79 protein-coding genes, 1 tRNA gene and 1 rRNA gene are annotated in these 88,788 nt (G+C 55.7%); 14 read left to right on the top strand and 67 right to left on the bottom strand.

The genetic code is table 11. The features are described from left to right. The 7 genes from KGZ66_00005 to KGZ66_00035 form a co-directional block, all read right to left on the bottom strand. Positions 1-223, bottom strand: a 16S ribosomal RNA gene (locus tag KGZ66_00005); the annotation flags it as partial. A gap of 279 nt (positions 224-502) precedes the next feature. Beyond that, on the bottom strand, positions 503-976 hold the full coding sequence (greA, locus tag KGZ66_00010) for a transcription elongation factor GreA (GenBank protein MBS3983980.1): 474 nt from the start codon (positions 974-976) through the stop codon (positions 503-505). 68 nt (positions 977-1,044) lie between these two features. Then, the gene (locus KGZ66_00015; GenBank protein MBS3983981.1) at positions 1,045-2,115 is read right to left on the bottom strand and encodes a shikimate dehydrogenase; all 1,071 of its coding nucleotides are present in this window, start codon (positions 2,113-2,115) and stop codon (positions 1,045-1,047) included. Between the two features lie 2 nt (positions 2,116-2,117). After that, positions 2,118-3,032: a quinate 5-dehydrogenase gene (locus tag KGZ66_00020; protein ID MBS3983982.1), complete on the bottom strand. Its 915-nt coding sequence runs from the start codon at positions 3,030-3,032 to the stop codon at positions 2,118-2,120. A gap of 86 nt (positions 3,033-3,118) precedes the next feature. Further along, positions 3,119-3,673 (bottom strand): helix-turn-helix transcriptional regulator, encoded by a 555-nt coding sequence (locus KGZ66_00025; protein MBS3983983.1) that lies wholly within the window; start codon positions 3,671-3,673, stop codon positions 3,119-3,121. A 107-nt stretch (positions 3,674-3,780) separates the two neighbouring features. Beyond that, on the bottom strand, positions 3,781-4,743 hold the full coding sequence (dusB, locus tag KGZ66_00030) for a tRNA dihydrouridine synthase DusB (GenBank protein ID MBS3983984.1): 963 nt from the start codon (positions 4,741-4,743) through the stop codon (positions 3,781-3,783). Between the two features lie 7 nt (positions 4,744-4,750). Next, positions 4,751-4,939 (bottom strand): hypothetical protein, encoded by a 189-nt coding sequence (locus KGZ66_00035; protein ID MBS3983985.1) that lies wholly within the window; start codon positions 4,937-4,939, stop codon positions 4,751-4,753. 107 nt (positions 4,940-5,046) lie between these two features. Between KGZ66_00035 and KGZ66_00040 the strand changes: the two genes are divergently transcribed. After that, a tRNA-Pro gene (locus KGZ66_00040) sits at positions 5,047-5,123 on the top strand. A 66-nt stretch (positions 5,124-5,189) separates the two neighbouring features. Here the strand turns inward: KGZ66_00040 and KGZ66_00045 are convergent. Genes KGZ66_00045 through KGZ66_00070 form a run of 6 tightly spaced genes read right to left on the bottom strand, consistent with a single transcriptional unit; the run spans position 5,190 to position 10,949 of the window. Continuing rightward, entirely contained in the window at positions 5,190-5,615 is a 426-nt protein-coding gene (locus KGZ66_00045; GenBank protein ID MBS3983986.1) for a C-GCAxxG-C-C family protein, read from the bottom strand. A gap of 22 nt (positions 5,616-5,637) precedes the next feature. Further along, positions 5,638-6,543, bottom strand: coding sequence for a UDP-N-acetylmuramate dehydrogenase (gene murB / locus KGZ66_00050; protein ID MBS3983987.1), 906 nt, complete (start codon positions 6,541-6,543; stop codon positions 5,638-5,640). A gap of 2 nt (positions 6,544-6,545) precedes the next feature. After that, entirely contained in the window at positions 6,546-7,637 is a 1,092-nt protein-coding gene (locus KGZ66_00055) for an aminopeptidase P family protein (protein MBS3983988.1), read from the bottom strand. A 15-nt stretch (positions 7,638-7,652) separates the two neighbouring features. After that, a complete protein-coding gene (locus tag KGZ66_00060; GenBank protein MBS3983989.1) occupies positions 7,653-8,069 on the bottom strand; it encodes an NUDIX hydrolase in 417 nt (138 codons plus the stop codon). Positions 8,070-8,094: 25 nt separating this feature from the next. After that, positions 8,095-9,789: an arginine--tRNA ligase gene (gene argS / locus KGZ66_00065; protein ID MBS3983990.1), complete on the bottom strand. Its 1,695-nt coding sequence runs from the start codon at positions 9,787-9,789 to the stop codon at positions 8,095-8,097. Between the two features lie 47 nt (positions 9,790-9,836). Then, positions 9,837-10,949, bottom strand: a complete 1,113-nt coding sequence (locus KGZ66_00070; protein MBS3983991.1) for a M20/M25/M40 family metallo-hydrolase — start codon at positions 10,947-10,949, stop codon at positions 9,837-9,839. Between the two features lie 163 nt (positions 10,950-11,112). Here KGZ66_00070 and KGZ66_00075 point away from each other — a divergent pair, with 163 nt between their 5' ends. Then, positions 11,113-12,516: a UDP-N-acetylmuramate--L-alanine ligase gene (locus KGZ66_00075; GenBank protein ID MBS3983992.1), complete on the top strand. Its 1,404-nt coding sequence runs from the start codon at positions 11,113-11,115 to the stop codon at positions 12,514-12,516. 93 nt (positions 12,517-12,609) lie between these two features. Here KGZ66_00075 and nifU read toward each other — a convergent pair whose 3' ends face one another. The 7 genes from nifU to rpmE form a co-directional block, all read right to left on the bottom strand. Next, positions 12,610-12,993: a Fe-S cluster assembly scaffold protein NifU gene (gene nifU, locus KGZ66_00080; GenBank protein ID MBS3983993.1), complete on the bottom strand. Its 384-nt coding sequence runs from the start codon at positions 12,991-12,993 to the stop codon at positions 12,610-12,612. Positions 12,994-13,400: 407 nt separating this feature from the next. Then, entirely contained in the window at positions 13,401-14,555 is a 1,155-nt protein-coding gene (gene nifS, locus KGZ66_00085) for a cysteine desulfurase NifS (GenBank protein MBS3983994.1), read from the bottom strand. Between the two features lie 283 nt (positions 14,556-14,838). After that, positions 14,839-15,252, bottom strand: a complete 414-nt coding sequence (locus KGZ66_00090; GenBank protein MBS3983995.1) for an Rrf2 family transcriptional regulator — start codon at positions 15,250-15,252, stop codon at positions 14,839-14,841. A gap of 86 nt (positions 15,253-15,338) precedes the next feature. Further along, complete coding sequence (prmC, locus tag KGZ66_00095) at positions 15,339-16,271, bottom strand: peptide chain release factor N(5)-glutamine methyltransferase (protein ID MBS3983996.1); 933 nt, start codon at positions 16,269-16,271, stop codon at positions 15,339-15,341. Beyond that, complete coding sequence (prfA, locus tag KGZ66_00100; GenBank protein MBS3983997.1) at positions 16,268-17,332, bottom strand: peptide chain release factor 1; 1,065 nt, start codon at positions 17,330-17,332, stop codon at positions 16,268-16,270. The genes prmC and prfA overlap by 4 nt, the downstream gene beginning before the upstream one ends. 31 nt (positions 17,333-17,363) lie before the next feature. Then, entirely contained in the window at positions 17,364-18,224 is an 861-nt protein-coding gene (locus KGZ66_00105; protein MBS3983998.1) for a DUF1385 domain-containing protein, read from the bottom strand. A gap of 68 nt (positions 18,225-18,292) precedes the next feature. Further along, the gene (gene rpmE / locus KGZ66_00110) at positions 18,293-18,499 is read right to left on the bottom strand and encodes a 50S ribosomal protein L31 (GenBank protein ID MBS3983999.1); all 207 of its coding nucleotides are present in this window, start codon (positions 18,497-18,499) and stop codon (positions 18,293-18,295) included. A gap of 291 nt (positions 18,500-18,790) precedes the next feature. Here rpmE and KGZ66_00115 point away from each other — a divergent pair, with 291 nt between their 5' ends. The 3 genes from KGZ66_00115 (at position 18,791) to KGZ66_00125 (ending at position 22,971) form a co-directional block, all read left to right on the top strand. Next, positions 18,791-20,044: a dicarboxylate/amino acid:cation symporter gene (locus KGZ66_00115; protein MBS3984000.1), complete on the top strand. Its 1,254-nt coding sequence runs from the start codon at positions 18,791-18,793 to the stop codon at positions 20,042-20,044. Between the two features lie 306 nt (positions 20,045-20,350). Beyond that, positions 20,351-21,748, top strand: a complete 1,398-nt coding sequence (locus KGZ66_00120) for an ATP-binding protein (protein MBS3984001.1) — start codon at positions 20,351-20,353, stop codon at positions 21,746-21,748. Positions 21,749-21,756: 8 nt separating this feature from the next. Beyond that, on the top strand, positions 21,757-22,971 hold the full coding sequence (locus tag KGZ66_00125; GenBank protein ID MBS3984002.1) for a radical SAM protein: 1,215 nt from the start codon (positions 21,757-21,759) through the stop codon (positions 22,969-22,971). A 34-nt stretch (positions 22,972-23,005) separates the two neighbouring features. On the opposite strand, the gene KGZ66_00130 is transcribed toward KGZ66_00125, so the two are convergent. Further along, the gene (locus tag KGZ66_00130) at positions 23,006-24,013 is read right to left on the bottom strand and encodes a M23 family metallopeptidase (GenBank protein ID MBS3984003.1); all 1,008 of its coding nucleotides are present in this window, start codon (positions 24,011-24,013) and stop codon (positions 23,006-23,008) included. A 117-nt stretch (positions 24,014-24,130) separates the two neighbouring features. Here KGZ66_00130 and KGZ66_00135 point away from each other — a divergent pair, with 117 nt between their 5' ends. Both KGZ66_00135 and KGZ66_00140 read left to right on the top strand, forming a co-directional pair. Then, complete coding sequence (locus KGZ66_00135; protein MBS3984004.1) at positions 24,131-25,768, top strand: MBL fold metallo-hydrolase; 1,638 nt, start codon at positions 24,131-24,133, stop codon at positions 25,766-25,768. Continuing rightward, a complete protein-coding gene (locus KGZ66_00140; GenBank protein ID MBS3984005.1) occupies positions 25,765-26,754 on the top strand; it encodes a glycosyltransferase in 990 nt (329 codons plus the stop codon). The genes KGZ66_00135 and KGZ66_00140 overlap by 4 nt, the downstream gene beginning before the upstream one ends. A gap of 52 nt (positions 26,755-26,806) precedes the next feature. Here KGZ66_00140 and KGZ66_00145 read toward each other — a convergent pair whose 3' ends face one another. From KGZ66_00145 to KGZ66_00215, 15 genes are all read right to left on the bottom strand, one after another. Next, positions 26,807-28,138, bottom strand: coding sequence for a HAMP domain-containing histidine kinase (locus KGZ66_00145; protein ID MBS3984006.1), 1,332 nt, complete (start codon positions 28,136-28,138; stop codon positions 26,807-26,809). Beyond that, positions 28,131-28,802: a response regulator transcription factor gene (locus KGZ66_00150; GenBank protein ID MBS3984007.1), complete on the bottom strand. Its 672-nt coding sequence runs from the start codon at positions 28,800-28,802 to the stop codon at positions 28,131-28,133. The genes KGZ66_00145 and KGZ66_00150 overlap by 8 nt, the downstream gene beginning before the upstream one ends. 276 nt (positions 28,803-29,078) lie before the next feature. Then, complete coding sequence (locus tag KGZ66_00155; protein MBS3984008.1) at positions 29,079-29,744, bottom strand: hypothetical protein; 666 nt, start codon at positions 29,742-29,744, stop codon at positions 29,079-29,081. A 182-nt stretch (positions 29,745-29,926) separates the two neighbouring features. After that, positions 29,927-30,892, bottom strand: coding sequence for a class II fructose-bisphosphatase (gene glpX / locus KGZ66_00160; protein ID MBS3984009.1), 966 nt, complete (start codon positions 30,890-30,892; stop codon positions 29,927-29,929). Positions 30,893-30,985: 93 nt separating this feature from the next. Beyond that, positions 30,986-31,372, bottom strand: coding sequence for a four helix bundle protein (locus KGZ66_00165; GenBank protein MBS3984010.1), 387 nt, complete (start codon positions 31,370-31,372; stop codon positions 30,986-30,988). 82 nt (positions 31,373-31,454) lie between these two features. Further along, a complete protein-coding gene (fsa, locus tag KGZ66_00170) occupies positions 31,455-32,099 on the bottom strand; it encodes a fructose-6-phosphate aldolase (protein ID MBS3984011.1) in 645 nt (214 codons plus the stop codon). Positions 32,100-32,295: 196 nt separating this feature from the next. Beyond that, positions 32,296-32,952 carry a 3-oxoacid CoA-transferase subunit B gene (locus KGZ66_00175; protein ID MBS3984012.1) on the bottom strand — a complete coding sequence of 219 codons (657 nt, stop codon included), beginning with the start codon at positions 32,950-32,952 and terminating at the stop codon, positions 32,296-32,298. A gap of 133 nt (positions 32,953-33,085) precedes the next feature. Beyond that, positions 33,086-33,742, bottom strand: a complete 657-nt coding sequence (gene atoD / locus KGZ66_00180) for an acetate CoA-transferase subunit alpha (protein ID MBS3984013.1) — start codon at positions 33,740-33,742, stop codon at positions 33,086-33,088. Beyond that, a complete protein-coding gene (locus tag KGZ66_00185) occupies positions 33,732-34,172 on the bottom strand; it encodes a four helix bundle protein (protein MBS3984014.1) in 441 nt (146 codons plus the stop codon). Before KGZ66_00185 ends, atoD begins: the two co-directional genes overlap by 11 nt. After that, a complete protein-coding gene (locus KGZ66_00190; protein ID MBS3984015.1) occupies positions 34,169-35,017 on the bottom strand; it encodes a 3-keto-5-aminohexanoate cleavage protein in 849 nt (282 codons plus the stop codon). Before KGZ66_00190 ends, KGZ66_00185 begins: the two co-directional genes overlap by 4 nt. Then, positions 35,014-35,457 (bottom strand): four helix bundle protein, encoded by a 444-nt coding sequence (locus tag KGZ66_00195; protein MBS3984016.1) that lies wholly within the window; start codon positions 35,455-35,457, stop codon positions 35,014-35,016. The genes KGZ66_00190 and KGZ66_00195 overlap by 4 nt, the downstream gene beginning before the upstream one ends. 71 nt (positions 35,458-35,528) lie before the next feature. Further along, complete coding sequence (locus tag KGZ66_00200) at positions 35,529-35,918, bottom strand: 3-aminobutyryl-CoA ammonia lyase (GenBank protein ID MBS3984017.1); 390 nt, start codon at positions 35,916-35,918, stop codon at positions 35,529-35,531. A gap of 125 nt (positions 35,919-36,043) precedes the next feature. Then, positions 36,044-37,417: a peptidoglycan-binding protein gene (locus KGZ66_00205; protein ID MBS3984018.1), complete on the bottom strand. Its 1,374-nt coding sequence runs from the start codon at positions 37,415-37,417 to the stop codon at positions 36,044-36,046. A gap of 166 nt (positions 37,418-37,583) precedes the next feature. Continuing rightward, entirely contained in the window at positions 37,584-40,631 is a 3,048-nt protein-coding gene (locus KGZ66_00210) for a copper amine oxidase N-terminal domain-containing protein (GenBank protein MBS3984019.1), read from the bottom strand. 302 nt (positions 40,632-40,933) lie between these two features. Beyond that, positions 40,934-45,883: an Ig-like domain-containing protein gene (locus KGZ66_00215; GenBank protein MBS3984020.1), complete on the bottom strand. Its 4,950-nt coding sequence runs from the start codon at positions 45,881-45,883 to the stop codon at positions 40,934-40,936. A 219-nt stretch (positions 45,884-46,102) separates the two neighbouring features. On the opposite strand from KGZ66_00215, the gene KGZ66_00220 reads away from it, so the two are divergent. Further along, positions 46,103-47,224: a copper amine oxidase N-terminal domain-containing protein gene (locus KGZ66_00220; GenBank protein MBS3984021.1), complete on the top strand. Its 1,122-nt coding sequence runs from the start codon at positions 46,103-46,105 to the stop codon at positions 47,222-47,224. 5 nt (positions 47,225-47,229) lie between these two features. Here the strand turns inward: KGZ66_00220 and KGZ66_00225 are convergent, their stop codons facing one another. Continuing rightward, entirely contained in the window at positions 47,230-49,467 is a 2,238-nt protein-coding gene (locus KGZ66_00225) for an O-antigen ligase family protein (protein MBS3984022.1), read from the bottom strand. Positions 49,468-49,643: 176 nt separating this feature from the next. Further along, the gene (locus KGZ66_00230) at positions 49,644-49,961 is read right to left on the bottom strand and encodes a hypothetical protein (GenBank protein MBS3984023.1); all 318 of its coding nucleotides are present in this window, start codon (positions 49,959-49,961) and stop codon (positions 49,644-49,646) included. A gap of 244 nt (positions 49,962-50,205) precedes the next feature. Between KGZ66_00230 and KGZ66_00235 the strand changes: the two genes are divergently transcribed. The 4 genes from KGZ66_00235 to KGZ66_00250 all read left to right on the top strand — a co-directional run bounded on the left by KGZ66_00235 (position 50,206) and on the right by KGZ66_00250 (position 54,370). Further along, entirely contained in the window at positions 50,206-51,645 is a 1,440-nt protein-coding gene (locus KGZ66_00235; GenBank protein MBS3984024.1) for a phosphomannomutase/phosphoglucomutase, read from the top strand. Positions 51,646-51,763: 118 nt separating this feature from the next. Then, positions 51,764-53,017, top strand: a complete 1,254-nt coding sequence (locus tag KGZ66_00240) for an ATP-binding protein (GenBank protein ID MBS3984025.1) — start codon at positions 51,764-51,766, stop codon at positions 53,015-53,017. Positions 53,018-53,555: 538 nt separating this feature from the next. Next, positions 53,556-53,906: a hypothetical protein gene (locus KGZ66_00245; GenBank protein MBS3984026.1), complete on the top strand. Its 351-nt coding sequence runs from the start codon at positions 53,556-53,558 to the stop codon at positions 53,904-53,906. Further along, positions 53,888-54,370: a hypothetical protein gene (locus tag KGZ66_00250; GenBank protein ID MBS3984027.1), complete on the top strand. Its 483-nt coding sequence runs from the start codon at positions 53,888-53,890 to the stop codon at positions 54,368-54,370. The genes KGZ66_00245 and KGZ66_00250 overlap by 19 nt, the downstream gene beginning before the upstream one ends. A gap of 337 nt (positions 54,371-54,707) precedes the next feature. On the opposite strand, the gene KGZ66_00255 is transcribed toward KGZ66_00250, so the two are convergent. Together KGZ66_00255 and KGZ66_00260 are read right to left on the bottom strand one after the other, a co-directional pair. Further along, positions 54,708-54,926: a hypothetical protein gene (locus KGZ66_00255; GenBank protein ID MBS3984028.1), complete on the bottom strand. Its 219-nt coding sequence runs from the start codon at positions 54,924-54,926 to the stop codon at positions 54,708-54,710. Further along, positions 54,927-56,768, bottom strand: coding sequence for an HD domain-containing protein (locus KGZ66_00260; GenBank protein MBS3984029.1), 1,842 nt, complete (start codon positions 56,766-56,768; stop codon positions 54,927-54,929). It lies immediately after the preceding gene. Positions 56,769-57,250: 482 nt separating this feature from the next. On the opposite strand from KGZ66_00260, the gene KGZ66_00265 reads away from it, so the two are divergent. Together KGZ66_00265 and KGZ66_00270 are read left to right on the top strand one after the other, a co-directional pair. Then, positions 57,251-57,850 carry a type IV toxin-antitoxin system AbiEi family antitoxin domain-containing protein gene (locus KGZ66_00265; protein MBS3984030.1) on the top strand — a complete coding sequence of 200 codons (600 nt, stop codon included), beginning with the start codon at positions 57,251-57,253 and terminating at the stop codon, positions 57,848-57,850. After that, positions 57,847-58,731 carry a nucleotidyl transferase AbiEii/AbiGii toxin family protein gene (locus tag KGZ66_00270; protein MBS3984031.1) on the top strand — a complete coding sequence of 295 codons (885 nt, stop codon included), beginning with the start codon at positions 57,847-57,849 and terminating at the stop codon, positions 58,729-58,731. The genes KGZ66_00265 and KGZ66_00270 overlap by 4 nt, the downstream gene beginning before the upstream one ends. Before the next feature lie 386 nt (positions 58,732-59,117). On the opposite strand, the gene KGZ66_00275 is transcribed toward KGZ66_00270, so the two are convergent. The 27 genes from KGZ66_00275 to KGZ66_00405 form a co-directional block, all read right to left on the bottom strand. After that, positions 59,118-59,336 carry a type II toxin-antitoxin system HicB family antitoxin gene (locus KGZ66_00275; protein ID MBS3984032.1) on the bottom strand — a complete coding sequence of 73 codons (219 nt, stop codon included), beginning with the start codon at positions 59,334-59,336 and terminating at the stop codon, positions 59,118-59,120. Positions 59,337-59,474: 138 nt separating this feature from the next. Continuing rightward, on the bottom strand, positions 59,475-60,020 hold the full coding sequence (locus KGZ66_00280; GenBank protein MBS3984033.1) for a Uma2 family endonuclease: 546 nt from the start codon (positions 60,018-60,020) through the stop codon (positions 59,475-59,477). Positions 60,021-60,308: 288 nt separating this feature from the next. Then, positions 60,309-60,860, bottom strand: coding sequence for a DUF4411 family protein (locus tag KGZ66_00285; GenBank protein ID MBS3984034.1), 552 nt, complete (start codon positions 60,858-60,860; stop codon positions 60,309-60,311). Next, complete coding sequence (locus KGZ66_00290; protein MBS3984035.1) at positions 60,857-62,050, bottom strand: ImmA/IrrE family metallo-endopeptidase; 1,194 nt, start codon at positions 62,048-62,050, stop codon at positions 60,857-60,859. The genes KGZ66_00285 and KGZ66_00290 overlap by 4 nt, the downstream gene beginning before the upstream one ends. Positions 62,051-62,217: 167 nt before the next feature. After that, positions 62,218-62,436 (bottom strand): type II toxin-antitoxin system HicA family toxin, encoded by a 219-nt coding sequence (locus KGZ66_00295; GenBank protein MBS3984036.1) that lies wholly within the window; start codon positions 62,434-62,436, stop codon positions 62,218-62,220. Further along, positions 62,414-62,644, bottom strand: coding sequence for a type II toxin-antitoxin system HicB family antitoxin (locus KGZ66_00300; protein ID MBS3984037.1), 231 nt, complete (start codon positions 62,642-62,644; stop codon positions 62,414-62,416). The genes KGZ66_00295 and KGZ66_00300 overlap by 23 nt, the downstream gene beginning before the upstream one ends. Positions 62,645-63,061: 417 nt before the next feature. Continuing rightward, on the bottom strand, positions 63,062-63,712 hold the full coding sequence (locus KGZ66_00305; protein MBS3984038.1) for a DUF4276 family protein: 651 nt from the start codon (positions 63,710-63,712) through the stop codon (positions 63,062-63,064). Continuing rightward, positions 63,709-64,881 carry an AAA family ATPase gene (locus KGZ66_00310; protein ID MBS3984039.1) on the bottom strand — a complete coding sequence of 391 codons (1,173 nt, stop codon included), beginning with the start codon at positions 64,879-64,881 and terminating at the stop codon, positions 63,709-63,711. The genes KGZ66_00305 and KGZ66_00310 overlap by 4 nt, the downstream gene beginning before the upstream one ends. A gap of 228 nt (positions 64,882-65,109) precedes the next feature. Beyond that, complete coding sequence (locus KGZ66_00315; GenBank protein ID MBS3984040.1) at positions 65,110-65,361, bottom strand: hypothetical protein; 252 nt, start codon at positions 65,359-65,361, stop codon at positions 65,110-65,112. A 105-nt stretch (positions 65,362-65,466) separates the two neighbouring features. Further along, positions 65,467-66,633, bottom strand: a complete 1,167-nt coding sequence (locus tag KGZ66_00320; protein MBS3984041.1) for a nucleotide sugar dehydrogenase — start codon at positions 66,631-66,633, stop codon at positions 65,467-65,469. Further along, entirely contained in the window at positions 66,630-67,655 is a 1,026-nt protein-coding gene (locus KGZ66_00325) for an SDR family oxidoreductase (protein MBS3984042.1), read from the bottom strand. The genes KGZ66_00320 and KGZ66_00325 overlap by 4 nt, the downstream gene beginning before the upstream one ends. Before the next feature lie 23 nt (positions 67,656-67,678). Beyond that, the gene (locus KGZ66_00330) at positions 67,679-68,647 is read right to left on the bottom strand and encodes a glycosyltransferase family 2 protein (GenBank protein ID MBS3984043.1); all 969 of its coding nucleotides are present in this window, start codon (positions 68,645-68,647) and stop codon (positions 67,679-67,681) included. A gap of 5 nt (positions 68,648-68,652) precedes the next feature. After that, positions 68,653-69,804, bottom strand: coding sequence for a glycosyltransferase (locus tag KGZ66_00335; GenBank protein MBS3984044.1), 1,152 nt, complete (start codon positions 69,802-69,804; stop codon positions 68,653-68,655). Between the two features lie 19 nt (positions 69,805-69,823). After that, on the bottom strand, positions 69,824-70,936 hold the full coding sequence (locus tag KGZ66_00340; protein ID MBS3984045.1) for a glycosyltransferase: 1,113 nt from the start codon (positions 70,934-70,936) through the stop codon (positions 69,824-69,826). Further along, a complete protein-coding gene (locus tag KGZ66_00345; GenBank protein MBS3984046.1) occupies positions 70,912-72,129 on the bottom strand; it encodes a hypothetical protein in 1,218 nt (405 codons plus the stop codon). Before KGZ66_00345 ends, KGZ66_00340 begins: the two co-directional genes overlap by 25 nt. A 23-nt stretch (positions 72,130-72,152) precedes the next feature. Further along, a complete protein-coding gene (locus KGZ66_00350; GenBank protein MBS3984047.1) occupies positions 72,153-73,292 on the bottom strand; it encodes a glycosyltransferase family 4 protein in 1,140 nt (379 codons plus the stop codon). Between the two features lie 35 nt (positions 73,293-73,327). Next, complete coding sequence (locus KGZ66_00355; protein ID MBS3984048.1) at positions 73,328-75,967, bottom strand: hypothetical protein; 2,640 nt, start codon at positions 75,965-75,967, stop codon at positions 73,328-73,330. After that, a complete protein-coding gene (locus tag KGZ66_00360; GenBank protein ID MBS3984049.1) occupies positions 75,964-76,659 on the bottom strand; it encodes a class I SAM-dependent methyltransferase in 696 nt (231 codons plus the stop codon). Before KGZ66_00360 ends, KGZ66_00355 begins: the two co-directional genes overlap by 4 nt. A gap of 63 nt (positions 76,660-76,722) precedes the next feature. Further along, entirely contained in the window at positions 76,723-77,703 is a 981-nt protein-coding gene (locus KGZ66_00365) for a glycosyltransferase family 2 protein (protein ID MBS3984050.1), read from the bottom strand. Positions 77,704-77,718: 15 nt separating this feature from the next. Beyond that, positions 77,719-79,167, bottom strand: coding sequence for an NTP transferase domain-containing protein (locus tag KGZ66_00370; GenBank protein MBS3984051.1), 1,449 nt, complete (start codon positions 79,165-79,167; stop codon positions 77,719-77,721). A gap of 63 nt (positions 79,168-79,230) precedes the next feature. Further along, the gene (gene gmd, locus KGZ66_00375; protein MBS3984052.1) at positions 79,231-80,199 is read right to left on the bottom strand and encodes a GDP-mannose 4,6-dehydratase; all 969 of its coding nucleotides are present in this window, start codon (positions 80,197-80,199) and stop codon (positions 79,231-79,233) included. Beyond that, entirely contained in the window at positions 80,192-81,349 is a 1,158-nt protein-coding gene (locus KGZ66_00380) for a glycosyltransferase (protein ID MBS3984053.1), read from the bottom strand. The genes gmd and KGZ66_00380 overlap by 8 nt, the downstream gene beginning before the upstream one ends. A gap of 28 nt (positions 81,350-81,377) precedes the next feature. Further along, positions 81,378-82,526, bottom strand: coding sequence for a glycosyltransferase family 4 protein (locus KGZ66_00385; protein ID MBS3984054.1), 1,149 nt, complete (start codon positions 82,524-82,526; stop codon positions 81,378-81,380). After that, a complete protein-coding gene (locus KGZ66_00390) occupies positions 82,505-83,410 on the bottom strand; it encodes a GDP-mannose 4,6-dehydratase (protein MBS3984055.1) in 906 nt (301 codons plus the stop codon). Before KGZ66_00390 ends, KGZ66_00385 begins: the two co-directional genes overlap by 22 nt. Before the next feature lie 8 nt (positions 83,411-83,418). Further along, complete coding sequence (locus KGZ66_00395) at positions 83,419-83,868, bottom strand: hypothetical protein (protein ID MBS3984056.1); 450 nt, start codon at positions 83,866-83,868, stop codon at positions 83,419-83,421. Between the two features lie 37 nt (positions 83,869-83,905). Then, the gene (locus KGZ66_00400; GenBank protein ID MBS3984057.1) at positions 83,906-88,045 is read right to left on the bottom strand and encodes a glycosyltransferase; all 4,140 of its coding nucleotides are present in this window, start codon (positions 88,043-88,045) and stop codon (positions 83,906-83,908) included. Next, a partial coding sequence (locus tag KGZ66_00405; protein MBS3984058.1) for a hypothetical protein occupies positions 87,999-88,788 on the bottom strand: 790 nt, incomplete at its 5' end. The genes KGZ66_00405 and KGZ66_00400, both read right to left, overlap by 47 nt.

Genomic DNA, 88,788 nt, shown 5'->3' on the forward strand with positions numbered 1-88,788 from the left:
CTCCTTTCGGAGTGTTATCCCGAGCTTTGGGGCAGGTTGCCCACGCGTTACTCACCCGTCCGCCACTAACTAGAAGTTAGAGGTTGGAAGTCAGATGTTAGAACGAGGAAAACTCCTGCGTCTAACTTCTAACCTCTAATCTCTAACCTCTAGTTCGTTCGACTTGCATGTATTAGGCATGCCGCCAGCGTTCGTCCTGAGCCAGGATCAAACTCTCCGAAAAAATTTCAGAAAGCGATTTGGCTCGCTTTAATTTCAAAGAAACGAGGTTTTGTTTAATTTCATCCTTACGCGCAATCCGGGCATCTCAGCTCACAGCTCAAAGCTCACAGCTCTCATCTCCCAATTGCGCCTGCATTGTTCAGTTTTCAAGGATCAATGTCGCACTAGGCACTAGGCACTAGGCACTAGGCACTGAGCACTGAGCTGCCTAAGAAGCGGCGACACGAGATTTAGTTTAACACGCCATAAAATACTTTGCAACAGCAAACGCAAAACAAAATTACCTAATCTCGCGCACCTCGTATTTAAGCATTCCCACGGGAACAGACACTTCGACCGTGTCACCGACCTTCTTGCCCATTACAGCGCGTCCTACCGGCGACTCATTACTAATCTTATGTTGCAGCGGGCTAGCTTCCGCGGAACCCACCAAAGTATACTCTAACTCTTCCTCTGCTTCCACATCATACAATATAACAGTGGAGCCTACGCCCACGACAGTGTGATCGAGCTCCGTTGTATCAATGAGGCGCGCGTTGCGCAGCATGCTTTCAAGCGTGAGAATGCGGCCTTCCACAAAAGCTTGTTCGTTTTTTGCGTCGTCGTACTCACTGTTCTCCGAAATGTCGCCGTGCCCAATCGCCTCGCGAATACGCTCAGCGACCTCCGGACGCTTAGACATCTTTAAATGTTCGAGCTCATCCTCGAGTTTTTTACGCCCTTCCGCCGTCAACAAGACTTCTTTCTCGCTCAATTAGCCAACCCTCTTTCTCCCTACTGGCATGATTCTATGCTGAATTATATTTACGCCCCAGGCAATTGTCAACGCAACCCGGCGCGCGCGCGAATCTCGGCGATTCTTTCGTCGGTTACCGCGCGTTCAAAGCTCCTAAACCCGGCTAACTTAAACCCATGTTTCTCTGCTAGGCGCGTAATTTCCTCTACCTGCTCCGGCTTAATGTCCCGTCCCAATGAATAGTCTCCGACTTTGCCCTCAAGTGCTAGTACCATCGTCTCGGCCATGCAGGCGTAAGACGTGCGTGGCGGGAAACCAAAGTTAAAACGGAAGTTTACGTCTCCCGGCACTTCTACCACACCGCCATCAACAATTAAAACGTCCTGACGCAACTTAGCGACCTCTTCCGATACATCGCGCGGACGCGCTACGTCACAAACTATCGCGCCGGGCTTCAGCAGCCTTGGGTCAACTACGCAGTCGAGCGCACTCGTCACCGCGATTACGATATCAGCAGTAGTAAGGCTAGCGTTAACATCTGCGGTAACCGCGGGAGTTATACCGCTTTCGTCGACGATGCGTTTAGCAACCTGCGTTAAGCGCTCAAGGTTGCGTGCCACCAAGGTAAGCTGCCTCGCCTCTTTGGCCATCAACCGCGCACATACCTGCCCGATAGAACCCGTCGCCCCAACCACAACAACATGGGCATCTTTCACCTCTATACCCATCTTCTTGGCCGCCAAACGAGAGGCCATTACGGCAGTGGCCACAGTGTAGCTATTGCCGGTGGTAACGCCAATATTTAAATTATCGGCTACGGTAATGCCGGCATCTCCAACGACAGAGGTAAGGGCACCGAGTCCCACAATGTCCGCTCCTAGCCTTTCCGCGATTCGCCCGGCCCAAACAATCTTCTTCATGGCATCCGCGGCCGACACTGCGCCAAGTAGCTGCCGCGATGTTAACGGACACGCCACGAAATAGCCTTCGGTCGCAGCATGCTCGGAGCGCACGCCCGTAATATGCGACACTTTTAACGGCGGCATAAAGCTGACAAACTTTTCTTTCCAGCTGTCAGGCCACCGCGCCGTGAACTTAAACTTGCGGGCGATGTCGTCAGCCACAATGGGATGCAGTATAAATGCAAACTTCGCCATACCTAACCTCCCGTCACATTCAGCTCTTCAATGCGCGGCCGGAACGCTAGCCTATCTAAGAGCGCCTCATAGTCATGGGCTGTGAGGGCGACTTGCGGCCTGCCGGATAGCGCCACAAGCAAGGCTTCCATTACGTTAGTGCCAAAGGAGCGCCCGTTAAACTCCGGCGTGGTCGTAACCAGCATCTTGACCCCGCGCGCCTTTAAGAGGGCGATGTCTTCCTTAGTGATAGTGTTGGTGATAATGATTTTTCCTGCCAAGCTTGCGGGCATAAAGCGCCGGATAAAGTGAAAATCACCGGCGATAAGCTCGTTGTCGGCAAAGAAATGTTCGCCGCGGCGGACGGTTATCTCTTGCGCCGCTCCGGTAGGATAGAGGTAGCGCAAGGGCAGTTGTGTCAAGATGGGACCTAGCACACGGGCTGCGGTGGCTAAGGCGCGCAAACTGCGCAGCGGAATTGGCAACCCTACGGTAAAGATGAGATCTCCGAGTGTTAGGTCAGCTCCGTGCGCCGCAAACGCTTCCGCCATACCGAACCGGTCAACCGCGCACATCATGAGAACTTTGCGTCTTAATAGCGTCAGCCCGTATTGCTTGTCGAGAAAGGCTACAGTCTTGCGTTCTAGCGTGTCTTTTAGGCCGGTGCCGTCGACAATTGGCGTTATTCGCGCCGCGCGCGCAATCTGCTTGGCCTCGCGGAGCATGTAGCGCCTACCGCCTGCCTGCACGTAGAGGTCGATGCCGCCCATGCCAAAGGCGTCTACCTTGCCGTCAAGCTGCTTAACAAGCTCTATGGCCCGCTTTAAGTTGCCATCCGTGCCGATGCGCTCAATGACGCAGCGCTCGCCAAGTAGCTCTGCCTCTACGGCATGGTTTCGTTTAGACGACCCAAGGCTTACACTGATTATGCGTTTCATGGCGCGCCTCCTTTGAGCTGTGAGCGGTGAGCTGTGAGCGGTGAGCTGTGAGCGGTGAGGCGCGGCGGAATGGCCGGCGCTCCACTCTACTGAGCACTGGGCACTGAGCACTGGGCACTGACCTTGAGGCCCTGCAGCAAGTTGCTTAGTAACTCGGGAGGAACGTACTTGTCTTCGCGTAGCGGCGTCTCGCCGATGGCGATAGGAATTAGCTGCTTATCTACCAGGGCTTCGGCAAGTTTTATGCGCATATTAGAGCCGATGAGGATGACCGTGTCAAAGGCGCGCACGGTTGCGACGAGTTCCATAATTTCGTTTAAGAGCTCAGTGCCGTTCTTAGAGCGCACCCAAGTCCATCGCTCTTCTTCCGTCATCAGAAAAATGTGGTCGACACCGAATTCCAGCGCGACACTCTCTATCTCAGCCTTGTTCAAGATAGGGAAGCCAATCAGCGCAACCTTGCCGCCTTTGCGCAACTCACCCATGGTTTCGATGCGCGAGATAAAGCTGCGGTCGATGTTCATTTCGTAAGCCACTTCCTGTTGGGACATGCCGGTAGATCTGCGCTCGAGAATTTTATCTACGGTGCGCATAATCTTATCGCGGCTCACAAGTTTATCCCCAACCCTTACATACGGCATGGCGACTCCTCCTGTGCACAAGATTGTATACACTGATTCTACCAGATAGCGATCAACTTTGCACGCAAAATAAGAAAAACGCGCCCTAGGGCGCGTCGGCTATTTAGTTATTCATCCGCCAGAATCGCGGCAAAGATTCTGTCTACCTCGGCGACGCTGTCGGCCTTGTTTATTGCGTCGCGCAAGCGCGCCGCCCGCGGCAGTCCTTTGATGTACCACGCTAACTGCAGACGCATTTCCCTAATGCCGCGATACTCTCCTTTTCGCTCAACCGCCATGGCGAGGTGCCGCCGCGCTACGCTTAGCCGCTCAGCCAAAAGAGGCGGGTCAAGCGGCGGCAGTCCCTGTAGCGCACGCGAAATATCCCGATAAAGCCATGGGTTGCCGATGGCCGCGCGACCGACCATCACCGCGTCACACCCGGTGACCTCTAGCATGCGCAGCGCCTCTTTGGCCGAAGTGACATCGCCATTGCCAATCACAGGCACACCTACGGCTGCTTTTACCTCGCGGATTATGCCCCAGTCAGCCTTTCCCGAGTAGAACTGGTCGCGCGTACGCCCGTGGATAGTAATGGCCGCCGCCCCGGCCTCCAGAACCTCGTGCACTAGGCCAAGACAGCTAGGTGAATTAGCGTCCCAAGCCTTGCGTGTCTTGACCGTGACCGGAATCTTAACAGCCGCCACAGTGCGGCGCACAATATCGCCTGCTAGTTTCGGGTTAAGCAACAAAGCCGCCCCATCCCCCGACTTTACAATCTTAGGCGTCGGGCATCCCATGTTAATGTCTATCGCCAAGGGCTTTATCTTCTCCGCCACAACGGCCGCCGCTTCCGCCACTTCTGCCGGGTCGCTGCCAAAGAGCTGTACAGACAGCGGCTCATCTCTCTCCATAGTCAGGAGCTCCCACGTCTTCGCTTGGTCGTAGATTATGCCTTTACAGCTAACCATTTCGCTTACAACCAAAGCCGCGCCAAACTCGTGGGCTAGCAAACGATTCGCTTGGTCGGAAATCCCCGCCATGGGCGCAGCCACAAGCGGGGGCGAAACTACGATATTCCTAATGCGCATGTGCCACTTAGCGACCCTTGTCGCTTGCCTCCTTCTTTGGGTCTGATTTGGGCTCCGGTTCGGGCGGAAGCACGGTGTACCCGGTGGCAGCCGGCGCGCTCGTAATGTCCTCCCCGCAATACGGGCAATTCCAAATACCCGCCGTTGTAGCCGAATACGAACGTCGCTCGCACCAGGGACAGAGTTTGTTATACATGCCGGGACACCTCCAGTTTACATCGCTGTATAATTTGACATTTAGTGCGAATACTCCTGCCGTGGTTGTCTTTTTTTTTCTTAGTGCTATAATGGTTACACGCACATCGGGGCGTGGCTCAGCTTGGTAGAGCGCACGGTTCGGGACCGTGAGGCCGCACGTTCAAATCGTGTCGCCCCGACCACTAAAATATGCAGCTGCCTAGTTTATCTAGGCAGCCTTTTTTGCGCGACCGCGCTAAAGCTTACCCTCAGCCACAGTCGTCGTCTTCTATGCCCTTGTCCATTAACTCCTCGGCTTTCTCTACACAAAACGCCACGTACTCGGCACACGTCTCGCGATAGTTTTCGACCTTCGGCTTCATGTCTGCACAGTCAATCGAGCCGTATTTCGCCCGTACTGCCTCCACGAGCGCTTTGGTCAGTTTGTTGGCGTCCTCGGCTCTCGCGCCGCCTAACTCCCTGCCGTACCAGCGCCCAATCGCCATTACCGTTCCGGCCACCGCGCCACACAAACTCCCACACGCCGCCCCGCCGCCGAAGCCGGAGCTAAGGCGCAGTCCAAAGGCTTGTCTCTCCGCGTCGAGGTCTTGGCTAAGAGCAAGCCACGCGGCCTCTGCGCAGTTGTAGCCCCCAAGGTAAAGCTCGCTCGCCTTTGCTCCTGTTACACTCGCCATTTTGCGCTCACCCTCTTTCACATTATAAATCCATGTCCTCGCCTACAATGCGCACCTCAGGTTCTAACGTGACGCCGCTTTGCTCGCGCACCTTTGACTGCACATGAAAAATGAGATCCAGCACGTCGCGCGCCGTAGCATTGCCTACGTTCACGATAAACCCGGCGTGCAAAGTCGATACCTCCGCATCGCCAATGCGGCACCCCTTAAGCCCAGCCTGCTCGATTAGCCTGCCCGCAAAGTGCCCCGGCGGCCGTTTAAAGACGCTACCCGCGCTAGGCAGCGCAATCGGCTGCTTTTCGCGCCGTAAACGGTTGAGCTCGGCTATCCTAGCCAAGCTTACCTCTTTATCGCCCGGCGTGAGTGCTAACGTCGCCTCAACAGCCACGAGGTCGCGCGCCTTAAGCGCGCTGTGACGGTAACCAAAGGCTAGTTCCTCGCCGCGAAGCTCTACTTCATCTCCCGCAAGCGTCAGAGCCCGCACTGCGCTGACTACATCCTTCATCTCACCGTCGTAGGCCCCCGCATTCATGCTGAGCGCCCCACCCAGCGTGCCCGGGATGCCTGCGGCAAACTCAAGCCCCCTAAGCCCCGCCTCTACCGCCACATGCGAGAGCGTCGAGAGCAGGACGCCGCAGCCGGCGCGCAAATCAGTCCCCAGTACATGCACGTAGTCTAAGGTGCCCGACAGCTTAATAACCAAGCCTCTAATCCCGCCGTCACGCACAAGCAGGTTGCTGCCGTTGCCGATGACGGTTACCGGAATGTCAAGCTTCTGCGCCGATTTCAGCGCCTTCCTCAGCTCGCCGGCGTCGCGCGGAATAAACAAGGCATCCGCCGGTCCGCCGATGCGAAACGAAGTATGCCTGTTCATCGGCTCGTCGAAACTAAGCGCGCCCCCTAAGCTCTGGTTCAGCCTGTCGAGCATAGCTATTTAACCACTTTAACCGCGCGCGGATAAGTCGTCAGGCTTAAGGCGCCGGTAGCCGTGACACACACGTCGTCTTCAATGCGCACGCCGCCGACGCCGGGCAGATAAATCCCCGGTTCAATCGTAAACGTATGCCCTATCTGCAGTCTCTCCTTGCTGCCGCCAACAATGTATGGCTCCTCATGTACCTCTAGGCCTAGCCCGTGGCCGGTGCGATGCGTAAAGAACTGCCCGTATCCTGCCTGCGTAATGCATTCTCGCGCTACATCGTCTATGTAGCCAGCCTCTACATTTACGCCCACGGCTTCGCTCGCTAACCGGTTTGCCTCAAAGACAACCGCCCCAATTCGCTCAAGTTGCGCCGGAGCACCCTCTAACAGGAAGGTGCGCGTAATATCGCTTGTGTAGCCATCCACCACACAGCCAAGGTCTGCGACCACCACGTCCCCAGGATGAAGCGGCCGACTACCGGTAGAGGCGTGCGGTAGCGCCGTGCGCTCCCCCGCGATAATGCTCACAAAAGACATGCGCCCGCCCCGCGCTTTGACATATGCCTCGACCGCCTCGGCAATCTGTATTTCGGTAACACCTAGCGCGATGTTTCGTTCCACCACAGCCATAGCGGCGTCGGCGAGCTGCGCTGCTTGCTGCAGCTTGTTAATTTCGGCCGGCTCTTTGCGCATGCGCTGCGCAGCTAAAATCGGCCGCAGGTCCGTCAGGTCCGTAACACCGCAAGCACTCTCTAAGAGCTTATACTCTAACAACCTCGCCGCCTGAAACTCCATAGCCACGACTTTAATCTGCGGAAGGCGCGCAGCTAACCGCGCAAACCCGGCTGCCCCGCCCTCTTCGTCTGTATAGGTTAATAGCTCCAGCACGCCGGAGTCTCTACGCACGCGTTCCGCCTCAAAGGCCGGGCACACCGCCATAGCCTCGCCCGCTGCCGTAAAAACGAAGAGCAGAGGACGCTCGCTTAAGGTAGCCGACATACCTGTGAGATAAAACAAGCCCGCGCTCGGCAAAACTGCCGCGGCAGAGATGCCTCGCTGCCGCAAGTTTGCCGCTAACGTCTCGATACGGTTAATGTGCATAGCTTGACCTCGCTTTCAACACTCCGAAAGGTGCCGCCGCAGTTCTTCATAGGCTAAAACTAGTTTCTCACGGTCTAGGTCGTAGGTCAACATGCGCTCCGCCTGCTCGAGGGTGACGTATTGTCCGGCGATTATTTCGTAGCCATCGCACTTGATAAAGTTCGTTTCCGCCTGCATCAGAAACCAATACACCGTCTTTTGATGGCGCGTTCTGTCTTTAGGTGAAAAGACGGTATACTCGGTAGTGCCTAACGGAGCTAAGAGCTGCGGGCGAATGCCCGCTTCCTCAAACACCTCGCGCAGCGCCGCTTGTTCAGGCGTCTCCCCACGCTCAAGGTGCCCTTTGGGAAAGACCGCGTCCCCGCGAAAGTTGGTGAGGACTAAGACCTGCCTGCCCCAAAAGACGATACCTCCCGCACTCCACTCAGGCATTAAGACCCGTCCTTTCGAGTTATCGCTACATTTTGTCTACTGCGGTCACACCTAGGAGATACAAGCCGCGCGCTAGTATCCGCTGCGTCGCGCTCACAATCGCGAGACGCGTCCTCGAACTGTCTTTATCCTCCCCGATAATGCGCACATGGTGGTAATAGCGGTTAAAGAGGGAGGCGACATCTAGCACGTAGCGCGCGACCACCGAAGGCTCAAATTCTGCGGCGCTGCGGGCTACCACTTGTGGGAACTCCCCTAGGAGTTTAATGAGCGGCAAGGCGTGCTCGTCCGTGAGCGCGGCCTCGTCGCTAAGAGCCGGGTCAAACGCAGCCTTACGCAAAACCGAGCAAGCACGCGCGTGTGTATACTGCACGTAAGGTCCGGTCTCGCCGTCGAAGTTAAGTATTTCGTCCCAGTCAAAATTAACATCTTTAATGCGCCCGTGTTTAAGGTCGCCAAAGACCACCGCTCCCACGCCGACATGCTGCGCGATGTCGAGCTTGTTCTCTAGCTCAGGATTCTTGGCGTGAATCACCGCGGCCGCAAGTTCAATCGCGCGCGTGAGCACGTCCTCAAGGAAAATAACGTTGCCGCGACGCGTAGACATCTTACCTTCCGGGAACTTAAACAGCCCAAACGGCACGTGTACGAGCTTGTCGCCCGCCGGAGCCCCCATCTTTAAGAGAACCTGCTTTACCTGCCTAAAGTGCAGCGTCTGCTCCTGCCCCACTACATAGAGCATAAGCTCGGGGTGGTGCTTTTTGTCGCGGTATAAAGCTGCCGCAATATCCCGCGTGGCGTAAAGCGTCGCGCCGTCAGTCTTGCGCAAGAGGCAGGGCGGCATGCCTGCTTCGGTTAAGTCTACAACGACCGCGCCTTCTGAGACGGTCGTAAGCCCTTGTGCCTCAATCGCCGCGACGGTTGAAGCTAACAGGGGCTCATAGTAGCTCTCGCCGAGCCAGAAGTCAAACTCTATGCCTAGGAGGTCATATACCCGCTGGTACTCTTTAAGACTTACTTCCACAAAGCGCTGCCACAGCGACCTAGCCTCATCGTCTCCCGCTTCCAGGCGCTTAAACCACACCCGCGCTTCCTCTAATAGCTCAGGCTGATTCTCGGCGCGGCGGTGAAACTCCACGTAGATTTTAAACAGCGTACTTATGGGATCATGCGTAAGGTCTTCGTCTTTGGCCAATAGCTTGTAAGCTACGATAAGCTTGCCAAACTGCGTTCCCCAGTCGCCAAGGTGGTTAACGCGTACTACGCGGTAGCCAAGCTCGCCGTAGATGCGCGAGAGGCTGTGCCCGATGACCGTAGTGCGCAAATGACCGATGCCAAACGGTTTGGCGATGTTAGGCGAGGAGAAGTCGATAACTACGGTTTTTCCCGCGCCCGCGTTAGTGAAGCCAAAGGACGCCCCCCCATGAAGGATACCCTCCATAATGTGGCGCGCTACGGCCGCCTTTTCTAGCGTAATGTTGAGATACCCTGCCCTAGCCTCGACATTATCGGCTAAGCCGCGCAGGTCCAGCATGTTAGCCAAGTCTGCCGCAATGGCGGTAGGAGCCTTGCGCAGCACCTTGGCTAAGGAGAAGCACGGTATGGCGATATCGCCCCACGCGGGGTTAGGCGGCACCTCCATCAGCGCGCGCGCGGCTTCGCTACTCATATTAAGCAGCGGCGCAAGTTTTTCGGCTATCGCTTGCCTGAACTTTTCCATGCGGCCTTCCTCCAATCACGGAAGTGGGAGAGCGTAGGTTGGTATACTTAGGCGTTAGTAATAAGCGCTAAGGTCAGCCGAGCCACAGTCTCGAGGTCACTAATGGCCATGCTCTCCTCTGTAGTGTGCACCTTCTTATAGCCGACGCCGATGTTAGCCGTAGGTATGCCGTGCGCGTTAAAGATATTGGCGTCGCTGCCGCCGCCGGAAGGGATTAGCTCGCCCCTAAGATTCACTTCGCGGCAAGCGCGCTTAAACAAAGCAATGACAGGCATGCTTTCATCTAGGCGAAACGCCGAGTACATGCGGCTTATTTTCACCTCAGCGCGGGCGCCGACCTCTGCCGCTCCCCGCTCTAGGCACTCTCGCATATGCTGCGACTGGCGCTCTAGTTTCTCGTTCTTTAGACTGCGCGCCTCAGCTTGGATTACTACTTTATCGGTCACAATGTTCGTAGCTGTACCGCCCTTGATCGTGCCGATATTAGCCGTCGTCTCGTGGTCTAAGCGACCTGTCTTCATCTCTGCTATGCCGCGGCTGGCGGCCACGATGGCGCTGATGCCGTCTTCGGGGTTAACACCGGCATGCGCTGCTTTGCCGTAGATGACGGCTTCTATTTTGTCTTGAGCCGGGCCCTGCACAATGGCCGAGCCTACGGGGCCGCTGCTGTCGAGCGCAAAACCGAAGTCGGCTTTAAGTGCGCCGTAGTCTAGGTTCTTGGCGCCGTGCAGTCCGCCTTCTTCGACAATGGTAAAGACGAACTCCAGCGGCCCGTGCGTCGCTGACTTCTCTTTTAGGACATGGATAGCCTCGATAATCGCGGCTATGCCCGCCACATCGTCGGCGGCGAGAATGGTGCTCCCGTCGCTGTAGATTACGCCGTCTTTGACGACAGGCTTAATATTAAGCCCGGGCTCTACTCTATCCATGTGGGCCGAGAACATAATAGTCGGCTTGCCGGCGTCACCTGGGAGCCTAGCGATAACATTTCCCGCGTCCCCGCCTACTTTCGCCCCGGCGTTATCCATCTCTGCCGCTACGCCTAAGCCTGCGAGTTGCCGGATAATCTCTGCCGCGATTTTCGCTTCCGCGCGCGGTGCGGAGTCAATCTGCACTAGTTTAAGAAAGTTGTCAACGAGTCTGGCTGAGTTAATCTGCACTAATTTTCCTCCTTAGAAATGCACGGACTTGACAGTTTTGCTGAACGGAAACATGATAACATATGTTGACCGAGTTGTCGCATGTGCGAATTGACTCGCTCTAGCATAGTATAATCTATCTTTGGCGCGACATCATAAAAGGAAGGGAGGCGGGAGGGCCACCATGAATACAGAGATCCTACATACCCCACGACGCATCCACTTCATCGGCATAGACGGCATCTCCATGAGCGCGCTGGCGTTAATCATGCAGAGGCGAGGCTGGCAGGTGTCCGGCTCAGACCTAAAACAGTCGGACCTCACGCGGCGCCTGATTAAGGACGGAGCAACGATTTACCTAGGCCACGCCAAAGAGCATGTACTGGGTGCCGAAGTAGTGGTGTTTACTGCTGCCATAAAACCCGATAACCCAGAACTCGTGGCGGCGAGGGAGAGTAACGCCACCGTTCTTTCGCGTGCGGAGTTCCTTGGCACCCTAATGGGAGAAGCGCGGTACGGCATTGCCATAAGCGGCTCGCACGGCAAGACGACGACCACGGCCTTAGTGGGCCTCTTGTGTGAACACGCGGGCCTTGACCCGACCGTATTAATAGGCGGCGAACTCGACGCGCTCGGCGGCAACGTCAAAGTAGGGAGCAGCGACTACTTTGTGGCAGAAGCCTGCGAATATGTCGAGACGTTTCTGGCTCTGCGCCCGATGCTCGGCGTGATTCTTAACATCGACGCCGACCACCTCGACTATTTCGGCGACCTCGATCACGTCAAAGCCGCATTCCTGCGTTTTGCTAAGCTTATCCCAGCAGAGGGCCTCCTAGTCGCCTGCCGCGACGACGCAAATGTGCGCGAAATCCTGGCTAACGCAAAGTGCCCAGTCGCCACCTATGGCCTCATGCAAGGTGCCGACTGGTGGGCGACAGAGATAGAACTCCGGCCCTCGGGCGAGAGCCTGTTTACGGTTTTCTTCCGCAATGCGCAACTTGGGCGCGTAACCTTAGGTGTACCCGGGCGGCACAACATACTAAACGCATTGGCCGGCCTCGCGGTAGGCAGCCACTTAGGCATTCCCTTTGCGACTATGGCCAAAACGCTACAGGCATTTCGCGGGACGCACCGACGCTTTCAGACTAAGGGTATGTTCGGCGGCGCGACGATTATTGACGACTACGCGCACCACCCCACCGAAATCCGCGCCACTCTAGCTGCCGCACGGGCGCTTGCCCCTAAACGCGTGATTGTCGTGTTTCAACCGCACACCTACACCCGCACCAAAACTCTGCTTAACGAATTCGCAGTCTGCTTTGGTGACGCAGACGAGGTTATTATTACAGATATTTACGCCGCGCGCGAGCGAAACACGCACGGCATAAGCTCAAAGGACTTAGTCGATAAAATTAAGGCCGAGCGGTCTTCGGTACATTACATCGGTTCTTTGGAAGACGCCACCGCTTTTCTTAGCACGCGCCTACGCGCAGGCGACCTGCTCCTGACGATGGGAGCAGGCGACGTGCATTACGTGGGGGAAGCGCTGTTGGCTCTTAGTGCCCAGTGCCCAGTGCCTAGTGCCTAGTAGGGCACAGCTCGCGGTTTGCGAGTCATGAACGCGAGAGTCCAGCCTCTACTGAGCACTGAGCACTGAGCACTGAGCACTGAGCACTGAACGCTATAAGCCCTTAGCGCTCTTCCTCGCAAGGTAGTCCTTCACCGCTGCGTGCAATGCATCGGCGGCCAAGTTAGAACAGTGTAGCTTTAGGGGTGGCAGTCCGCCGAGGGACGTGGCCACCTCTTTGTTTGTCATGGCGAGCGCCTCTTCTACAGTTTTGCCGATAGCCATCTCGGTAACGATGCTGCTTGTAGCTACAGCAGCTCCGCAGCCAAAGGTCTGGAACTTAATGTCGGTAATGCGCTCGTTTGCGTCAACCTTAATGTACATGCGCATAATGTCGCCGCAGCTGATGTTGCCTACCTCGCCCACGCCGTCGGCGTCTTCGATACTGCCGACGTTGCGCGGCCGCTGAAAGTGGTCCATTACTTTGTCGTTATACATACTCATTTATAAGTCCTCCTGTCAATTTGGGAGTGTCGCTTGTAGCTTGGGGAGGGAGCCGCCGGCCGCCAGGCGCCAGCCGCCAGCTTTATACGGAGAGCTTTTGGGCTTTAGGCGTTAGGCGTTAGGCGTTAGGCGTTAGGGGAACGGGCTATGAGCTTTGAGCTCTGAGCTGTGAGCGACGAGGGGTAATTGGCTCCTGGAACCAAGAGCCCCATCCTCCGCTGAGCACGAAGCACGAAGCACGCTCTCCTCTACTAGCAGCCAGGAGCTAGCAGCTAGGAGCGCTCCGTTCTACTGGGCACTGAGCACTGAGCACTAGGCACCTCCCTACCAGTAGCCAGGAGCTAGCAGCTAGGAGCCCCCCGTTCCCCTGGCGGCTGGCGGCTGGCGGCCGGTGGCACCTCTCACCGGTACAGCGGCGACATCTTCCGCAGCCGCTCCACTATCGCGGGCATCACCGACAGCACATAGTCTACATCTGCCTCGGTGTTATCGATGCCTAAAGTAAGGCGAAGCGACCCGTGCGCCTGTTCGTGAGTTAAGCCCATGGCCAGGAGCACGTGCGATGGCTCAAGCGACCCCGATGTGCAGGCCGAGCCGCTAGACACCGCTATCCCCTGCATATCGAGACTTAAAATCAAAGACTCGCCCTCTACGTAGCGCACGCTTACGTTTACGTTGCCGGGCAGGCGCTGTGTGGGGTGGCCGTTAAGCGTTACTTCGGGCAAGGCCAGAAGACCCGCGGCAAGCTTGTCGCGCAGCGCCGAGATTTTCGCCTGTCTTTCCGCCAAGTCAGCCGTCGCAAGCTCAAGCGCTTTCGCCAAGCCGATGATGCCGACGTGGTTCTCGGTGCCCGGCCTGTACTTGCGCTCTTGCCCGCCGCCGTGGTAAAGCGGCTTCACCCGCGTGCCTTTCTTAATGTAGAGCACGCCAATCCCCTTCGGGCCGTAGAACTTGTGCGCCGAGAAGGACATCATGTCTACGCCGAGGTCCTTTACGTCTACAGGAATACTCCCGACTGTCTGCACGGCGTCGGTATGAAAGCTTATCTTCTTGGCGCGAGCAATCGCCGCCATTTCTTTGATTGGCTGAATCGTGCCCATCTCGTTGTTAGCGTGCATAATCGTGGCGAGAATGGTGTCGGGCCTCAGCGCGGCTTCAAAGTCTGCCACGCTAACCAAGCCATGCTCGTCGACAGGCAGATAGGTAACCTCATAGCCCTGCGATTCGAGGAAATGGCACGTGTCGAGCACGGCGTGGTGTTCGATTTTACTCGTGATGATATGTCGCCCATCCTTGTTGCGGGCAAGGGCTAAGCCTTGAATGGCAATATTGTCGGCTTCCGTGCCGCCCGACGTAAAGAATATCTCGCGTGGGTCGGCCCCTATGGCCGTAGCCACCTTTTCGCGTGCCTCGTCTACCGCTTTGCGCGAATCCCTCCCAAAGCTATGCACGCTCGACGGATTGCCAAAGTGGTTGTGAAAATAAGGCAACATAGCCGCAATTACCTCCGGATGCACCGGGGTCGTAGCGGCATGGTCTAAGTAAACTCTTCTCATGGTGAGAACCTCCTCTTGAGTTGGTTAGTAACTGAATGGAGGGCTGCTAGCTCCTGGCTGCTGGCTGCTGGTAGGGGGGTGCCTAGTGCTCAGTGCCCAGTAGAGCCGTGTCGCGGTAGTGCCCGGTTTCCCTTCTATCATAGCTCACAGCTCAAAGCTCACAGCCCTTAAAGCCTAACGCCTAGCGCCTAAAGCCTCAATGCTCACCGCTCACCGCTCAGAGCCCTCTCCCTCAAGCGACAAGCGACAAGCGACAAGCGACAATCTCCTGGCGCCTGGTGTCTCACATCTTCTCTCGCGCCCATGTCGCTAGGTCGCGGAGGGTAGCGCCATCCATAACCTGGCGCATGCTCTCGGATACCTTGTTCCATAGCTCGCGAGTAGCACAGACATGCACGCGCTCACACCCGCCGGCGTGGTCGCAATCCACTAACTTAATGGGCCCTTCCACGGCGCGCACTATGTCGCCCGCGGTTATGTCCTCTGCCGGACGGGCTAGCGTATAGCCGCCTTTTGCGCCGCGCTGTCCGCTCACTAGTTTGGCACGTCGCAGCTCCATAAAAATTTGCTCCAGATACTGCGCCGAAATGTCCTCCATCTCGGCGACAAAACGCAGCGGCACCGGTCCCTGCTCTTCGTGCATGGCTACTACCGTCATCGCTCGCACTGCATATTGCCCTTTAGTAGATAACCGCATGGGTCTCACCCCTAGCATACCCGATAGAATTACTCGGGATTAGCCCGATAAAAAAACCGAGTATTTTCCTCGGATTAATTGTACGCCTAGCGAGAGTTAGTGTCAAGAGGCAAACGCCCTCCCACGACGCGGTCGCGCCCGGCCAGGTCTTGTCGCACGAACAGCTCGGTGAAGTGCGCCGAGGCAAGGAGTGACTTCACTTCGTCCGCTTGGGTACAGCCTATTTCAAGCAGTAACCAGCCGCCCGGGGTAAGAAAGCCAGGAGCCAGAGCGGCAATGCGCCGATAATACGCCAAGCCGTCCTCCCCGCCCTCTAGAGCTATACGCGGCTCACTTTGCACGTCCGATGCTAGTATTGGAATTTCTGCGCTTGGAATATACGGCGGATTCGCTGTAATCATGCTAAAGCGCATACCCTCTACCGGGGCAAACAGATCCCCTTGCCTAAACTGCACGCGGTCGCTTACCCCAAGGCGCGCGGCATTTTCTGCAGCCACGGCTAACGCCGCGTCCGATATATCCGTAAGATAGACCTGAAGCTCCGGCACCTCCGCCGCTAGCGTCAGCCCGATACATCCGGAACCCGTACATAGATCAAGCAATACATTCTCCGCAGTGCCGCTAACGCATTCCCCAGTGCGAAGTGCGAAGTGCGAAGTGCTAGTGAGTTTGCGTGTTCTGGCAAATTCACCCCTACACACCCGCAGCGCTTCCTCGACTAGCGTTTCCGTATCAGGGCGCGGAATAAGCACCGCAGGCGTCACGCGAAACTCTCGCCCAAAAAACTCTGTATAGCCTATTATGTACTGCAGCGGCACACCGAGCGCGCGCTGCCGCAAAGCTTCGCGGTAGCGCTCTACCACATGCTCGTCCACCTCGCGGCTAGGGTACGCCAGGAACGCGGCGCGACTTAGGTCAGTTACCGAGCGCAGCAGTAGCTCCGCCTGCCAGCAGGCATCGGCAACACCCGCTAAGCTAAGCTCGGCCGCGCCGGCATCCCACAGGGCTTTTACCTTCACTGCGGAGAACCTAGTTTCTCCATCTGGTCGTGCGTAGTTAGTGCCTGGACTATCTCGGTGATATCGCCATCCAAAATCCCGGTCAAGCGGTGCGTCGTCAGGTTAATGCGGTGGTCGGACACGCGGTTCTGCGGGAAATTATACGTGCGAATGCGCTCGCTGCGGTCCCCTGTACCTACCTGCCCGCGCCTAGTCTCCGACAGCTCCGCATCGCGCTTGGCTTGCTCAAGCTCAAGCAGCCTTGCCCGAAGCACGCGCATGGCCTTTTCGCGGTTCTTTATCTGCGATTTTTCATCCTGCATGCTTACGACTACTCCCGTGGGGTTATGCGTAATGCGCACCGCGGAGTACGTGGTGTTTACTGATTGCCCGCCCGGCCCGCTAGAACAGAAGGTGTCGATACGCAGGTCGTTTTGGTCAATCTCGATGTCTACTTCCTCGGCCTCCGGCAACACAGCTACGGTAGCCGTCGAAGTGTGAATGCGGCCGCTCGCCTCTGTTTCCGGCACGCGCTGCACGCGGTGTACGCCGCTCTCGTATTTTAGCTGGCTGTAGGCACCTTTGCCTTCAATCATAAAGACTACTTCTTTGTAGCCGCCCATGTCACTTAGCGAAGCAGACAGCAACTCCGTCTTCCAGCCCTGCCGCTCGGCAAAGCGGCTATACATGCGAAAGAGGTCGCCCGCAAAAATTGCGGCCTCGTTGCCCCCGGCACCGGCGCGCACTTCTACGATGACGTTCTTTTCGTCGTTAGGGTCTTTGGGCAACAGCAGAATTCTTATCTCTTCTTCTAGGGCGGTTGCCGCTGTCTTTAACGCGTCGATTTCCGTCTCCAACATAGAGCGAAAATCCGGGTCGCTCCCGGTAAGCGCAGCCTTAGCTTGCTCTAGCTCCTTAAGCGTCTGCTCGTAACGGTTAAAGGCGTCGACAAGGGCGTTTAGGCCCGCCTGTTCCTTGACATATGTGCGCCACTCGCTCTGGCGAGCGATGACCGCGGGGTCGCTGACCAGATCTGTCAGCTCGTCGTAGCGCTTCTTAATCGCGCGCAGTTTCTCTAGCATCCGTATGCTCACCTCACCTAGGTCCTGTTGTTTATCCGTTTGGGCTTATGGCCTGCAGTGCCGCAATAGCGACTTCGATTTGGCCGTCGTCTGGTTCGCGGGTAGTCGCCCGCTGCAGCGCCATGCCGGGCGCCGTCAGTACGCACTGCCATGCACCGCGGCCACGCGCCGAGAGCTTAATTATCTCATAGGCCAACCCTGCCACTAGCGGCAGGAGGAGCAGCCGCGTGGCCATGCGCACCCACACGTTAGGCCAGCCAAAGAACGAGAACACGAGCACGCTCGTGAGCATTACCACGAGCAAAAAAGACGTGCCGCAGCGCGCGTGAAAGCGCGAGTGACGGCGGACGTTCTCAATCGTCAGCTCCTGCCCTGCTTCAAAGCAATTAATCGCCTTGTGCTCAGCGCCGTGGTACTGAAAGAAGCGGCGCATGTCGGGCATATACGAGACGGCGGCTATATATATAGTAAAGATACTGAGGCGAATCGCGCCCTCGACGAGGTTTGCCACTAGCGGCTGCGCGTCTATTAAGCCAAACAGACGCAGCAACACGGTAGGGAGCAACATAAATAGCCCTACGGCTAGCGCTAACCCAAGAAAGACCGCGAAGCCGACCGCGCCCTTAGAGAGCTCGACTTCTTCGCCGCCCGATTCGTTAGCGCTGTAGAGCAGCGCGTCGATTCCTACCGTTAGCGTGTCCACTAGTGCCACGCCGCCGCGAATTACGGGCAAGCGAAACACCGCATACCGCGACGCGAGGGATGCGGCACTTTGGTGCCTTACACTGCATGTTCCGTCCGGGCGACGCACGGCAATAGCCTGCTCTCCGCTCGCACGCCGCATGAGCACGCCTTCCATTACCGCCTGTCCGCCGATAGCCTTCTCAGGCACATCACTTGCCCCTTTCCAGAGCCGTATAGTACTGCGAAGCAGAGCGCGGCGCTCTGCTTCGTGTGCTACTACTTATCAGTTAGGCCGTATTTCTTCTTAAAGCGGTCTACTCGTCCGCCCGCATCGACAAACTTCTGTTTGCCGGTGAAGAAAGGGTGGCATTTCGAGCAGAGCTCAACCCGAAGTTGCTTCTTTATTGAACCCGACTCGAAGGATTCGCCACATGCGCAGGTAACTAAAGCCTTCTGGTAATTCGGGTGAATCTTCTCCTTCACGCTACACACCTCTTTTCTGAAACTACTTGAATAGTATAGCACGCACAAGTGACGCGAGCAACAAAAACGCTTGAAGCAAAAGGGACGGAGCTTTTTGCTTCATTCGGGCAGCGGAGCTTTTGAACTGCTTGCAGGGAACTCCTCTAAGTTTGGCGAATACTTTGTTAACTGCGCTCATATGAATCTACGTGAACGAGCAAACTTACATCTTGTCAGAAGGACGTAAGTTCATCTCAATTTGCGCCAAACAGATTCATGGAGCACAGAAATATAAAGGAGGAGGGTTACTCAGTGAAGCTTGCCAATCGCATTCTCTACGGCCTCATTGCTGGTATCATCATCGGCCTGCTCTTGCACTTTGTGCGCGAAACCGCCTTCGTCAAGAACCTCATGACGTACCTCATTTCTCCTGTCGGTGATGCTTTTATCCGCGCTATTCGTATGCTCGTAGTTCCGTTGGTGCTCGCTAGCTTAGTGCTTGGCACTGCCAGCCTTGGCGACCTAAAGAAGGTAGGTCGCATCGGCGGCAAGATTATGTCGTTCTATCTCGTGACGACTGCCATTGCGATTATCCTTGGCATTACGCTTACGGTCATTTTCCAGCCGGGACTCGCGGTTGACGTGGCAAAAGAAGGGAAATTCACCGCTACCCCTGCTCCCCCCATTATGACCACGATTATTGAGATGATTCCCGTTAACCCGTTTGACGCCCTTAACCGCGGTGCTATGCTGCAAATTATCATCTTCGCAGTGCTAGTTGGCGTTGGCATAGCCGCAGCCGGCGACGTAGCCAAGCCTCTACTCAACGTCTTCGAGGGGCTCAACCAAGTCATGCTCTGGCTCACAGGCTTAGTGATGCAAATTGCCCCCTATGGCGTCGCTGCGCTGATTGCGCGCACCGTCATTAACGTCGGCCCGGCCATACTGGTGAGCCTCGCCATGTTTATTGTGGTCGTCTACCTCGGGCTAATCATCCACTTGGTCGTCGTCTATGGCGGCATAGCTAAGTTCTTTGGCGGAGTTAGTCTCATTGAGATGATTAAACGCATCTCGCCCGCGATGCTGGTCGCCTTTACTACCGCTTCTTCCGCCGCTACACTTCCGGTTACCCTACAGTGCAGCGAAAAGAACCTAGGCGTTAAGAAAGAAATCGGCGCCTTCACCCTGCCGCTTGGCGCGACTGTCAATATGGACGGCACGGCGCTGTATCAGGGCGTTTCCGTAGTGTTCCTCGCGCAACTCCTTGGCGTAGACCTCACCTTTAACCAAATGCTTATGGTCATTGTGTCTGCGACCCTAGCCTCCATTGGCACGGCAGGCGTCCCCGGTGCCGGTATGATTATGCTGGCTATGGTGCTTGAGTCTGTGGGCATGCCGGTCTCGGCAATCGGCATTATTATGGGCGTTGACCGCATCGTCGACATGGGTCGCACTTGCATGAACGTCTCGGGTGACCTCATCTGCACACTAGCCGTAGCCCGCAGCGAAAACGCGGTGGATATGCCGGCTACAATACAGGCCACCCCAGGGGGGCATGCGGTCTAGTCGGTCTCCTTGTAGGGACGTGCCTCTGGCACGTCCACGGACGTGCGAAACGCACGTCCCTACATCTTATGAGGGCGGCCACGCGCCGCCCTCTTTCTTTCGCCATTATTGCCCGGGAAATGACAGATGTAAGCGCACTAGACAAGATTCGACACAAAAAGGCTCGCAACTTGTCGAATTGGCGCAAATGACACCCAGTCAGCTGCCGCCGTCGCCCGCGGAACCACTCTTGTCCCGCCCCACTTGCCATTCTTGCATGTTGTACTATACAATATAGCAAGAAACTTGGCTAGGGAGCTGATTATCGTGAGCTTTCTGGAGGACACCCAGGTACTCCAGGTACTGCGCGGCTTTAACCCGTGGTGGCGTAGCGGCGGTTGGGCTAATCCCCCACCCGCGTTCAGGCGCACTGCGTTTCACCGCACGTGGCGCCTACTCACACAGGCACAGGTTCGCCGCCCCGTATTTCTTAGCGGCTCGCACCGCGTCGGCAAGACAACTATACTCCGGCAACTAGCAGAAGCGCTGCTTGCCGACGGCCTCGCCCCCTACCAGCTGCTTTATGTCCCCCTAGACCACCCCGTACTTGAATTGACGCCACTTAACCGCCTAATTGAAATCTACCGCACGCAGATTCTCGGCGGTGCCGAGCAGGGCGTGCTACTTCTGGACGAAATCACACATGCCGAGGACTGGTCGGCCTGGCTAAAGCATACCGCTTTGCTCTGGCCTAATTACCGCATCGCCGCATGTGGAAGTGTCTCTGCCGAAGCCTCGCTCCAATACGGGGGTTTCACAACGATTGCCGTCCCGCCGCTTTCGTTTGCGGAGTACGCTCATATGCGGGGCATGGCGCCTTCCGTGCCATGCGCGCTCCTAGAGCTCCCCGCACTGCCGCGCACATCACAGCAGCAACTCCTGCACTCACTGGCGATGCTTGAGCCGCACTTCCTGCGTTACCTGCTGCAAGGCGGCTACCCCGAGACTGCTCTGCTAGACGATACCGCCCTCGCACACGAACTCCTGCGCGAGCAGTGCGTTGACCGCGTGCTCCGGCACGACATAGCCCGTAACGCAGGCATTCGCAACGTGCGCGACCTCGAGAAAGTATTTGTCTACCTGTGTGTGCATGCGGGGGAGAGCTTAGGGCAGGAGGCCATGGCCCGGAGCCTGCAGCTTTCGCGCGTAACCCTTTCTAGCTACTTGCACGCGCTTGAGTCCGCGCAGCTTATTTTGCCTGCCCACCAAGTAGACCACTTGAGCCATCGCGTGCCTAAGTCGCGCAGCAAATACTACGTCGCCGATGCGGCGTTGCGCAATGCGGTGCTTCTGCGCGGTGAGGACTGCTTATCTGACCCAAACTATCTGGCGTCGTTGGCTGAGGGATGCCTGTTTCGCCATCTTAGCACACACTTTAGCCGCGCGGTAATCGGCTATTGGCGCACGCCGCGCCGCGGCCTAGAACTGAGCATGGCGGTTATGCTGCCGGAGCGGCCGGCCTTAGCCGCGCAGCTTAAGTTTCGCGAGCGCCCGGAGATTCTCGGCAGCGACCCGTTGCTTGAGTTTGCTAAGCTTCACCCCGACACCCCTTGCTTCTTTGTCACCAAAAGTAGCCTAGACTACGGACCATACGCTAATTCCGCGCGCTACTTCCGACTGCCGGCCTACATGTTGCTCTACATGTTAGGCTTAGGGCAGGGGTAGGTGTGCTTATGTTTAAGCTTATCTACGCCGATAAACACGGTCAAGTCTTTGAGGACGAAAACTACGGTGCCGTCATGCGTACAGGCGGTATGCTTGTCGAGCCAGAGCAAGAAGACATGATTCCCCTGCCGCCGGGAGCGAGTTTTGTCGTGCTGCCGGGAAGAGAGGCGGCGGCCATCGACCGCCGCGGGCGCATCGTGCCCTATGCGCGCATGGGTGCCCAGGCCGTTGCCGCCCTGCTGCCGCAGGGTTATTTGCGCACGCTCCTCCCGGGGTATCGCAAAACGCAGGAAACACTTCCCCTGTTTGGTTACACAGGCGTGGCCTGGTCGCGCGGGCGGTTCTATGTGGCGGCCGTGCCAGCTGCTGCTAGCAACGACCTTACGCGGTGGGACCCAAGCCTGTTTAACACCCCCGAGCTGGCAGAGCTTATCGCTAAGCGCCGAAAGGAGTTTGGCTCTAACCGCGTTCTGGCGCAGCTTATCCACTGTGCAGAGAGCTACGGCTGTTTTACCGCGCAAAACATGCTGTATCGCCGGTTTGAGGCCGGGCTCCCTATCTCGCCCCGCTGCAACGCAAACTGCGTCGGCTGCATCTCACTGCAGGCATCCGAGTGCTGTCCAGCCCCGCAGGCGCGCATCGACTTTGTTCCCACCGCAGATGAAGCGGCGGCCTTGGCCGTCGGGCATCTGACAGGCGGAGGCGACACCGTTAGTTTCGGCCAAGGGTGCGAGGGTGAGCCGCTGCTTGAGAGCACGCTAGCCGCTAAAATTGTGTGTGCGGTTCGCGGGCAAACTAAGCTCGGCCGCATAAATATGAACACCAATGCAGGAAATTTTGCCGGCCTGCGCGAAGTCGTAGATGCAGGCATCGACTCGCTGCGCGTAAGCTTAAACTCCCCGCGTCCGGAGTATTACGACCCCTACTACCGGCAGCAAAGCTACGACCTTGACGACGTGGTGCAGGGCATCAAGTATGCGCGAAGCCGCGGCGTGTATGTCTCGCTTAATCTTCTTGTTATGCCCGGCGTATCGGACCGCAGCGAAGAGGTTGCGGCTCTGCAGCGGTTTGTCCGGGAGACCGGCGTCAACCAGGTGCAGTTTCGCAACCTTAACATCGACCCTGACTTGTATCTTGGGCTACTGCCCGAGGCTAAGGGAGAGCTTCTGGGCATGCGGAGCTTATTGCAGGCGGTGCGGGAAACCGGGGTTTCCGTGCGCTAGCTGCCCGCTCCGCTCGGTTGCTTGGGTCGCTAAGCTATGGAAGAAAATTAAGCGGGTCCTTAAAGCGGTCGTCCACACGCACTTCGAAGTGCACATGCGGCCCGGTCGAGTTTCCGGTGCTGCCCACGCGCGCTATCACTTGTCCCTGCACTACGCGGTCGCCGCGCTTAACTAGCAGGCGCGAGGCGTGGGCGTAAAGCGTTCTTACCCCGTTGCCGTGGTTAATAATCACGCAGTTGCCGTACCCGCCCCACCAGCCGGCCTTTTCTACCCGCCCGGCGCGCACGGCGCGAATCTCGGTGCCTGTCGGGGCGGCAATATCAAGCCCGGTGTGGCGCGTGCCCCAGCGCGGACCAAAATAGCTCGTAATCTGGCCAGTAACCGGCCAAATCATGCCGGAGGCGCTACTTGGGCTGCGCGCCTGCCCTGTTACCGCTGCCGCCGCCGGGATGTTCAGAACTTGCCCGATACTTAAGTGATCGACCTCCCTGAGGTCGTTTAGATCAACGATGGCCGCCACCGTGACGCCGTGGTTAGCGGCAATAAGAGAGAGGTTTTCACCCGAACGTACTCTATGCCGGCGCGGCTCAGGCGGCTTCTCCACTAAAAGAAGCGTCTGACCAGGGCGCAGCATGTGGGGGTTTGTCAGCGAATTGAGCGCCCTGATGCGCTGTACGGTCGTGTTATACCGCGCCGCAATGCCGGACAGAGTGTCTCCGCGCGCCACCACATGCGTCAGCGGTGACGGGCCGCCTACACCGGCTGCCGGTTCTGGGGTGGGTTTGCTCTGGGAGGGACTCGTAGGCGTAGTGGGCGCAGTAGGCGTAGTAGGGGTAATGGTGGTAATGGTGGTCATGGGGGTAGTGGTGGTAGTCGGTGCCTCGCTCGCAGGGGTTGGGGCTTGTACAGCGGACAAGTCTTGGTCGTAAATCACCAAGTAAGCCGTGCTGTATTCCGGCGCCAGTGCAGACAGTGGCAAAACGCTGCTAAGCGCCACAAAAACCGAGCAAGCTAATACCCTACGCAAGTGTGAACTCGACAATTTGTTGTCACCTCGCCTAAAAGTACGGGCAAGTTCTTCTCTATTCTTACCTGACTAGAGGCGAGGTATGCGTCAAGAGGGACGGAGAAATGTCTTTGAGGGACGGAGGATTGCGACATGAGGTTAACTTTTGTCGGTGGCTGTGACACGGTCACCGGGTCATGCTACTTGCTTGAGGCAGGCGGAACGCGGCTGCTTATTGACTGTGGCATGTTTCAAGGAGGCAAGGACGAGAGATCGCGCAATGAGGAACCTTTTCCTTTTGCGCCACAGTCGCTTGATGGCGTGCTGCTGACCCACGCTCACATCGACCACAGCGGCCTTCTGCCAAAATTAGTTAAAGACGGTTTCGCAGGCCAGATAATTACCACGCGAGCTAGCGTCAGCCTCGCTCAACTTATGCTGAGGGACTCCGCCCATATCCAAGAATCTGAAGCAGAGTGGCTGAACCGCAAGGGCAAGCGCGCCGGTTCTGTGGACGTAGAACCCCTCTACACACTAGAGGACGCCGAACGCTGCCTAGAGCGCTTTGCGGGCGTGAGTTACGGCGCCTCCCGCGAAGTCGCGCCCCACATAACCGTGCGCTTTCTTGACGCCGGGCACATTTTGGGTTCGAGCATTATTGAGCTCTATGTGCGCGAGGAAGGCCGCGAGCGAAAACTTGTGTTCTCCGGCGACCTTGGGGAAGAGGGCAGGCCTATTGTTGCCGACCCGACGATAGTTGAATCAGCAGATTATCTGGTCATGGAGGCCACTTACGGCAATCGCCTGCACGAAGAGACCGAGAAGCGCCGCGAAAAAATCCGCGACATTATTTTGCTGGCTGTTAAAGACCGCGAAAAAGTGATTATTCCGGCCTTTGCCGTCGGCAGGACGCAAGACGTGCTGTACGAAATAAATGGTCTGTACCGCGACGGGCAGATTCCTCTCATACCGGTGTATATTGACAGCCCGCTGGCTATATCCGCAACTCTGGTCTTTCGCCAGTACCAAGAGGATTACGATGAGGAAACGCGTGCGCTGCTTAAGCGCAACATGTCCCCCTTTGATTACCCCGGGCTCCGCTTTACGCGCACGGTGGAAGAGAGCAAAGCGCTAAACGAGTCGACCGAGACCTGCGTCATTATCTCCGCTAGCGGCATGTGTGAGGCCGGTCGCATTAAACACCACCTAAAGCACAGTCTGTGGCGTGAAGGCGCGCATATTCTGTTTGTCGGCTACCAAGCCGAGGGCACGTTAGGCAGGCGCATCAAGGACGGAGCAAACAAGATTAACATTTTGGGCGAGGAAATAGCCGTGCGCGCTAACATCCATAGCATTGAGGGCCTGTCGGCGCATGCAGACCGGGCAGGGCTCTTCAAATGGGTGAGCGGCATAAAGAATCAGCCGCAGGCCGTCTTTATTACACACGGTGAGGCGACCCCAAGAGCCGAGTTCGCCGCGCTGCTGCACGCTGAACTGGGGCTGAGAGCCCTCGTGCCGAGCTGTGGCGAGCAGTATGACCTGCGCGAGGCAGCGGTTCTGGTTACTACAGGCACGCGACAGGCTGTACCGCCCAAAGCAGCGGATGACCTCGAGCGGCTGTGGCGCCGTGCTCGAAAGTCTTTAGCGCGTGCTTTGCAGGCAGGCACTCGCAGAGAGGCGCGCGAGGCACAGCGCCTGACCGAAAAGCTCGAGAATCTCCTCCGCAAGATTGTGGCAGATGAAGCAAAAGGGACGGAGCTTTTTGCTTCACACAAAAGGCGATCCCCATGAAAGTCCTTCACTTCGGCAGCTACTGGATGGGCGAAAACGATATTGTCGCTCTAATGGCCAAAGACCTCGCCACTATGTGCGAGGCCAAGCTTGTCGATACTCGACTGTACACTGGCCAGCCCTCGCCGTGGGTGGCCAAAGATGCCGACCCGCACTTTCACAGCGTAAATTGGCTGCGGGATGACCGCGTGCGCGAGGTTGTCGCGTCTTTTGAGCCCGCTGTCGTCGTCTGCAACGCCGGCGCGATGAGCCTAACGCCTAGTATGCACCTAGAGCTACGCGCGCAGGGCATCGTCACCGTGGGAATTGCGTTGTCAGACCCTGATGTCTTTGCCGCACAAGGCAAGCTCTACGCTAATCTCTTTGACCTATACTACACTAATGCAGCCGCGTCGATTCAGGATTATGCCCAGATCGGGGTTAAGGCCAGACTGCTGCCGTTTGCCGCCTCTGCGGGGTTTCACCGCCCGCTGCCGGATGTCAAGCGCAAGTACGATGTAATTATCGTAGGGCACGCCCGCGCCGACCGCCTGCCCGTGGTCGCCGAGTTGGACAAGCACTTTAGGGTCGGCCTATACGGCAAGGGGTGGCGTCGCTGGGGCATACTGCCGCGCGGCCGCCAAGTAAACGGCGATGAGCAAGTGCGCGCCTTAAACAGCGGCAAAGCATACGTTTCATTTGCGCAGACCGTCGCCGGTTACACCAACGTCAAAGTAGGCCTGTTTGAAGCGGTCGCCTGCGGCACGCCGGTTTTTACGCAGGTGTTCCCCGAAATGGAGAAATACTTTGCTTATGAGAGAGAGATTATCGGATTTAGCTCCCTGCCGGAGCTGGTAGAAAAGCTACGCTACTATTTGTCCCGCCCAGTCGAGCTCGCCCAAGTAGCCCAAAACGCCCGCGAACGCCTGCTCTGCGAGCACACCTGGGTACACCGCTGGGAACAAGTTTTGGCCGACGTAAGGGCCCACGCGGAGGGATGTCGTTGAGGGACGGAGGAGCGCGACATTGTGAAGCAAAAGGCTCCGTCCCTTTTGCTTCTCACACCCGCAGGGTGATTGTGAACACGGCGCCGTGGTCGTTGGTTACCGTGATAGTGCCGCTGTGGCTAACGACGATGGCCTTGACAATCGCTAATCCGAGCCCTGTCTGCCCGCCTTCGCCGCGACTAAAGCGCTCGAAAGCCTGCTCCCCTAGCGCGGGGTCTATGCCGGGGCCGTCATCACGCACAGTGATAGTCACCGCACTGCCTTTTACACCCGCGGAGAGCTCAATTCTTTGCCGCGCGTAGCGAGTAGCGTTGGCTATAAGGTTCGTCAGCGCGCGCACTAGCTTGTCGAAGTCTCCGGCGAGCACAATATCGGGCGGTTCGGTTACCAAAAGCTCGCGCCCTGCCTCAACCACAATGCCACGCGTCGATTCCTCGGCCGCGCCAAACAAGTCGCAGAGACGCACGTCTTCTTTTACTAACCGCTCCGGGCGCGAGGTAATGGTAGAAAGATAGATCATGTCGTTGACAAGCTTCTGCATCCTCACTGTTTCGCGCGCGATGACGTCTAGGCACTTGGCCGCTTCGTCTCCGCTGTAGATGCCGTCCTTTAGCGCCTCGGCATACCCCTGAATGTTCATCAGGGGTGTTTTTAGTTCGTGGCTGGCGTTTTGCACAAACTCGCGCTGCGCCTCTTCGCCCGCCTGCAGCTGCAAGGCCATGGCATAGAGCGCATGCGAAAGCTCGGCAATCTCGTCGTCCCCCGCCAGACGCGGGACAGCGCGGTAATTGCCGTTAGCTACTTGATGTGCAGCAGAGGCTAAGCTTTGCACCGGCTTTGAAATCTTGCCTGTCCAGAAGCTCCCAAGCAATGTCCCCGCCAACACAACCACAACAGAAATCGGAATAAATATGGACATAATGCCGGCCGTAATCGCCCGCAGTTCTCGTAGAGGTGCTACGGCCATCAGAAAACCGCGCGTACCCGGCAGTTCCGCCAAAGCGTAGACGTGCTCGTCGGTTTGCAGATGCCAGCGCTCTGCCCGCGTCATGCGTGCCAAGTCTTTAAGGGGCACGTTAACAAATGCCCCCACAGGAAAAGCCACACTGCTGCTGGCCAGAATGCGCCCCTGCAGCGACACCCACACCAGCTCAGCCCCCACCATGCGGTGCGCCGCCCGAAAGCGCATCACCCCATGCATGGGCATAGGCGCGTCAAGTGTGCCTGCCATTATGGTGGCGACGCGGTGGAGTTCAGTCTGCGCGCTCTGAATCAAGTAGCGCCGCAGCATGACGTTGGCGCTTAAGGCGAGCATCAGGCAAGCTAGCAGCGCAAACACCGTATTCGTCAGTGCGATTTTCTGCGCCAGGCTGAGTCTACGCATTGACCCTATACCCGTAGCCCCACACGGTCGTCACTTCCACTGCCGAGACGCCGTCGAGCTTCTTGCGAATGCGCCGCACCAAGTCGTCGACGGAGCGGCTGTCTCCTACATACGAGTACCCCCACACCGCCGTCAGAAGCTGCTCCCGCGTAAAGGCGCGCCCCTTGTTCTCGATTAAGTACTTGAGGAGCTCAAACTCCTTGTTCGTTAATTCGAGGGTAACTCCGTCTACCCGCGCAACACGGGCGGCAAGGTCAAGCGTGAGGTCAAGGTGCTGGGTCGTGCCCGGCTCCGAGCCTTGCTGTTCGATGCGCCGAAAAATAGCCTTTATGCGGGCCAAAAGCTCGCGCGGGCTAAACGGCTTTACAAGATAGTCGTCGCCGCCAAGCTCAATCCCCAAAATGCGGTCGAACTCTTCGCTGCGCGCCGAGACAAAAATGATAGGGGTGGAATGCTTGGCGCGTATGCGTTTGCAGAGCTCGAGCCCGTCTATCCCGGGGAGCATGATGTCCAGCACGATTAAGTCTGCGCCGTGTTGCGCAATCGCCTCTAGGACGCCTTCGCCACTGGCATGTGGAAAAACGCGGTACCCCTCATGCTCGAGGTACCGCATTAGGAGCTCGCGTACTCCCTGTTCGTCTTCAACCACGTGAATCTTGCGCATATCTTGTACCACCTCGTGCGCGACGGTCTGTGGGCTGTGTGGGGCGCAGTTCATGAATTTGCATGAACACGCAAATTCACTAGCACTTGGCACTTAGCACTTAGTAGAACGAGGGGGCCGCTGGCTCCTGGCTCCTGGTAGAGGGAGAGCACGCACGCTCTCCACAACGACGTAGGGACGTGCGTTTCGCACGTCCGCGGACGTGCCAGAGGCACGTCCCTACGCCCACTAGTCAAAGCCCTCCCGGCGGCCGGCGGCCGGCGCCTGGCGGCAGGTCTATTGCCCTGCGTTCTGCTTGTTTTGCCTGCGCTGGCGCATTTGCCCGATGCGGCGCTGCGCGTTCTCACGGATAATGTCTAGCCCTTCGCCGGCTTCAATGCGGGCGCGAATCTCTGCTGCGTTCGCGAGGACAGTCTCGGCATGCTTGATCATTCTTTCGGCTATCTGTGCGGCGTTCTTCTCGGTGGCGGCTAGGACGCGGGCCTGGCGCTCCTGCAGTGCGGCTAGGCGCTTCGCTGCTGCCTCTTGGTCGGTTGCGCTCTTAGCTCTTTCGGTAGCCTCGGCTAGTATACGTGCCTGAGCTGCCTTTAGGTCGGCCACAATTTTGGCGGGGAGGTTAGCCTTGTTGGCTAATGTCTCTTCTGCGCGAGCTACCATGGCATCGTGACGCTCTAGCATGCGTGCCTTAAGCGCTTCCGGGTCAGTTTCGGCTAGTTCTTTGCACTTGGCAAAGCGTTCTTTAGCTTGGTCGGCAGCTTGGCCTACGCGCTTGCGTAATTGGCCTGCTTGGGGAGGTGCATTTAGCCCAGCACGGATTTGGCCAAAGCCTAGACCCATGCCGTTTCCTGCGCCGGGGCGCGGCGCTTGGGGTTGTGGAGTGGCCGCTGCGGCTACTTGAGCTGCTAACGCCAGCACAACGACTAGTAGCAGTATTCTTTTCACTGACTTCACCTCTTTCATAGGATGGTTTTAGTATATCCTGCATTTGCCGCGCATTGGAGCGGTAATTGTGAAAAAAGTGTAGGAATGAGTGTGGGAACGAGTGTGGGGCGTGTCGCTTGTGAAGCAAAAAGCTCCGTCCCTTTTGCTTCCGTCCGCGGACGTGCGGAACGCACGTCCCTACATCAACTACGCTTTAGGAAGGTTTTGCGTTCGAGGACGTGGGTGGCTTCTACCAGGCGGACGGTGCCAGTCTTAGAGCGCATGACAATCGAGTGCGTGGTGGCTTTAGGGCCGCTGTAGCGCACGCCGCGCAGGAGGTCGCCGTCGGTAATGCCGGTGGCGGCGAAAATTACGTCGGCGCTCTTGACTAAGTCGTTTTGCGTCAGCACGCCAGAAATATCTTTAAGGCCCATCGCGCGCGCACGCTCTACTTCTTGCTGACTGCCCGGCACGAGCCGCCCCTGCATCTCGCCGCCCAAACACTTAAGCGCCGCGGCCGCGAGCACACCCTCCGGTGCGCCGCCGATGCCTAACAGCACATCCACGCCGCTTTGTCCAAAAGCCGTAGCCACGGCCGGAGCCACGTCGCCGTCGCTAATTAGTTTAATGCGCGCCCCGGCTTCCCTTACCGCCCTGATTATCGCGGCATGGCGCTCGCGGTCTAAAATAACGACAGTAAGGTCTTCTACTTTAACGCCTTTAGCCTGCGCTATACGTGCCAGATTATCGGCAATCGGCGCCTCTATATCTATGCAGCCCTTAGCTTCCGGCCCGACCGCAATCTTGTCCATATACATATCCGGCGCATGTAGGAGGCCTCCCTTTGGCGCAACGGCCAAAACGGAAATTGCGTTTGGCAGGCCCTTCGCCACCAAGCTTGTGCCTTCTAACGGGTCTACCGCAATATCTACCTCCGGAAATTGCGCACCGCCTACCTGCTCGCCGATATAGAGCATGGGCGCTTCGTCCATTTCGCCTTCGCCGATGACGACCGTGCCCTTAATCTGCACCGTGTCGAGCATAGCGCGCATGGCGTCTACCGCCGCTTTATCCGCAGCGTCCTTCATCCCGCGGCCCATTAAGCGGCCACTAGCGATAGCGGCAGCTTCGGTGACGCGGACGAATTCGAGAGCGAGTTCGCGTTCCATGGGGGTTCCTCCTTGCTTGGTGGATTCGCACTTAGCACTTCGCACTTTGCACTTAGGAGAGTTGGAGCTTGGCTATGCGCAAGTAGAAAGTACCTATGGGAGCGTGGCGTGCCGCGCTACTCTGATCTGGCGTTTAGTAGCTTCTATTAATCCGCTCAGCATCGCTCCTACGGTGTTGCACGTATCGCGGAGGCGTTCTGACTGTTCTCCGGTAAGAAACCCTAGGTCTTTGGACAGCGTTACGAGACTTCTTACTTCCATCAGTGAGCCCTTCGAAACGTACAGAAACCGTAACAGCTCCGGCCTGCTGTGTCTTCCGTGCCCTTCAGCAATATTCGACATTACCGACACCGCTGCACGCCTAACCTGAGACGTTATACCGTACTGCTCTTTTAGTGGGAACGAGTCAGTGAGGCGGTACACATCTCCTGCTAATCTCCGCGCTTCCTGCCACACCTTAAGTTGCTCAAACCCCGCCATCTCACTGCTCCTTCCTAGCAAGGTCGTTCCAGCATCGCGTCGTCATATTCTTCTACGAAGTGCCAAGTGCCAAGTGCTACCCCTACTTACCCACCTTGCGCCAATCGTCAAGGAACCTCTCAATCCCCGCATCGGTAAGCGGGTGCCTCGCCATCTGCTTGATAACGCTAGCGGGGACGGTGGCGATGTGGGCGCCGGCGAGGGCGGCTTCGTGCACGTGCTGCGGGTGGCGGATAGAGGCGGCAATAATCTCGGTTGTGATGTTGTGGATGGCAAAGATTTCGGCGATGTCGCGTACGACCTGCATGCCGGGGGTGGAGATGTCGTCTAAGCGCCCGACAAAAGGCGAGACGAAGCTTGCACCGGCACGGGCGGCGAGCAGGGCTTGATTGGCGGTAAAGATAAGCGTGACGTTTGTCTTGATCCCCTCCTGCGCTAAGGTGTGCACGGCTTCTAGCCCGGCTTCGGTCATGGGGATTTTCACTACTACGTTTGGGGCGAGCGCCGCGAGCTCCCGCGCTTCTCTAAGCATACCCTCTACGTCTAGGCTAATGGCTTCGGCGCTGACAGGGCCGGGGCAAAGGGCGCAAATCTCTTTGATGGTCGGGAAAAACTCGCGGCCTTCTTTGGCGATAAGCGTGGGGTTCGTGGTTATGCCGGCGATAACGCCGAGTTTAACAGAGCGGCGAATCTCGTCTATGTTAGCGGTGTCGAGAAAGAATTTCATGCGGAGTCCTCCTTGTGTGAATGTGGCTTGTCGCTTGTCGCTTGTCACTTGTCCCTTGGGGAAATGCGTCGGTCGCTTGTCCCTTGGGGAAATGCGTCGGTCGCTTGTCGCTTGTCGCTTGTCCCTTGTGGATAGCGGAAAGCGGACAGCGTAAAGCCTCCTCTCTGCTGGTGGCTGGCGCCTGGCGGCCGGCGGCTTAAAAAGGCATCACCGCGACGTCGCTGACGACTAGATTGGCCCCGGTTGCCGCTACCACTGCTTCAATCGTGGTATCTGGTGCCACTTCTTTAAGCACCAATCCCATCGGCGTAACCTCAATCACGGCCATCTCGGTGACGATTAAGTCTACCTGCTCCTTGGCCGTGAGGGGCAGCGTGCACAGCGGCAGAATTTTCGGTGCGCCCTTGGCCGTGTGCTCCATCGCCACAATTACTTTGCGCGCGCCAACGGTTAAATCCATCGCCCCACCCATGCCGGGCACAATTTTGCCGGGCACCATCCAGTTGGCGAGGTTGCCGCGCTCGTCTACCTCAAGCGCGCCGAGCACCGTCACATCGACGTGCCCGCCGCGGATAATGGCAAACGACATGGCGCTGTCAAAGCAGGCTCCGCCCGGGACAATCGTCACCGGCTGCCCACCGGCGTTTGTGGTGTCGCGGTCCTCCGTCCCTACATCCGGAGCCTTCCCCAACCCCACAAACCCATTCTCCGACTGGAACAACACGTCTACCCCGGGGGGCAAGAAGTTAGCTACCATGGTCGGCATGCCAATCCCTAAGTTCACTACCATACCGTCTGAAAGTTCAAGGCCGACGCGGCGCGCGATGCGCTCGCGTTTGATGTCTTTGCTCATGGACGTTCCTCCGTTTCGTGTGGGGATGGTGGATTTCGCACTTTGCACTTGGCACTTAGCACTTAGTGGGCTCAAAGCTCAAAGCTCACGGCCCAAAGCTGGCGGCCGGTGGCTGGCGCCTGGCGGCTGGAAGCTAACTCCCCGCTCGCACCACATACGTCACAAACAACCCCGGCGTCATTACTTCGTCGGGGTCGATAGCGCCGACGGGGACTATTTCTTCTGCTTCGGCGACAACAACCTTGGCCGCCATGGCCATCAGGGGGTTAAAGTTGCGCGCCGCGCGGCGGTAAACGAGGTTGCCCTTCTCGTCGGCCTTGTATGCTTTAATCAACGCAAAGTCGGCGTGAAGCGGCAGTTCGAGCAGGTACTCTTTGCCTTCTATCGTCAGTTTCTGCTTGCCTTCTTCTACTACGGTGCCTACCCCGGTGGGGGTGAGGACTCCGCCTAGACCCGCGCCTGCCGCGCGCACCTGCTCGGCGAGTGTACCCTGCGGCACAAGCACGACCTCGGTTTCGCCTGAGTGCATCTGCCTGCCGGTCTCGGGGTTCGTGCCGATATGCGAGGCCATGGCCTTCTTTACGCGCTTGGCGACAATCAGCTTACCTATGCCCCGCTCAGGAAAGCCGGTGTCGTTGCCGATGACGGTTAAGTCTTTGCTGCCCTTCGCCAGCACCTCATCTACTAGCCCTTCCGGCGTCCCTACGCACAAGAAGCCGCCGATCATTACTGACATGCCGTCCTGCAGCGAAGCGAGGGCATGTGAGGGTGATGTAACTTTACTCCTCATTTGTGACCATCCTCCTGTTGGATTTGCTGCCAGCCGCCAGCCGCCGGGCGCCAGCCCTAGGAACGACCGTCGGAGGCGAAGCTAACGCTTTAAGTAGTCCATTTAGCATTCTGGAGACCGTGCGCGCTTCCGCGTCAAGCCTACGATATTCCTGCTCGGGGAGCAAGCCGAGATCTTTAGCCAGCAATAGCAGGTACTCTAGTTCACCACAAGAAGCGCGAGATATGTAAAGAAACCTAGCGTAGTCTGCGTCGGATCCCCTGTTCTTCCCCTCCGCAATGTTGGTCGGCACGGACACAGCAGCGCGCCTTATCTGCGAGGTCAAGCCGTATAACTCGTCGCGCGGGAAGTTCGCTGTAATCTTGTAGGCGTCAAGAACAAATGCGTGCGCCTTCTGCCACACTAGTAGCGTTTCGTGTCCTCCCGTCATACACTACTCCTGGAGGCTGGCGGCTGGCGCCTGGCGGCTATCCCAAGCATCTCCCTCGCCTCAGTTGGCGTCGCTATTTCGCGGCCGCACTCGCGGGCAATGCGCACTATGCGCGCCACAAGTTCGGCGTTGCTCTTGGCGAGCACACCTTTTGAGTAATAGATGTTGTCCTCAAAGCCAACGCGCACGTGCCCGCCCAGGACAATGGCCATTACGGCTAGCGGCAGCTCGGCGCGCCCGATGCCGGCGACGGTCCAAGTGGCACCCGCAGGCAGGCTTTCCACCAAGTGCATTAGGTTCTTGGCCGTACCGGGCATGGCACCGGGCACACCTAGCACCAAGTCAAAGTGGAGCGGTTCACTTAGCAGGCCTTTTTTAAGCAGAGCAAGTGCGTTTTGAATCATGCCTGTTTCAAGGACCTCGACCTCGGGTTTAACGCCGTGCTCCTGCAGCGCTTTTGCGATGCGCTCCATGTACTGCGGCGAGTTCATAAAGACATCGTCGCCAAAGTTGCAGGTGCCCGCGGTAAGCGTGGCCATCTCGGGCCTCAGGGTAATCGGCGCGATGCGCTCCTCGATTTTCGCCGTCACCGCCCCGCCGGTAGAGAGCTGCACGATTAGATCGCACTTCTCGCGCATCAGGCGCATCGTCTCGCGGAAAATCTCCGGGTCCTGTGAAGGCTTACCGTCTTTGTCGCGCACGTGAATATGTGCTATTGACGCACCGGCTTGCCAAGAGCGATACGCCTCCTCGGCGATCTCCGCCGGAGTAAGGGGTAGGTATGGGGTTTGCGCGCGGGTAACTTCTGCGCCGACTAAAGCGGCGGTGATGATGAGTTTAGTCATGTGGGAAACCTCCTTCTGGGGCTTTCCGCTGTCCGCTTTCCGCTTAATTGGTTCGTGCGAACGCTGCGTTGCTCGCTCAGCGTCCTCCTAACAGCTGTATTCATCTTACTAATCATCGAGGCGATGTCATCTAGGTCACTTTCAATTTTGCGATACGTGTCGGGACCCCAATATCCCAAGTCCTTACTTAATAAGGTTAGGTAGCGCACCTCAAGCAAAGATGCCCTGGCAATAGCAAGGAACCGCAGGAACTCCAAGTCGCTTCCCCGTCCCTTCCCTTCACAGATGTTGGTTGGTATCGACACAGCCGCCCTTCGTATCTGACTCACAATCCCAAACTGCTCGGCCTTGGGGAAACTCTCGGTGGCTCTATATACCTGCATCACCAAACCATGCGCTCTAGACAAAACCTCGAGTCTGTTCATCAACTCAAAACCCACGTGGTTTCCCCCTATTCATCCTACAGCTCGGCACCCTCCAGATCAGCGGATAGCGGAAAGCGGATAGCCACCTACACTCTCCCCCGCTGCTTCGCAGCGGGAACGACACACGTCCCACTCGCGCGGCACACTAACAGCGGTTCGGGCAGCACTTCGGCGGCAGAAGGGTTGGCGGGGTCGTTAAGCGCGCGGATTACTTTGTAGGCGGCGAACGTCATCTTGCGACTGGTATTGCCTACCTTAGTAATCTCCCCGTGCGCTTCGATATAGTCTCCGGCGTAGGTTGGAGCCTTAAACTCCACGCTGTCGTAGGCCACAAACAGCCCCTCGTCTCCGTCGTGGCGGATGAGGAGCTCGGTCGCTAGGTCGCCAAACAGCGCCATTATGCGCGCGCCGTCCACTAAGTTGCCGCCGTAATGCGCGTCGTGATTGCTCATGCGCAGTCTAATCATGGTCTTCATAAAGGAAAACCCCCCTGTCGCTTTCTTTCGCTAGTCAATTCGCGAAGCGCAGGGGGTTTTCCTGTTTGTAATGGAGAGTGTGGTCGCTTGTCGTTAGTCGCTCGTCGCTCGGGGAGCGCACTGCTTCATGGCCTTCGCGGGGGGTTCCTAAGGATGTTGACAGCACGATCTAGTTGGTTATCGACTATGCTTGGAGGAACATGTAACCTCTGGTTGAGCAGACGGATGTCCTCTACCGCTGCAACGCCATCTGCTGCGAGCCCCTCTCGCTGCTGGAATCGACTAACCGCGCTGGCCGTATTGGTGTCGTATATGCCGGTGATCTCACCCACATAGTAGCCAAGGAGCCGCAGGCCTTTCTGCAATTTCACCACTTCAGCGCTCTTGGTGCCATACCGCAATGTGGACTCCTCGGAAACGCGCTCGGCAGCTTGCGGCATGCGTGTAAACGTATTCCCGACGATGACATTTGGAGTGAGTCCCCGCCCATCGATACGTGCTCCAGTAATATCTAGGTAATTGCCTACGGTGTAGATAATGCCCCCTAACTCGGGGCCGAGGTCGTGCCAGCGTTGAGCTGTACCCTTGCCATAGGTAATCTCCCCCACAAGCAAAGTGCCGCTATACTTCATGCCTGCGGCTAGTATCTCCGCAGCGCTGGCTGTGCCTGCGTTGACAAGGGCGACAAACGGTTTGGCAGGACCAGGCCCGGGGCTCCGTAAGGGTTGCCTTTGGCCGCGGCTTTCGACAAAACCCATTAAACCTTGTGGCACAAAGTACTGTGTGACAGCCATAAGCGATTGCATAGAGCCGCCTTGGCAATCTCGTAAATCGAGAATGATCCCAGGGGTGTCCTTCAGGGCCTCTAGAGCGTCTTTTACGTCAGCGGCAAGGTGCTCGCCGAAGGTAAGAATTCTAATATAGCCATAGCCTTGGTGCACTCCCCAAGCAGCGGAGGGCGGGGTCACCCACTGGCGAGTCAGCGAGACTGTTTGGACGCTAGCGGGATCACCGCTGTAATAGGTGAGCCGAACTAGGGTATTTACCTCGCCGTCTAGTTGGCTCATCACCTGCGCAATGCCCAGACCCTTAATAGCCCTCCCGTCCACAGCGGTAATCACGTCGCCAATCTTTAGGCCTGCGGATAGGGCAGGGCTAGCCCTGTACAACTGCGCTATCTTGGCTCCGTCTGGAGCGATTTCAATCTTGACACCTATCCCTGGTTGCGTCCTTGTTACTTGCGACAACAACAGCCCGTAAACCTCTGGTGGTATGTAATAGGCATGTTCGTCATCTAGAGCGTTAACGATGCCTTGCAGGGCTCCCTGGACTAAGGTCTTGCCGTCGATGTCTCTCCAGTATTCCCTTTGCAACATATCCATGACCTGTGTTAGTACGCTATAGAGGCTGCTAGCCGTGGCCCTAGGTTGCCACAAGAAACTTGCCAGCAATAATACCAGTGCGATGCTGGCGATTAGAACTCTTGATAGTCTTCTCATCACAAACACTCCCCTCGCTTACTGTTATTCGCGCCGATACGCTTAATTCCTTGTGTTATGCAAATAATCCGCTAGAACTGAGTAACGAAGCAGCAACCGCCCTGCCCTAACCCAGAGTGCAAAAAGGAGACCCCCTCGCGGGGGCCTCCTCTTTTGAAGCGCTACCTTATGGCCTTACGGTAAAGGTTACTTCGTCGTTGACGGGGTTCCAGTTCACGATATAGCCGAAGGTCTCAGCCAAGAAGCGGGCAGGCACCAAGGTGCGGCCGCCGGTGGCGAACGGAGCTACATCGAGGGCTACCGGGACTCCGTTTACCTTGGCAATGGTGCTATTGAGGGTGAGCTCAACATGCATGTTGCCGCGGTGGAGGGTGACGATCTCAGCGGCGCCGACAACTCTGAAGTCGACGGTGGCGTTTAAGATGCGCTCACCGAACCAGCGGAAGGGCACCATGAGGCGGCCGTTGCGCACGTTAGCGGGCACATCGAGGCCGATAGCAGGGTTAGCTCTGCCGATGGTAATGGTGTGCGCTACCGGAGCGGGGATTCTGCGGTCAATGACGATGATGCGGTCAGTTACGTTGCCAGCTGCGTCGGTGACAGAGAGGGTGAAGGAGTTGAGGCCTTCGCGCAAGGCAACGGTGCGCATAATCGTTACGGTTGCGCCTGGGAACATCGCCACGGGTGCGCCCTCGAAGATTATGCCGGTAACCGCAACGTTGTCGCGAGCCACGATGGTGATCATCGCGTTAGCGTCGGTTGTTACGGAAGGAGCAGTTACTTCGATGGTTGGGCGAGCGGTGTCGCGTGGAGGAGCCGGGGGAGCCACAACAGGAATCGTTGCGGTTAGTGCAGTGGCTACTGCACGGTCAGGAGTAACCGAGATTCCAATCTCGGAGGCAGGCATTACGCCGGTTGTCGGGAACGACGGGACTACAACCACCTCAAGTATGCCACCGGTCGGGATGACAGGGCTAAACGTGGTTGTGCCACCAGCTACATTAGCTGGAACCGTCACACTCACAGCCCTACCGGTCAGAGCAACGCCGTGCGCGTTGTTCAAGCGAACGGTAACTGTACCGCTGCTGTCACGCACGAGGCTAGCTGGGCCGACAACCAAAGTGGCTGCATGCAAGGTGAGGTCAGTCGGAGGGGCGCCGGCTACGGTAATGCGTACCTGCGGAGCCTGTGCTACGCCACCAACCGATAGTGCCGCAGTGTGAGCTAAAATCTGGTATTGCTGTGCGCTAGCAGAAGTAGCTGCAACATACGCGCCCCAAGCAGGAGTCGGTGTAGCTACAGCGCGCTGCTCAATAGAGGCGATGGTGGTTGTCGGAAGAGCTGCACCGTTAGGGGCGGTGATGTTCCGAGGAGCCACGGTGATAGCGCGGGCTACTGGTACGTTAGTCCGCGGGTCGGTTACGGTCACGGTAATGACATCGCGGAACTCAGCAGTGAGTCTGCCGCCAGCGGGAGTCACGGCGACAACCGGAGCAACGGCGGTAATGGTGGTGGTGCCAATTATTGTGGCATCAGCCAACACAGCATTGTTCGCGGCAGTGATCGTGAACGTGCCTGCGGCTGCTGCCGACAGCGATACGTTCCATACGTTCGGAGTTGCGGTAGGTACTGCGGTGACTGGCGTTGTGCCGATGAAGAAGCTCGGGGTTACGCCTGCGGCAAGACCGGTTACTGTTACCGGTACGGCTTCAGCAGCGCCACCTGCAAGCAGGGTATGGGCCAAAGTGACGGTGTAGCCAGCGGTTGCCGTAACAGCAATCGCTTGCAGTCTCTCTGGGCCAGGAGCATACACGAATGCCGTTGCTTCAGCATCCCACACTAGGTCTCTGACAGAGATGTCGATTTGACCGATAGAGTTGAGGGTCACTTCAACGGAGTACTCACCGTTGACTACGCTTTGGCCGTGTCCTAGCGGGGTGCCGCCGCGCATCACAATGCTGTTACCAGCAGCAGCCGCGTCCTCAAACGTGCCTGCAGTTGCCAGCCTACGGCGGAACATGGCGGGCTGACCAGCAGCAGGAACTGCGGTGAAGGTCACTTCAGCGTTGTTAATGCGGTTGCCGAGTGCATCGGTGATGATGGCGCTCAGGGCAACTACGTCGCCTCTCCGATGAGCAGTCACCGGGACAGTGATGCGGTGGAGCGGTACGGTGATTTCGCGTGTTACAGTCCCCACAAGGGCATGTGCCGCACTGTAGAACTCTACCGTTACGGTAATCACGCCAGGAGCGTTCGGGGTGACTGTGCGGGAGCCATGATCGACCAGAGCAGTTGTAGCGGCAATTGGGCCCGCAAAAGTCGTGCGAGTGTACGCGAATGTCGGGGACACCCCGCCAACGCCTGCACCAATGCCTAGACCTGCTGCATCGAAAGCTGAGGTTAGGAGTATGGTCAGCGGCTGATGCGCAACCGGTGGATCAGGTATCCACATTACGCTGGCGTTAAAGGCAGCGCGCGGCGCAACGGTGATATGGGCGACTCCTTCCCAGTTGTCGTCAGTGTGACGTACCGTAAAACTAATCGTGCCGCTGGTTACAGCCGGGGTAGGATTCGTGACCGTAAACTGCCGGATATTGCCCGTAACGGTTGATACTGGGCCGATTGCTGCCACAGGGAGACCGTTAAAGGTTGCAGCCACGATTTGCAGGTCACTTAGGGGGACATGCGTTGTCGTTCCGCCAACAACACGCGTTACAGTCATTGGAATGTCGAGCGCGTTGTCAAGACGCCACACAACCGACGGGACGGTGGGAGTTACGGCTAGGGCTGAGCGTGCGACCGTGCCAATAGTGTGGACAAGGATCGGGGTAGCAATGCCACCGGTGGCGTTGAGCGCTGCTCCGGCGCTGTCCGCTACAATAACGCGATAGTCGCCATGTCCAGTCAAGCGAATAGCTGCATGGAAAGAGCGGTTCGCAGGCGTCTGTACGGCGGTAGCAATTGTGGCAAATGCCCCCCATGCTCCACCAATCGGCCGACGCTGCACAATAACACTGTACATCGCAGTAGGAAGAGTTGCACCAACACCGCCTACGGGGAGCAATGCGCCCTGTAGGATGATATCGGCGTTTAAGGCAGCGGTGCCTGTCTGGGTTACCTGTAGGGTAGCAGTTGGGGTAGCAGCAAAAGTTACTCCGACGAACAGAGTCGCCAGCATAGCTATGCTTAACGCAAAAGCAAGCAGTTTTTTCATCGTTTACCTCCTAGAAATACTAGGTAATCTTGCCCGGTGCTTCCCCCAGCGGCTAACGACGCTCGACCATTCTACCCAAATAGGGTCGCCTTAGTGCAGGGTCTGTGAAAGGGCATGCTGCTAATGCACCGTAGCTGCCTTGAGTTTATAGGACAGTGTGAGGAAACCATAGCAGCATTCGTCTTTTGTAAGCGATTTGTAATGAAATCTACGCTAGGGAACATAAGCCCCCGACCACGCAATTCAACTTGCGCGGCCGGGGCAGCTGCCGACTTCAATGTCGGCTAGGGTCTAGGGAGAGTCTAGGGAATCGCAGCCGTAACTACTACCGTAACCACAGCTGTGCGGCTCCCGTCCACTGTGGTAACCACGATATGGGAGAGCCCAGGAGCCACTGCCGTAACAATGCCGTTCGCACATACCCTAACCGCAGCCGGGTTAGTCGATAGCCACGTGACGGCGCGGTTAGTGGCGTGCAGTGGCAACACAACAGGAACCAATGTAACTGTACCGCCAACAGCTAGGGTATGCATGGCTGGTGTAAGTGTTACACCAGTAACACGCACAACCCCAACCGGGGCTAGGACGGTAATAACCGCCGTAGCCGTATGGTTGCCGTCAGCGGTGGTCGCTGTGATTGTTACCGTGCCTGTGGCCATTCCAGTGACTAAGCCTGTCGCGCTGACAGTAGCCCATGCGGTATTGCTGGAGCTCCACGTGACGGTTCTGTTTGTGGCGTTAGCAGGTGCAACAGCTGCGGTGAGCTGGACAGCGCCGCCAACAGTGACGGTGGCAGTTGTCGGGGTAAGGCTAACACCTGTTACGGGCACAACCCCATCTGCTGGCGTCACTACGACTGTAGCCAACGCCACGTGCCCACCATCAGCCGTCATAACTGCAATCTGCGCGGTGCCGGGGGCTACTGCCGTGACCAAACCGACTGCAGAGACCGAAGCGATGGTCGGGGCGGTAGATAGCCAAGTTACTGCGCGGTTAGTGGCGTTAGCGGGGAGAACCGTGGCCGTCAACTGCGCTGTTGCCCCCACGGCGAGAGTAGATGTAGTGGGAGTTAATGTCACTCCGGTAACGCGCACACCCGCGGCTACTGGCGTAACGACGATGCTAGATACAGCGCTGTGCTGGCCGTCTACGGTTGTGACTGTTATCTGGGCGCTACCGGCAGCAATCGCTGTGACTAAGCCCGTGGCATCTACAGTAGCGACCGCCGCGTTAGTGGAGGCCCAAGTCACAGCTCTGTTAGTAGCGGTGGCGGGCAGAACAGTGGCCGTCAGTTGCACGTTCCCGCCGATGGAAAGAGTAGCGGTGACAGGGGATACCGTTACGCCTGTGACGGGGATAACCCCTGCGGGCGGAACCACGGTTATCGTGACAACTGCTGTGCGGTGTCCGTCGACCGTAGTAGCGGCAATATGTGCTACGCCAGGCGCGACCGCAGTCACCAACCCGGTGCCACTCACGGTAGCTACCGACGTGTTAGTCGAAAGCCATGCCACAGCGCGGTTTGTGGCATTAGCTGGCAGGATGGTGGGTGCAAGTTGCACAGTCGCTCCACGTTCTAGTGTGTGGGCAGCTGGCGTCAGTGTAATGCCCGTTACCCTTATCGGCGGCACGACAGTAACAACGGTGCTGGCGGTGAGGCCCCCGTCCGCTGCTCTGGCCGTGATGGTGGTAGTGCCAAGCGCCACAGAGGTGACCAGGCCTGTTGCACTGACTGTAGCCACTGCCGGGTGGCTAGAAGTAAAGGTCACTGCCCGATTGGTGGCGTCGGCTGGTGTCAGTGTCGCGGTCATTTGCAGGGTTAGACCGCGGTGTAAATTGGGCGTCAGCGGTGCGATGCTGATCGCGGTGACAGGCGTTGGTACTACGGTAATACTGGCATTTGCAGCAAGGTTACCGTCAGTCGACCTAGCAGTAATTGTAGCTGTACCGAGCCCTACTGCCGTGACTAGCCCAGTTGGGGAAACAGTGGCCACTGCGGTGTCGCTTGATAGCCAGGTCACTGTTTGTACTGTAGCCGTGGGAGGGGCAATTGTAGCGGTTAGTTGTACGGTGCCGCCTACGCGCAACTCTGCGGAGGGCGGGGTCACCATGATCCCCGCAACCGGAATTGGGCGCTCTACAGTGAACTGCCGGCTGATGGGGGTGAAAGCCGCGCCCCAAGCAGGCACACCGGCTGTTACGGTAAAGGTATTTGTGCCGAAAGTAAGCGGCAGCGTAACGTCGAATCTGCCGAATGCGTCATATGTGGCAGGGGCGCCGTTAATGGTCAGAGTCATGCCCAGCACGACAGTTCCTTGCACCCGTACTTCCGTCGTGGTGGCAAGAACCGTTGTTGCCGTAGGATTGTTGACCACGAGCCCGGTAAAGTTAAGGGTTTGCGTGCGCTCGTTGCCGGCGGCGTCACGCGCGCGCAAAGTGGCTGTGTTGTTGTCGGCGAGAGTTGCCGTTATGGACTGCGACTCAAACGTCGCCCAATCCCAGACCGCACCAGCGGGAGCCGGGGGTATGGGCATGTTTCCGCTGCGGATGGGGACGAGCTGGTCGTTCACCCACACCGAGCCGCCGTCACTCATTACGTTGCTAATCAAGAGGTCGTCTACCGCGCCGCGAACTCGCACGCGGTTAGCAGTTGTGGTGTCGATTGCGGGGGTGACGTTGTGGAATGCTGGTGGGGTAGTGTCTATCTGGAGGCGGGCAAACCCGGGGGAAATGGTCGGGCTCGCGCTGAGGGCGGGCGTCCAGGCTGCACCCGATGTCGGTTGTACCTGAACATTGATTTGGCCAAACCGATCCGGCGAAGTGAAGCCAGTTGGTGCGGCCCCGTTCCAGACAAACGAGTACCTGCCGGGCTGCAGCGGGCCGAAGGTCGCTATCGCGACATGATAGGTGAATCCATCCGGAACTACCGGCAGGAATCCATTTAACATGATGCGCGTGGCATGAGCCGCACGGCCTAGTACAAACGAGATGGTAGTCGTATCCTGAACACCGTCACCGTTGGGCGAGAAGGCGTCAGGCGTCGCGGTGACTTGGCTGACCACTTGCCCGTTGACGAAGAAGAAGGGCACACGGTAGCTATCGGCAGGGTTGGCGACATTCTCCAAGACAATGTAGCCAGTGTAGTCACTGGTGCCGGGCACACTAAGTGGCAGTGCCGCGTCGACAAATAACGCCACAGGTACATTGACCCGAGCTCCTGCGCCGACTGTGACTTGAGTGGGCACAAGCACTTCATAGGCGTGCGCGGGGTTAAACTTCTCCACCCGCGTGCGGAATACCGCGCTCGTCGTGCGCAGACTTTCAAGGTTAAGCATCGCCTGCGTTTCGCCCACGGTCACCTCGCGGAAGTTGAGCATGCCGGGGGCAACGCGTAGGCCCGCCGTTATGGCGTGGTGGATGTTAATCATCCCTGCACCTTGGTCAATCGGGCGGAAGGAACGTCCGTCGATGTTCACCATATTGCTCGCCGTGTTCATTAGCCCTAGGCGGATTTGTTCAGGCGTAAGCGTCGGCCTAGCCTGGAGCATCAGCGCCGCAGCACCGGCGACGTGCGGGGCGGCCATAGAAGTGCCGCTGATAGTGCCAAACCACGGGTTGCCGGGGCCTGCCACGCGCTGGAAGGCACCGCTTACGTGGCTGCCGTCAGTGCCGGGGAAGGGGTAAGCTGCAGTTATGTTCTGCCCGGGTGCCGACACATGCGGCAGAATGCCGAGCAGAGCGTCAGGACCGCGCGAACTTGACGGCGACATCAGGTGATGCTCTCCCATAGAGAAAGTCACAAACCTAGTGCCTGCAGCCATGGCGCGCAGCACCAAGCCGTCTTCGCGGCTTAGCGACAGGGTCGGGATATCTCCCAGCTGGTTATCACCTAAGGTGCCTCCAAATGTCCCGGCCACGTTGTTAAAGATAATCGCGCCGATTGCACCGGCATCACGAGCGTTGCGCGATTTAACCGCAAACGCTGCTCCGCCGCGCTCCATCAGGGCAATGCGGCCGGTGACTAAGCTGTTGCCGCCTGCATCCCTAAAATCTGCGGGGACATTCCCTAAGCCGACCGACACGAACTCAACCGGCGTGCCTAAGGGCGCAAGAGCCGGGGAGAAGGTCATCAGCCCGCCGACAAAAGGCGCTGTGCCCCCCTGCGGCAGAACCAAAGGCTTGGGCGTGGTATCCGCCCAGCCGACGGCAATGCCGAGGCGGGTATTAGCGTATGTGCCGGTTGTACGTTCGCCAGGGCCGCTGTTGCCAGCAGAAACTGTAAACACCACGCCAGCACGGACTGCGTTGTCGACAGCGCGCGCCCATGGGGAATCCGGGTGAGCTAGCGCAGCGCCTAGACTCATGTTGGCGACATCTGCGCCTACTTGTACCGCGCGCTCAATGCCTGCCATTACGTCGGAGGAGGAACCGCTACCCCCGCGCCCGAGGACGCGGATTATGTATAAGCTAGCCTCAGGCGCTACTGCGACCACCGTAGCGGCCACATGCGTGCCGTGCGAGGTGTTCCAGTCACGGCCTGTGGCAGGGTTGATGCCTGGGTCGTTTTTTCGCTCCATAGGGTCGTTGTCGTCATCGACAAAGTCGGTGCCGCCGATGACCTTAAATGTGGGGCCGATACCGCCACCGAGGTCGGGGTGCATGTAGTCGGCACCGGTGTCAAGCACCGCCACTAAAATGCCGCTACCCGAAAGCCCGGGCGGGATGGCCCACGCTTGCTGCGCACGTATCGCAGGAAGGCTGTGTTCTAGCCCCGTGGCCTGCATTTCGATGTCTGGGAAGACATCAATGATACCAGGTATGCTCAGAAGCTTTTTCACCTGGTTAGCAGGAACTTGCATCGCTATGCCGTTAAACGTCAGCGCGTAGCTATGACGAGTAGTAGCCGCTATTCCTGCGCCGCGCAGGGCGTCCATAACTTGCGCCCTCTTCGTATCAAGGCGCTGCAAGAGACTTCCTTGCATCGCCTGCGTCACGACAACCCCTTGGTTGTGCAGGCTTTCCTCGATGACCGCGAGCGGCTCCCCCGCCAGCTCAACGATGACTGAGATGGGTTTGCTTGATGTTAAGTCGTAGTCTACAAAGCGAGTGCGGAGAATGTCGGCCGTAGCTTGAACCTCTGCGTAGCCCAAAGGCACTGCGGCTGGCACAGCCGCGATAGCAGGTGCTATAAGGCTTGGCACTAGCACCAAAGCTGCAAGTACAGACCACAATTTTCTCCTGAATGTCTTCATCAAATCATCTCCTACCCCCTAATTTGTTGGCTCGTCCGTACAGCAACAACCAAAACAGCCTTCCTGCGTTCACCCCTTTCCTCAACAACTACATTACTCCGTTGTGAAGTGTTGTCTTCTGTAGTATGATGATACCAAAATATTCTGCATTGCACTAGTGTTTCAGTAAATTCTCGCGCGATCATCCCTCTACAAAATGAGTTAGGAGGCGAAGTAATATTGAAACATGCCAGCCGTTTGTGGAAGTGCTTTTTGATGCTAACCCTTATACTTCCGTTGGGAGTCATTCACGCGGGCGCACCAGAAATCGTCGTCGTCGAGGCTAGCCCGCTCATGCCAACAATTATCAGCTTTGAGCAGCCCACCGTTTCGGTTCAAGTCCACGCCATGCCGCTTGGCACTGTGCTGACATTACAGACTGCTAATGCCACTGCCGTGGCAGGGTTGACGGGCAACAACCGACTCATCGGGAATCCGTTTCACTTTTGGGTTGAGCAGGCTGGCGCTCGTCTGCCAGAGCTCGATACCAAGTACACACTTAGCGTCATGGTGCCTAGCGCCGGAGTATTACCGAGTGCACTTGGGCTTTACTATTACCATGCGTCTGAGGGCGTCTGGCAACGCGTCTTGACAGATTTTGCATCAGACACCCACACCCTAACGGGCAGATTTACGCACACGGGACTTTTCGCGCTATTGGTGGACACGACGCCGCCAGGGCGCCTGACCAGTATCGGGGTCGCAGTAAACGGACAAAACGTCACACTTTCCGGCATGGCCGAGGCCCTAGCCACCATTCAGCTCTTTGTGGGGAACCAGTTTTTGGGCGATGTGCAAGCTGACCTGCGGGGACAGTACAGGATGCAAAGGGATTTTGTGCCGGGCCAACACGTATTGCGCCTGCGCCAGCTTGACCAGGCAGGCAATGTCAGTGAACAGTCCTTAGCGCTCACGGTCACGACCGACTGGCGGGTGCATATCGCGCTCGTTCCCGGTAGCACAACGGCAACGCTTAACCGCACCCTACTTATGCTGGAAGTTCCCCCGCGCATTGTGCAGGGGCGCACTGTGGTTCCCGTACGGTTTGTGGCCGAGGCCTTGGGGGCGACGGTCACTTGGCAAGAAGCGACTCAAAGCGTGACGGTGACCTACGGCGCGACTGCCGTCCATTTGACTATCGGTTCAACGATAGCCACAGTGAACGGTAACCGTGTCTCGCTGGACGTAGCCCCCTTCGTCGAGCGCGGCCGCACTTTGGTTCCGCTGCGCTTTTTGGCCGAAACACTAGGGTTTGAGGTGCTCTGGCACGGGCTCACTAACAGCATAGAGGTGCGAAAGTAAATAGACTATCTGATTGCTAGCCGTAAAAACCCCATGTAGTCTGCGAGTCCTGCGGCTGTACTGTACTTAGCTATAAGTGCCAGTGCCTCGTGGCTCCGCCCCTGCAGCTCATACACCCGCGCCAGCACGAGCCCAGCCCGTGCCGCGATTTGCGCATCGCGGCTTCTTTCTGCAGCGACAAGATGCGGCAGCGCAGCCGCTTGGTTGGCGCGCAAAAGGTAACCCTCGCCTAGGGCTAACTGCAACGCAGGCGTCAAGGCAAAAGGCACTGCGCTTTTTGGCAGGAGGTGTTCCGGTATGGCGGCACGCACCTGCTCAAACTGCTGATGCACGGAGAAGACCTTGTCTACGTAAGATTGCCACCCCTCTTGCCCCCTTGCCCGATAGGCAAGCGCCGCCGAGGCTGCGGTCAAGGCTAGTGTTTCATAGTTTTGGATATTGCGTGGCTGTAGCGCCATGCTGCGCTCGTGGTAACGCACAGCCGCAGCGTGATTAGCACGCGCAGCATGCCAGTGCCCAAGCAGGTTGGTGGCACGTGGGTCAAACGGCTCGTGCCGCAGAAGTGCCTCTAGGTTCGCGCGCTGGGCGGCATCTGGGAGCGAACGGTGCTGCATCATGTTGTCCAGCTCACGCCGCGCGTCAGCATGCCATGGGTTAACACTGAGTGTGCGCTGGAGACTGGCCATGATTTCGTCTACTTTCCCTGCCTGCGCTAAAGCTGGCACGCGCGCCATCTCCAGCTCAGCTAAGTAGAGAGCACCGCCTAGCAAGAGCAGCAGACCAAGGGTCGGTGCCAGCACAGGCCTCATGTCAAACCGGAAAGCGTAGCGATTGCCCTGCGCGGAAAGCGCCCCTAGCGCGGCAAAAAGCAGCAAGTACATAGAGGGGAAGGCCAAGAGCGCTTCTCCTACGGAATGGAAGAGCACCGCAAAGGCTAAGATGCCGATCGCCGCAGCCGCAGGTTCAGCGCGCCGCTTCCATGCCCAGTACATGTTAACGAGCATAAAGGCAAGATAGATGACCAACCCCAGAATACCAATCTCAAGCGTTATGTCCAGCGGATCCGAATGGGCACGCAATGTACCGTAATGAAAACTCTGATAGCGAGGATAGACAGCGTTCCACGCCCCACCGCCAAAACCTAAGAGCGGAGACCCGCGCAGTGCATGCAGCCCGTCTTCGAAAAAGACAAAGCGACCGTCGTCAAGCAGCCCGCGCAGGGTAATACGCGAAAAATAGCCTGCAACTTCCGCAGGCACAACGCGCGTTGCGCCAAAAACCGTTAAGGCCACACCCAAGGCGAGGGCCAAGGCGAGTATGGCTTTGCCTGCCGTGCGGGCATGTTTTTGCACCAAGCCCGCCTCCGCAAGCGCCGTCAGCCCCGCCAACACAGGGACGGCAAGAAGCACGGTGAGCCCCGACTGCGTTACCATCAAATACGTTGCTATAAGCCCCGGCGCACCCATAAACACCAGGAAAGAGAAGAGCTCGAAAAAGCGCCTGTAACAGACGACAACAGTCAGAAGCACACCTGCCGCCAAGGCCAAGTAGCCTCCCCGCGAAAGCGTAAGCAAAAATGCGGGGATAGTTACTGCCCCTGACGCACTCCAAAGCACACGCCACGGTAGGCTAGTTTCCTGAAAGCCCAAGACTATGCTGATTAAGAGACTCGCCATGAACAGGCTCGCGGTGGCATTTGGGTACTCGAAGCCGGCGGAGATGCGCCCACCCACTAACTGCGCGGGAGCATCGTAAACACCGCTGTATACGGCAAGACCTACTAGGGCAAGCACTGCTCCGCCTGCCACTACGCCTCCAAGCAGCAGTTTTCTTTCCCGCTCACCCAGTTCTAAGGAAGAGACCAGCCAATAGAGGGCCACAAAGCCCGCCCAGAGCACCAACCCGCGCAGTGCTCCGTTCATAGACGCAGGGCGAAACAGCCCCATGGCATACAGGAGCACCAGCAGACTTCCTAGCGCGTGCCCTAAGGACCATGGGAGGGGTTTTTTACCCACACCAAACACTAGAGCTCCACAAGCTAGGGCCAAAACCACGGCACTAACTAACAGCTTGTCCTGTGGCCAATAAAGCCCTTGGACAAAAGGAGACAGCACGACGACAGCTACCACCACTGCAAGCAATGCGCGCCTTGCGGTTAGTGCCGAGCCGCCCTTTTCCCCTGTTGGGTTACCCGCTGACTTATTCGTTGGTTTGCTCGGCGCAGGCTGCTTCCTCTTGCCCATTGTTTGCCTCCCGTTGCTTGTCAATCCCTCCTGGTGCTAGGAGACTACACCACAGAGCATGGTACATGGCATTCACTCGTCTAAGAAACCCCATAACCCACCACCCTTTACTCTCTTGCCTTATCTCCTACAGTAATACTCATTCTATACCAACTGCGGTTATCCTGCCGCACTTGCTAACCATACAAACCCCCAACGCCGCCGACGCCCTGCCCTTCCCGCAAAGACCACTCCATGTACATCTTGTACTGCTCTCCTTCATCTAGGCTGAAAAAACGCCGCTTTTGTTCTGCGCTGAGAGTCGCAATGAAGGAGTCGTAGTACTGAGCCTTTCGCCAGCTAAGCCCGCGCCGACGCAAGCTGCGTTCCCTAGCTACTTGTAGGCGCAGCCAGTAGCCGAAGGTCACCACCGCTACCCCCGTTGCCATTAATAGGTACCACACCAGACTATCGCCCATTCCACCCCACACCTTTTCTTTATTTTTAGGCTGCATATCAAATTCTCTCGCTATTCTAACACTAGAACATTCACCATTTAGTCGAAGTATGTCGAACGCGAAAAAAATCAAAAGGAAAGGAAAAGGAAGCAAAAGGGACGGAGCCTTTTGCTTCACCCGTTGCTTCACGGGCTGGCGCAGGAACTCCCAGTACTTGCCGCGAACATTCCTATACGTTACTGGACACCGCTAGAGTGAAGCAAAAGGCTCCGTCCCTTTTGCTTCGAAAGGGGATATTCTTGTGCCAATAAACCCACAGATCTTTCGTGAATACGATATTCGCGGCAACGCCGAGCGGGACTTTGCTGAGCCCGACCTGCGCCGCCTGACCCAGGCCATCGTTACATATTTTGAGTCCCACGGCAGGAGAGAGATGCTCGTCGCCCACGACTGCCGCCTGAGCTCGCCCCGCATCGTGGCTACCATTCTTGACGTGGCGCGTGAGCGCGGCATGCGGGTCGTTAACATCGGCATGGTTACCACGCCTGCCTTCTACTACGCCGCCAAGCACCTCGGCATTGACGCCGGGCTTATCGTCACCGCCAGCCATAACCCCCCGCCCGACAACGGCATGAAGGTGCTGCTTGGCCCCTCCACCATCCACGGGGCGGAGATAAAGCAGATAGAGCGAATTGCCGCCAGGCTCCAGCCGCCAGCCGCCAGCCACCAGCCGCCAACAGCCGGCAGCAACCACCTGCAAGCGACAAGCGACAAGCCACAAGCGACAATCCATTATGACATCCTCACCCCCTACGTCGCTATGTTGGCCGAAAAAATAAGGCTCGGCCCGCGCCGGCTTAAAGTGGTGGTCGACTGCGGCAACGGCACCGCCGGCCCGGTTACGGAACGTTTCTTAGAGGCACTAGGCATCGACTACATACCGCTCTATTTTACGCCCGACGGCACCTTCCCCAACCACGAGGCCGACCCCACCAAGCTAAAGAACCTTGTGGACCTCCGCGCGCGCGTGCTCGCGGAGAAAGCAGACCTCGGCATCGGCTTTGACGGCGACGGCGACCGCATTGGCGTGGTGGACGACCTCGGCAACGTCATTTGGGGCGATTTGCTTATGGCCCTCTTCTGGCGCGAGATACTGCCCAAGCACCCGGGCACCACCTGCCTGGTGGAAGTAAAGTGCTCACAAGGCTTAGTGGACGAAATAGTGCGCCTCGGCGGCCGGCCCGAGTTCACCAAAACCGGGCACTCCCTAATCAAGGCGCGCATGCGCGAGCTTGGCGCCGTCTTCACCGGCGAAATGAGCGGACACATCTTCTTTGCGGACGAGTACTACGGCTTTGACGATGCTCTCTACGCCGCGGGTCGCTTGCTTAGGCTGCTTTCGCACAGCACTGACAAGCTTTCTTCGCTAATAGCCACGCTCCCCACCTACTACAGCACGCCCGAAACGCGCATCCCCTGCCCCGACGAGCTAAAGTTTGGCGTGGTCGACGAGCTTACGCAAGTCCTCGCCCGGCAATACGCTACCATTACCGTCGACGGCGTGCGCGTGCAGTTCCCGGAGGGTTGGGGATTGTTTAGAGCATCAAACACCGGGCCGGTGATTGTCACCCGCTGCGAAGGAAAAACTCCCGCGCTAAGGCAGGAGTATATGCGTATACTTGATGAGGCATTAGCCAAGGTGCTGCCCGGCGTTGCGATACCTTGGGAAGTGGGAAACTAACGATAGATGACCAGAGCCTGATTAGCCTTATTGCCAACCTGTTGACTCCAAGCTGCTGTATGGCTATACTAAATCTATGTTTTGGAATCGCCACATCATCCGGTGGGGAGGAGTTAGCTTGTACATTACGCGGGCTGTAGAGCCCGTAATCAAGCGATTGGCGGGCATGTTTGGCGTTTTGCTGGTCACAGGGCCGCGACAGGTGGGCAAAACAACCATGCTGCAAAGCTTATCCGGCCCCGAACGCAAGTATGTCACGTTAGATGACCCCGATCTAAGGCGCTTGGCCAAGGCGGACCCAAGCCTCTTTCTGCAGCGTTTTACGCCTCCCGTCATCATCGACGAAATTCAGTACGCCCCCGAACTGCTGCCTTACATCAAGATGCATGTAGATTCCACGCGGCGCACAGACGAGTTTTGGCTGACGGGCTCGCAAGTCTTTCAGACTATGCAGAACGTCAGCGAATCCCTAGCCGGGAGAGTAGGCATCGTCAATCTGCTTGGCTTGTCTACCCACGAGATACACGGCACTCACTCTGAGCCATTTCTGCCTGTGCCCGAGAAGCTCTTGGCCAAAGCCGCGCCACAGCAAGCGAAACTCGGACTCCACGAGCTGTATGCCCGCATATTTAAGGGCAGCATGCCGGCCCTCTACGCCCATGCCATCGACCGCGAGGCCTACTACCGCGCTTACGTTAATACCTATCTGCAACGAGACATCCGCGACCTTACACAAGTAGCGGACGAAATGTCGTTCTTCAACTTTATGACGGTGGTTGCCGCCCGCACGGCCCGACCTATAGTCTACGAGGAAATCTCTAAGGATTGCGGCATTAGCGCGCCCACAGCCAAGAAGTGGCTCTCCATACTGGTTTCGTCCGGCCTTGTGGCGCTCGTGCAGCCCTATCACAACAACATCCTAAAGAGGGTCGTTAAGTCGCCGCTTCTACACTTTCTGGACACAGGGTTGTGTGCGTATCTACTTAAGTGGGCCAGCCCCGAAACGCTAGAGCGCGGCGCGATGTCCGGCGCCTTTTTTGAGAGCTTCGTGTTCGCGGAAATCTACAAGGGGTGGCTTAACGCCGGCAAGGAACCCCCTCTCTACTACTACCGCGACAAAGACCAAAAGGAAATCGACCTGCTTATCTACTGGGACGGCACCCTCTACCCCATCGAAATTAAAAAAACCGCGTCCCCCGGGCGAGATGCGGGTAAGCACTTCCATCTATTGCAGCCGCTCGCCGACTCTCTGCGAACCGAGGCGCACCCGCACCTTAAAGCAAGCATCGGCCCGGGCGCGGTTGTCTGCATGGCTAACAACCTCTTGCCCATAGACAGACACGTCTGGGCTGTCCCGGCGTGGATGATCTGAAGTGGAGGATAACCAGAGCCTGATTGACCTTATTGCACTGATTAGGAGTTGACCTCAGGGGCCTGCATAGGGGCCTATATAAGCGTCTCTCCTTCTAATCAGGGTAATCAGTGAAATCAGGCTCTAAACTACGGGGGTTACTCAGGATAACCAGAGCCTGATTAGCCTTATTGCCCTGATTAGGAGTTGAGCACAGGGGCCTTCACCTCAGGGGCCTTCATAGGGGCCTATACAAGCGTCTCTCCTTCCAAATCAGGGTAATCAGTGAAATCAGGCTCTAAATTACCTGGGATACTCAGGATAACCAGAGCCTGATTAGCCTTATTGCCCTGATTAGGAGTTGACCTCAGGGGCTTTCACCTCAGGGGCCTTCATAGGGGCCTTTATAAGCGTCTCTCCTTCCAATCAGGGTAATCAGTGAAATCAGGCTCTAAACTACCGGGGATACTCAGATCCTAGCGCAGTTGCCTGCCTTGCTAGGGCCTATTTATCATGCTATTGTAGTATTGTGGAAGAGCATTGGGGGTGGCAATTTGCTATGTGGTCAACCCATATCCTAGACAGCGCGCGTGCCAAGAAAAAGCAAGCGCGGGAGCAACTTCGCGTTCGATTGCTAGACGCTGCCATGCAAGCCCTAGATAAGCTGTCCCTGTTGCTTCAGTTTGATAAAGCCTATGTATTTGGTTCCGTGGCAAGGCAGCAGGGGTTCGACGAGCTTTCGGATTTGGATATAGCCTTCGCAGGGCTGCGGGACGAAGATTATTTTACCGCTGCGGCTTTTCTCTCAAGAGAAGTGGGCATAGACGAAGTGGATGTCGTGCAATTAGAGGGACATCGCCTGGCTAGTACAATAGTAAAGGAAGGGATACCGTGGAAAAGGAAAGGGTAGCCTTACTACAGGCAGAACTGCAGTCACGCACCCAAGAGATTGAGAACATATACTTGAAGATTGACGAACGTAAAGGGCGGAGGGGCAAAATAGCCGTCGAAAGCCTTGCCTATCAGCTCCACAACCTGTACTGCGCATTTGAAGACCTCTTTAAGGCCGTATCTGTTGCCTTTGAAAACAACATCGACCACAAGTCGCGCTATCACACCGAACTGCTAAAAAGAATGACCTACACGATTGAAGGCGTAAGGCCCGCTCTCCTGACGCAGGATAGTTACATGTTGCTAGATAATCTGCGTGCGTTCAGGCATGTGTTCCGGCACGCCTATTCCTATGACCTAGATGAACGAAAGGTGCGAATTGTCTTAGAAGATGTGGCCAAACTGCGGGCGTTGTACGCTAGGGATGTGCAGGCCTTTTTGCAGGGACTAGGGAGTCGCAATAGCAGTGACAACGGCAGGTAATCAGTGAAATCAGGCTCTAAATTACCGGAGATCCTCAGGATAACCAGAGCCTGATTGACCTTACTGCCCTGATTAGGAGTTGAGCACAGGGGCCTTTGAATCAGGCTCTAACACGCACTGGCACATGCTTTCGCTTATGTGTTAGCGATGAACCAAAATTGAGCACTAATCCTACCTCAAGACCGTTGGCGTGCGCGTGCACTTAAGGAAAAACTCCCGCCTAAGGCAGGAGTATAAGCGCATGTTCAGCGTCGGTCGTTAGTCGCTGCGGCAAGCGGACAGCCTCCCAGCAGCTAGTGTAAAGCAAAAGGCTCCGTCCCCGGTGCTTCCCGGTGCTTTACCTCGCAATTAGCTCAGTTCTAGCGTAGCGCACACCCGTCTTACGGAGGACACCGGCATCTCTTAGCCTGTCAATGCGTCTTTTTACGTCATCGTCATCAAATCCGAGCTGTTTTTTCTTCACCTCAATGAGGATCTGGTCGATGGTGAACGGCTCACTCTTTGATAAAACAATTTGCACAAGCTCGTATATGGGCGACTCTTTAACTGGAACCATTCATTCTCCTCCTTTTGCTCCATTATATCCGGGCACAAAGTGTTTTGACAGACCTTTTCCTAATTCTTCTCCTATTTGTTTTCTGAGTGAAGTGAGATTTTTATGTTCCCCGGTGAAGTACAGAAAAAACACTGGGAACAGAGACCAGTTCCTGTCCAGTTCTGCATTAATTGAAGACACCTCTGACAACGGCACCGCCTCTCCTTGGCAGTGCACATATGGGTCTAACACGGATGCCTTATTCTTGTTAAACTGCACTAGGTACTTACCTAGGACTGCGCGAGCAGCATGGTGGACAATCTCTTGGAACTTACTGCTATCGTCTACATCCATAAGTGCCTTCGCAGCCCCTAAGAAGAATCCCCCGCTTTTTACCTTCTTAGCCTGCTCAAAGGATGCCCTAAGCGGTTCCGGCAGCCACTCGCTGGCTGCGTTCATGGCCTGCACGCAGGCCTGGTCTATTTGACGAAAATCATTAGTCCGTTTGACAAGCGAGCTATAGCGTTTCTGATTAGATAGGAGTTCTTCTAGCTGGAACTTCAACTCGTCCTGACCATTGTGGTACTCCTCGTAGTAATGGCGGCGCAGCACGGTAAGCATCCAAGCGTCGTCCCACTGCACAAGGTCATCAAAATACACCTTGTCAGCATCACGGTCACCATTAGCCACTGCTCGCCACAGCCCAGAAATATCCATGGGAAGCGCGCGGCCCTTTTCGGTTAGAACGGCACCTTGGTCCATTAAATACCTGGTCGCGAGGCCTGTTACAGTTTGTGTCAAGAGGGCGTCTGTCTTCCTTACTCTGTGGTGGAAGACTACATACTTGTAGAGAAACCACCGTAGCTTGAAAAAATCCTCTATCGCGCTTAGCGCTCGAATGTCAGGGCAGAAGTAGAACCTTTCTTCAACTTGCATAAGACGCATAGATGTCAATAGGCGTTCATCGGCTGCCCTGCTCTTCATAAAGCCTGAATTCTCAAGGTCTCTTACAACATAGTCTAGTCTATCACCGTCCATGGGGCCGGAGATAATGCCATGTATATCAGCGCACAGAAAATCACCTTCGTTCTTCCCTGTTTCTTTTAGGATATCCAAACATAAACTATGTACGAGTTTATAGAGCATTTGGCAGCACGCTTCTTCGCGGTTAGGGTGCACATTTAGCTGAGCCTTGCGCGCTACATGCTCTAATAGCCTATCAGCAATCCTAATACCTAACGCCTCATGCAGTTCATCTGTGCCATTAACACCCAAGCTGTTGCTAAACTCCGCAACCCGCGTGGTCATCGTTGGGGCACACGACAGGCCGTGGTTAATGTCGTTTAGTGCCAACTCTGTGACGTGGCTGAATGGCGGGTGGCCGATATCATGTAACAGAGCTGCGCATCTGACAGCTTGGTATAGGATAACGTAAACCCAGACCTGCTCCTGCTTGAGCGAGGGCCGGTTAGTAATGTACATCCTGTCACAATCGGCAATCACAGATGGGTGCCTCATAAGCTCTGTAATGTGGTCGCCTAACTTCGTCCGCCATATCTCCGCCTGCCCCGTACTAAGGTAGCCTCTTATTCGCTGCTCGACTTTACCAAGAAAATCATCCTTGGTCGTAGGTACTGCGTTCTCCACTGCATACCGCAAAATCCGGCTACAGAGGTGCATGGCCCCAATCGAGTGCGTAAAGCGAGAGGTTTTGTTCGCCGGATATGTTAAGTAGGCCGTAGAATTCTGTAAGACGGAATGCAGACGGTTAAAAGCCTGCGTCGATATTATGAGCTTCTCCATTTGACTCAACTGGACTGAGCCATGGACAGAGTCTGCTATCTGGAATATCTTGTCGTTCATACTTACCGCTCCTTCGTGACCCATCGCCTACTACCGTGGCTGCTCAGGCCAAATGTAGACCTTTAAGGATACATTCTCCACAAACGAGAGCATTTCCTGCACCCCCGCGCGTGAAGCAAAAGCTCTGTCCCCAGTGCTTTCGTAATCAGGGTAATCAGTCAAATCAGGCTCTAAGCTTACGGGGGATACTCAGGATGACCAGAGCCTGATTAGCCTTATTGCCCTGATTGAGAGTTTGCCCTCAGGGGCCTTCACCTCAGGGGCCGTCATAGGGCCTTTATAAGCGTCTCTCCTTCCAATCAGGGTAATCAGTGAAATCAGGCTCTAAATTACCGGAGATCCTCAGGATAACCAGAGCCTGATTGACCTTATTGCGCTGATTAGGGCATAGATTTAGAATCTGTGCGTCCCGGACAGCTGCACTTTTATGCTCTATTTTGATACACTTTGAAGCATAAACGTACAAACGCGAGGTGACTGGCATGTCAGTTGATGAAAGAACGTCCATTTACAGGCTCTTGAAAGATGGCAACGGTTTCGTGACAGCAACGCAAGTTACGGCAGCCGGAATTCCGCGACGCTGCCTAACCGCCATGAGTAGGTCTGGGTTAATATGTAAGGTCGAACGCGGTATCTACGCCCTACCTGAGGTCTGGGAGGACGATCTGTTTTTCACTCAGTATCGCTTTAGCAGAGGCATTTTCTCGCACGAAACGGCATTGTCATTGCACTCACTAACAGACCGCACTCCCGTCAAGTATACCATGACCTTCCCCGCTGGGTACAATACTGTAAACGCTAGGCGCAAGGGTATCATTGCTAAATGTGCGACAGCGGATACTTATGCATTAGGAGTGACAGAAGTGCCTTCTCCTAACGGAAACCCACTGCGGGCCTATGACATTGAACGTACTCTGTGCGACATTGTAAAGACTAGGCATCAGGCTGACATTCAAGTCATCAACCAAGCCATGAAGGCCTATGCCAGCTCAAGGGATAAGGATATGGCTAAGCTCATTGACTATGCCAGAAGGCTACGTGTGACACCCAAGGTGCTGCACTACATGGAGGTGCTGCTATGACGACACGCAATCCTGCACAGCTTAAAGCCTTGTTCAAGAAAATGGCTACCGAAAAGAACTTATCCGCACAGCTGATCATGCAGAATTACATGATGGAACGGTTTCTAGAACGTCTTTCACTGTCTAATTACAGGGAAAACTTCATCCTAAAGGGCGGCTTTCTTATCGCAGCCATTGTCGGGCTTGATTCTAGAGCTACGAGGGATCTCGACGCTACAGTTAGAGGTCTCACGCTCACGCATGATTCTATTCGTTCGGTGTTTAGCAGCATATGTGGGGTTGACGCAGGGGACCAGGTCACATTTTCGGTTTCTAGAACAACGGATATCCGTGAAGCCGATGATTATCCCGGCATACGTGTTAGCCTGACAGCCAGCTTCCCACCCCTAATTGTCCCCATGTCCGTTGACGTAACTGCTGGCGATAAGATTACGCCCCGCGCAATCGAATACACTTTTAGCCTTATGTTTGACGCCCGCTCTATATCTGTTCTAGCCTATAATCTAGAGACCATCTTAGCGGAAAAGCTCGAAACTATCTTGTCGAGAAACATCGCCAACACAAGGCCTAGGGATTTCTATGACGTATACATCCTCTATACGTTGTGTGGATCAGAGTGCAACCGGGCAGTCCTTCAAGCGGCCTTAGGAGAAACTGCCGTGAAGCGCGGCAGCGTAGCTGTGCTGAGGCAGTACGAGAGCATTGTCACTAACATCAAAAGCAGTTCAAGCCTGCGGGCTTTCTGGTCACGCTACCAGAAGGATTTCGACTATGCCAAAGACATCAGCTTTGACGACGCTTGTGATGCCATCCTGACGGTCCTAACTGAAGCATGTGCAGCCGGGCGGTCGCCTTTCCCTCCAAATCAGGGTAATCAGTGAAATCAGGCTCTAAACTACGGGGGTTACTCAGGATAACCAGAGCCTGATTAGCCTTATTGCCCTGATTAGGAGTTGACCTCAGGGGGCTTCACCTCAGGGGCCTTCATAGGGGCCTTCATAAGCGTCTCTCCTTCTAATCAGGGTAATCAGTGAAATCAGGCTCTAAACTACGGGGGTTACTCAGGATGACCAGAGCCTGATGGACCTTATTGCTCTGATTAAGGCGTGTAGGAGTGCTGTGAAGCAAAAAGCTCCGTCCCTTTTGCTTCCACCTCAGGGGCCTTCACAGGGGCCTGTATAAGCGTCTCTCCTTCCAATCAGGGTAATCAGTGAAATCAGGCTCTAAATTACTGCGGATACTCAGGATAACCAGAGCCTGATTAGCCTTATTGCCCACGAGCCACCTCAAAATGGGTGACAAACACCTCGCCGCGCAGGCGCGACACCATTTCTTCCGGATGAGCCGTTTCGAAGAACAGCTCTACTGCTTCCCGTAGGTTGAACCTCGCTTGTTCCACTGTGTCCCCTTGGCTGGCGATATCGAGCTCTGGGCACAAGGCTACAAACCCACTACCTTCACGCTCAATCACAGCGGTAAATACCATTGCGATCATCCTCCACTTCGAACAATCATGTGTCTACAGTTTACATGATATGTCTAGCAGTGACAACGGCACGCAAGACTGGCTCATCTTTGTCGTCCGCTGCGAAGAAAAAACTCCCGCGCTAAGGCAGGAGTATACCTAGTCCAACTGCTCTGCAAAAATGTCGCCTAGGCAAACAGTAATCCCTGAAAGAACACAGGAGGAGATCTCCCCTGCTTCCCCTACTTCCTGATCTAGAACAAGCTTGCCGTCTTTTAGAGCAAAAACCTGCACCGACTTGTCATCCGGATCCACAATCCAGTATTCCCTGACCCCGCATCGTTCGTAGACTTTGAATTTCTTCCGCAAATCGTAATAGGCGGTGGCCGGAGAAAGAATTTCGACCACCAGATCAGGTGCTCCGTTGATCCGGGCCGGCTCGACTATTTCCATTCGCTCTTTGGAGATAAACAGGATGTCCGGTTGGAAGGTTTCTGTTTCACCTAGACAAACATCTACCGGAGCATCCAAGATCAGCCCCAGCTTTTGCTTAGTCACAAAGGAGCGCATCTGGAACCCTAGGCGCCCGGAAATAATCTGGTGATAAATAGACGGCGCAGGCGTCATAACAAGCTCTCCTCCGATTAACTGATACGGTGCACCTTCCGGGAGATTTTGATAGTCGGCGTGAGTATAGATCGTCATAATCACACCCCCCCTCTTAGCGCGGAGATTCCTTATGTCAATCGCCACGGTTTCGCTATCATCATAGCACCGCAGACTGCTTCCCGCAACGGGAGTCTGGCTTCCACGTTCACTCAGGATGACCAGAGCCTGATGGACCTTATTGCCCTGATTAGGAGTTGAGCACAGGGCCTTCATAGGGCCTTTTTACGCGCCTTTCCCTCTAAATCAGGGTAATCAGTGAAATCAGGCTCTAAATTACCGGGGATACTCAGGATGACCAGAGCCTGATGGACCTTATTGCCCTGATTAAGACGTGTAGGAGTGCTGTGAAGCAAAAAGCTCCGTCCCTTTTGCTTCGCTAGCGGCTGGCGACTTACCTAGGACAAATCTGGCCCCTTCACGACGCAGCATTTGGTACGGGCTAATGCAGGCAATGCCTATCCCTTGGCATACGTTAGGGATCTTTATGCGCTTCAAGGAATTCGCCGGAATCTCGTGCGTGACAACGATGTGGCGCCCCGCTAATGCGTGTGCTATTAGGTAGTAATCGGCCACTTGCATAAAAGTGTTGATTGCAGCTGCTTCGTACTTCTGCCTCGTTACCCAGTCGGCAACTTTCCCAAGCTGCACAAAAACGTCAGCGTCAGTGTCACGGAAGAGGCTGCCACCCGTGTTCCGTACCCAATCCGACAGCTCATCAGCACCGCCAGCTATTTCGTCGGCAATTTTGTCTACACTCCAAACACGGCCCTTGGCATTGCTAACAAGCAGCCAATCCCAGAATGCAGGGCAAAAGTCTAATCCGTAGTGTAGGTTTTTAGCCTGAATGAACACATTGGTATCCAGCAAATAAGTCATAGCATCACCCCTAATGCACGGGCAGCCTCATAGAAGGTAGCGGTTTTACGTATTCCCAACATGCGAAAAGCGTCGCGAAACAATGTCTGCCCTTCTAGGGTGCTAGAGATTACTGCCCGAGCAAAGAGCTTGCCCGTGCGCGCCGCAAGTGTGCGGTAAAAATCACCGCCGCTGCCACCACCACGATCGTAGCTTAAGATGCGTTCCGCTTCTGCATTGTAGGCCTGCCAGTAAGTATCCTGATCGATAGCGCCAATGTCCAGCAGTCGACGCAATATCACCAGCAGGCTCACCTTGAACACGCGGGCCAAATGCTGTACCTCCTCTTCGAGCGGAAGATCTGGCCGACGTCGACCATGCAATTCTTCCACAGGCACGAGCACCTCTGCTGCTATCGCATTGCACCACCGCTCGATTGGCTGCGCGGGAACTGCTCCCGCAACCGGATCGGACACTCCACTTTCCCCAATCCACAAGTGTGCCAATTCATGGCATAGGGTAAACATTTGCGCAGACTTGCTGTCGGCTGCATTCAAAAAGATCACCGGAGCGAAGCGGTCAGCAAGGGCGAATCCACGGAACTCGGCAACATCAAGCTTGCGACGAGTGTTGCTCCCAACTATTGAACTCGCCATAACAAGAATACCCACATCTTCGGCTTTTTGTTTAAGATAGCGTAACGCCTCCGCCCAAGTCGGAAGTCTCATTCTTGCTTCTGTAGAAAGCCCTAGCGTGCGCGCTATCGACCCCGCCACTGCGACAGGATCCTCTTGCGGGCTGACGCTCTGTATGAAGCTCAAAGGTGTTAAGCCATGTAAGTGCGCGTACTCGACAAACCAGTCTTGCCTCTGTTGGCACATGTACACCGTGTCAAGCAAGTTTAGGCTGGGGCGTGTGTCTATTCGACCGGCAAGTGTTCGCAAATCAGGTATCGGCAACTGCAGATCCGGAGGCACGGATAGGAACAAGTACCCAATCGGAAGATGCACAGCTTGCGCGTACTCCTCCAGCTGACGCAGAGTCGGCTGAACTTTGCCTAACTCCCAATCTCGCAGTTTTGGGAAGCGCCGGCTAAGGAACATGCTTTCTAGTCCCGCGCGTTCGCGTGCCCAACGCAGCACCTCGGGCTTGACCGCGACCCTAGCCAATCCGACCACGTCCCTTTCTAGGTTAAATCTCGCTTGTTCCACTGCCACTTCTCATGTGTCTACAGTTTACATGATATGCCTAGCAGTGACAACGGCACGCAAGACTGGCTCAGCTTTGTCATCCGCTGCGAAGAAAAAACTCCTGCGCTAAGACAGGAGTGCTGTGAAGCAAAAAGCTCCGTCCCCGGTGCTTCCCCGGTGCTTCACGCCTACTCGAATAGTTCTCGGGACAATCCTGATTGCCTGATGATCGACTGAAGCGTCCCAATGCGAAGCTCATCGTGATCCGGAACGGGAACGGTTAAAGAACTTTGGAGAAGCTTCTTTTGCATGACAATATGGCTACCGCGCCGTCGTACTTCGACGAACCCATGCGCAGAGAGAATCGTGCACACCTGTTTGCCACTAAGAACGCGCAGTTTGCCCACGAGACACCTCAAAATGGGTTACAAAAACCTCGCCGCGCAGGCGCGACACTATTTCTTCAGGATGAGCCGTCTCGAAGAACAGCTCTACTGCTTCCCGTAGGTTGAACCTCGCTTGTTCCACTGTGTCCCCCTGGCTGGCGATATCGAGCTCTGGGCACAAGGCTACAAACCCACTACCTTCACGCTCAATCACAGCGGTAAATACCATTGCGATCATCCTCCACTTAGAACAATCCTGTGTCTACAGTTTACATGATATGCCTAGCAGTGACAACGGCACGCAAGACCGGCTCATCTTTGTCGTCCGCTGCGAAGAAAAAACTCCCGCGCTAAGGCAGGAGTGCTGTGAAGCAAAAAGCTCCGTCCCCGGTGCTTCTCAGGATGACCAGAGCCTGATTGACCTTATTGCCCTGATTAGGAGTTGAGCGCAGGGGACTTCACCTGAGGGGCCTTCATAGGGCCCTTTATAGGTGCCTTTCCCTCTAAATCAGGGTAATCAGTGAAATCAGGCTCTAAATTACCGGGACACTCAGGATAACCAGAGCCTGATTAGCCTTATTGCCCTGATTAGGGCGTGTAGGAGTGTTGTGAAGCAAAAGGCTCCGTCCCCGGTGCTTCCCGGTGCTTACTCCCTCTGACCCACCTGCTCCAAAAACTCCACAAAGGGGCCAAAACATTGCGGGCAGCGCTCTGCAATCTCTTTATACCCAACTCTAGACAACACCGCCGGTGCATCTACTGTCTCTTTATATCTTCGTCCCTCTTGCATGAAGAGCTCTTCTACCACTACCTTAGGGGGGCGGTCATGGTTCTGGTCTTCCACTGGCACAACCCAAGATCGCTTTAGCTGCTTCTTGCCCAAACGCCAAGCCAGAGCATCCTCGGCAGCTAGCACTAGCGCCTCTAAATCATGCTTGAGGCAGAAAACAAAAAACCGATCCAGAAGACGCATATCATCGACGTTGCTGTGCTGCAGTGCCCGCCTAAAAGCGCTGACAATGCCCTGCTGGAGTTGCGTCGTCGTTTCATGCTCAAGCCCTTTATTCTTTGGGTACAGGTCTGGCAAGGCTACCACAACTGTATCAGCACTATGCCGCAGTATATTTGCGGCCCTCACCGGCACCTTAAAGACCATAGACTTCTTCTTATCCCCGTTTGGCGCCTCAAAAAACTCGATGGTGACCCCGCTCTGACGTTTACTTTCAATTACTGGGCTCAATAAAAGCTCTAACGCAGCTTTATCTGACGGTCCCTCAACATAAACAATTATCCTCATGGTAGCCTCTCCAACTCGTCGCTACGATGCATTGCTTCAAGCTCATCTATGCCAAATTCCAGCAGGTTCGCCTTTAGCATCTGAGAGGTGCTCGGCTTAATAAATTGAGCCCCTCCGTCTACTTTGCGAAATACGGCAAGACGCTCTAAGTCAAAATGCACGAGGAAATAGGAGGCATGGGTAGCCAAAAATATCTGCGTGCGATCACACGCCTTTTCGAAGAGCCCTGCGAGAAGCGGGAGGGTGCGGGGGTGGACGCCTTGGTCAGGCTCATCAATGCATATCAATGAGGGAGGTTTTGGTTGGACGCAAAGGACAATCCAACAGATTAGTCGTAATATCCCATCCGAGAGGTCCGCTAGACTTAGTTCTTGGTCAACGCCTTCTTCTTGCCAGAAGGCAATGACCTCGCCTCGTCCCCCGCGGGCCTTCACCGCTAGTCCCTTAAAGCCAGGCACAACCGCTCGCAGATGCAACTCCAGCTCTTCAAACGCCTCCCTGTGTTCTGTCATCAGATAATGCATCATAGAGCTCAGGTTGCCACCGTCTTCATGCAGGACCGGCTCCTGCTCGATGGGCACAGACTTGCGAATCTTCTCGTGATTAATGTTAAAGGAGCTATAGAAGCGCCATTCACGTATGTACTCCCTGAGTTGAAAGAGCGTCTTTTGGTTGGGGTTGGTCATGGTGCTGAGCGCCAGCTGGTTGGGACGCGACAGGGTGATCTCCTGCCGCTCTAACTTCTTGGACTCACCCTGAACTACGCCCACCCGATCCTTAAAGTCCATAAAAACGTACGGCTTGTCATGCTGCGGGCCGAACGGTCTTCTGGATACCACCTTCTCGAAAGAGACCCGTGTGCGGCCGATAGGGCCCGTTAACTCCCCTTGATAGCAGATAGGAACGGGCTGCCCACTGTCTATTTCTAGGCTCCACGAAAAGCGTTCGGGGCCCGGCATATGGAATATCTGCTGCCCGACTGAGCCCGCTATAATCTCCGGCGGAATCTCCTGGTACACACTATTGCGCAGAAACTTCAGGAACTCAAAGAAGCTCGATTTGCCCGCGCCATTTGCACCAACAAGTATCTCCAGCGGCCCGAGCGGTGCCACCAAATCCTTAAAAGGTCGGTAGCCCATAATCTGCACGGAGTTCAACTTCATCCGCATATGCGTCCACCCCGTTTCACAACTTTGCTCCAGTATAGCATGCCGGCGCGGCCCTGTGGGCATCTCTCTTTCCAATCAGGGTAATCAGTGAAATCAGGCTCTAAACTACGGGGGTTCCTCAGGATAACCAGAGCCTGATTGACCTTATTGCCCTGATTAGGGCATGTAGGAGTGCTGTGAAGCAAAAAGCTCCGTCCCTTTTGCTTCGCATTTCTTAACAAGCGCATGCTAGCACCCCTCGCGCAAAGACCAATCCATGAACTGCTGAAACTGCTCGTCCTCAGCTAGGTCTAAGAAGCGCTGCCTTTGTTCCGCACTGAGAGCCGCGAGGAAGCGGTGGTAGTATTGTGATTTACGCCAACTCACTCCGTATCGGCGTACACCGCGTGCTCTAATGGCCCGCACGCGTAGCCAGCAACCCAGGATAACTGCCCCTGCCCCCGCTGCTATCACCAAGTACCACAATAAGTTGGCGTACACCCCACCCCATACCCTTCTCTACTCAACTTATTCGCATGAGTTCTCTGGGTATTCTAACACCGCGAGATGGAAAAACAAGTCGAAGCGTGTCGGACGGGAAAGAAATCAATCCTTCGCATACAAGTCGCGAGTATAGACTTTGTCGATTACGTCTGCCAATTCCGAGGTCATCCTATTGCTTATAATCACGTCCGAGATTCGCTTAAACTCGTCTAAGTCGCGTACAACGCGCGAACCGAAAAAGTGAGTGTCCCGCAATAGAGGTTCGAAGACAACCACTTCTATGCCCTTGCCCTTGATACGCTTCATGATGCCTTGAATAGATGAGGCCCTGAAGTTGTCGGAGTCTGCCTTCATGGTTAGACGGTAGACCCCGACGACTTTTGGTTTTCTGGCTAACACCATCTCGGCTATGTGGTCTTTTCGGGTTCGATTCGCTTCGACGATTGCACAGATAATATTGTTTGGCACCTTGTCGTAGTTGGCCAGGAGCTGCTTGGTGTCCTTGGGCAGGCAATACCCACCGTAGCCAAAGGAGGGGTTGTTGTAGTGAAGGCCAATTCTTGGGTCTAACCCTACCCCCTCGATGATTTCCCTTGTATTAAGGCCCTTTACTTCAGCATAAGTGTCCAGCTCATTGAAGAAAGCAACCCGCATTGCGAGGTAGGCATTGGCAAAGAGCTTAATCGCCTCTGCTTCTTCTGGCCCGGTAAACAGCACCGGCACGTCTTGCTTAGCGGCTCCATCGACTAGGAGTTGGGCAAACCCCTCTGCGCGGGCGCATTTCGCTCCTACGATAATACGCGAAGGGTATAAACTGTCATGCAAAGCTTTCCCTTCGCGCAGGAACTCCGGCGAGAATATGATATTGTCGCAGTCGAACTGGCGACGCATCCTAGCGGTAAAGCCAATTGGCACCGTTGACTTAACTACGATCGTTGCGCCTGGGTTCTCAACTATGGTAGCAGATATCGCATCTTCTACCGTGGAAGTGTCAAATCCGCCATTTGAAGCATCGTAGTTTGTGGGCGTAGCAATCACAACATAGTCCGCATCACGAACGGCTTCTTGCATATCCACCGTTGCATCTAGCAGAAGGTCTTTAGCGGCTAAGTATTGCTCAATATCTACGTCTATAATGGGCGAAAGCTTCCTCTGTACCATGTCGACTTTTTCGGCTACGATGTCGGATCCAACTACGTTGTTGCGTTGAGCAAGCAAAATCGCCATCGAGAGTCCTACATAACCCAAACCTATAACAGCTATCTTCATAGGCAGCCCTCACGCTTGAACCACTCTAAAGTCTTACGCAATCCGGTATATAGATCCACAGTCGGCTGCCAGCCAAGCAGGGCTCTTGCTTTCGCTATGTCAGGTTGACGAACATGCGGGTCGTCCTGGGGCAGGGGCAGGTGCACTAGCTCACTACTGCTTCCTGAGGCCTCCAAGACAGCCCTAGCAAACTCCATTATTGTTATTTCGCTCGGGTTACCGAGATTAAAAACGCAGGCTAGCTCTTCCTTACCGGCTAGCGCCCCTGCCGTATCGGACGCGTGCGCACAAGGCTCCCAGTAAAGAAGGCGCATCAACCCCTCGACCAAATCATCGACATAACAAAAGCTTCGCGTCTGCAATCCGCTACCATATATTGTTAACGGGTGGCCTTTCAGGGCTTGTGCAATGAAGTTTGGTAAAGCACGTCCGTCGTTTGGGCACATGCGCGGCCCATAGGTATTAAAGATGCGCGCTATACGGATGGGCACTCCATGCACACGATGGTAGGCGAGAGTCATGGCCTCTGCATATCGTTTGGCCTCGTCATAAACGCTGCGCGGACCAATAGGGTTCACATTGCCCCAGTAGCTCTCAGGCTGTGGGTTTATCATCGGATCCCCATATACCTCCGATGTAGAAGCCAGGAGAAAGGTTGCGCCAGTAGCTCTTGCCAAATTCAGTGCGTTATAGGTGCCAAACGCACCCGCCTTGAGCGTGTCTATCGGATATGCTAGGTAATCTTTTGGGCTGGCGGGGCTTGCGAAATGGAGGACGTAGTCTATTCGGCTTTCGGGGAGCCCTAGGTCTGCTATATCAATGCGTTCAGAGATGTCGCGTTCCACGAAGGAGAAGTTGTTGTGCCCAACCAGATGCGACAGGTTTTCTAATGTTCCGGTGAGCAGGTTATCAAGGCATAGGACTAGGTGACCGTCTTGCACTAGCCGGTCGCAAAGGTGAGAGCCCAAGAACCCAGCTCCGCCTGCTAGTAGGCTAATGGTTTGACGTTTGGACACTTGCATCGGTAACACCTCCACCTAATGAATTATCGGACAACCCCACCTTTTGCCACAGCGTGGAGTCTATGTCGTAAGGCATGGGGGAGTCTTCGCACAATCTCAACCGCTAGGCGCGGGTCGCTAGCAACATGCTTACACAAGCCTATGAAATTGCCTTTCCTAAGCGCAGAGGCGACCGGGGCGAAACGCTGCTCAAGCTTTGCAGTAGAGGCATGCTTTCTTATTACATCCTTTTCTTCGTGTGAAAAATCCGAACGCAAAAGCAACCGCCCATAGAGATGCAGGAGATCCGCCCATCTACGGTCTTGCGTACTAAACGACTGTGGAGTCAGGCGGTAGTAATATAAAGCAGGCTCAATAAGTATCAGCCGTAGCCCCGCCTTGAAAAGCTCGCAATAAAACTCCAGATCCTCGCCGTATCTGCGGTCAATATTGTATGTAAGCTCATGTTGGCGGATAGCATCCAAAGGGATGAGTGGCTTAATCATGGGTGCACTAAGTGTCAGGTACTGCAGGAGGTCTAGCTCCAGTCTGCCATCAGCATCGTAAGGCACTCTGTGAAAGAGCTGAGACCCGGTGCCAAACGGGCGCAATCCCCTGGGCGTTTCAAAACACACCAGATGATCGTCCGCCACAAAGAACTCGCTTCCGGCAGCCTCGGCTAGTAGCACCAAGATTTCAAGTCGATTCGGGGCCCACTCGTCGTCTGCGTCGAGGAGTGTGACATACTTGCCCCTTGCCTGCGCCAGGGCGGTGTTGCGCGCCGCCCCAGGCCCACCGTTAGAACTGTGAGCGATTAGGGTTATTCGCTTGTCCGTAAAGTAGCGCACAGCCTGCGCCGAGTTATCGCGGGAGCAGTCGTCAACCACTAATAGCTCAAAGTTTGTGTACGTTTGTGCAAGTACCGAAGTAATTGCGGCGGCAATGTACTTTTCTGCGTTATAAGTGGGAACGATTATTGAGACTAAGTGCCCAGTGAGCACACCATTGCCCATGTTGATTACCCCTTTACCGAAGTTTTGCGCGACAGCATATCAAAATACACCATTTCCCATCGAGCAACGACCGTGCCTAGACTATAGTTGTCCTCCACATGACGCCGGCCAGCCTCACCCATTGACTGGCGCTCCGCAGCCGTAAGAGCCATAACTCGGACCATGGCCTCGGCTAGTGCCTCTGCGTCGCCGGGAGGAACGAGATACCCGCCGTCTCTTGGCACCGCTTCGCTGTTTCCGCTTACGTTAGTGGCGACAATAGGCAGCCCGCTAGCTGCAGCCTCAAGCAGGGCCATCGGCAGCCCTTCGTAAACTGAAGACATAACATAGGCATCGGCGACATTCATGAGCGCAGGCACATCTCGCCGCACGCCTAGAAACAGCACCTTCTGCGACAAGCCTAGTTTGGCGGTAAGTTGTATCATATCCGGCATTAACGGACCATGCCCGGCTACAAGCAACTTTGCGCTCTGACTCGCCGCGTTGGCAATCTTGAAAGCAGACAGCAGCGTAGGATAGTCCTTTGGCGATTCAAGTCGTCCCACCGCTAGCCAGACGAACTCGTTAGTGACCCCTAGGCTGTCCAGCAGTGGCCGCGCTAGGGCCGGGTTGAGTGCGAATTTGGCGATGTCTACGCCGTTAGGCACTGTCATAATCTTAGCCTCTGGAGCTACGCCTATCCGGATGTAGCGCTCGGTTGCCGCATGGCTTACATTAGTGGTTACGTCTGCCAAACCATCTGTTAGTCGATAAGCGACTTCGCGCCATCTGCCGCCCTCATTGATGCTGTGGGCAGTGGAGATCAGCACCGGCACATTCTGCAACAGACGCGTAATCCGCCCGAGAATATTCGCGTGCACCATATGGCTGTGCAGTACATCTGGCTTCCACTGGCGAAGGATTCTCGCTAACGCCCAGACGGCGCGTGGGTCTGGAACCCCTCGCCGCATATGAAGCGTTTCAACAACGACCCCTGCGTGACGCAGGTCGTCAGCTAACGCTTTTAGCGGCAGCAAGGAGATTACACCAACTTGCCATCCGCGCAGTCTGAGAGCGACAGCTAGGTTTACGACCTGTTGTTCGGCTCCACCGACATCGAGCCCTGTAAGCAAAAACACTACACGAAGGGTCGACGGGTTGTCTACGCCTAGTACCAAAGGACATCGCCCCTCCGCATTACTGCAATAGAATCTCTAGGTACTTCTCGGCCACGGCATTGACCTCAAACACCTGTGCACGCTCTGCCAAACCAAGCCTTTCCTGAGGACATATAAGCTCGTTTGTGATTGCGTCAGCAAGTGCTTTGTGGTCGCCTACGGGGACAAGCTGGCCCCATTTGCCATCTTCTAAAATCTCTGCCGGACCGGATGGGCAATCAGTGGCGATAACCGGGGTGCCCAAAGCCATCGTCTCCACTAGCACGGTGGGAAGTCCTTCCCACATTGATGACAGAACAAACAGCGACGCACGCGCCATATAGGCGTAGGGATTGTCGACATAGCCAGGCATTGAAACGTAGTCTTGGATTCCTAGCTCGCTTGCCAAAGCCGCTAATCGCGCGCGCTCATCGCCCTCGCCCAGGACAACCAGCCTGGCCGAACAAGTCGGACGCACCAAGGCAAAGGCCCGCAAAAGCGTTGGAAAATCCTTAGCTGCCGTGAGCCTCCCCACCCCCAATATAACGGGCAGTTCCCCAGGCGCTAACCATGGGTGGGGGTTTAGTTCATTGGCCAAGCGAAGCACCTTAGGAGATACGACTGGATTGTAGATTACTGTGATCCTCTCGCGCGGAAGCCCGGTCACCTTGGCAAGATCGACAGCCACACCGTGAGATACTGCGACAATAGCATCGGCCATAGGATATAGCGCGCGAGCTAGCCATGGCATAACGCGACCGCTCGCGGTGTTTGAGCGACTAGCGTTCATCGAGAGCGTATTGTGTTCGCTCACAACGATGCGCCCTTGTTTACTGGCTAGCCGCCGTGCACACAAGGTAACCACATTGGCGTAGTCAAGGGCCGAAAGGAGTGCTCTTGGTTGCTCGCGCCTGAGGTACCCGACAAGGGCGGGCAGGCTCGTAAGCACCCGCTTACCGTTGAGGTTAATCAGTCGAACTTCCGGCGGCACGGACGCCAGAAGCGGCCCCTCAGCCTTGGCTACGACCAAGTCGACAGACAGGCCTCGCTCAGCAAACGCCTGCGCCAAATTCACCATCACCCGTTCAGCGCCTCCGCCTCCTAGCGTAGGCAAAAAAAGCGCTACCTTCACACCCGCCTTGGAATCTCGCATTCTGCCTCACCTCCAGCTACCGTCAAAGTCCCAAGCATGCGTCTTCCTGAAGCCTTCACTTCGAGCACAGCGAACACTACGAGCAGCAGAATCCATGCTGGAGGCCGCAGCCTTACGCCGGTTCCCAGGTTGTCGTTTGTCAAAGCAACGAGCCCAATCCAGACTGCGGCCTGTGTAATTAAGTAGACGTGAAAAGCAGATAACAGGTGGCGTAATCTCCACAGCCGACTCAAGACTATCGTCATCGGCATGGCCTCGAGAAAGAATGCCAAGGCGGTCGGTACCGAAGTGATATGCCACGGCAAAGGTCCCACCATATTGCCGACAAAGCTGTGACAATAATTGAGGGCGAACAGCCAGACATTGTCTTGGGCAAGGGTGATTCCCATTTGGCTTCCTCCACCATGTACTCCTTGAGCAAGGTCTCTGTAGTTTAACGCGTCTCTCAACGACATGTTGACTACAGGTAGTCGTAAGCCTATTTGGTACTCGTAAAATACGAAGGCAAAAACAAGCAAGCAGCCCATCACTGCTAACAAGCTAACCCTGCTCTTAAACATGCTAAACAGTCTATAGATCACTAAAGCAGCTATAACTGAAACTGCCGCATAAACACGCAGACCCTGCAGCAGGTACACCACTAAGAGGAGCAACACAATGTTTGTCGCCTTGGCGTCCCTTATAAACAAGATGCGTCCACCAAGTACAGCCGCCCCAACAAATAGCCAATAAATCCATACATCTCGCACTAGTCCAATAGATACATTCATCACTAACCCCGCGTATAGCGTTAAGCAGACAAGGACAATCGCCATGGACGTCCAAGGAGCCTCGCCGCAAAGTGGTCGCTCGAAAGACCAAGACAGATTCACACCAGCCCTAACTGCCAGCAGAAGTAGCAGAAGCCCTAACAGGTTGGCTATGCGGGCCGCCAACGCACTTTCGCGCCCAATGAGAGCGAAGAGGGCCCCCAGGAAGACCGGGTAGGTGGAAAAGACTTCGGTGCTTTCGCCACGGGCAATGCGTATCCCATCCTCCCAGTTGGCCATAGCATCGCCGCCACCACCAAACAATGGCAAATCCACCCCGTAGAAACCTGTTTCGAGTGACATGTAGTATGCACCAAGTGACACTATGGAATAACCGAGCGTCATGGTCAGCGCTAAGGCTACCGCTACATACCGCTGTTTCACTATAGCCTCCCAGTATTCCGCATTTATTGGTGCTTATCAACCTGCAAATAACTCTGGTATATGGCCGACATATGCTCCATTACGCACCCTAAATCAAACTCTTTCACCCTGCTTAACCCTGCTGAGCCCATGGCGTTACGCGTCCCCTTATTATTGATGAGAATCGCGAAGGCGCGTGCTAACCCATTACTATCTTGCAGCCCGACTAAGAGGCCTGTCTCCCCATTTACTACTAGGTCCCGGTTTCCGCGAATGTCCGTCGCCACCACTGGCTTCCCTGCCGCCATCGCTTCCATGATGCACCGGGGAAGCCCTTCGCGCTTCGAGACAAGGGTGACAATATCCGACTCATGCAGAATCTGTACTACATCGGTGCGGTAGCCGAGGAAGTGAACGTTAGCGATGTTTTCGCGCTGCACTTTCCGACGCAACTCGTTCTCTTGCCCACCACTCCCAACCAACCAGAGATGTGTGCGCGCGTGTTGCCTCACACATTCACTCCAAGCATCCAGCAAAAAAGACTGGTTCTTATTTTCATTTAGTTCGGCTACACACGTCACCACGACATCGTCCTCTGCTATGCCACATTCACCGCGAACGTACTGCCGTGCAATGTCGTGCCCGCGAAACGCTTGGACATCGACACCCACGCCAGGTACAAAGAACAGATTCACATTGGGCCAAAACCCCATTTTTTTTGCCCGGTCAAAGTCTTCTATGTTAATAGTAATGAGCCCATCGGTCCAATGAGCAGCAATGAGCTCTGCTGTATAGTAGATGAGCCAATTGTACCATGGAGAACCACTGTAAAAGTGAAAGCCGTGGGCGGTGTATAGAACCTTCCCCTGCCCAGTAAGCTTGGCCGTCAATCTCCCTAAGAATGCCGCGATCGGCGTGTGCACGTGAATTAGATCGAAATGCTGGGTACGCATCAAAGCCAACAACCGCAAAAATGCCCTACCGGAACCTAAGCTACATGGCGTACGTGCAAAAGGTACGTCCCAGCACTGTACCCCGATAGCCAATAAGTCACACTGGCGATGTCCGTAGGCGGCCGCCGCATGAACCTCGAAGCCTTCCCGCTGCAGCAACTGCATAAAGGGAACATGAAAACTTGCCAGGTGGTGGTACACTGAAGCGATAAATAGCACTCGTCGTTTCACTAGAGATTACTTCCCATCTTGCTCAGACTCCAGCTTTAATCTTCCCGCGGCCCACTTCGCACAGGCAAAAGTTCATACCCTAGAAGATGTACTATATCGTTCTTCCCGACATACAGTCGCACCTCTAGGTCGTATACAGGCTCTGTTAGTACTACCCGTCCCGACACTAGGATGTTTGATGCACTATCCGACTTGCCTGTCAACTCAAATTTGCCATGGGTCACAGACCCTTGAGACGACACAATGTCTACCCAAGCTGTTTCTTTAGCATCTGCAGTTCCTTTGACAACCAGTTCGTACTCGCCATCTCCAAAGGCAACATACGGACCGAACACAAGGAAGCCCTCACGACGCGTCGTCGCAAGTGCGCTCGCTTTCAAGCTTCCTACCTGAGATGAGGTCGCCTTTGTGAACCCGGCTATCCGCAGCGCAGATCCTATCCTGCTCCCTTTTCCTGTCCTGACAAGATCAATAGCCCGTAATGCAACCCCAAGCACACGGGGATCGGCGCCCTCACTGAGCGCATACGGCGATTGCGCATTGGGAACAGTAATGCGTACAACTTGTTCCCCACCGCGAAGAGTCAGTGGTATAAGTACATGATTTAACTCATTATTCCGCAGCACCATTCGATAGGAAGCCAATTCCCCGTCAAGTTCAGTCTCAAAGATAACTTGTACTTCTCGAGCAGGGGAGGCGCCATGCACGAAGAACGCAATTTCCGCTGCATATGTACCCTCTGCGCCACCCCCAACAGTAGGCAAGCGAAGCTCGGCTCGCCGTCCGGACCAAATATGCGTAGGCTCAGCGTCATACCAACCCGCCCCCATTACAGCTTGCAGGGCCACCGTTGATGCGGCTTCTGCCCTCACCGGGTAGAAGCGTTCGATGTAATCTTCTGCTAGGCGTATTACAGCATAATGTTCTGTCTCGGTAATAGTTACCAATCCCGACGAATCGAGGTGAGCCAGTACTGGTGCCAACTCCTCCTTGAATTCCGCCTCGGCGGGCCAAGCTTGGGCAGCCCACAGCATATCAATGTAGGGCAATACCACAACATCGGCCTCTTGCCGTATAAGCATAAGGAGAACTCTGTCGGCAAATCCGCTGTCCACCTGCCCCATGGTAAAGCCCTTCATTGTAGGAGGCCAAGCCTCCTTTGCGGTGAAGAGATTCTTGTCGCCCCCAATATTAAACGAGCGAACGTTCAGTCGTGCCGTAATGTAGTTTGCCAAAAAATCATTTCGGTACGGAAGGAATGCAACTCTCTCCCCTTCATGTAAGAAACTGCCCATCCCCATGACAAGTTCATTCTCTATGCGCAAAAACGCATCGCGATACCCCCTATGCCTCCCATCAAAATGCGGTAGATTAAAGATAATGAGCAAGACAACGAGGCCAACCCAATACCACCTTGCTCTAGCGGAGGTCATATCACCGAGCCGTAGTACAATCAACACCCAGAACCCCACGATGCCAAGTGCAAGCCATCTGTATGCAGCGCGCATTTGTTGGAATCCCGGTAAATTTCTTGACAATATCGCACTACCTGTTGGCGCAAGCGCAAGCTCTGCCCCCATCAAGGGCGACAAGTCGCCCGCGGCGACCATCGCGTCTGGCCTAACCGAGTTGACTTTTACTGAAGGCCCTAGTGCCATGTAGAGGCCAAACAACGCGACCATGAAGATGGCAGTCGCAAGCATTGTCTTTTTCCTCATGTGCCACCAGCCAGCAAATCCAGCACTAATGATTGGCAGAGAAAACGTCGATATGAACACACTGGCATCCCCAAAATAGGTCTGTTCAGTGCGTACTACGGCTAGGCCTACGGTATCCCACAACCAATGCATACCTCGCGTTGGAATGGTCAGAAAGGCAAGATCTACCCCCCACCCACGAAAAAAGTCCAGGGTTTCGGGGACGACGTGCAGCTGACCGACATACGTCATGTATAGAACATAGGACACAGCGAAACCACTCATGGTAATGGGCAAGGCACAGCGTAACAAGTGGCTTCTTAATTCGGGTGCCCTAACAAAGTAAAATGCCCCCAACAAACTAGCGCCGACAGCAAACATTACGTAAGTATACCCGTCCATAAACACAGCGATTGTCGTTACCGCAACGAATGTCGCCATTCGGATATATAAATCTTCTCGCCTAACAAACTTATCCGAGATGAGTTGTACAGAAACCAACATGTACAGCGGTAGTAAGGCAATGCCTAAGGAGAGCATCGAATAGCCTGAATGTGCCCATATGATAGGCATACTCATCCACAACACAGCAGCGAGTACCGCACTCGTGCCGCGAAGCGCCAACAACACACTTAGGCGCCATGCCCCAAAAAAGGCGATCGCTAGCCATATAGCAGCCATTGCAGCGTAAGCGTCTGCCGGATGAAGTCCTAGCGCTATCAACAGCCCGGCGGGGTATGCGCCTGCGAGCCCAAAGGCAATCGGAGCCGGATTAGGATTTCCAAAGTTGATGGCATGGACTGCAAGTGGCGATTGGTTAACAAAGGACTGGCCAAACCCTGTTGTCCATACCGCCTGACCGAGGGTCGGCAGAGAATAGTAAGGAACGGCTCCGTGTGCGAACAGGATGAACACCAATGCGCAGCAAAACACAAGCTTATCTCCATACCTCGCCAAGCTAGAGATAGAACGCATCATTGTACACCCCCAGTGATGAGTGGATCTGATTGGCACATGACGTCTTGGGCCGCGCTTCTGCTGTAAGGCCTACATAACAACATCGTCCAGGGAATAGGCGACCTAATCTCGACAACCTCAAAGAATCCCTCAACCAAGCGAACAAACCCAGCGCGTGACCAATGCTGGATATGCCCTGGGGTGTTACCCCACGCTGACATGTACTTGCCTCGCGCCATGTTCAGAAAGCGAAAAACAGGTTCATGAGGGACACTGAAAATTACATGGCCGGCAATAGCCCGACTCAATGCTCGCAGAGCGTCTTTCGGTCGTTCTAGGTGTTCAAGTACTTCACAGCAAACTATAAGGTCCGCTCCGTCCTCAACCGGGTGCCAATCGTAAATACTACGGACACGGAACATATCCGGGTTTAATCCATGGGCGACCGCATTGTCGCGCGCTAGCTCGATTATTTTGGGGGACATGTCAGACCCACGCACCGATAGTCCCTGCCGTTTCCAGCGCAGTGCCCAATAACCTTCACCACATCCGATTTCGTGGATCGACCTAGGAGCGACGCGCTCTACTAAGTCAGTCAGATCTTTCGTAAACTGCCGCACTGCATAGCGAACGGCTGGGTTCCTAGACGAATACTTATCGTATACGTTGCCTACAACGATTTTGCCCTCCTGCAATCCACCAGACATTATCATGGTCTTGTCTCCCCCCGCCCATACTTACACTACGCCTCCTAGGGGTTCTAGGCACGGCTTCTCTCAGCTACCCAAATGGCTGTTCTTTAGATCTTTCGAGATAATAGGATGATGCAGCGACTCGCGATGGGTAAAGCGCAACTCCTCCAGTAGTTTGCGATTCACTGAGAGCAAATCTGCTATAAATGCAATTAAGATCGCTTGAAATCCCATACCAAGAAGCGCACCAGCCAGTGTTAGTGACTGAATGTGCCCATCCCCTCTTCCCGAAAAAAACAGCCATAGAAAGCGCAAGCCGATTGCAGTTCCGCAGGCGAACAGCACCGCGCCAGTTGACGCGAAAAAGCGAAATGGTCGATAAACGACGAAAATGCGCACAATCGTAACAACAGAACGCCAGATATACTCTAGGTTGCTCTTGAAAAGACGCGAAGGTCTAAGATTCTCGTTGACCCTCACGGGAACCGATACTACCGCCATTCCATTTTGGCCAGCTTGGATGATCGTTTCAAGGGTGTACGAGAAGTCGCTAAAGACCGCTAAGCGTCTAGCGGCAAACTGGCTCATGGCTCGAAAGCCGCTGGGTGCATCGGGGACGCTCGTCCCGCTGACAAGCCTTACCACAGAACTGCCTAGTTTCTGTAAGTATTTCTTCACAGGCGAAAAGTGCTTTATTGCTTCTATGGGACGTGCGCCTACAACTATGTCGGCTTTGCCCTCAACCAGTGGCGCAAGGAGCGCAGGGATGTCATCTGCATTGTATTGATTGTCGGCATCTACGTTAACAATAAAATTGGCGTTCAAACTGAGACAGCCGTCGAGTCCGGTCATAAATGCCCGTGCTAGCCCTCGATTGCGGGTGTGCCGGATGATATGGTCAACGCCATGCTTGGCCGCTACCTCCGCAGTACCGTCACTGCTGCCATCGTCGATAACGAGCCATTCCACGCGGTCAAAGCCGGCCACTTGCCGCGGCAACGCCTTAAGCGTAATAGGTAGCGCATCGGCTTCATTGAAACATGGTATCTGAATGATCAGTTTCATGAACTTGCCCTTCCATCATTCTTGCCGACTTGCTGTTACTTTAGGACTAGTCTGTGCTCTCCCATAAGAATCCTGCACCCTTACTACGTCATCTAGCTCGGTAGTTGACACTTCAAGGATTGTTAAGTCGCTCTCAGCTACGATTTTATGTAGCGTCCCCGGGCGAATGGTAACCGCCATGCCCTGTCGTATTGTCCGCTCCGCACCATTTAGGACCAATGTCCCTCGTCCCCTTTGAAAGAACATAGTCTCTAGCTTGCGCTGATGGTACTGCAGGCTTAGGCTATGCCCCGCTTTGACTTCCAATATTTTGCCGACATAAGCCTCAGTTACCGCCCACCAAATCTCCCTTCCCCACGGCTTGTCAACAACGCGGTACTCCTCTGTCTCAAAGCAGGTGTCGCTGCATAGACCCTCGGCTAGGACGACCGCCTTCTTTACGTCTTGGACCCGCTCTTTACTGCATACGAGGAGAGCCTCTTTAGAGCGCACGACCACTAGGTCTTGAACGCCGATCGCTACAGTGACTCCCTCATCGTCTTGGATAACACAGTTCTTAGCATCAATAATGCCAACTCGGCCCGAGACATTGTTCCCTCGTTCATCACTGCCTTGCGCAGCGCGCTCTACGGCAACCCAGTTGCCTAGGTCGTCCCAATTAAAACTAGCCGGGATTACAAGTACACGGTCAGCCTTTTCCATTACCCCATAGTCAATCGAGATCTTTGGGAGCAAAGGGAAGGTTCGTCCTACGACATCGCTCTCCTCCGGCGCACCGATGGCACCCCCTATTTCTTCAAGCCCACTGTGTAGTTCCGGCAAGTGCATAGCCATCGACTTAAGAATGACCTCTGTCCGCCAAACAAACATTCCACTGTTCCAAAGATGATCATCACTTTGACACATCTCAAGCGCTTTCTCTAGCTGAGGTTTTTCAATGAACCGGACGACATCGTGCGCCCACTGATTGGCCACAAGGTGTTTCTTGGCACCGACCTGCACATAGCCATAACCAGTCTCCGGCCGGGTCGGCTTCATGCCAATGGTTACAAGCACCGGCTCGCTCTGCGCGGCTTCGACGGCTGCACTTAGAGTCGACATAAACTCCTCATTGCAGCCCACGTAATGATCCGCCGGAACAACGATCATGATGGACTCAGGGTACTTCTTCTGGATGTGGACGGCCGCAAGCCCGATACAGGGGGCCGTGTCACGACCTATGGGCTCTACAATTACGTTTTCCTGCGGGACTTGCGGAAGTTGCAGGCGGGTCATTTGCGCATGTTGGCGACCCGTGACCACAAACACCTGGCTTGGCGGAACTAAACTGCTAACACGTGCGAAAGCTTGCTGAAGCAGCGTGGTATTGCCTACAAAGCACTGAAATTGCTTGGGCATATCTGTTGTACTCCGTGGCCACAGACGCTCACCTCGTCCGCCAGCCATAATAACCGCAGTAATCATCACATTGAACCTCCTAGACCTTACTCTGACATACTATGATACCCTAAGCTCAGCGCACCGTCGCTAAACTAAGCGTCGGAGCGTAGCTAGGTCAGCATCCACCATCATGCGTACCAATTCCTCAAATGTTGTCTTTGGTTCCCAGCCCAACCGTTGCCGGGCCTTTCCATAGTCCCCAAGGAGCAGGTCTACTTCCGCAGGACGAACAAACCGCTGGTCAATAACCACATATTTTCGCCAATCTAGTTTCACGTGCCCGAACGCCACTTCGAGAAATTCCTTAACTGAGTGGGTTTCGCCTGTAGCAATGACAAAGTCCTCGGGCTGGTCTTGCTGCAGCATCATCCACATCGCAGTTACATAGTCGCCGGCGAATCCCCAATCCCGCTTGGCCTCAATGTTCCCGAGACGCAACTCATGCTCTAAACCCAACTTAATCCGAGCAACAGCGTTAGAGATTTTGCGCGTTACAAACTCGATTCCCCTGCGTGGCGACTCATGGTTGAACAGAATGCCACTGCAGGCAAAAAGATTATAGCTCTCTCGATAATTTACAGTAATCCAGTGGCCATATAGCTTAGCCACCCCATACGGGCTGCGCGGATAAAACGGTGTATCCTCGGTCTGTGGCGTCTCCCTCACCTTCCCAAACATCTCGCTACTTGATGCTTGGTAGAACCGTATCTTTGGGTTAACAATCCGTATCGCGTCTAACAACCTAGTTACTCCTAGGGCAGTAACTTCTCCCGTTAGCACGGCTTGTTCCCACGACGTCCCGACGAATGACTGAGCTGCAAGGTTGTATACCTCGTCGGGTTGAACTTTTGCCAATGCTGTTACAAGTGACATTTCGTCCAAAAGATCTGCTTGATGTAACGTAACCTTACCTGCGACATCGCCTAGGCGCTCTACGTTCAAGGTACTGGTTCTGCGCACAATCCCAGTTACTTCATAACCCTGATCCAAAAGGAACTCCGCTAGATATGAGCCGTCTTGCCCGTTGACCCCAGTAATTAAAGCCTTCTTACTCATCATTCGTACCCCTTCCACTTCTTATATCGCATCCAACCAACTCGCCGTAGATTGCCTGGACGCTGTCTAGCATCTTTTGCAGGCTAAAATGCTCGCGGACCCGCTGCTTCGCATTCTCCCCGTAGCGTTGTCGTAACGCCGAATCATCCAATAGCGTACCGATGGCTACCCCCAGCGCCTGCGCATCGCCCGGAGGCACAGTGAGCCCGGTCTCCTGGTGCCTGCTCACCTCTGGAACGCCTGTCGGCAGCCTCGTGTTAACTACTGGTTTGCCGCACGCCATCGCCTCCAATTGAACTAGACCAAAGGCCTCCGTACTAGCAACTGATGGTAACACGAACACGTCACAGGCATGAAAATAGGCGGGCATCTCGTCGTAGCTCAACATGCCGAGAAAGACAACCTTGTTTGTGAGCCCTAATTGAACAACTAGCTTCTCCAAGTTCAGGCGTAGCGGGCCGTCGCCAATCAACAAAAGCACTGCATCCACTTCACACATGGACTTGATGACTTGCTCAACGCCTTTGTAGTAGACCAACCTACCAACACATAAAACAATAGGTGAACCAAACTTACTCCGGATCCCTTCTGCTTGCTTCCGCATGTCGTCATTTAGTTGAAATCGCCTGGTATCGATGCCAAAAGGCACTACAACGCACTTTTCGTTAAATGGCTGTAGCAATGGCGAGTTTTTTGCTATGTTAGAATCGGCCACTATCACCCTGTCGGCGCGCCGCAAAAATGCGGTTGCCAACAGCTTGTATGCCCACAGAAAGCCCTTCTGCCGCAACACATCACTATGCCAGTTAACAATCACTTTGCCTTTATAGCCCGCCATAAGGCATGAAAGGTCGCCGAGGGGGAAGGGCGTGTGGAAGTGTACAATGTCCGCATTCTGGCTAAGTTTCTTAAACAAGAATGGGAAGCTAGGAGCGATTGGCATCGACAACATCATCCCTAGACTGCTTGCCCGGTGTACCGAAATGTCATTTACCGTTTCGTTACGCCCCAAACCCTTGTGGCGGCACACTAACACTTGCATGTCAACACTGTGGCATAGCCCTTCTGCAATTAGCTGCACCATTCTCTCTATGCCTCCAATGTGCGGCGAGTATAGCTTGTTAACCTGTAGTACGCGAATTTTACGCATGGGCACCTCTATTACTCTGTACTTGACCCTAGTAGCCTAACACCGTCCGATACACGTTAATTGTTGCTTGCACTGTGTTTCCCCAGGGAAATAGTTTCGCCCGGGCTAGCCCCTTGCGGCGCAGACTTAATGCCAAAGAAGAGTCTTCGGCAAGGCAGCGCATGGCGTCCCGTATCGCCGCGACGTCTACGGGGTCTACGTAGCAGGCAGCGTCACCTGCAACTTCAGGTAGCGCAGTCGTATTTGAGGTAATGACTGGCAGACCGGCGGAAAACGCCTCTAGAACGGGTAGCCCGAACCCTTCAGACAGCGAGGGAAACACCAAGGCAACTCCGCCGGAGAAGAGCAGCCGTAAATCCGTGCTCGTTACATACTGTAGCCAACGGAGACTGCCATAGCGATGGTCTTTAAGTAAGCGCAATGTATCGTCACAGCCCCAGCCCTCACGCCCAACTACTACTAATGGCAGCTCCGCCTGCATAGCAAGTGATAACGCCTGATGCGCCTCAATAACCCGCAACAAGTTCTTGCGAGGTTGTAACGTCCCTACGAAGAGAAAGTAGCGCTTCGGCAGGTTGTACTTTAAGCGTACTTGCGTAACCTCGTCTGCACTGGGCGAACAAAACCAGCGTTCATCAACACCGAGCGGCACCACGGTAATGCGCGACAAAGGCACACCAAAATACCTACTGATTTCTTGCTTGGCATACTCAGAAATCGTAATCACCTGGCTCGCATACTTGGTGGTATGGCGCCACAGGGCGTTCTTTAGAGCCCGCAGACGTCGTGAGCCCCATTGCGGATTAGCCAGAGGTATGGCATCCATCACTGTGGCGACAACGGGAACACGCCGTACGTTAGGAATCATGTGGTCTGTCGCGTGGAGAATATCAATGCGGTTTGCCAGCTTCTCACTCGCGGGGTACGGCAACCCTGTGACAGCCGAGAGTACTGAGCCAGGCCCAAAGGCAGGCAGGTGTAGTGCGCCAAGACTACTTGCAGAAGGAGCAGATGCGCCGAACACAAAGGGCTGCACCTGTACGCCATCGCTCAGTTTGAGCCGTTGCAGCATCTCCTGAGCATAGATGCCTATCCCGTCCAGCTCGCCCCCGGCCATTCCCCTAGCCAGCACAGTCGCCCCAAACCCGACTCTAATCATGTAGCCTGCGTCATCCAACGCAGAGTCTCCTGCAAGGGGATCGGCTGCCACTCCCCAATTAGACGGCGAAGCAATCCTGGGTCGCCACACAAGTACTGCACCTCACTGGCCCTCACAAACGATGGGTTAACTGTCACCTCCAGCCGATGCCCAGTGATAGACTCGGCAAACCCCAACACTTGCCGCAACGAATACGCGACCCCAGAGCAAATATTAACTGTTGCATCTACCGGTTTTACTTCCACCAAACGGCGATATGCTTGTGCTACTGAGCGGACATCACAAAAGTCACGCCAGACGTCTAAGTTGCCTAGCTCAATACGCTCGGCGCGATGGCGATAATGGGCTGCTATCTTAGCAACAACGAAGTTTTCCGACTGCCCAACGCCGGTATAGTTAAATGGCCTGACGATTACGATAGGGAGTTTGTGTCGCCATAAATTAGCCATATGTTCCATCGCCAGCTTGCTGACTGCATAATCGTTCGCTGGGTTGGGGGTAGTCGTTTCAGCGAGCAAACCCTCTGCGGTGTTGCCATAGATGTTCGCGCTGCTGGCAATCACTACGCATTCGGGGAGCACTCTAAGCCCTGCAAGAGCCTCTAGCAAGTTGCGAGTGCCTATGAGATTCGTCGTATAGAACTCACCCGCATTCCCGTGCGCCACAAAGGCCTTAGCCGCTAGGTGCACAACGGCTTGCGGTTGCACCTCCTCAACTACTTGTCTAAGCCCCGCAAAGTCCTCCATACTGACGCGATGATATCGTTCTGAACTTCCGAAATCTGTCGTGCCTGTGCCGTATACCGCAAACCCAGCCTGTGCTAGTTCGTCTGCGACATATTTGCCGGTAAAGCCCGAAATACCTGTTACTAAGGCTCGTCGCTTAATACTTTCGGGGCCCAATAGTGTCTTCATTCGATCTTAACAAGCTCATAGCTAACAAATGTACCAAGAACCTGCTCCGCAACACGCACCCTAAATTCCACGTCTGTTACAGGACGGTCGATGATAAAGGCAAGGGTTGCGATTACATCTGCAGTGGCATTGGCGTAAACCGGCCTAGTGGCCCACACACGTTCTCCACGGTCGCTAACAACATCGATAATCGCTATGGGACTTGTCTCTCCTTCTAAACTGCCTTTCACTGTCAGTCTGTAAGTGCCTACTTCAAGCGGCATATATGGTCCGTAGACTAAGAACCCAGGCTTGCCCACGGCCCTGATTCCCCCTTCAGTGCGTTCCCCTACAAGCGAAGCAAGTCTTGCGTCCGTTGCGGGAATGGTCGTCACCCTAGGTGCACATCCCACTAGGGACAAAACTAATAGGGATACGACAACGATCGTGACCAATGTGTGCTTCATAATAGTAATCCCCCTTCTAGACATCAACTAATGAACCTTAGTCACATCGGCTAAACTCTACACGTGTCACCGTTAAGATAGATTCCTCGGTCGCCCAAACCCGGATTTCGAGGTCTTGTAGGTCCCTCTCAATAGAGAACATAAAACGTACTAACTCGGCACCTTGCTCGCCACTAACCCCGTGGCTTTGCAGAGGAACCTTCGCCAACACCGTCTCGCCACGATTTGCGCAGACATCTACCCATGCGTCTCCTAGAGTTTGCGCGTGACCATACAGCAGAAGTTCGTAATCCCCAGCAGGAACGGCAACATATGGTCCGTACAAAAGCCACCCCTCAGTTCCTTGACTGTGCACGCCAATGGCACTGCGTCGCCCTGTCTGACTTGCGAAGCGCGCATCTGTAGCTGGTAGATACCACCGCCTACCCGGAATCCACTCAGATACCCATTGCGGGTGTTTCGCATCCATAATCATGCTCGCCAGCACTTTCGCGCTCTGCTCCCATGTCAGCCATGGCAGCCCGTCCGATTTTGGAGCTCTCTCTTCAGCGTGCAATGCTAGCCATCGCTGAACTGCTTCAGCCATTTCCTCAGGCCACTCACCCTTGAAGTAAAAGGCATGCTCGCCTGCGACCTCGCGAAATACCGGTATGTCCCGAGCGATGATCGGCAGCCTGTGTCGAGCAGCCTCGATCAAAGGCAGGCCAAAACCCTCGGCTTCTGAAGCTGCGATTAAGCAAGTTGAAGCGGCATAAACTCGTTCGAGGTACTCGTCGCTAATACCCTGCAACCAGAAAAGCAGCCGCCCTAATTCGGGGTGGTGACTTAGCCGCTGGACGAGTTCCTCCACCATCCAGCCCTGTTTGCCCACTATCACTAGGTTTATCTTGTGCCCCCTAGCCCATAGCCGTTCGAAAGCCGCTAAGGTCTGGGTGTATCCTTTGCGCGGTTCGACAGTGCCGACCATCAGAAAGGTGTTTCTCTCCTGTAAGCGCAGCAATATCTTTCCGGCATCAATAGGCATGCCTGTGCTGGGAGCGGAGTTTTCGATGTCTGCCCCATGATGAGAGTACCCCAGCCGCAAGGGTCCCTGCCGTTGCGGTTGCTCGGAATCAAGCCAGGCCCGCATATCTTCAAGCGTCGCCTGGGAGCCGCACGCTAGAACGTCCGCCATCCGGCCTATGGTACGCAACCAGGGCGGGAAGTGTGGGTGTAGATCATTCGGGAACCAGTTTGGCCGCAGGACCGCGAGCAGGTCGTGGACAATGAATACAATTGTGACGTCACAGGCCCGCAATTCAGACAAAAATGCCTCTTGCTGTGGAACCAAATGCGCTACCAAGTCCAGACCGATGAACATATCCCCTGCCCAAAAATCCGCAGGTGCATCTTCCGCCCAAGCCTCGTTGAGACCAAGGAATCGGCTAGTGAAACGACGCGCGTAGCGATAGCCAGACACGTGGGGAGTGGCATAGACCGGCTCAACAGACCACCCTTTCGGAGGGTGTAGCAGCCATTCACGGAGAATGGCGCGTGTCACGCGCTGAATGCCGGTCCCAGCATCTACCTGCGCCAGTGTCGAAACATCCACCAGTAACTGCTGCCGCCGTGGCTCTGGTGGGAAATTAAGCGCCAATGTCCGCGCAAGGAGCGTATCGTCCATTCCTTTTGGCGGATGGTCAGCCCAACGATTCAGCAAACCCAGACCTTTCTGTGTGGCTTTCTTGTAGATACACTCAATGGCCTCGGCGTACTGGGCAGCGCATTTGTCTGGTGCATGCCGGGAGCGGATGAGGACTTGCGCCCGGCGGCCCAGCGCCAATCGCCGATCGGTATCTCGCCATAAGGTAGTCAAAGCCTCAGAAAGCTCGGCATTCTCGAAGGCATCGGGCAGCATCCACACCGCCTCGGGGTCTAGCTCCACTAGGCTGCCGTGAGCGTTCACCACCGTGGCTAGGCCGTGGTTCATGCAGTCCAGCACGGCCGCCGATGTTTCTCCGCGGGACAGAGTGCGCAACTGGATCGCCAGATCAGCGGCCGCAAGATATTGTCTAAAGGTTTCCGTATTGACCCATCCGGTGATGCGGACCCGGTTCTGCAGACCGCTTGCATGGATGCTGTCCAGGAGTTGCTGTCCATAGGTATCGGGGTGATTCTCGCCGACAAACGCCAGGTGGATAGAGGCATCCTGCGTCAGCGGCGACTGCACAAAGGCATCGAACAGCCGCTGGTTGAGCTTGATGGGACCCAGCACCCCGAAGGAACAAACAAGAAAGTCAGCGGGCCGGAATCCAAGAGCCTGCCTGGCGGCCTGCCGCGACGCGCCGTCGGCCGGTGCTCGCAATAGCGGTATCACCTGCCAATCCCTGGCGACTGCCTCGCCATACCAGGCCTTAGCCATCATCCGGGGAAACTCGCTGTGGACGATCACTCCCAGGGCCTGCTGCAACACCGGCAGGTTGCAGGGGTAGGCCCACCCCACATCGTCGGTGTCGAACGCTTTGTACCGTTCCCGCAAGGCGTTGTAGCCGTGGCTCGCCTGCAGCGCCCGAGCCCAGGCATTCGGCGTCCAGCCCATCCACTCTCGGTGGGCCTGGATGCCGGAAAGAAAGAAGTCGTGCAGCACCACCGCCCCGGGAATCTCCGCCAACAGGTCGAACATGTGCCGGTGGAAGGGCGAGTTGCCGAAATGGTAGAGCACCCGGTCGTATCTGCGGTGGTGGGCGCGGAACCAGGCTGCGTCGCGCACGGCGCATTGCTTTACGATCCAATCGTCTGCCACGGCGAACTGGTCCACCACGACCTCCACTTCATACCAGCAGGCGAGCTCGCGCAGCAGCTCGGCGCTGTAGTCGGCAATGCCGCTCTTTTCCGGGGGCAGGGGCGAGACATAGGCCAATAGCGGCCGCTTCTCAGGTCGGGACTGAGGCGGGCCCGCCAGCGATATTGACCGCTGCCGGTCAGTATGCAGGCGCCCCATGGCCGCCAGCGCCCGCCGGGCGGAAGCATCCCAACTGAACTTCCGGGACTGCTCCAGTCCGTGCCGTTCCAGCGCCTGCCGCAAGTCCTCATCCTCCAAGATCTGGCGCAGCCTAGCGGCCATGTCCGCTTCATCGTGGGGGTCGAACAGGGCGTCCGAGCGCCCCACCACCTCGGGCAGGCTCGAGGTGTTGGCGGCAATTACCGCTTTGCCGCACTGCATGGCTTCCAGCGCCGGCAGGCCGAACCCCTCGTGCCAGCTCGGGAAGACGAACAGCTTGCAGGCGTTGTAGAGTGTCACCAGATCGTCGTCCGGCACGTAGCCGGTTAGCACCAGCTCTCCCTGCGTCAGGCCGGTTGCGCCAGCAAGCTGCAACAGCCGCTCCCGCTCTGGCGCCTGCGCCGCGCAGACGATGACTAACTGGTGCGCCGGCCGCAACTCCGCGGGTAAGCGGGCATAGGCGCGGACCAGGCCCTCGATGTTCTTGCGGGGGTCAATGCCGCCGGTGTACATCACGAACGAGTGCTCTATGCCATACGCAGACTGTAGCCGCCGTCGCGTCTCGGCAGTTACGGGACGCGGCAAGAAATGTGGCTCGCAGGCCGTGGAGATGTTGACTACCCGAGCTTGATCAACAACTAGCAGCTCTACCGCCTCACGGCCGGAGGAGGCGGAAATTGACAACAGCAAGTCGGCCCGCTTAAGATGTTTCAGCCTGTCCATATACCAAGACTCCGCCGTCGGGCTGCTGAGATAGATCTGCCGGTGGATGAGCGGGATGAGGTCGTAGAGCACCACCGCAGTGGGTAGATGAGCGTGACGGCCGACACTGCTCGCCGCATCATCGACTAACCCCTCGAAGAGGCTGGTAACGAGCACGATGTCCGGCTCGAGTGAGGCGAGAAACGCCTCTCTCAGGCATTCTGCCGCGTCGCGGCGGCTATCGTTAGCTGGATCCAAAAAGGCGACCGGCCCGGGTGGGACCCAGACGCGGATGTTCTCAAGCGGTAGCACATCCCTGAATGCTGCCCTAATCGGTTCGATAGTTTCGGGAAACAGACCGTTCAAGGCCAGCAACACTTCATGTTCCCCACAGTTGCGGGCCAAGCCCTGCGCCAAAGCGAGCGAGTAGCGCCCGATTCCCCGCTTCCTAGAGCCCGTCGTCTGCGCGCCTTGAAGATCGATGACTATGCGCATCCGTCTCCGTCCCCTCCCCTGCCAGTTTTTGCCGTGTCAGACGTGTCATCATCATTTGTCCCCACGGCGATAGATCTTCCTTAGGGAATTTTGGGTTGCCTACAACGTTCTGCCGCCCCTCTACCTGGCCCAGCGCGCGCGGCGTCGCGACCTTGCCATAGAGGCGTCGTAACACCGCATAAAGGCCGAACCATTTTACTATCAACACGATACGGTGCTTAAGTTGGGGCTTAGACTGCAGGGCCGCGATAAAGCTGCGGATTACTAGCTTCGCTGTGTGTCGCATACGCGTACGTAGGTCACAAAACAGCCGGTTCCAAATGCCACTTACGCATCGTTTGCCAAAACGCAGTGGAGCTGTAATGCGCCAGGAGGTGCTTGCGTGAACGCTTTCAAGCTCCTTGTTCTTGTTATCGGCTACTACCCTCCAGTGGTGTGCATGCCCTTGTAGCTCCGCCACCTGCGCTCTAGCGGCGGTTGCCTCGCGCTCGCGCTCGGTTGCAGCCGCCGTTAGGCGCTGCATCTCTTCCTGCCCCAGGGTGACGCGTCCTTGCAGTTCCGCTACCTGCGTTCTAGCGGCGATTGCCTCGCGCTCGCGCTCGGTTGCAGCCGCCGTTAGGCGCTGCATCTCTTCCTGCCCCAGGGTGACGCGTCCTTGCAGTTCCGCTACCTGCGTTCTAGCGGCGATTGCCTCGCGCTCGCGCTCGGTTGCAGCCGCCGTTAGGCGCTGCATCTCTTCCTGC

The sequence above is a fragment of the Selenomonadales bacterium genome, assembly GCA_018335585.1.
GTDB lineage: Bacteria > Bacillota > UBA994 > UBA994 > UBA994 > UBA994.

What these genes read in the sequence shown, in the direction of transcription:
- KGZ66_00015 (MBS3983981.1), bottom strand. Translation starts at nt 2,115, where the DNA reads ATGGCGAAGTTTGCATTTATACTGCATCCCATTGTGGCTGACGACATC.
- KGZ66_00020 (MBS3983982.1), bottom strand. Translation starts at nt 3,032, where the DNA reads ATGAAACGCATAATCAGTGTAAGCCTTGGGTCGTCTAAACGAAACCAT.
- KGZ66_00025 (MBS3983983.1), bottom strand. Translation starts at nt 3,673, where the DNA reads ATGCCGTATGTAAGGGTTGGGGATAAACTTGTGAGCCGCGATAAGATT.
- dusB (MBS3983984.1), bottom strand. Translation starts at nt 4,743, where the DNA reads ATGCGCATTAGGAATATCGTAGTTTCGCCCCCGCTTGTGGCTGCGCCC.
- KGZ66_00035 (MBS3983985.1), bottom strand. Translation starts at nt 4,939, where the DNA reads ATGTATAACAAACTCTGTCCCTGGTGCGAGCGACGTTCGTATTCGGCT.
- KGZ66_00045 (MBS3983986.1), bottom strand. Translation starts at nt 5,615, where the DNA reads ATGGCGAGTGTAACAGGAGCAAAGGCGAGCGAGCTTTACCTTGGGGGC.
- murB (MBS3983987.1), bottom strand. Translation starts at nt 6,543, where the DNA reads ATGCTCGACAGGCTGAACCAGAGCTTAGGGGGCGCGCTTAGTTTCGAC.
- KGZ66_00055 (MBS3983988.1), bottom strand. Translation starts at nt 7,637, where the DNA reads ATGCACATTAACCGTATCGAGACGTTAGCGGCAAACTTGCGGCAGCGA.
- KGZ66_00060 (MBS3983989.1), bottom strand. Translation starts at nt 8,069, where the DNA reads ATGCCTGAGTGGAGTGCGGGAGGTATCGTCTTTTGGGGCAGGCAGGTC.
- argS (MBS3983990.1), bottom strand. Translation starts at nt 9,789, where the DNA reads ATGGAAAAGTTCAGGCAAGCGATAGCCGAAAAACTTGCGCCGCTGCTT.
- KGZ66_00075 (MBS3983992.1), top strand. Translation starts at nt 11,113, where the DNA reads ATGAATACAGAGATCCTACATACCCCACGACGCATCCACTTCATCGGC.
- nifU (MBS3983993.1), bottom strand. Translation starts at nt 12,993, where the DNA reads ATGTATAACGACAAAGTAATGGACCACTTTCAGCGGCCGCGCAACGTC.
- nifS (MBS3983994.1), bottom strand. Translation starts at nt 14,555, where the DNA reads ATGAGAAGAGTTTACTTAGACCATGCCGCTACGACCCCGGTGCATCCG.
- KGZ66_00090 (MBS3983995.1), bottom strand. Translation starts at nt 15,252, where the DNA reads ATGCGGTTATCTACTAAAGGGCAATATGCAGTGCGAGCGATGACGGTA.
- prfA (MBS3983997.1), bottom strand. Translation starts at nt 17,332, where the DNA reads ATGCTAGAGAAACTGCGCGCGATTAAGAAGCGCTACGACGAGCTGACA.
- KGZ66_00125 (MBS3984002.1), top strand. Translation starts at nt 21,757, where the DNA reads ATGTTTAAGCTTATCTACGCCGATAAACACGGTCAAGTCTTTGAGGAC.
- KGZ66_00135 (MBS3984004.1), top strand. Translation starts at nt 24,131, where the DNA reads ATGAGGTTAACTTTTGTCGGTGGCTGTGACACGGTCACCGGGTCATGC.
- KGZ66_00140 (MBS3984005.1), top strand. Translation starts at nt 25,765, where the DNA reads ATGAAAGTCCTTCACTTCGGCAGCTACTGGATGGGCGAAAACGATATT.
- KGZ66_00145 (MBS3984006.1), bottom strand. Translation starts at nt 28,138, where the DNA reads ATGCGTAGACTCAGCCTGGCGCAGAAAATCGCACTGACGAATACGGTG.
- KGZ66_00150 (MBS3984007.1), bottom strand. Translation starts at nt 28,802, where the DNA reads ATGCGCAAGATTCACGTGGTTGAAGACGAACAGGGAGTACGCGAGCTC.
- glpX (MBS3984009.1), bottom strand. Translation starts at nt 30,892, where the DNA reads ATGGAACGCGAACTCGCTCTCGAATTCGTCCGCGTCACCGAAGCTGCC.
- KGZ66_00165 (MBS3984010.1), bottom strand. Translation starts at nt 31,372, where the DNA reads ATGGCGGGGTTTGAGCAACTTAAGGTGTGGCAGGAAGCGCGGAGATTA.
- fsa (MBS3984011.1), bottom strand. Translation starts at nt 32,099, where the DNA reads ATGAAATTCTTTCTCGACACCGCTAACATAGACGAGATTCGCCGCTCT.
- KGZ66_00175 (MBS3984012.1), bottom strand. Translation starts at nt 32,952, where the DNA reads ATGAGCAAAGACATCAAACGCGAGCGCATCGCGCGCCGCGTCGGCCTT.
- atoD (MBS3984013.1), bottom strand. Translation starts at nt 33,742, where the DNA reads ATGAGGAGTAAAGTTACATCACCCTCACATGCCCTCGCTTCGCTGCAG.
- KGZ66_00185 (MBS3984014.1), bottom strand. Translation starts at nt 34,172, where the DNA reads ATGACGGGAGGACACGAAACGCTACTAGTGTGGCAGAAGGCGCACGCA.
- KGZ66_00190 (MBS3984015.1), bottom strand. Translation starts at nt 35,017, where the DNA reads ATGACTAAACTCATCATCACCGCCGCTTTAGTCGGCGCAGAAGTTACC.
- KGZ66_00200 (MBS3984017.1), bottom strand. Translation starts at nt 35,918, where the DNA reads ATGAAGACCATGATTAGACTGCGCATGAGCAATCACGACGCGCATTAC.
- KGZ66_00205 (MBS3984018.1), bottom strand. Translation starts at nt 37,417, where the DNA reads ATGAGAAGACTATCAAGAGTTCTAATCGCCAGCATCGCACTGGTATTA.
- KGZ66_00210 (MBS3984019.1), bottom strand. Translation starts at nt 40,631, where the DNA reads ATGAAAAAACTGCTTGCTTTTGCGTTAAGCATAGCTATGCTGGCGACT.
- KGZ66_00215 (MBS3984020.1), bottom strand. Translation starts at nt 45,883, where the DNA reads ATGAAGACATTCAGGAGAAAATTGTGGTCTGTACTTGCAGCTTTGGTG.
- KGZ66_00225 (MBS3984022.1), bottom strand. Translation starts at nt 49,467, where the DNA reads ATGGGCAAGAGGAAGCAGCCTGCGCCGAGCAAACCAACGAATAAGTCA.
- KGZ66_00230 (MBS3984023.1), bottom strand. Translation starts at nt 49,961, where the DNA reads ATGCAGCCTAAAAATAAAGAAAAGGTGTGGGGTGGAATGGGCGATAGT.
- KGZ66_00245 (MBS3984026.1), top strand. Translation starts at nt 53,556, where the DNA reads ATGTGGTCAACCCATATCCTAGACAGCGCGCGTGCCAAGAAAAAGCAA.
- KGZ66_00255 (MBS3984028.1), bottom strand. Translation starts at nt 54,926, where the DNA reads ATGGTTCCAGTTAAAGAGTCGCCCATATACGAGCTTGTGCAAATTGTT.
- KGZ66_00260 (MBS3984029.1), bottom strand. Translation starts at nt 56,768, where the DNA reads ATGAACGACAAGATATTCCAGATAGCAGACTCTGTCCATGGCTCAGTC.
- KGZ66_00265 (MBS3984030.1), top strand. Translation starts at nt 57,251, where the DNA reads ATGTCAGTTGATGAAAGAACGTCCATTTACAGGCTCTTGAAAGATGGC.
- KGZ66_00270 (MBS3984031.1), top strand. Translation starts at nt 57,847, where the DNA reads ATGACGACACGCAATCCTGCACAGCTTAAAGCCTTGTTCAAGAAAATG.
- KGZ66_00275 (MBS3984032.1), bottom strand. Translation starts at nt 59,336, where the DNA reads ATGGTATTTACCGCTGTGATTGAGCGTGAAGGTAGTGGGTTTGTAGCC.
- KGZ66_00280 (MBS3984033.1), bottom strand. Translation starts at nt 60,020, where the DNA reads ATGACGATCTATACTCACGCCGACTATCAAAATCTCCCGGAAGGTGCA.
- KGZ66_00285 (MBS3984034.1), bottom strand. Translation starts at nt 60,860, where the DNA reads ATGACTTATTTGCTGGATACCAATGTGTTCATTCAGGCTAAAAACCTA.
- KGZ66_00300 (MBS3984037.1), bottom strand. Translation starts at nt 62,644, where the DNA reads ATGGTATTTACCGCTGTGATTGAGCGTGAAGGTAGTGGGTTTGTAGCC.
- KGZ66_00305 (MBS3984038.1), bottom strand. Translation starts at nt 63,712, where the DNA reads ATGAGGATAATTGTTTATGTTGAGGGACCGTCAGATAAAGCTGCGTTA.
- KGZ66_00310 (MBS3984039.1), bottom strand. Translation starts at nt 64,881, where the DNA reads ATGCGGATGAAGTTGAACTCCGTGCAGATTATGGGCTACCGACCTTTT.
- KGZ66_00320 (MBS3984041.1), bottom strand. Translation starts at nt 66,633, where the DNA reads ATGAAGATAGCTGTTATAGGTTTGGGTTATGTAGGACTCTCGATGGCG.
- KGZ66_00325 (MBS3984042.1), bottom strand. Translation starts at nt 67,655, where the DNA reads ATGCAAGTGTCCAAACGTCAAACCATTAGCCTACTAGCAGGCGGAGCT.
- KGZ66_00330 (MBS3984043.1), bottom strand. Translation starts at nt 68,647, where the DNA reads ATGGGCAATGGTGTGCTCACTGGGCACTTAGTCTCAATAATCGTTCCC.
- KGZ66_00340 (MBS3984045.1), bottom strand. Translation starts at nt 70,936, where the DNA reads ATGCGAGATTCCAAGGCGGGTGTGAAGGTAGCGCTTTTTTTGCCTACG.
- KGZ66_00355 (MBS3984048.1), bottom strand. Translation starts at nt 75,967, where the DNA reads ATGATGCGTTCTATCTCTAGCTTGGCGAGGTATGGAGATAAGCTTGTG.
- KGZ66_00360 (MBS3984049.1), bottom strand. Translation starts at nt 76,659, where the DNA reads ATGATAATGTCTGGTGGATTGCAGGAGGGCAAAATCGTTGTAGGCAAC.
- KGZ66_00365 (MBS3984050.1), bottom strand. Translation starts at nt 77,703, where the DNA reads ATGAAACTGATCATTCAGATACCATGTTTCAATGAAGCCGATGCGCTA.
- KGZ66_00370 (MBS3984051.1), bottom strand. Translation starts at nt 79,167, where the DNA reads ATGATTACTGCGGTTATTATGGCTGGCGGACGAGGTGAGCGTCTGTGG.
- gmd (MBS3984052.1), bottom strand. Translation starts at nt 80,199, where the DNA reads ATGAGTAAGAAGGCTTTAATTACTGGGGTCAACGGGCAAGACGGCTCA.
- KGZ66_00380 (MBS3984053.1), bottom strand. Translation starts at nt 81,349, where the DNA reads ATGCGTAAAATTCGCGTACTACAGGTTAACAAGCTATACTCGCCGCAC.
- KGZ66_00395 (MBS3984056.1), bottom strand. Translation starts at nt 83,868, where the DNA reads ATGAAGCACACATTGGTCACGATCGTTGTCGTATCCCTATTAGTTTTG.
- KGZ66_00400 (MBS3984057.1), bottom strand. Translation starts at nt 88,045, where the DNA reads ATGCGCATAGTCATCGATCTTCAAGGCGCGCAGACGACGGGCTCTAGG.